Annotated in this window: 119 protein-coding genes and 1 tRNA gene (1 of these 120 cut by a window edge); 67 read left to right on the plus strand and 53 right to left on the minus strand. The window is 68.0% G+C overall.

All coding sequences use genetic code 11. The features are described from left to right. The first annotated feature begins 26 nt into the window (after nt 1-26). The 6 genes from DKG74_RS03685 to DKG74_RS03710 all read left to right on the plus strand — a co-directional run bounded on the left by DKG74_RS03685 (nt 27) and on the right by DKG74_RS03710 (nt 7,465). Nucleotides 27-635, plus strand: a complete 609-nt coding sequence (locus DKG74_RS03685; protein ID WP_109902778.1) for a class I SAM-dependent methyltransferase — start codon at nt 27-29, stop codon at nt 633-635. A 67-nt stretch (nt 636-702) separates the two neighbouring features. After that, nucleotides 703-1,332: an OmpH/Skp family outer membrane protein gene (locus DKG74_RS03690; RefSeq protein ID WP_109902780.1), complete on the plus strand. Its 630-nt coding sequence runs from the start codon at nt 703-705 to the stop codon at nt 1,330-1,332. A gap of 62 nt (nt 1,333-1,394) precedes the next feature. Beyond that, nucleotides 1,395-2,492, plus strand: coding sequence for an efflux RND transporter periplasmic adaptor subunit (locus DKG74_RS03695; protein WP_207779229.1), 1,098 nt, complete (start codon nt 1,395-1,397; stop codon nt 2,490-2,492). 4 nt (nt 2,493-2,496) lie between these two features. Continuing rightward, nucleotides 2,497-5,571 (plus strand): efflux RND transporter permease subunit, encoded by a 3,075-nt coding sequence (locus tag DKG74_RS03700; protein WP_109902782.1) that lies wholly within the window; start codon nt 2,497-2,499, stop codon nt 5,569-5,571. Continuing rightward, entirely contained in the window at nt 5,568-6,773 is a 1,206-nt protein-coding gene (locus DKG74_RS03705) for a class I SAM-dependent rRNA methyltransferase (protein WP_109902784.1), read from the plus strand. Before DKG74_RS03700 ends, DKG74_RS03705 begins: the two co-directional genes overlap by 4 nt. Then, nucleotides 6,749-7,465 (plus strand): DUF1194 domain-containing protein, encoded by a 717-nt coding sequence (locus DKG74_RS03710; RefSeq protein ID WP_165837509.1) that lies wholly within the window; start codon nt 6,749-6,751, stop codon nt 7,463-7,465. The genes DKG74_RS03705 and DKG74_RS03710 overlap by 25 nt, the downstream gene beginning before the upstream one ends. On the opposite strand, the gene DKG74_RS03715 is transcribed toward DKG74_RS03710, so the two are convergent. Together DKG74_RS03715 and DKG74_RS03720 are read right to left on the minus strand one after the other, a co-directional pair. Next, nucleotides 7,446-7,889, minus strand: coding sequence for an NfeD family protein (locus DKG74_RS03715; protein WP_109902788.1), 444 nt, complete (start codon nt 7,887-7,889; stop codon nt 7,446-7,448). The two genes, DKG74_RS03710 and DKG74_RS03715, sit on opposite strands and share 20 nt — an antisense overlap. Continuing rightward, on the minus strand, nt 7,882-8,811 hold the full coding sequence (locus DKG74_RS03720; RefSeq protein WP_109902790.1) for an SPFH domain-containing protein: 930 nt from the start codon (nt 8,809-8,811) through the stop codon (nt 7,882-7,884). Before DKG74_RS03720 ends, DKG74_RS03715 begins: the two co-directional genes overlap by 8 nt. 78 nt (nt 8,812-8,889) lie before the next feature. Between DKG74_RS03720 and DKG74_RS03725 the strand changes: the two genes are divergently transcribed. After that, entirely contained in the window at nt 8,890-9,618 is a 729-nt protein-coding gene (locus tag DKG74_RS03725; protein ID WP_165837510.1) for a type 1 glutamine amidotransferase, read from the plus strand. Nucleotides 9,619-9,732: 114 nt separating this feature from the next. Further along, complete coding sequence (locus tag DKG74_RS03730; RefSeq protein ID WP_133251483.1) at nt 9,733-10,842, plus strand: type 2 periplasmic-binding domain-containing protein; 1,110 nt, start codon at nt 9,733-9,735, stop codon at nt 10,840-10,842. A 53-nt stretch (nt 10,843-10,895) separates the two neighbouring features. Here the strand turns inward: DKG74_RS03730 and DKG74_RS03735 are convergent, their stop codons facing one another. The 7 genes from DKG74_RS03735 to DKG74_RS03765 all read right to left on the minus strand — a co-directional run bounded on the left by DKG74_RS03735 (nt 10,896) and on the right by DKG74_RS03765 (nt 17,132). Beyond that, nucleotides 10,896-13,238 (minus strand): efflux RND transporter permease subunit, encoded by a 2,343-nt coding sequence (locus tag DKG74_RS03735; protein WP_207779231.1) that lies wholly within the window; start codon nt 13,236-13,238, stop codon nt 10,896-10,898. A gap of 239 nt (nt 13,239-13,477) precedes the next feature. Further along, nucleotides 13,478-14,203, minus strand: a complete 726-nt coding sequence (locus tag DKG74_RS03740; RefSeq protein WP_133251484.1) for a TetR/AcrR family transcriptional regulator — start codon at nt 14,201-14,203, stop codon at nt 13,478-13,480. Between the two features lie 21 nt (nt 14,204-14,224). After that, complete coding sequence (locus tag DKG74_RS03745) at nt 14,225-14,734, minus strand: hypothetical protein (RefSeq protein WP_109902798.1); 510 nt, start codon at nt 14,732-14,734, stop codon at nt 14,225-14,227. 48 nt (nt 14,735-14,782) lie between these two features. After that, on the minus strand, nt 14,783-15,271 hold the full coding sequence (locus tag DKG74_RS21625) for a DoxX family protein (RefSeq protein ID WP_165837512.1): 489 nt from the start codon (nt 15,269-15,271) through the stop codon (nt 14,783-14,785). Beyond that, on the minus strand, nt 15,268-16,020 hold the full coding sequence (locus DKG74_RS03755; RefSeq protein WP_109902800.1) for an HvfC/BufC family peptide modification chaperone: 753 nt from the start codon (nt 16,018-16,020) through the stop codon (nt 15,268-15,270). The genes DKG74_RS21625 and DKG74_RS03755 overlap by 4 nt, the downstream gene beginning before the upstream one ends. After that, a complete protein-coding gene (gene bufB / locus DKG74_RS03760; protein ID WP_243404013.1) occupies nt 16,007-16,861 on the minus strand; it encodes an MNIO family bufferin maturase in 855 nt (284 codons plus the stop codon). Before bufB ends, DKG74_RS03755 begins: the two co-directional genes overlap by 14 nt. A 4-nt stretch (nt 16,862-16,865) precedes the next feature. After that, nucleotides 16,866-17,132: a BufA1 family periplasmic bufferin-type metallophore gene (locus tag DKG74_RS03765; RefSeq protein ID WP_243404014.1), complete on the minus strand. Its 267-nt coding sequence runs from the start codon at nt 17,130-17,132 to the stop codon at nt 16,866-16,868. A 166-nt stretch (nt 17,133-17,298) separates the two neighbouring features. Between DKG74_RS03765 and DKG74_RS03770 the strand changes: the two genes are divergently transcribed. The 4 genes from DKG74_RS03770 (at nt 17,299) to DKG74_RS03785 (ending at nt 19,842) form a co-directional block, all read left to right on the plus strand. Further along, on the plus strand, nt 17,299-17,880 hold the full coding sequence (locus DKG74_RS03770) for a sigma-70 family RNA polymerase sigma factor (protein WP_109902804.1): 582 nt from the start codon (nt 17,299-17,301) through the stop codon (nt 17,878-17,880). Between the two features lie 10 nt (nt 17,881-17,890). Next, nucleotides 17,891-18,544: an NrsF family protein gene (locus DKG74_RS03775; RefSeq protein ID WP_165837513.1), complete on the plus strand. Its 654-nt coding sequence runs from the start codon at nt 17,891-17,893 to the stop codon at nt 18,542-18,544. Nucleotides 18,545-18,627: 83 nt separating this feature from the next. Further along, nucleotides 18,628-19,152: a gamma carbonic anhydrase family protein gene (locus DKG74_RS03780; RefSeq protein WP_109902808.1), complete on the plus strand. Its 525-nt coding sequence runs from the start codon at nt 18,628-18,630 to the stop codon at nt 19,150-19,152. Nucleotides 19,153-19,209: 57 nt separating this feature from the next. Beyond that, on the plus strand, nt 19,210-19,842 hold the full coding sequence (locus DKG74_RS03785; protein ID WP_109902810.1) for a glutathione S-transferase family protein: 633 nt from the start codon (nt 19,210-19,212) through the stop codon (nt 19,840-19,842). Here the strand turns inward: DKG74_RS03785 and mscL are convergent, their stop codons facing one another. Together mscL and DKG74_RS03795 are read right to left on the minus strand one after the other, a co-directional pair. Further along, entirely contained in the window at nt 19,843-20,247 is a 405-nt protein-coding gene (mscL, locus tag DKG74_RS03790; RefSeq protein WP_109902812.1) for a large conductance mechanosensitive channel protein MscL, read from the minus strand. It lies immediately after the preceding gene. A gap of 71 nt (nt 20,248-20,318) precedes the next feature. After that, nucleotides 20,319-20,690 (minus strand): ArsC family reductase, encoded by a 372-nt coding sequence (locus DKG74_RS03795; RefSeq protein ID WP_109902814.1) that lies wholly within the window; start codon nt 20,688-20,690, stop codon nt 20,319-20,321. A gap of 163 nt (nt 20,691-20,853) precedes the next feature. Here DKG74_RS03795 and DKG74_RS03800 point away from each other — a divergent pair, with 163 nt between their 5' ends. From DKG74_RS03800 to DKG74_RS03815, 4 genes are all read left to right on the plus strand, one after another. Further along, the gene (locus DKG74_RS03800) at nt 20,854-21,345 is read left to right on the plus strand and encodes a formate dehydrogenase subunit gamma (protein ID WP_109902816.1); all 492 of its coding nucleotides are present in this window, start codon (nt 20,854-20,856) and stop codon (nt 21,343-21,345) included. After that, nucleotides 21,342-22,889, plus strand: a complete 1,548-nt coding sequence (locus DKG74_RS03805) for a formate dehydrogenase beta subunit (protein WP_109902818.1) — start codon at nt 21,342-21,344, stop codon at nt 22,887-22,889. Before DKG74_RS03800 ends, DKG74_RS03805 begins: the two co-directional genes overlap by 4 nt. Before the next feature lie 10 nt (nt 22,890-22,899). Then, entirely contained in the window at nt 22,900-25,734 is a 2,835-nt protein-coding gene (gene fdhF, locus DKG74_RS03810) for a formate dehydrogenase subunit alpha (RefSeq protein ID WP_109902820.1), read from the plus strand. Nucleotides 25,735-25,863: 129 nt separating this feature from the next. Beyond that, a complete protein-coding gene (locus tag DKG74_RS03815; RefSeq protein WP_109903751.1) occupies nt 25,864-26,079 on the plus strand; it encodes a formate dehydrogenase subunit delta in 216 nt (71 codons plus the stop codon). Nucleotides 26,080-26,084: 5 nt separating this feature from the next. On the opposite strand, the gene DKG74_RS03820 is transcribed toward DKG74_RS03815, so the two are convergent. Continuing rightward, nucleotides 26,085-26,516 (minus strand): PaaI family thioesterase, encoded by a 432-nt coding sequence (locus DKG74_RS03820; RefSeq protein WP_109902822.1) that lies wholly within the window; start codon nt 26,514-26,516, stop codon nt 26,085-26,087. Between the two features lie 143 nt (nt 26,517-26,659). On the opposite strand from DKG74_RS03820, the gene DKG74_RS03825 reads away from it, so the two are divergent. Together DKG74_RS03825 and DKG74_RS03830 are read left to right on the plus strand one after the other, a co-directional pair. After that, a complete protein-coding gene (locus DKG74_RS03825) occupies nt 26,660-27,160 on the plus strand; it encodes a cupin domain-containing protein (protein WP_109903753.1) in 501 nt (166 codons plus the stop codon). Further along, nucleotides 27,157-27,759 (plus strand): 2-hydroxychromene-2-carboxylate isomerase, encoded by a 603-nt coding sequence (locus DKG74_RS03830; RefSeq protein WP_109902824.1) that lies wholly within the window; start codon nt 27,157-27,159, stop codon nt 27,757-27,759. The genes DKG74_RS03825 and DKG74_RS03830 overlap by 4 nt, the downstream gene beginning before the upstream one ends. Here the strand turns inward: DKG74_RS03830 and DKG74_RS03835 are convergent. Continuing rightward, on the minus strand, nt 27,740-28,639 hold the full coding sequence (locus tag DKG74_RS03835) for a LysR family transcriptional regulator (protein ID WP_109902826.1): 900 nt from the start codon (nt 28,637-28,639) through the stop codon (nt 27,740-27,742). The two genes, DKG74_RS03830 and DKG74_RS03835, sit on opposite strands and share 20 nt — an antisense overlap. 69 nt (nt 28,640-28,708) lie before the next feature. Between DKG74_RS03835 and DKG74_RS03840 the strand changes: the two genes are divergently transcribed. Genes DKG74_RS03840 through DKG74_RS03860 form a run of 5 tightly spaced genes read left to right on the plus strand, consistent with a single transcriptional unit; the run spans nt 28,709 to nt 33,571 of the window. Further along, nucleotides 28,709-29,305 carry a TetR/AcrR family transcriptional regulator gene (locus DKG74_RS03840; RefSeq protein WP_109902828.1) on the plus strand — a complete coding sequence of 199 codons (597 nt, stop codon included), beginning with the start codon at nt 28,709-28,711 and terminating at the stop codon, nt 29,303-29,305. A 2-nt stretch (nt 29,306-29,307) separates the two neighbouring features. Further along, nucleotides 29,308-30,774: an MFS transporter gene (locus DKG74_RS03845; RefSeq protein WP_109902830.1), complete on the plus strand. Its 1,467-nt coding sequence runs from the start codon at nt 29,308-29,310 to the stop codon at nt 30,772-30,774. A gap of 44 nt (nt 30,775-30,818) precedes the next feature. After that, complete coding sequence (locus DKG74_RS03850; RefSeq protein WP_109902832.1) at nt 30,819-31,985, plus strand: GNAT family N-acetyltransferase; 1,167 nt, start codon at nt 30,819-30,821, stop codon at nt 31,983-31,985. 60 nt (nt 31,986-32,045) lie between these two features. Beyond that, entirely contained in the window at nt 32,046-32,495 is a 450-nt protein-coding gene (locus tag DKG74_RS03855; RefSeq protein WP_109902834.1) for an HIT family protein, read from the plus strand. Nucleotides 32,496-32,503: 8 nt separating this feature from the next. Further along, nucleotides 32,504-33,571 carry an AAA family ATPase gene (locus DKG74_RS03860; RefSeq protein WP_165837514.1) on the plus strand — a complete coding sequence of 356 codons (1,068 nt, stop codon included), beginning with the start codon at nt 32,504-32,506 and terminating at the stop codon, nt 33,569-33,571. Here DKG74_RS03860 and DKG74_RS03865 read toward each other — a convergent pair whose 3' ends face one another. The 5 genes from DKG74_RS03865 to DKG74_RS21635 form a co-directional block, all read right to left on the minus strand. Continuing rightward, on the minus strand, nt 33,572-34,030 hold the full coding sequence (locus tag DKG74_RS03865; RefSeq protein ID WP_109902838.1) for a host attachment protein: 459 nt from the start codon (nt 34,028-34,030) through the stop codon (nt 33,572-33,574). Nucleotides 34,031-34,156: 126 nt separating this feature from the next. Beyond that, complete coding sequence (gene clpA / locus DKG74_RS03870; protein ID WP_109902840.1) at nt 34,157-36,511, minus strand: ATP-dependent Clp protease ATP-binding subunit ClpA; 2,355 nt, start codon at nt 36,509-36,511, stop codon at nt 34,157-34,159. Nucleotides 36,512-36,617: 106 nt separating this feature from the next. After that, nucleotides 36,618-36,947 carry an ATP-dependent Clp protease adapter ClpS gene (gene clpS, locus DKG74_RS03875; protein WP_109903755.1) on the minus strand — a complete coding sequence of 110 codons (330 nt, stop codon included), beginning with the start codon at nt 36,945-36,947 and terminating at the stop codon, nt 36,618-36,620. 322 nt (nt 36,948-37,269) lie between these two features. After that, a complete protein-coding gene (locus DKG74_RS21630; RefSeq protein ID WP_165837515.1) occupies nt 37,270-37,731 on the minus strand; it encodes a phasin family protein in 462 nt (153 codons plus the stop codon). Between the two features lie 254 nt (nt 37,732-37,985). Next, nucleotides 37,986-38,669 carry a hypothetical protein gene (locus tag DKG74_RS21635; RefSeq protein WP_165837516.1) on the minus strand — a complete coding sequence of 228 codons (684 nt, stop codon included), beginning with the start codon at nt 38,667-38,669 and terminating at the stop codon, nt 37,986-37,988. A 212-nt stretch (nt 38,670-38,881) separates the two neighbouring features. On the opposite strand from DKG74_RS21635, the gene DKG74_RS03885 reads away from it, so the two are divergent. The 6 genes from DKG74_RS03885 to DKG74_RS03910 all read left to right on the plus strand — a co-directional run bounded on the left by DKG74_RS03885 (nt 38,882) and on the right by DKG74_RS03910 (nt 45,466). Continuing rightward, complete coding sequence (locus DKG74_RS03885) at nt 38,882-40,426, plus strand: D-alanyl-D-alanine carboxypeptidase family protein (protein ID WP_109902844.1); 1,545 nt, start codon at nt 38,882-38,884, stop codon at nt 40,424-40,426. Between the two features lie 76 nt (nt 40,427-40,502). Next, on the plus strand, nt 40,503-41,216 hold the full coding sequence (locus DKG74_RS03890; RefSeq protein WP_109902846.1) for an NUDIX hydrolase: 714 nt from the start codon (nt 40,503-40,505) through the stop codon (nt 41,214-41,216). Beyond that, a complete protein-coding gene (locus DKG74_RS03895; RefSeq protein ID WP_109902848.1) occupies nt 41,206-41,742 on the plus strand; it encodes an NUDIX hydrolase in 537 nt (178 codons plus the stop codon). The genes DKG74_RS03890 and DKG74_RS03895 overlap by 11 nt, the downstream gene beginning before the upstream one ends. A gap of 162 nt (nt 41,743-41,904) precedes the next feature. Further along, nucleotides 41,905-42,516: a 30S ribosomal protein S4 gene (gene rpsD, locus DKG74_RS03900; RefSeq protein ID WP_109902850.1), complete on the plus strand. Its 612-nt coding sequence runs from the start codon at nt 41,905-41,907 to the stop codon at nt 42,514-42,516. A gap of 173 nt (nt 42,517-42,689) precedes the next feature. Next, the gene (gabT, locus tag DKG74_RS03905; protein WP_109902852.1) at nt 42,690-43,982 is read left to right on the plus strand and encodes a 4-aminobutyrate--2-oxoglutarate transaminase; all 1,293 of its coding nucleotides are present in this window, start codon (nt 42,690-42,692) and stop codon (nt 43,980-43,982) included. Nucleotides 43,983-43,987: 5 nt separating this feature from the next. Next, nucleotides 43,988-45,466, plus strand: a complete 1,479-nt coding sequence (locus DKG74_RS03910) for an NAD-dependent succinate-semialdehyde dehydrogenase (protein ID WP_109903757.1) — start codon at nt 43,988-43,990, stop codon at nt 45,464-45,466. A 52-nt stretch (nt 45,467-45,518) separates the two neighbouring features. On the opposite strand, the gene DKG74_RS03915 is transcribed toward DKG74_RS03910, so the two are convergent. From DKG74_RS03915 to DKG74_RS03955, 9 genes are all read right to left on the minus strand, one after another. Continuing rightward, a complete protein-coding gene (locus tag DKG74_RS03915; protein WP_109902854.1) occupies nt 45,519-47,279 on the minus strand; it encodes a SulP family inorganic anion transporter in 1,761 nt (586 codons plus the stop codon). A gap of 3 nt (nt 47,280-47,282) precedes the next feature. Then, nucleotides 47,283-47,894, minus strand: coding sequence for a class I SAM-dependent methyltransferase (locus DKG74_RS03920; RefSeq protein ID WP_109902856.1), 612 nt, complete (start codon nt 47,892-47,894; stop codon nt 47,283-47,285). Continuing rightward, nucleotides 47,894-49,657: a bifunctional protein tyrosine phosphatase family protein/NAD(P)/FAD-dependent oxidoreductase gene (locus DKG74_RS03925; protein WP_109902858.1), complete on the minus strand. Its 1,764-nt coding sequence runs from the start codon at nt 49,655-49,657 to the stop codon at nt 47,894-47,896. The genes DKG74_RS03920 and DKG74_RS03925 overlap by 1 nt, the downstream gene beginning before the upstream one ends. A gap of 39 nt (nt 49,658-49,696) precedes the next feature. Then, the gene (locus DKG74_RS03930; RefSeq protein WP_109902860.1) at nt 49,697-50,113 is read right to left on the minus strand and encodes a TIGR01244 family sulfur transferase; all 417 of its coding nucleotides are present in this window, start codon (nt 50,111-50,113) and stop codon (nt 49,697-49,699) included. Nucleotide 50,114: 1 nt separating this feature from the next. Then, nucleotides 50,115-50,315 (minus strand): YgaP family membrane protein, encoded by a 201-nt coding sequence (locus DKG74_RS03935; RefSeq protein ID WP_109902862.1) that lies wholly within the window; start codon nt 50,313-50,315, stop codon nt 50,115-50,117. A gap of 15 nt (nt 50,316-50,330) precedes the next feature. Continuing rightward, complete coding sequence (locus DKG74_RS03940; RefSeq protein WP_109902864.1) at nt 50,331-51,194, minus strand: MBL fold metallo-hydrolase; 864 nt, start codon at nt 51,192-51,194, stop codon at nt 50,331-50,333. 308 nt (nt 51,195-51,502) lie between these two features. After that, the gene (locus DKG74_RS03945; protein ID WP_109902867.1) at nt 51,503-51,931 is read right to left on the minus strand and encodes an ArsR/SmtB family transcription factor; all 429 of its coding nucleotides are present in this window, start codon (nt 51,929-51,931) and stop codon (nt 51,503-51,505) included. After that, nucleotides 51,928-52,632, minus strand: a complete 705-nt coding sequence (locus DKG74_RS03950; RefSeq protein ID WP_109902869.1) for a peroxiredoxin — start codon at nt 52,630-52,632, stop codon at nt 51,928-51,930. The genes DKG74_RS03945 and DKG74_RS03950 overlap by 4 nt, the downstream gene beginning before the upstream one ends. Before the next feature lie 135 nt (nt 52,633-52,767). After that, a complete protein-coding gene (locus tag DKG74_RS03955) occupies nt 52,768-53,457 on the minus strand; it encodes a helix-turn-helix domain-containing protein (protein WP_109902871.1) in 690 nt (229 codons plus the stop codon). A 137-nt stretch (nt 53,458-53,594) separates the two neighbouring features. Between DKG74_RS03955 and DKG74_RS03960 the strand changes: the two genes are divergently transcribed. Further along, nucleotides 53,595-54,005: a response regulator gene (locus DKG74_RS03960; RefSeq protein WP_165837518.1), complete on the plus strand. Its 411-nt coding sequence runs from the start codon at nt 53,595-53,597 to the stop codon at nt 54,003-54,005. Nucleotides 54,006-54,027: 22 nt separating this feature from the next. Here the strand turns inward: DKG74_RS03960 and DKG74_RS03965 are convergent, their stop codons facing one another. From DKG74_RS03965 to DKG74_RS04000, 8 genes are all read right to left on the minus strand, one after another. Then, nucleotides 54,028-54,747 carry an NYN domain-containing protein gene (locus DKG74_RS03965; RefSeq protein WP_109902875.1) on the minus strand — a complete coding sequence of 240 codons (720 nt, stop codon included), beginning with the start codon at nt 54,745-54,747 and terminating at the stop codon, nt 54,028-54,030. A gap of 36 nt (nt 54,748-54,783) precedes the next feature. Next, nucleotides 54,784-55,476 (minus strand): adenosylcobinamide amidohydrolase, encoded by a 693-nt coding sequence (locus DKG74_RS03970; protein ID WP_341475847.1) that lies wholly within the window; start codon nt 55,474-55,476, stop codon nt 54,784-54,786. Continuing rightward, nucleotides 55,473-56,348: a 3-hydroxybutyryl-CoA dehydrogenase gene (locus DKG74_RS03975; RefSeq protein WP_109902879.1), complete on the minus strand. Its 876-nt coding sequence runs from the start codon at nt 56,346-56,348 to the stop codon at nt 55,473-55,475. The genes DKG74_RS03970 and DKG74_RS03975 overlap by 4 nt, the downstream gene beginning before the upstream one ends. Before the next feature lie 54 nt (nt 56,349-56,402). Next, entirely contained in the window at nt 56,403-57,335 is a 933-nt protein-coding gene (locus tag DKG74_RS03980; protein WP_109902881.1) for an electron transfer flavoprotein subunit alpha/FixB family protein, read from the minus strand. A 1-nt stretch (nt 57,336) separates the two neighbouring features. Further along, nucleotides 57,337-58,086: an electron transfer flavoprotein subunit beta/FixA family protein gene (locus DKG74_RS03985; RefSeq protein ID WP_109902883.1), complete on the minus strand. Its 750-nt coding sequence runs from the start codon at nt 58,084-58,086 to the stop codon at nt 57,337-57,339. Nucleotides 58,087-58,344: 258 nt separating this feature from the next. Next, nucleotides 58,345-58,905, minus strand: coding sequence for a cob(I)yrinic acid a,c-diamide adenosyltransferase (locus DKG74_RS03990; RefSeq protein ID WP_109902885.1), 561 nt, complete (start codon nt 58,903-58,905; stop codon nt 58,345-58,347). Next, nucleotides 58,905-59,102, minus strand: coding sequence for a twin transmembrane helix small protein (locus tag DKG74_RS03995; protein ID WP_109902887.1), 198 nt, complete (start codon nt 59,100-59,102; stop codon nt 58,905-58,907). The genes DKG74_RS03990 and DKG74_RS03995 overlap by 1 nt, the downstream gene beginning before the upstream one ends. A 48-nt stretch (nt 59,103-59,150) precedes the next feature. Next, nucleotides 59,151-59,789 (minus strand): alpha/beta hydrolase, encoded by a 639-nt coding sequence (locus tag DKG74_RS04000; protein WP_243404015.1) that lies wholly within the window; start codon nt 59,787-59,789, stop codon nt 59,151-59,153. 133 nt (nt 59,790-59,922) lie between these two features. On the opposite strand from DKG74_RS04000, the gene DKG74_RS04005 reads away from it, so the two are divergent. The 6 genes from DKG74_RS04005 to DKG74_RS04030 all read left to right on the plus strand — a co-directional run bounded on the left by DKG74_RS04005 (nt 59,923) and on the right by DKG74_RS04030 (nt 69,947). Further along, the gene (locus tag DKG74_RS04005; protein WP_243404016.1) at nt 59,923-61,113 is read left to right on the plus strand and encodes a glycosyltransferase family 4 protein; all 1,191 of its coding nucleotides are present in this window, start codon (nt 59,923-59,925) and stop codon (nt 61,111-61,113) included. 52 nt (nt 61,114-61,165) lie between these two features. Next, nucleotides 61,166-61,603, plus strand: a complete 438-nt coding sequence (locus DKG74_RS04010) for a hypothetical protein (RefSeq protein WP_207779232.1) — start codon at nt 61,166-61,168, stop codon at nt 61,601-61,603. Between the two features lie 139 nt (nt 61,604-61,742). Beyond that, nucleotides 61,743-63,665: a pilus assembly protein TadG-related protein gene (locus DKG74_RS04015; RefSeq protein ID WP_109902893.1), complete on the plus strand. Its 1,923-nt coding sequence runs from the start codon at nt 61,743-61,745 to the stop codon at nt 63,663-63,665. Between the two features lie 73 nt (nt 63,666-63,738). Next, complete coding sequence (locus tag DKG74_RS04020; RefSeq protein ID WP_109902895.1) at nt 63,739-65,220, plus strand: protein adenylyltransferase SelO; 1,482 nt, start codon at nt 63,739-63,741, stop codon at nt 65,218-65,220. A 4-nt stretch (nt 65,221-65,224) separates the two neighbouring features. Then, on the plus strand, nt 65,225-66,472 hold the full coding sequence (locus DKG74_RS04025; RefSeq protein ID WP_165837519.1) for a metallophosphoesterase family protein: 1,248 nt from the start codon (nt 65,225-65,227) through the stop codon (nt 66,470-66,472). 4 nt (nt 66,473-66,476) lie between these two features. Then, on the plus strand, nt 66,477-69,947 hold the full coding sequence (locus tag DKG74_RS04030) for an AAA family ATPase (protein ID WP_109902899.1): 3,471 nt from the start codon (nt 66,477-66,479) through the stop codon (nt 69,945-69,947). A gap of 12 nt (nt 69,948-69,959) precedes the next feature. Here DKG74_RS04030 and DKG74_RS04035 read toward each other — a convergent pair whose 3' ends face one another. Together DKG74_RS04035 and DKG74_RS04040 are read right to left on the minus strand one after the other, a co-directional pair. Next, on the minus strand, nt 69,960-70,397 hold the full coding sequence (locus DKG74_RS04035) for a VOC family protein (protein ID WP_109902901.1): 438 nt from the start codon (nt 70,395-70,397) through the stop codon (nt 69,960-69,962). 26 nt (nt 70,398-70,423) lie between these two features. Continuing rightward, a complete protein-coding gene (locus DKG74_RS04040) occupies nt 70,424-71,182 on the minus strand; it encodes an enoyl-CoA hydratase/isomerase family protein (RefSeq protein ID WP_109902903.1) in 759 nt (252 codons plus the stop codon). Nucleotides 71,183-71,295: 113 nt separating this feature from the next. Here DKG74_RS04040 and DKG74_RS04045 point away from each other — a divergent pair. Beyond that, nucleotides 71,296-71,370: transfer RNA gene (locus tag DKG74_RS04045), tRNA-Thr, on the plus strand. Nucleotides 71,371-71,546: 176 nt separating this feature from the next. Here DKG74_RS04045 and DKG74_RS04050 read toward each other — a convergent pair. From DKG74_RS04050 to DKG74_RS04105, 13 genes are all read right to left on the minus strand, one after another. Further along, nucleotides 71,547-72,083, minus strand: coding sequence for a Rha family transcriptional regulator (locus DKG74_RS04050; RefSeq protein WP_109902905.1), 537 nt, complete (start codon nt 72,081-72,083; stop codon nt 71,547-71,549). A 276-nt stretch (nt 72,084-72,359) separates the two neighbouring features. Further along, nucleotides 72,360-73,595, minus strand: a complete 1,236-nt coding sequence (locus DKG74_RS04055) for a site-specific integrase (RefSeq protein ID WP_133251485.1) — start codon at nt 73,593-73,595, stop codon at nt 72,360-72,362. Between the two features lie 49 nt (nt 73,596-73,644). Then, nucleotides 73,645-73,842, minus strand: coding sequence for a hypothetical protein (locus DKG74_RS04060; RefSeq protein ID WP_109902909.1), 198 nt, complete (start codon nt 73,840-73,842; stop codon nt 73,645-73,647). A gap of 87 nt (nt 73,843-73,929) precedes the next feature. Further along, nucleotides 73,930-75,453, minus strand: a complete 1,524-nt coding sequence (locus DKG74_RS04065; RefSeq protein WP_165837520.1) for a ParB/RepB/Spo0J family partition protein — start codon at nt 75,451-75,453, stop codon at nt 73,930-73,932. 1 nt (nt 75,454) lies between these two features. Next, the gene (locus tag DKG74_RS21420) at nt 75,455-75,766 is read right to left on the minus strand and encodes a helix-turn-helix transcriptional regulator (RefSeq protein WP_133251487.1); all 312 of its coding nucleotides are present in this window, start codon (nt 75,764-75,766) and stop codon (nt 75,455-75,457) included. Further along, nucleotides 75,748-76,053, minus strand: coding sequence for a hypothetical protein (locus DKG74_RS04070; RefSeq protein WP_109902913.1), 306 nt, complete (start codon nt 76,051-76,053; stop codon nt 75,748-75,750). Before DKG74_RS04070 ends, DKG74_RS21420 begins: the two co-directional genes overlap by 19 nt. Then, the gene (locus tag DKG74_RS04075) at nt 76,035-76,301 is read right to left on the minus strand and encodes a hypothetical protein (RefSeq protein ID WP_109902915.1); all 267 of its coding nucleotides are present in this window, start codon (nt 76,299-76,301) and stop codon (nt 76,035-76,037) included. Before DKG74_RS04075 ends, DKG74_RS04070 begins: the two co-directional genes overlap by 19 nt. Next, on the minus strand, nt 76,298-76,552 hold the full coding sequence (locus DKG74_RS04080) for a hypothetical protein (protein WP_109902917.1): 255 nt from the start codon (nt 76,550-76,552) through the stop codon (nt 76,298-76,300). Before DKG74_RS04080 ends, DKG74_RS04075 begins: the two co-directional genes overlap by 4 nt. Then, the gene (locus DKG74_RS04085; RefSeq protein ID WP_109902919.1) at nt 76,549-76,797 is read right to left on the minus strand and encodes a KOW motif-containing protein; all 249 of its coding nucleotides are present in this window, start codon (nt 76,795-76,797) and stop codon (nt 76,549-76,551) included. The genes DKG74_RS04080 and DKG74_RS04085 overlap by 4 nt, the downstream gene beginning before the upstream one ends. Continuing rightward, nucleotides 76,787-76,993 carry a hypothetical protein gene (locus DKG74_RS04090; protein WP_109902921.1) on the minus strand — a complete coding sequence of 69 codons (207 nt, stop codon included), beginning with the start codon at nt 76,991-76,993 and terminating at the stop codon, nt 76,787-76,789. The genes DKG74_RS04085 and DKG74_RS04090 overlap by 11 nt, the downstream gene beginning before the upstream one ends. Before the next feature lie 5 nt (nt 76,994-76,998). Then, on the minus strand, nt 76,999-77,415 hold the full coding sequence (locus tag DKG74_RS04095) for a helix-turn-helix domain-containing protein (protein ID WP_109902923.1): 417 nt from the start codon (nt 77,413-77,415) through the stop codon (nt 76,999-77,001). Between the two features lie 10 nt (nt 77,416-77,425). Then, complete coding sequence (locus DKG74_RS04100; RefSeq protein ID WP_109902925.1) at nt 77,426-77,623, minus strand: hypothetical protein; 198 nt, start codon at nt 77,621-77,623, stop codon at nt 77,426-77,428. Continuing rightward, a complete protein-coding gene (locus tag DKG74_RS04105) occupies nt 77,623-77,883 on the minus strand; it encodes a hypothetical protein (RefSeq protein WP_109902927.1) in 261 nt (86 codons plus the stop codon). The genes DKG74_RS04100 and DKG74_RS04105 overlap by 1 nt, the downstream gene beginning before the upstream one ends. A 145-nt stretch (nt 77,884-78,028) precedes the next feature. On the opposite strand from DKG74_RS04105, the gene DKG74_RS21425 reads away from it, so the two are divergent. After that, nucleotides 78,029-78,502 carry a hypothetical protein gene (locus DKG74_RS21425; protein ID WP_133251488.1) on the plus strand — a complete coding sequence of 158 codons (474 nt, stop codon included), beginning with the start codon at nt 78,029-78,031 and terminating at the stop codon, nt 78,500-78,502. Here DKG74_RS21425 and DKG74_RS22480 read toward each other — a convergent pair. Then, entirely contained in the window at nt 78,479-78,919 is a 441-nt protein-coding gene (locus tag DKG74_RS22480) for a helix-turn-helix domain-containing protein (protein ID WP_109902929.1), read from the minus strand. The genes DKG74_RS21425 and DKG74_RS22480 overlap by 24 nt on opposite strands. Nucleotides 78,920-78,981: 62 nt before the next feature. On the opposite strand from DKG74_RS22480, the gene DKG74_RS21430 reads away from it, so the two are divergent. Further along, nucleotides 78,982-79,542 carry a hypothetical protein gene (locus DKG74_RS21430; RefSeq protein ID WP_133251490.1) on the plus strand — a complete coding sequence of 187 codons (561 nt, stop codon included), beginning with the start codon at nt 78,982-78,984 and terminating at the stop codon, nt 79,540-79,542. Nucleotides 79,543-79,633: 91 nt separating this feature from the next. Here the strand turns inward: DKG74_RS21430 and DKG74_RS04120 are convergent, their stop codons facing one another. After that, nucleotides 79,634-79,942, minus strand: coding sequence for a hypothetical protein (locus DKG74_RS04120; protein ID WP_109902933.1), 309 nt, complete (start codon nt 79,940-79,942; stop codon nt 79,634-79,636). Nucleotides 79,943-80,013: 71 nt separating this feature from the next. Here DKG74_RS04120 and DKG74_RS04125 point away from each other — a divergent pair, with 71 nt between their 5' ends. Further along, nucleotides 80,014-80,277, plus strand: a complete 264-nt coding sequence (locus DKG74_RS04125; protein WP_109902935.1) for an XRE family transcriptional regulator — start codon at nt 80,014-80,016, stop codon at nt 80,275-80,277. 132 nt (nt 80,278-80,409) lie between these two features. Here DKG74_RS04125 and DKG74_RS04130 read toward each other — a convergent pair whose 3' ends face one another. After that, nucleotides 80,410-80,739: a hypothetical protein gene (locus tag DKG74_RS04130; RefSeq protein WP_133251491.1), complete on the minus strand. Its 330-nt coding sequence runs from the start codon at nt 80,737-80,739 to the stop codon at nt 80,410-80,412. On the opposite strand from DKG74_RS04130, the gene DKG74_RS04135 reads away from it, so the two are divergent. The 27 genes from DKG74_RS04135 to DKG74_RS04260 all read left to right on the plus strand — a co-directional run. After that, nucleotides 80,738-80,941 carry a hypothetical protein gene (locus tag DKG74_RS04135; protein WP_133251492.1) on the plus strand — a complete coding sequence of 68 codons (204 nt, stop codon included), beginning with the start codon at nt 80,738-80,740 and terminating at the stop codon, nt 80,939-80,941. The two genes, DKG74_RS04130 and DKG74_RS04135, sit on opposite strands and share 2 nt — an antisense overlap. Further along, nucleotides 80,941-81,351: an Acb2/Tad1 domain-containing protein gene (locus DKG74_RS04140; RefSeq protein ID WP_207779234.1), complete on the plus strand. Its 411-nt coding sequence runs from the start codon at nt 80,941-80,943 to the stop codon at nt 81,349-81,351. Before DKG74_RS04135 ends, DKG74_RS04140 begins: the two co-directional genes overlap by 1 nt. A 4-nt stretch (nt 81,352-81,355) precedes the next feature. Further along, nucleotides 81,356-81,592, plus strand: coding sequence for a hypothetical protein (locus DKG74_RS04145; protein WP_109902941.1), 237 nt, complete (start codon nt 81,356-81,358; stop codon nt 81,590-81,592). Nucleotides 81,593-81,594: 2 nt separating this feature from the next. Continuing rightward, nucleotides 81,595-81,885, plus strand: a complete 291-nt coding sequence (locus DKG74_RS21435) for a hypothetical protein (protein ID WP_133251493.1) — start codon at nt 81,595-81,597, stop codon at nt 81,883-81,885. Next, entirely contained in the window at nt 81,872-82,261 is a 390-nt protein-coding gene (locus DKG74_RS04150) for a TSCPD domain-containing protein (RefSeq protein WP_109902943.1), read from the plus strand. The genes DKG74_RS21435 and DKG74_RS04150 overlap by 14 nt, the downstream gene beginning before the upstream one ends. Next, nucleotides 82,258-82,626: a hypothetical protein gene (locus tag DKG74_RS04155; protein WP_133251494.1), complete on the plus strand. Its 369-nt coding sequence runs from the start codon at nt 82,258-82,260 to the stop codon at nt 82,624-82,626. Before DKG74_RS04150 ends, DKG74_RS04155 begins: the two co-directional genes overlap by 4 nt. Further along, complete coding sequence (locus DKG74_RS04160) at nt 82,623-83,753, plus strand: DUF7146 domain-containing protein (protein WP_109902947.1); 1,131 nt, start codon at nt 82,623-82,625, stop codon at nt 83,751-83,753. Before DKG74_RS04155 ends, DKG74_RS04160 begins: the two co-directional genes overlap by 4 nt. 119 nt (nt 83,754-83,872) lie before the next feature. After that, the gene (locus tag DKG74_RS04165) at nt 83,873-85,657 is read left to right on the plus strand and encodes a hypothetical protein (RefSeq protein WP_109902949.1); all 1,785 of its coding nucleotides are present in this window, start codon (nt 83,873-83,875) and stop codon (nt 85,655-85,657) included. 407 nt (nt 85,658-86,064) lie between these two features. Beyond that, entirely contained in the window at nt 86,065-86,643 is a 579-nt protein-coding gene (locus DKG74_RS04170) for a hypothetical protein (protein ID WP_109902951.1), read from the plus strand. Nucleotides 86,644-86,864: 221 nt separating this feature from the next. Then, entirely contained in the window at nt 86,865-88,322 is a 1,458-nt protein-coding gene (locus DKG74_RS04175) for a hypothetical protein (RefSeq protein ID WP_109902953.1), read from the plus strand. A 10-nt stretch (nt 88,323-88,332) separates the two neighbouring features. After that, on the plus strand, nt 88,333-88,560 hold the full coding sequence (locus tag DKG74_RS04180) for a hypothetical protein (protein ID WP_109902955.1): 228 nt from the start codon (nt 88,333-88,335) through the stop codon (nt 88,558-88,560). Nucleotide 88,561: 1 nt separating this feature from the next. Next, a complete protein-coding gene (locus tag DKG74_RS04185; RefSeq protein ID WP_109902957.1) occupies nt 88,562-90,196 on the plus strand; it encodes a portal protein in 1,635 nt (544 codons plus the stop codon). Further along, nucleotides 90,196-90,501, plus strand: a complete 306-nt coding sequence (locus DKG74_RS04190) for a Bbp19 family protein (protein ID WP_109902959.1) — start codon at nt 90,196-90,198, stop codon at nt 90,499-90,501. The genes DKG74_RS04185 and DKG74_RS04190 overlap by 1 nt, the downstream gene beginning before the upstream one ends. Further along, nucleotides 90,494-91,390, plus strand: a complete 897-nt coding sequence (locus DKG74_RS04195; protein WP_109902961.1) for a hypothetical protein — start codon at nt 90,494-90,496, stop codon at nt 91,388-91,390. Before DKG74_RS04190 ends, DKG74_RS04195 begins: the two co-directional genes overlap by 8 nt. 2 nt (nt 91,391-91,392) lie before the next feature. Continuing rightward, the gene (locus tag DKG74_RS04200; RefSeq protein WP_109902963.1) at nt 91,393-91,893 is read left to right on the plus strand and encodes a hypothetical protein; all 501 of its coding nucleotides are present in this window, start codon (nt 91,393-91,395) and stop codon (nt 91,891-91,893) included. A 228-nt stretch (nt 91,894-92,121) separates the two neighbouring features. Beyond that, a complete protein-coding gene (locus DKG74_RS04205; protein WP_109902965.1) occupies nt 92,122-93,024 on the plus strand; it encodes a phage capsid protein in 903 nt (300 codons plus the stop codon). An 11-nt stretch (nt 93,025-93,035) separates the two neighbouring features. After that, nucleotides 93,036-93,458: a hypothetical protein gene (locus DKG74_RS04210; RefSeq protein WP_109902967.1), complete on the plus strand. Its 423-nt coding sequence runs from the start codon at nt 93,036-93,038 to the stop codon at nt 93,456-93,458. Next, entirely contained in the window at nt 93,458-93,655 is a 198-nt protein-coding gene (locus DKG74_RS04215; protein ID WP_109902969.1) for a hypothetical protein, read from the plus strand. Before DKG74_RS04210 ends, DKG74_RS04215 begins: the two co-directional genes overlap by 1 nt. Before the next feature lie 21 nt (nt 93,656-93,676). Next, a complete protein-coding gene (locus tag DKG74_RS04220) occupies nt 93,677-94,291 on the plus strand; it encodes a phage connector family protein (RefSeq protein ID WP_109902971.1) in 615 nt (204 codons plus the stop codon). Next, entirely contained in the window at nt 94,288-96,528 is a 2,241-nt protein-coding gene (locus tag DKG74_RS04225) for a phage nozzle protein (protein WP_109902973.1), read from the plus strand. Before DKG74_RS04220 ends, DKG74_RS04225 begins: the two co-directional genes overlap by 4 nt. 4 nt (nt 96,529-96,532) lie before the next feature. After that, a complete protein-coding gene (locus tag DKG74_RS04230) occupies nt 96,533-96,970 on the plus strand; it encodes a hypothetical protein (protein WP_109902975.1) in 438 nt (145 codons plus the stop codon). Next, complete coding sequence (locus DKG74_RS04235) at nt 96,970-97,506, plus strand: virion core protein, T7 gp14 family (protein ID WP_109902977.1); 537 nt, start codon at nt 96,970-96,972, stop codon at nt 97,504-97,506. The genes DKG74_RS04230 and DKG74_RS04235 overlap by 1 nt, the downstream gene beginning before the upstream one ends. Next, nucleotides 97,506-100,145, plus strand: coding sequence for a phage tail tip lysozyme (locus DKG74_RS04240; RefSeq protein WP_109902979.1), 2,640 nt, complete (start codon nt 97,506-97,508; stop codon nt 100,143-100,145). Before DKG74_RS04235 ends, DKG74_RS04240 begins: the two co-directional genes overlap by 1 nt. Further along, nucleotides 100,142-103,291 carry an LPD3 domain-containing protein gene (locus DKG74_RS04245; RefSeq protein WP_109902981.1) on the plus strand — a complete coding sequence of 1,050 codons (3,150 nt, stop codon included), beginning with the start codon at nt 100,142-100,144 and terminating at the stop codon, nt 103,289-103,291. Before DKG74_RS04240 ends, DKG74_RS04245 begins: the two co-directional genes overlap by 4 nt. A gap of 2 nt (nt 103,292-103,293) precedes the next feature. Next, nucleotides 103,294-105,897, plus strand: a complete 2,604-nt coding sequence (locus tag DKG74_RS04250) for a hypothetical protein (protein ID WP_109902983.1) — start codon at nt 103,294-103,296, stop codon at nt 105,895-105,897. Further along, nucleotides 105,894-108,752: a phage tail fiber domain-containing protein gene (locus DKG74_RS04255; protein WP_109902985.1), complete on the plus strand. Its 2,859-nt coding sequence runs from the start codon at nt 105,894-105,896 to the stop codon at nt 108,750-108,752. Before DKG74_RS04250 ends, DKG74_RS04255 begins: the two co-directional genes overlap by 4 nt. After that, on the plus strand, nt 108,752-110,024 hold the 5' portion of the coding sequence (locus DKG74_RS04260) for an FAD-dependent oxidoreductase (protein ID WP_109902987.1). The gene runs 290 nt beyond the window's last position; the window shows 1,273 of its 1,563 coding nt (coding positions 1-1,273); it begins with the start codon at nt 108,752-108,754; its stop codon lies beyond the right edge, outside the window. The genes DKG74_RS04255 and DKG74_RS04260 overlap by 1 nt, the downstream gene beginning before the upstream one ends.

Here is a 110,024-nt window from a genome sequence, read left to right on the forward strand (position 1 = left end):
GGGCCACCGCGGAGCGGACGAAAATCTTGGGCGAAACGCAGGATACTTTCGGTACGGCGCATCTCTTCCGTACCCCCTCCATGCTGCTGAAGTGGCTGCGCTCGCCCTTCAAGATCGGCGCCGTCGCGCCGTCCAGCCGCTTTCTCGCCCGCGAAATGGCCGCGCAGGCCGATCTGGCGCGCCCGGGCCCCGTGGTGGAACTGGGGGGCGGCACCGGGGCGATCACGACTGCCCTGCTCGCCCGGATGGATTACGACCGGCTCTTCACCGTCGAATTCGACCGCGATCTGGCGCAGACCCTGCGCCACCGCTTCCCCCGCCTGCAGGTCGTCGAAGGCGATGCCTGCGAACTGGTCTCCCTGATGGCCGCGCAAGGGGTCGACAAGGCGGCCTGCGTCGTCTCGGGCCTGCCGCTGCTGGGCATGCCGCCCTCGGTTCAGCGCCGCATCGTCGGCGCGGCCTTCGAACTGATGGGGGATGGTGGCCGTTTCGTGCAGTTTACCTATGGCCCCGCCTCCCCCCTGCGGCCCAATCTCTTGGCGGAGCTGGGGCTGACGGCGCGGCGCTGCGGTCATGTCCTGATGAATATCCCGCCCGCGCGGGTCTGGTGCTACGAAAGGGTCGGCACTCGTTGACGCCGGCCCTGCTATTGAGGTATTGCGCCCCCTTCAACCAGGGGGCGTCAGAGGTCTGGAGAAGAATATGCGCAGTTTCGTGAAAGGCCTGGCCCTTGGCGCCGGGCTCGCCCTGACCGCGGGCATCGCCGTCGTGCCGCAGGTCCCGGCCTATGCCGAGGAGGCCGAGCCCGCGACCATCGCCTTCGTCGACGTGCCCCGCATCATGCGCGACAGCGCCGCGGCGAAGAGCGTCCGCACCCAGCTCGAGCGTCAGGAAAAGGCTTATGAAGCCGAGATCAAGGCGCAGACCGACAAGCTGCGCGCCGACGAGGACGCGCTGAAGAAGCAGCGCGCCAGCATGGCCGCCGATGCCTTCGCGGCGAAGCAGAAGGAATTCCAGGCCAAGGTCGACGGTCTGCGCCAGCAGGTCGAGCGTCGCCGCCAGCAGATGTCCTTCGCGCAGGACGACGCGATGAAGAAGCTGGAGCCGGTGTTCAACCAGATCGTCGCCGAAGTCGCCAAGGAAGTCGGCGCGACCGTCGTGCTCGACACCGCGCGCGTGCTGGTCTCGTCCAACAATCTCGACATCACCGAAACCGTGATGTCCCGCCTCGACGCCAAGCTGCCGACGATCACGGTCAACTTCAATGCGCCGGCGACACCGGCCGCCTCGGGCGGTGGCGCCCTGCCGCCGCCGCCGCGGCCCAATAAGTAAAGCCTATCCCCCGGGGCCGGTCGAACAGACCGGCCCCGTTTCCTTTGGGGCCCGAACAGGTCATGCTGCCCGCTGTCGTGTGCCGCGTTCTGGAGCAGATGATGCGACCGAACTTCACCCCGGGTCCGTTTCAGGCCGCCCTCGCGCTGATCGTGGCGTTATGGTCCGCACCCGGCCTCGCCCAGACTCGCGCCCTGCCGGTCGAAGTCGCCCCCGTCACCGTGACCGCTCTCGCCGACAGCATCGAAGCCGTGGGCAGCCTGCGTTCGGGCGAGACCGTGATCCTGCGCCCGGAGATCGCCGGCCGCGTCAGCCGCATCCTGTTCGAGGAAGGGCGCCCGGTCGCCGCCGGCACGCCTCTCGTCGAACTCGATGCCTCGACCTATGCCGCCCAGGTCGCGGTCGCCCGCGCCGACCTCGCCCTCGCCGAGGCGGAAGCCGAGCGGGCGCGTACATTGTTCGCGCAGCGCGCCGGCACCGCCCGCGCGCGCGATGAAGCCGTCGCCCGCCTCGCCACCACCAAGGCCGCGCTGCAGCTGGCCGAGGCGCAATTCGCCAAGACCCGCATCCTCGCTCCCTTTGGCGGCATCCTGGGCCTGCGCGCGGTCAGCATCGGCGACGTGGTGCAGCCGGGACAGACCCTGGTCAATCTCGAGTCGATCGACCCGCTGAAGCTCGATTTCGCCGTGCCGGAGACGATGCTGGCCCGGCTCGCCGTCGGCCAGGCCGTGGATGTCGCGGTCGATGCCCTGCCGGGCGAGCGTTTCGCCGGCACCGTCTATGCCATCGACCCCGCCATCGACGAAGCGGGCCGGGCGATCCGACTGCGTGCCCTGGTGCCCAATGCGGACGGCCGCCTGCGTCCCGGCCTGTTCGCCCGGGTGCGGCTCGACACCGCCCGGGCGGGTGAGAGCGTCACCGTGCCCGAACAGGCGCTGATCGCCCGCCACGGCAAGACCTATGTCTACAAGGTGATCGACGGCGCCGCGGTCGAAACCGAGGTAAGCCTGGGCCGCCGCCTGACCGGCAGCGTCGAGGTCGTGGCCGGTCTTTCGCCGGGCGATACGGTCGTCGTCGCCGGCCAGCAGCGCCTGCGCGACGGCGTGAAGATCGAGGTCGTCGCGCCGGACGGAACCCCCGCCCAGCGCACCGGCGGCTGAGACCATGAATCTGACCGAACTCTGCATCCGCCGGCCGGTCTTCGCGACCGTGCTGTCCCTCGTCATCTGTCTGATCGGCATTGTCGCCTGGCAGCGGCTGGCCGTGCGCGAATATCCCAACATCGACGTGCCCGTGGTCAATGTCCGCACGGATTACACCGGGGCGAGCGCCGCCGTGATCGAGAGCCAGATCACCCAGGTGCTGGAAGATTCGATTTCCGGCCTCGACGGCATCGACACCATCACCTCGACCAGCCGCGACGGCCGGAGCGCGATCACCGTCCGCTTCAACCTCGGCGTCTCGCCCGATGTCGCGGCAAGCGACGTGCGCGACCGCGTCTCGCGCGTGCGCGGGCGCCTGCCCGAGGAAGTGGACGAGCCGATCATCGCCAAGGTCGAGGACGATGCCCAGCCGATCATCTACATCTCGATTAACGCCGAAGGGGTAAGCCGGCTCGAAGTCTCCGATGTCGCCGACACGCTGGTGGTCGACCGGCTGCAGACCATCCCCGGCGTTTCCTCGGTCGAATTGCGGGGCGAGCGGCTCTATTCCATGCGCATCTGGCTGGACCGCTCGCGCATGGCCGCCCTCGGCGTCACGGTACAGGATATCGAGGATGCCCTGCGGGCCCAGAACCTGACGGTGCCCGCCGGCCGCATCGAATCGCACCAGCGGGAATTCACCGTCGAATCGCGCACCGACCTCGCGACGCCCGAGGAATTCGCCGCCGTCATCCTGCGCCGCGACGGCCTCTATCTGGTCCGTCTCGGCGATGTCGCCCGGGTCGAGCTGGGCCCCGAGAACGAGCGCATCCTTGCCCGTTACAACAGCCGGGAATCGGTGACCGTCGCCGTCATCAAGCAGGCGACGGCCAATCCGCTGGACATTTCGGCCGAGCTGCAGCGCCGCCTGCCGGAAATCCGCGCCGTGCTGCCGCCCGGCTACGAACTGACCATTTCATACGACAGCTCGATCTTCATCGACCGCTCGATCGAGGCGGTCTACAGCACGATCGCCGAGGCGGTCGGCCTCGTCGTCGTGGTGATCTTCCTGTTCCTGCGCAGCGCGCGGGCAACGCTGATCCCCATCATAACCATCCCGGTCTCGCTGATCGGCGCCTGCGCCGTCATGTATGCCTTCGGCTTCACCCTGAACACGGTGACGCTGCTCGCCTTCGTGCTCGCCATCGGCCTCGTCGTCGACGACGCCATCGTCATGCTGGAAAATATCTTCCGCCATATCGAGGCAGGGATGCGCCCGCTCGAGGCGGCGATCCGGGGCGCGCGGGAAATCGCCTTCGCCGTCATCGCCATGACCCTGACCCTCGCCGCCGTCTATGCCCCGGTCGCCTTCGCCGAAGGCCGCATCGGCCGGCTGTTCGCCGAATTCGCCCTGACCCTTGCTGGCGCCGTTCTGGTCTCGGGCTTCATCGCCCTGACCCTGACACCGATGATGTGCGGCCTCCTGCTGCGCCATCAGACGTCCCACGGCCGGGCCTACCGGCTGATCGAGCGGGGCTTTGCCGCCCTCGATGGCGGCTATGGCCGGACACTTTCGGGCGCGCTGCGCCTGTGGCCGCTCGTCCTCGTGCTCGCGGCCGGCATCGGCGCCGCCAATGTCTTCCTGTTCCGCGCCCTGCCCTCGGAACTTGCGCCGGTCGAGGACCGCGGCACGATCAACATCCGCGGCACCGCGCCCGAGGGCTCCACCCTCGACTATACCGCCCGTTACGGCGCCATCGTCGAGACGCTGGCGCGCGAAATCCCCGAGGTCGCGGGGGTTCTCTTCATCGTCGGCTCGCCCGATGTGACCACCGTCATCTCCACCCTGACGCTGAAGACGTGGGAAGAACGGGCACACAGCCAGCAGCAGATCGTGCGCGCCATCGCCGCCCGCCTGTCCCGCGTGCCGGGCATCAACATCTACGCCAGCAATCCGCCGTCGCTGGGCCAGAACGCGCGCGAGAAGGCGGTGCAATTCGTCATCCAGTCGAGTGGCAGCTTCGCCGAACTCGACGAGATCGCCCAGAAGATGATCCGCGCCGTCGCCGACAATCCCGGCCTGACGGATGTCGATTCCGACCTGACGCTGAACAAGCCACAGCTCGACGTGTCCATCGACCGGGAAAAAGCCGCCAGCCTCGGGATCGACGCCGCCGTGATCGCCCGCACGCTGGAAACCTTCTTCGGTGGCCGGCAGGTCACCCGCTTCGACCGCAACGACAAGCAATATGACGTCATCGTCGCGGTCGAGGACGCGGACAAGCGCCAGCCCTCGGACCTGACCTCGCTCTATGTCCGGGCCGCCTCGGGCGCGATGGTGCAGGTTTCCAATCTGGCCACCGTGCGGGAAATGGTCGGCCCCAAGGAGCTGCTGCGCTTCAACAAGTCGCGCTCGGCGACGATCACGGCCAATCTCGCGCCCGGTTACAGCCTCGGCCAGGCCCTCGCCTATATGGAGGACCAGGCGCGCGAGGTGCTGCCGCCCGGCTATCGCTTCGATTACGCGGGGCAGAGCCGCGAGTTCCGCGAAGCCTCCGGCTCGCTCTATGTCACCTTCCTGCTGGCGCTGGCCTTCATCTTCCTCGTCCTCGCCGCCCAGTTCGAGAGTTTCGTCGCGCCGGTGGTGATTCTGCTCTCGGTGCCGCTGTCGATCGCGGGCGCCCTCGCCGCCCTGCTGCTCTCGGGCGGGACGCTGAATGTCTACAGCCAGATCGGCCTCATCACCCTCGTCGGCCTCATCTCGAAACACGGCATCCTGATCGTCGAATTCGCCAATCATCTGGTGGCCGAAGGGCGCGCCCGGCGGGATGCCGTGATCGAGGCGGCGCGGCTGCGGCTGCGTCCCATCCTGATGACCACCGGCGCCATGGTGCTGGGCGCCCTGCCCCTCGCCCTCGCCAGCGGCCCCGGCGCCGAAAGCCGGCAAAGCATCGGCTGGGTCATCGTCGGCGGCCTGTCCTTCGGCACGGTGCTGACCCTGTTCGTCGTGCCCGCGGTCTATCTTCTGGTCGGGCGCAAACAGGCACGGGTCGCGGTGGAGGATGCGGCGGTTTCTGCTAGTCTGCCGCGATCATGACCGAACCATCCTCCCTGCCCACCATCACCTTGCTGGCGGGCCACGACCGCCGCGTCTCCGGCGGCCACCCCTGGGCCTATTCCAACGAATTGCGCCTCGACGCCGAGGCGAAGGCGATTCCGCCGGGCACGCTGGTCCGCCTGTCGCGCGCCGACAGCAAGCCGATCGGCATCGCCACCTTCAATCGCAACACGCTGATTTCCGCCCGCCTGATCCTGCGCAGCGACACGGCAAGGCCCGGCGCCGTCAATCGCGCCTTTCTGGAAACGCGCCTGCGCGCCGCCCTGGCCTTGCGCGAGCGATTCTTCGACGCGCCCTATTACCGCCTCGTCCATGCCGAAGGCGACGGCCTGCCCGGTTTCATCGTCGACCGTTACGGCGATACCTGCGTCGTCCAGGCCAATACGGCCGGGGCGGAGGCGCTGACCGAGCTTCTGCTCGACGCGCTCGAGGCCGTGATCGCGCCCGCCGCCATCATCCTGCGCAATGACAGCCCCTATCGCGAGCTGGAGGGTCTGAAGAAGGACATCCGCCTCGCGCGGGGGGCCATCGCCACGCCGCCGCAAGCGGTCGAATTCGGTGTCCGCCACGGCATCGACCCGCTGGACGGGCAGAAGACCGGCTGGTTCTTCGATTTGCACGAAGCGCGCGGCATCGTCGCCCGGCTGGCGAAGGGCGGCACCCTGCTGGACCTGTGCTGCCATACCGGTGCCTTCGGCCTGTCGGCCCTCAAGGCCGGCGCGACCTCGGCCCTGCTGGTCGACCGCGCCCAGCCGGCCCTGGCCCAGGCCGAAGCGACGGCCCGGGCGAATGGCCTCGGGGCAAACGCCGAATTCCGCCGCGCCGATCTCTTCGATGCCGCCAATGCTCTTGGCACGGAAGGGCGGCGCTTCGATGTCGTGGTCGCCGACCCGCCCAGCTTCGCCAAATCGCGCAAGGACGTGCCGCAGGCGCTGAAGGCTTATCGCAAGCTGGCGCAGGGCGTCGCCACGCTGGTCGCGCCCGGCGGTTTCCTGTTCATCGCGTCGTGCAGCCACAATATCGAGACCGAGGCCTTCACCACCGAAGTCGCGCGCGGCATCGCCAATGCGGGGCGCGAAGGGCGAATCATCGTGGCCGGCGGCGCCGGCGCGGACCATCCGGTGCATCCCCTGCTGCCCGAGACCGGATATCTGAAGTGGCTCGTGCTCGCGCTCGACTGATCGCCTTCGCGCTGGCCGCCGCCGCATCTTGGGCGGCGGTACCGGCGCGGGCCGAGACGGTCGATGTCGCCCTGGTGCTGGCGCTGGATTCGTCGTCCTCGGTCGACCGGGACGAGTACTTCCTGCAAAGCCAGGGCATCGCCGCCGCCTTCGCCGACGCGGAGGTGCAGGCGGCGATCGCCGCCGGCCCCAACAAGGTGATCGCGGTCGCCGTCCTCGAATGGTCGCAGCCCGGGCGGGCGCGGGTCGACCTCGGCTGGCAGAAGGTGACGGCGGAAACGGCGCCCGCCTTCGCCGAGGCGATCTTCAACAATCCCCGCTACATCGAGGGCGGCGGCACCGGCGTCGGCACGGCCCTGTTCCGGGCCGGTGCCCTGATGGATCAGGTGCCGTTCCAACCTTTACGCCGGGTGATCGACCTGTCGGGCGACGGCAAGAACAGCGCCGGCCCGCCAGCCGCGCCTGTGCGCGACGCCCTGGTCGCCCGGGGCATCACGGTGAATGGCCTCGCCGTCGTCAACGCCGAGGCCGATGTCGACGACTACTACCGGGCGGAAGTGATCGGCGGCCCCGGCGCTTTCGTCGAGGTCGCCCGCGATTACGAGGATTTCGTCAACGCGATCAAGCGCAAGCTCCTGCGCGAACTGAAGACCGAGGCGCTGGTCGCGACGCTCACACCCGCTCGACCTTGAGCGAGGTGCCGTTGGCCGCGACCACGCGCACCTTTGTCCCCGCCGGCAGGTCCGCCCCCGTCACCCGCCAGCTCGACCCGCCGAGATGGGCGCGGCCCTGGCCATTCTCGATCGCCTCGGCCAGCACCGCTTCGGTCCCGACCAGGGCATCGGCGCGCTGGTTGAGGCCGGGCAGGGCCTCGGGTGGGCGGCGACGCAGCCACTTTTGGCCCGCCAGCAGCGAGAGCGCGCTCGCGATGGCGAAGACCAGCACCTGATAGACGAGGTCCACCCCCGGCAGCAGCAGGAGCAGCGTGCCGGCCACGAAACCGCCGATGGCGAGCCACAGGAAGAGCACGCCGGGGGCGAGGATCTCGAGGATCAGCAGCACCCCGGCGAGGGCGTACCAGTACCAGAACACCACCTCGGGCATGGCGTCAGGCATCCTTGGCGGACCCGCCCGAGCCGTGGCGGGTCAGGTCGGCGATGCCGGAAATGGCGCCCATGATCCCCGTCGCCTCGAGCGGCAGGAAGGTGATCTTGTTGTTGGGGGCCATGCCGATGCCGGCCAGCGCCTCGATGTATTTCTGGCCGAGGAAGTAATTCACCGCGTCGGTGCCGCCGCTGGCGATGGCTTCGGAGACCATCTGGGTGGCGCGGGCCTCCGCCTCGGCCGAGCGCTCGCGGGCCTCGGCGTCGCGGAAGGCGGCCTCGCGCCGGCCTTCGGACTCGAGGATCGCCGCCTGCTTCTCGCCCTCGGCGCGCTTGATGCTGGCTTCGCGCACGCCCTCGGCCTCGAGGATGACGGCGCGCTTCTCGCGCTCCGCCTTCATCTGGCGGGCCATGGCGTGGACCATGTCCTCGGGCGGGGCGATGTCCTTCAGCTCGATGCGGGTGATCTTCACGCCCCAGGGCTGGGTCGCCTCGTCGATGATGGCCAGCAGCTTGTCGTTGATCTCGCTGCGCTTCGACAGCACGTCGTCGAGATTCATCGCGCCCATGACCGAGCGGATGTTGGTCAGCGTCAGATTGATCAGGGCCGCCATCAGGTTCTGCACCTCATAGGCGGCCTGGGCCGGGTTGATCACCTGATAGAAGGTGACCGCATCGCAGGTGACGATCGCATTGTCGAGCGTGATGATCTTCTGCGACGGAATGTCGAGCACGACTTCCTGCGTGCTGAGCTTCGAGCCGATCTGGTCGATCAGCGGAAAGATGAAATTCAGGCCGGGCTGCAACGTCCGCGTATAGCGGCCGAATCGCTCCAGCGTATAGGCATGGCCCTGCGGCACCGTCTTCACCCCCATGAAGACCGTGATCACGACCAGAATCAGCAGAACCAGCACAAAAGCGCCGAAACCTTCCATTTCCCCCTCCCCTCGCATCCGTCGGGTTGGGCATACTATAGCAGCCCCGACGGCGCGCTCCCAATGAACGGCGTCACAATGCGTATTCTTTGCGTCCAGAACGATCTTCGCACCCCGCCCGGCCTCGTCGGCCTTGGCATGATGCGGGCCGGTGCCCGGCTCGATGTGATCGCGCCGCATCACGCCTGGTCCAGCCTCGCCCCCCGGGGCGGCATCCCGGTGCCCGCCGATCCCGGCGACTACGATGCCCTCCTCGTGCTCGGCGGGCCGATGCACGCCAACAACGACAAGGATTTTCCGCCGCTGGAGCGAACCGCGGGCCTGATCGCGCAATTCGCCGCGCAGGACCGGCCGGTGCTGGGCATCTGCCTTGGCTCGCAACTGATCGCGCGGGCTTTCGGCGCCCGGGTCTATCCCCACAGCCTGACCGAGGTCGGCTTCCGCCCGCTCGACCTGACCGCCGAGGCCGCCGCCGATCCGCTGCTGGCGGGGCTGCCGGCGCAGGTCCATATCATGCAGTGGCACGAAGATACGTTCGAGCTGCCCCAGGGCGCGACCCTGCTGATGACCGGCCCGGAATGCCACCATCAGGCCTTCCGCATCGGCCGCGCGACCTATGCCTTCCAGTGCCATTTCGAGGTCACGGGCGACATCGCCCGGACCTGGGTGCAGACTCAAGGCGAATGGCTGGCGCGCAACAAGCCCGATATCCTCGCCCGCTTCGAGGACGACCTGCATCGCCACCTGCCCGCGGCCGCCCGTTTCGCCGCGACGGTGACCGAGCGTTTCCTGACCCTCGTCCGCTAGCCTTTCCGCCCGCTTTGTGCAGGATGGCGTCGTGATCCCCCTCCCCCGGCCCCCCACATCGACGACATGACGACAACCCGCCGCCGCCTCCTCGCCTTAGGCGCCGGTCTGGCCTTGGGCGCTCCCGCTATCGGTCGCAGCCTCGCCGCGCCTGCGCCTTTGCACCTGCTCGCCCCCGCGGCTTACGACGACCCGGGCGTCCTCTCCGCGCTCAAGACGGCGACCAAATCGGCCTTCGACCTGCAGCCCCTCGCCAATGACGACAGCGCCGTGGCTCCGCTGGTGCCGCTGCTGCCCGGGGCGACGGCGGCACAGCGCGCGGCGCGGCCAACACTGACAGTCGCCGCGCATCCCTGGCTGCGCGGCATCCTCTGGCCCGAGGGCGCGGTCGATCCGCTGGGCAAGGACGGCAGCGCGCCGGCCTCGAGTTTCGAGCTGGCGCCCGGATTGAGCCCACCGCTCGCCGAACTCGAATCCGGCCTGGAGGGCAGCTATCTGCTGGGCCGGACCCTGCGGTTCGATATCGCCGGGGTCGGCGTCGACAGCCGCCGGGTCTCGGTCGCGGCGCTCGACGACATCGGCCTGTCCCTGATCGACGATCCGGCGCTGTCCGGGCGCTATGGCCTGGTCCACGACGCCCGCTGCCTGCTGCCCTTGGTGATGCTCTATTGCGGGCTCGATCCGTTCCGCCTCCAGCTCGACAGCGAATTGCGCCGCTTCGAGGCCGGAATGCGTCGCCTTGTCGAGCGCGCGGCGCTGATCGCCGCGACCCCGGCCGAGGCCGCCGCCGCCCTGGCCGACGGCAGGATCGACCTCGCGCTGCCGCTCGGCCTCGGCGCCATGGCGCCGGCGCGGCTGGCTGGCGGCCGCCACCTGACCGTGGCCGCGCCCGGGCGGGGGCCCATGGCCGGACAGGCCGCCTTCTACTGGGTCGAAATGCTGGCCTTGCCCACGCAATGCCCGAAGCCGGATGCCGCGCGGGCCGTGCTGGACGCGGTGGCGGGTCGACCGCTGGTCTCAGCTTTGGCCCGGATGGGCGGGCTCTGCCCGGCGGCGGGCCTCCTCGCCGCCGGAAACGTCGACATTCTCACGGCCGAGGAACGACTCGCCCTCGATTTCGAGGCCTGGCCCGCGCTGCTTGCCCGCTGCACGGCGATGGACCTGGTGCCTGAACGCAAGCGCCTGCAACCCCTGCTCGACGCCGCCCTCGCCGCCCGGAAATGAAAAAGGGGCGCCCAACCGGGCGCCCCTTTCCGCATGGCCGCCGTTGACGGCGATCAGTGCATACTGCGCATCAGCGCGGCGCGTTCCTCTTCCGTCAGCGGCGGATACTTCTTCGGGAAGACCTGCTGGATGATGGCGATCAGCGCCGGCAGCAAGGTCACCGCGCCGATCATGTTCACCATGAACATGAAGGTCAGCAACATGCCCATGTCGGCCTGGAACTTCAGCTCGGAGAAGCTCCAGGTCGAGACGCCAACGGCGAGGGTGAAGCCGGTGAACATGGTCGCCGAGCCCACGTCCTTCAGTGCCTGTTCGTAAGCGTGGAAGGGCGACTTGCCGAGGCGCATGTAACGCTGGATGCGGTTGTATTCGTAGATGCCGTAGTCGACGCCGATACCGACCGCGATCGCCAGCACCGGCAGGGTCGAGATCTTCAGGCCGATCTGGGCGAGGGTCAGGAACATGTTGCCGATGATCGTCGACAGGATCAGCGGCAGCACGCAGCAGAGCGAACCGCGCCATTCCCGATAGGTCAGGAACACGAGGCTGATCACCACCGCGTAGACCCACAGCAGCATCGGGATTTCCTGCTCCTCCACCACTTCGTTGGTGGCGGCGGTCACGCCGATCGAGCCGGCGGCGAGACGGATCTGCATCCCCTCGAGCTGGTTCTCCGGCTTGGCGCGGAAGTCCTTCACCGCGGCGACCACCTTCTTGATCGTGACGGCCTTGCTGTCCTTGGTGAAGATCAGCAGCGGCAGCACGGTGCAGGTGGTGTTCAGGGTCATGGTCGAGGTCGGGATGGGACCGACCGCCTGGGCGAGCACCGAGGTGTTACGCGGCAGGAAATACCACTTCAGGTTACCCTCGCGCCACATGGAGCCGACCATCTTGGCGAGGAGGGGCAGGCCGATCGTCGATTGCACGCCCGGCACATTGGCCATTTCCCACTGGAAGCGGTCGAGCACGGCCATGTACTTGTGGTCGACACAGGCGCCTTCCGGCGTCTCGACGATCACGGTCAGGATGTTCACGCCGATGTCGAAATTGTCGACGACATAGCGGGTGTCCTGATTGTAGCGGCTTTCCGGCCGCAGCTCGGCCGCGCCGGCATGGACGTCGCCGATCTGCAGACCCTTGGAGATATAGACGCCGACCGCGCCGAGGATCAGGCAGCCGATGACCATCATCCAGGCGTTGCGCGGCTTGGCGATGCGCGCGACATAGGGCCAGACCTTCTCGCGCTTCTCCATCTGCTTCTTCACGCGGCGGGCATAATCGCCCGTCGGCGCGATATAGCTGGCCAGCAGCGGCAGCATGATCAGGTTCGAGACGATCTTCAGCCCGATACCGATCGAGGCGGTGATCGCCAGCTCGCGGATCATGCCGATGGGGATGAGATAGAGCGTCGCGAAACCGGCGAGGCAGGTCGAAAGCGCGATGGAGCCCGGCACCAGCAGGAAGGTGAAGGTATCGCGCGCGGCCTGTTCCTTGGTCTTGCCGTTGGCGATCTCGGACGAGACCATGTTGATCTGCTGCACGCCGTGAGAGACGCCGATGGCGAAGACCAGGAACGGCACCAGCACGGCCAGCGGATCGAGGTTGTATCCCATCAGGTGCAGGATGCCGAATTGCCAGGTCAGCGAGCACAGCGACGCGGACAGGGTGACGAAGGTCAGCAGCCAGGACCGGCAATAGAGCCAGAGCATCATCACGGTCAGGGCGAAGGCGACGGCCATGAAGATGACCACGCTTTCGGCGCCGTTCTTGATGTCGCCCATGATCTTGGCGAAGCCGACGATCTTCACCGAGATGCCGTCCTTCTCGTACTTCTGACGGAAGGCTTCGAGATCGTCGGCGACGCGGAAGTAATCCAGCCGCTCGCGGGTATCGGGGTCGATATCCTGCAGCTCGGCCGAGATCATCGAGGATTCGAGATTGTTGGCGACCATGCGCCCGACGATGCCGGCCTTCAGGACATTGGCACGAACGACCGCCATCGAGGCGTCGTCGGCGCGGAAGTCGGCCGGAATCACGTCGCCGGCATTGATGCCTTCTTCGGTGATTTCGAGGTAACGGGTATTCGGCGTCCACAGCGAGGCCAGCGTGGGACGCGAAACGCCGCGAATATAGAACACGTCGTCGGTCGCGGCCTTCAGAACCTTCAGGTATTCGGACGTGAAGATCGTCTTGTCCTTGGTGTTTTCAAGGACGACGATGATGCGATTGGCGCCGGCGAAATCGTCACGATACTTCTGGAAGGTCTCGATATATTCGTGACCGATCGGCAGCATCTTCTCGAAGCCGGTATCCATGCGGAGGTTGGAAGCGAGGAACCCCATCGCCACCGTCAGGACCGCCAGAAGCCCCAGGATATAGGCCCTGAATCTGAACAAAAAATTCTCTATATGCCGCAGCATCGAGTCTCCCCTTCCCCGCCGGTATTTCTCAACCGATCGTGTTGTCGCCGCGCCCTGCCGGGTCCGGTCGGTGTCTTAGGCACGCGGGGGCGCAACTCCCCCGAATTCTTCGCTATTAGGCCGCCGCAAACTCCCCGTCAACTAACTTCATGGCCCATGAGGTCCGGAATCCCTCGGGATCGAGCGCATCTGAAAAAGCCGCGCGGCAAATGGCGTCATTCTGGCAGCAAGACCGCCAGCATTTCCGCCATGGCCGCCCGGGCCGCCGCCGGATCGACCCCCTCGACCCTCCGTAGGGCATACCAGTGGTGGAATCCGGTCGCCGCCGCGATGCGCGCGATCAGGGCGAGACGCTTCGGCTTGCGCAGGGTCGCCAGCTCCGGCTTGAAGGTGACGCCGATCTGTACCCGCAGGGCATATTCGACATGGGCGAAGGTCGCCTTCAGCGTCGCCGAGATCGGCGCGGCGATCTGCCCCGCCCAATAGACATTGCCCGCCCGCTCGAACAGGGCGAAGCGCTGCTCGACCAGGGCGTCGATACGCGCCTTGCGCGGCAGGTCTGTCGGAATGGGCTGCACCGACGGGGCGAACCGGTTGACCCCCAGTTCAACGGCGGCGATGAGCAGGGTTTCCAGGTCCGGGAAATGCTGGAACACCGAACGGGTGGAAACGCCCGACCGTTCGGCGATGACCTTGGCCGGAGGCTTGAACTGCCCTTCGTCGAGCAGGGCGATCAGGGCGTCGAGCACAGCCGCCCGGGTACGCTGCGAGCGGGCGACACGGCCATCGACCTTGCCCGGCAGCGCGCCGCCGTCGGGCTTGCCTTTCGGCTTGCCGCCCTGGACTTTGCCTTTCGGCTTGCCGCCCCTGGTTTCAGCCTCGGCGACGCCCTTCCAGACGGCGTTCACATCTTCGCCCCACGGCAATGCCGATTTGACCACGCCCATCCCCCAGACCGGAACTCAGAATGCGGCGCAGGGCCGGCCCATGGCATCCACGGCTACGCCATCGAGATGATATTCGCCGGAACACGGCGACAGATCGAGCTTCACCGTGCGGCCCCGCCCCGGCTTGGTGGCGGCGGGCTTCGCGCTGGCGGGCTTGGCCGGCGCGGCTGAAGGGCGCGGCACGAGCGCGACACCCGGCGGCGGCGGCAATGCCAACCGCGGCGCGGCGGCAGCGCCCGCGGCCGGCTTTCCGGGCACGGCCGGCTTTCCGGGCACGGGCGGCGGCAGGGCGGCGACGATCCGGCCCGGTGCCTGCGGATGATTCGGATCGGCCCAGCGGCTGCGCAGGGTCTCGCCCGGCAGCAGCATGTCCTGTGGCGATTTCGGCGCCGGCCGCGTGTCGACGCTGCGCGTCTCCAGCGCCGGCAGGGGGGTGGAGGAGGCCGGCGCATCGGCGAACGCGAGGCCGGGCAGCGCCATGGTCAGCGCCGCCGCGATAGCCCCAAAGCCGCGTCCGATCCGCATCGTTCCCGTGTCCACCCGCCAAATCACCACCGGCAGGATAGCAGCAGATCAGACCCGATGCAGGAATTTTCCCGCGATCCCGTCGACCGACAGGGGACCGCCGCCACGGGCCAGCAGGGTGACCAGCGCACCGCCCCACAGGAACAGCTCGACCGGGTTGAAGTTGACCCCGTCGCCGGTGAAGGGCACGACGAACTGGATCATGGCCGTGACGCCCAGCAGGGCGAGTGCGCCCAACCGGGTGAACAGGCCGAGGAACAGCAGCCAGGCCCCGCCCGCCTCGGCCGCGGTGCCGAGATAGGCCGCCACTTCCGGCGGCAGCACGGGCACGCGGTAGATTTCCTGAAACAGGAAAATCGCCTGATCGGACAGGCCAAAGCCGTCGAAGCGCGTGCTGGCGCTCTTCCAGAACACGAGGCCGATGCCGAGGCGAAGGCCGACCAGGCCGAAAGGCTCGGCCAGCGCGGCGAGGCGGCGCAGTCGGCCGGCAAACCCGGCGTCCGGGTCGGCGGTCATGGGCATGGTCGAGATGGTCATGGGAAATCCCCCCCTGGGTCGGTGTCGGAAAGGCAAAGCAGACCCCGCCCGAGTGAGCGGGCGAGAATGGCCGCAAGATCGCCGCCTTCGGCGTGCGCGGCGGCCAGGGCCTCGTCCAGGCTGGCCCCGCCGACGATCGCCGACAGAAAGATGAAATCGCCGGCCTCGAGCGGCGCGGCGCGGACGAGATCGTCGCCATCGCGCCAGACAACCAGGCGGCAGGGCACATTGATGGGCCTTGTCGGCGTGCCGTCGGCGCCCGGCTGGTTGATCGACCAGACATGATCGACCGCGTGGGCAGCGGCGATCAGCCCCGCCCCCGGCATCAGCCGCAGGCGGGCCGCGCCGTCGAGGGCCGCCGGCTCGACCGGCAATGCCCGGGGCGCGATGGAGGCAAGGTGGCGCGTCCATTCGAAAGCCGCGACCTCGGCGATAACCGGATGGGCGGCCAGCGCCGGCTCCCCGGCGAGAAAGCCCGGGAAGGCGCCGCCGAACAGGGCAAGCCGGGCATCGGCGGGCGGCGACACGGCGAGAAAGCGCCGGGCGAGGCCGGCGAAAGCCTCCTCCCCCAGAAGGCGCAGGGTGACCGGGAAATGCAGGGCAAGGGCTGCCCGCAGGCTGCTGCCGACATGATGGACATGGATCGACAGACGGTCGGCGAAAATCCCGGCCTCGGCCCGCAGGGCCTCCGGCATGGCGCCATGGCGGAGGCCCGAGGCGAAATGGCTCTGGAATTCAGCCAAACGCATGGCGTTCCCCCTCCGGCATCGGTTGGGCGGCAAGGAAACCGTCGATCCGCGCCGCCTCGGCCAGAAGGCCCGATAGCGGCGGCAGGCGGCTGTCCCATTCGAGCAACAGGGGTGCGTCCGGGCACAGTGGGCGAACCCGGGCGAGCAGCGCCAGCACATCGTCGCACACGGGGCTGCCGTGATCGTCGATCAGCACGGGGCCTTCCGGCCGCTCCACCCGGGCATGGCCGGCGAGGTGAATTTCACCCACCGCGCGCAGGGGCATGGCGGCGAGATCGGCGAGCGGATCGGTGCCGAGGTTGCTGGCCGACACGAAGATATTGTTGAGGTCGAGCAGCAGGCCGCAGCCCGTCCGCGCGACCAGGGCGGAGAGGAAATCGCCCTCGCCCATGTCGGAGGCGGCGAAGGCGACATAGCTCGATGGATTCTCGATCAGCAGCGGACGTTTCAGGCGGTCCTGCACCCGGCCGATATTGGCCGCGACGATATCCAGCGCCTCGAAACTGCGCGGCAGCGGCAGAAGATCATTCCAGTAGTGCCCGCCCGCGACCGACCACGCCAGATGTTCGGAGACGAGATCGGGCTCGATCCGCGCCACCAGCCGGGCGAACCGCGCGAGGTGGGCGTCGTCGATCCCGCCGGCCGAGCCGAGCGAGACGCCGACGCCATGCACGGAAACCGGCAGGTCGCGCCGCACCCTTTGCAGCAGGGCGAAATCCGGGCCTTCGATCATGTGATTCTCGGCATGGATTTCGACGAAGCCGCGGGCGGCACCGCCCGCGGCCAATTCGGCCAGATGCGGGGCACGCAGCCCGATGCCGGCATGGTGCCCCGCGATCACCGGATCAGCCCTTGGTCGGGGTGAGCGAGCCGCCATTCAGCTTGGCGCAGGTGCCGGCGGGCACCAGGATCCAGGCATCCTTCTGACCATCGACGCTCGAGGTGCCGGCGCAGGAGGCGGTCGCGGTCTGGCAGTCATTCTGCCCGGCCTTGGCGACGCCATAGCATTTCTCGTTGTCGGCGGCGAAGGCGCCGGTCGAGATGAGGCCCGAAGCGGCGGCGATTGTGGCGGCGAAAAGCGAGGCCGTGGCCGTCTTCCCGATCATGGACATGAAAATCTCCTGTGGTTCTCGAATGCTGGGAGCGGCGGTCATCCATCCGTCTCGACTGTTGGTTCGGCCGCCACGGCGAAAAGTTACGCCACTCTCGAAATGCCACGGTTTGGCTGTATTGTTCAGGCTCGACTCGCGGGCATGGGCGTCGCGGAACGGGACAGGCATGGCGGACGGCGGTGAAGAGGGCGAAGAACTCGCTCGGCTGATGGCGGCGGCGCAGGACGGCGACAAGCGCGCCTATGCCACCCTGCTGCAGGCGGTCACGCCCTATCTGCGGGCGCAGGCCCGGCGCTATCTGCGCTCGCCGCAGGATGTCGAGGATGTCGTGCAGGAAATCCTGTTGACCATCCACCGGGTGCGCCACACATATGACCCGGCACGGCCCTTCCTGCCCTGGCTGGTGGCGATCGCGCGGCGCCGCGTGGTCGACCGTCTGCGCGGCAAGGGTCGCCGGGACAGCCATGAAGTCGTCGTCTCCCCGGACGATGAAACTTTTGCCAATGCACCGGCGAACATCCCTGAGGAAGAGGCCGATCACAGCCGGCTCCACGCCGCGATAGCCGCGCTGCCCCCGGGCCAGCGGCTGGCGGTGGAGTTGCTGAAATTCAAGGATATGTCGCTGAAGGAGGCTTCCGACTTCAGCGGCATGTCGGTCGGCTCTCTGAAAGTGGCGGCCCATCGGGCCTACAAGGCGCTGCGCATGGCGCTGACGGGCTCGCCGGGCGAAGATGAGACGAGAGGTTGAGAGAGTAACGGTGACGACGCAGACCGATCAATTGATCGAAGCCCTGGTGACGGGCGCAAAGCCGGTACGCCGGCTGCGCCCGCCCATGCTGCGCGCCGCCTTCTGGCTGGCCCTCGCCGGCGCGCTGATTGCGGGGATCACCGTCTATCACGCCAACGAAGAGGGCGAAGGCCTGAAGCACCTCTTCGGCGACCTCGCCCACACCAAGTTCACCCTGCAGTGGCTGGCCAGCCTCGCGACCGGCATCACCGCCGTGATCGCCGCTTTCGAACTCAGCCTGCCCGACCGCTCGCGCGCCTGGCGCCTGCTGCCGGTGCCGGCCGCCGCGCTGTGGCTGCTCACCCTCGGCTATGGCTGCTTCACCGACTGGGTCGAATACGGGCCGGACGGCTTCGTCGCCGGTCACAGCGTGCAATGCCTGACCACGATCATCGGCACCAGCGTGCCGCTCGGCCTCGGCCTCGCCTTCATGCTGAGCCACGCCGGGGCCAGCCGCCCGGTCGATACGATCGTCATCGGCGCCCTTGGCCTTGCCGCCCTGTCGGCGACCGGCCTCAGCCTCTATCACGATCTCGACGCGACGTTGATGATCATCGTCTGGCATGTCGTCGTGGCCAGCCTCGTCGTCGCGATCAGCCGGCTGCGCGCCCGTCGCCGGGCCTGAAACCGTCCCCTTAAGTCCCATTGCGTCCGGCCCCGCTCCCGGGGCATTCTGCCGGCCGGACCGTGACTTGGGGGGCTTTGCGCATGATCTATCGTCTGGGCGACCGGCGCGTCGTTTGCGAAGAGGGTGTGTGGATCGCCCCGGGGGCGGCCGTGATCGGCTCGGTCGTGCTGAAACGCAACGCCAGCATCTGGTTCAACTGCGTCATCCGCGGCGACAACGATCCCATCGTCATCGGCGAGAACACCAATATCCAGGACGGCTCGGTCCTGCACACGGACGACGGCGTGCCGCTCGACATCGGCTCGCATGTCACCGTTGGGCACAAGGTGATGCTGCATGGCTGCGTCATCGGCGACAACACGCTGATCGGCATCAACTCCGTCGTCCTGAACCGGGCGAAGATCGGCCGCAACTGCATTATCGGCGCCAACAGCCTGATCCCCGAGGGCAAGGAAATCCCCGATGGCTCCCTCGTCATGGGCAGCCCGGGCCGGGTTATACGCCAGCTGACCGAGACCCAGGCGCAGATCCTGACCATGCAGGCGCTGCATTACGTCGAGAACGCCCGGCGCTATGCCCGCGATCTCGCCCCCGATTCGGTGTAATCCCTTTCAGGTCGGCCCCCGATCCCCAGATAACCCGGGACAGCAGCGGAGTCAGCCATGTCCGACCGGCCCCAGATCTTCGGCATTCCGACCAGCACCTTCTGCTGGACCACCCGCCTCGTCTGCGCCGAGAAGGGCCAGCCGCACGATTTCTTCGAGATGATCCCGGGCGGCGTGCTGGATGGCGTGCGCCATCCCTTCGCGCGGGTGCCGGTGCTGCGCTACCACGGCGTCACCGTCTACGAATCCATGGCGATCGCCCGCTTCCTCGACCGCGAGCTGCCGGGGGCGGCCTTGCAGCCGGCGGACAGTTTCGCCCTCGCCCGCATGGATCAATGGATCAGCGCGACCTCGGACTATCTCTATGACACGCTGATCGTCGGCATCGTCGGCGAGCGGCTGGTCGCCCCGCTCGACGGGCGGGAGCCGGACGAAACCATCGTCGCCGAACAGACCGAGGTCATGCGCGAGCAACTGGGCGTGATCGACGAAATCCTGTGCGGCAGCCGCTATCTCGCGGGTGACACGCTCACCCTCGCCGACCTGTTCCTCGCCCCGCTCATCCACTGGACCGACAAGACGCCGGAAGGCGGCGAGGCGCTCGACCTCTATCCGACGTTGCGCCGCTGGTTCCACGGCATGGCCGAGCGGGACAGTTTCAAGGCCACCATCCCGCTCGTCCACATCTGATCACTTGGACTGCAGGGTATCCCGGATCTCGGTCAGCAGCTTCTCGGTCGGGGTCGGGGCGGTCGCCACCGGCGTGCGCTTCACCACGCGGTTCACCGCCTTGATCAGCAGGAACACGGCGAAGGACACGATCAGGAACTGGATCATCACATTGATGAAGGAGCCATAGGCGATCACCGCCGCCTTGGCCTCGCGCGCCGCCGCCAGCGACGAATATTCCACGCCCGACAGGTTGATGTAGAGGCCCGAGAAGTCGATGCCGCCGACGATCACGCCGATCGGCGGCATGATGATGTCGTCAACCAGCGAAGTTACGATCTTGCCGAAAGCCGCGCCAATGATGACGCCGACCGCGAGGTCGAGCACATTGCCGCGCATGATGAAGGCTTTGAATTCATTAAGCATGATGACCCCTCTTGCGATCTCCAGAGGATTCATGACACGGCGCCCGGGTCGATTGCAAATAAGAGGCGCGGTCAACTGGCGGCAGGATGGTTAACGCCCCCGCCCAGCACTTCGGCATAATGCGCGGGCTTGAAGCCGACGACCAGCCGACCGCCGAGATCGAGCACCGGCCGCTTGATCATCGACGGCTGCGCCAGCATCAGCGCGATGGCCTTGTCCCGCGTCAGTCCCTCCCGCTCCGCCTCCGGCAACTTGCGGAAGGTGGTGCCGGCCCGGTTCAGCAGCACCTCCCAGCCCAGGGCATCGCACCAGGATTCCAGCCGCGCCCGGTCGATCCCCGAGACCTTGTAATCGTGAAACTCATGACCGACGCCAGCAGCGGCGAGCCAGTCGCGCGCCTTCTTCATCGTGTCGCAATTCTTGATGCCGTAGATGGTGATCATGGCGTGTCCCTCGTCCGCTCGGGTCTTGATGCCACGGTCGATGCTGGAGGAAAAGCCGGACAGTCGATAGAAGACATCTATTGAACTACGCTGTTTGACCGCTTGATCGCGATTGCCTATTGGCGGATGGTGACCTGACCCTTGGGCATCGGGAACTCGCGGCATGGCGGCTAAACAATCGGTGAACAGCGCGAACACGAACCCCGTGCCGCGCCTCGCGGAGATCATTGCCGCGCATGGCCATGTCGCCGGCCCCACCCTGCCGACGCTGCACGCGATCCAGGCCGAATTCGGCCATATCCCGGCCGAGGCGATCCAGATGATCGCCGATGCCGAGAACCGTTCGCGGGCCGAGATTCACGGCGTCGTCAGTTTCTATCACGACTATCGCGAGACACCCGCCGGGCGCCATGTGGTGAAGGTCTGCCGGGCCGAGGCGTGCCAGGCCATGGGCGGGGAAGCGGTCGCCGCGCATGTCGCCGAACGCCTCGGTCTTGGTTTTGGCGAGACGGCGGCGGATGGCGGCGTGACCCTTGAGAACGTCTATTGCCTCGGCCTTTGCGCCACCGCGCCCGCGGCCCAGATCGACGAGCGGCCCTGCGGTCGCCTGACGCCGGAGCGGGCCGACAGACTGCTGGCGGGGCTGATCCGATGAGCGTTACCTTCTATGTTCCGCAGGATGCCGCCGCCCTCGCCGTCGGCGCCGACGAGGTCGTGGAGGCGATCCGCCTCGAAGCGGGCAAGCGCGGCCTCGCCGCCCGCATCATCCGCAACGGCTCGCGCGGGATGTTCTGGCTGGAGCCGCTGGTCGAGGTGGTGACGCCTGCCGGCCGCGTCGCCTATGGCCCGGTCGCGCCCGAGGATGTCCCTGCCCTGTTCGACGCCGGCATGGCGGAGGGTCTCGGCGGCCTCGGCCCGACCGAGGAGCTGCCCTTCCTCAAAAGACAGACCCGTTTCACCTTCGCCCGCTGCGGCGTGATCGCGCCGCTGTCGCTGGCGGACTACGCGGCGATGGACGGCTGGAAGGGCCTCGCCAAGGCCGTCGCCATGGAACCCGCCGCAATTGTCGCCGAGGTGACAACATCGGGCCTGCGCGGGCGGGGCGGCGCCGGCTTTCCGACCGGCATCAAGTGGAAGACCGTGCTCGACGCCCCGGGCAGCCGGAAATACATCGTCGCCAACGCCGACGAAGGCGACAGCGGCACCTTCGCCGACCGCATGTTGATGGAAGGCGATCCGTTCCATCTGATCGAGGGCATGGCCATCGCCGGCCTCGCGGTCGGGGCCGAGCATGGTTACATCTACACCCGCTCGGAATATCCGCACGCGATCGCCATCATGGAAGCGGCGATCGGCCTTGCCCGCGATGCCGGCTATCTCGGCCCGTCGGTCATGGGTTCGGGCCGGGCCTTCGACATGGAAATCCGCACCGGCGCGGGGGCCTATGTCTGCGGCGAGGAAACCGCCCTCCTCGAGAGCATCGAGGGCAAGCGCGGCCAGGTCCGCGCCAAGCCGCCCCTGCCCGCGCACGAAGGCCTGTTCAGCTGCCCGACCGTGATCAACAACATCCTGTCGCTGACCGCTGTGCCCTTCATCCTCGACAAGGGGGCGGAGACTTACGCCAATGTCGGCTTCGGCCGCTCGCGCGGGACGATGCCCATTCAGCTCGCCGGCAATATCGCGAGGGGCGGGCTTTACGAGATCGGCTTCGGCATCACTCTCGGCGAGCTGGTGAACGAGGTCGGCGGCGGCACGGCGACGGGTCGGCCGGTGAAGGCGGTGCAGGTCGGCGGCCCGCTCGGCGCCTATTTCCCGCCCGCCCTGTTCGACACGCCCTTCGACTATGAAGCCTTCACCAAGGCGGGCGGTCTCATCGGTCACGGCGGCATCGTCGTCTTCGACGAGAGTGCCGACATGGCAAAGCAGGCGCGCTTCGCCATGGAGTTCTGCGCCATCGAATCCTGCGGCAAATGCACGCCCTGCCGCATCGGCTCGACGAGGGGCGTCGAGACCATCGACAAGATCATCGCCGGGCGCGAGGTCGCGGCCAATATCGCCCTCATCGAAGACCTGTGCGAGACGATGAAGTTCGGCTCGCTCTGCGCCCTCGGCGGTTTCACGCCCTATCCGGTCCTGAGCGCCCTGCACCATTTCCCCGACGACTTCGCCAGGCCGCGCCCCGCGCAGGCGGCGGAATAGGAAACGAGCCATGTCCCTCGTCGAAGAACATGATTTCGGCACCCCGGCGGTGAAATCCGCCGTGACGGTCAGCCTGACCATCGACGGCAGCGCGGTTTCCGTGCCGGCCGGCACCTCGATCATGCGCGCGGCGGCGGAAATGGGCACCAGCGTGCCCAAACTCTGCGCCACCGACAGCGTGAAGGCCTTCGGCTCGTGCCGGCTCTGCCTCGTCGAGATCGAGGGCCGCGCCGGCACGCCCGCCTCCTGCACGACCCCGGTCGCCGAGGGCATGGTGGTGCGCACCCAGACCGAGCGGCTGAAGCGCCTGCGCAAGGGCGTGATGGAGCTTTACATCTCGGACCATCCGCTCGACTGCCTGACCTGCGGCGCCAATGGCGATTGCGAATTGCAGGACATGGCCGGTGCCGTTGGCCTCCGCGAGGTCCGTTACGGTTACGAGGGCGAAAGCCACACCAAACTCGAGAAGGACCAGTCGAACCCCTATTTCGACTATGACCCGTCGAAATGCATCGTCTGCTCGCGCTGTGTCCGGGCCTGCGAGGAAACGCAAGGAACCTTCGCCCTGACCATCGAGGGCCGGGGCTTCGACAGCCGGGTCTCGCCCGGCGCCCATGAGGATTTCCTCTCGTCCGAATGCGTCTCCTGCGGCGCCTGCGTGCAGGCCTGCCCGACCGCGACCCTGATCGAGAAATCGGTCGTGGAGATCGGCCAGCCCGAACACTCGGTGGTGACGACCTGCGCCTATTGCGGCGTCGGCTGTTCCTTCAAGGCCGAGATGCGGGGCGACGAGTTGGTGCGCATGGTGCCGTGGAAGGACGGCAAGGCGAACCGCGGCCATTCCTGCGTGAAAGGCCGTTTCGCCTGGGGTTACGCCACCCACAAGGACCGCATCCTGAAGCCGATGATCCGCGCCAGGATCACCGATCCCTGGACAGAAGTGACCTGGGACGAGGCCTTCGCCCATGTCGCCGCCGAATTCCGCCGTATCCAGGGCCAGTATGGCAAGGATGCGATCGGCGGCATCACCTCGTCGCGCTGCACCAACGAGGAAACCTATCTCGTCCAGAAGCTGATCCGGGCGGGCTTCGGCAACAACAATGTCGATACCTGCGCGCGGGTCTGCCATTCCCCGACCGGCTATGGCCTGAAGACCGCTTTCGGCACCTCGGCCGGCACGCAGGATTTCGATTCGGTCGAGGAGACCGATGTCGTCATCGTCATCGGCGCCAATCCGACCGACGGCCATCCCGTATTCGCCTCGCGCCTGAAGAAGCGCCTGCGCCAGGGCGCGCGGCTGATCGTGATCGACCCGCGCCGCACCGACATGGTGAAGAGCCCGCATATTCAGGCCGACTATCACCTGCCGCTGCGCCCGGGCACCAATGTCGCCGTGGTCACCGCCCTTGCCCATGTCATCGTGACCGAGGGCCTCGTTAACGAGAAATTCGTCCGCGAATTCTGCGACTGGTCGGAATTCGAGGATTGGGCCGCCTTCGTCGCCGATCCGCGCCACGCGCCGGAAGCGGTCGAAAAGATCAGCGGCGTGCCCGCCGCCGCGATCCGGGGCGCCGCCCGCCTGTTCGCGACCGGCGGCAATGGCGCCATCTACTATGGCCTTGGCGTGACCGAGCACAGCCAGGGCACGACGACGGTGATGGCCATCGCCAATCTCGCCCTCGCCACCGGCAACCTCGGCCGGCCGGGCGTCGGCGTCAATCCCTTGCGCGGGCAGAACAATGTCCAGGGCTCCTGCGACATGGGCTCCTTCCCGCATGAATTCCCCGGTTATCGCCATGTCTCGGACGACGCCACGCGCGAGACTTTCGAGAAGCTGTGGGGCGTTCCTTTAAGCAACGAGCCGGGCCTGCGCATCCCCAACATGTTCGATGCCGCGCTCGACGGCTCGTTCAGGGGCCTCTATGTCCAGGGTGAGGATATCGTCCAGTCCGACCCCGATACCCATCACGTCACGTCGGGCCTGTCGGCCATGGAATGCGTCGTGGTGCACGACCTGTTCCTGAACGAGACGGCGAATTACGCCCATGTCTTCCTGCCCGGCTCGACCTTCCTCGAGAAGGACGGCACCTTCACCAACGCCGAGCGCCGCATCAACCGCGTGCGCAGGGTGATGGCGCCGAAGAACGGCCTCGCCGACTGGGAAGTGACGCAGAGACTGGCCCAAAGCCTCGGCCTCGCCATGAACTACACGCACCCGCGCGAGATCATGGCGGAGATCGCGGCGACCACGCCAAGCTTCGCGGGCGTCACTTACGAGCGGCTGGACGAGCTCGGCTCGGTGCAATGGCCGTGCAACGAGGCGGCGCCGACAGGCACGCCGATCATGCATATCGGTGGCTTCGCCCGGGGCAAGGGTAAATTCGTCATCACCGAATATGTCCCGACCGACGAGAAGACCGGGCCGCGCTTCCCCCTGCTGCTGACCACCGGCCGCATCTTGAGCCAATACAACGTCGGGGCGCAGACGCGGCGCACCGCCAATACCGCCTGGCACCCGGAAGATCTCCTCGAGATCCATCCCCACGACGCCGAGAACCGGGGCCTGAAGGATGGCGACTGGGTGCGGGTGCAGAGCCGCGCGGGCGAAACCACCCTGCGCGCCCATGTGACCGACCGGGTGGCGCCGGGTGTGGTCTACACCACCTTCCACCACCCGGAAACCCAGGCCAATGTCATCACCACCGATTATTCCGACTGGGCGACCAATTGCCCGGAATACAAGGTGACCGCCGTCCAGATCGCCCCGTCCAACGGGCCGAGCGAATGGCAGGAACACTACCGCGACCACGCGGCGCTGAGCCGCCGCATCAAGGCGGCGGAATGATGGCGAACCGCGCTCCCTCCCGTCGTCCCGGCGAAGGCCGGGGCCAAGCGACACGAAGGCGCCGAGGCCAAACGTCACGAGATTCCGGCCTTCGCCGGAATGACGATTGTGTGTATGGGGGACCGCGCCATGCAGGCTGAGAAACTGGTGCGCATGGCCAATCAGATCGCCACCTTCTTCAAGGTGCAGGGCAACGACGCGCCGACGGATATCGCCGATCATCTGGCGAAATTCTGGGACCCGCGCATGCGCCGCGCCATCCTTGCCCATGCCGCAGCAGGGGGCGAAGGGCTGGATCCGGTGGCGCTCGAGGCCGTGCGCCGGCTGACGCCGCCGGCCGCCTGAGGCCTTCAGCGGTCGGGCTTGCCCGCCATGCAGATCAGCGTCTGCTGGCCGAGGGCGACAAGGCTGCGCGAAGTCCCTTCGACGGCGAAGACTTCGAGCTGGCAGATGGTCAGGGTACGGCCGCTGCGGATCACGCGCCCCTCGGCCTCCAGTTGCTCCCCTCGCGCCGGGGCGACCAGATTGACCTTGAATTCGACTGTCAGGACCGAGGCATCCTCGGGGAACATGGTAAGGCCGGCATAGCCGCCGGCGGAGTCGGCGATGGCGGAGGTACCACCTGCGTGGAAGAAGCCGTGCTGCTGGGTCAGATGCTCGCCATAGGGCATGACGATGCGGACGAAGCCGGGCTCGACCCTGTCGACGCGGGCCCCTAGATGCTGCATCAGGCCCTGACGGGCGAAACTCTCCCGCACGCGGGCTTCGATATCGCTCGGCATACGCCTCTCTCCTTTTCGTTACCCGATCTTCCCTCACGAGCGCCCGTCTTGCGAGTGAGCTTTATGGCCGCGGCCCTGAGCAAAACTCAATTGCCCAGCGCACTCCGCCATCGTTCCATGGTGGTCCCGCCATGGAACGCATCATGCCCAAATCCCCCGTCCTTTCCCTCGCCGATCTGCCGCTCGACACGCTGCACGACAATGCCCGCTTCACCGCCCGCGCCGCGCCCTTCGCCGCGCCGCTGGGGGCGACCCGGCTGGGCGGCCGGCTGGTCGAGGTGCCGGCGGGCAAACGCGCCTGGCCGCTGCATTGCCATCACGCCAACGACGAAATCTTCGTCATCCTCGCCGGGCGGGGCACTTTGCGGCTCGGGGACGGGCGCTTCCGCGTCGCGGCCGGCGATGTCGCGGTCTGCCCGGCCGGCGGGGCGGAGAGCGCGCATCAGCTGATCAACGATGGCGACGAACCCTTGCGCTATCTCGCCATCAGCACGATGAACGCGCCCGATGTGATGGAATATCCGGACTCGGGCAAATTCACCGTCTTCGCCGGTGCTGCCCCCGGTGGCGACAAGGCGAAGCGCAGCTTCCACCACATCGGCCACGCGGCGGACGCCTGCGATTACTGGGAGGGCGAGGCATGAGCGGTGCCATCGAATTCTGGTTCGATTTTTCCTCGTCCTACGCCTATTTCGCGGCGAAGCGGATCGACGCGCTGGGCGCGCGGGTCGGCCGGCCCGTGCTGTGGCGGCCCTTCATGCTGGGCACCGCCTTTCGCGAGACCGGGGCGCGCGGCCTGTCCACCACCCCGCTGAAGAAGGATTATGCCCGCCACGACTGGGCCCGCCTTGCCCGGGCCGGCGGCTTCGATTTCCGCCTGCCCGAGGGCCATCCCCTGATCGCCCTCGCCGCCACCCGCGCCTTCTACGCGATCGACGAGGACAGCCCGGCCGAGGCCGCCCGCTTCGCCCGCGCGGTGTTCGAGCGTTATTACATTGAAGGGCTGGACACCACGTCAGCCCGGGCGATGGGCGATTTCGCCGCCGGCCTCGGCCTCGACGGCGACAGAATCGCCGCCGCCTGCGAAAGCGCGGCGATCAAGGACAAGGCCCGGGTCATGTCGGAATCGGCGGTGGCGCGCGGCGTCTTCGGTTCGCCCTGGTTCTTCGTCGACGACGAGCCCTTCTGGGGCCACGACCGCATGGCAATGATGGAAGACTGGATCAGGACGGGCGGCTGGTGACGCCGGCCTCGCCCAAGAGCCAGCGCCGGATGTTGGCAAGGCGGCGGTCCCGCGACAGCGCCTCCGTGTAGACGAGGTAATAGCCCCCGGCCACGGCCAGCGGCCGGTCCAGAACAGGCTCCAGCCGACCGGCCGCCACCTCCGCCGCCGCCATCTCGGCCCCGGCGAAGGCCAGCCCTGCGCCGTCGATGGCGGCGCGAAGGGCAAGGCCGGTCGATTCGACGATTGTGCAGGCGTAATCCCCGACATCCCCGGCCGCCTGCCGCCAGCGCGCGAAGTCCGCCTGCCGGTGCTGGGACAGAAAAAGGTGCCGCCTTCGGGCGGACACAAGGCCCGGCGTGGCGAAAAGGTCCAGCGTTTCGCCAAACAGGAAATCTGCGCGAAGCCCCGGCCATTCGCCCCCGCCGTGGCGGATCGCCGCGTCCGCTTCGCCCGCGGCCAGATCGGCCATGGCCTGGGTCGAGGAGATCAGCAGCTCGAAGCCCTGTTTCTCGAAAGGATAGCGGACGAGCCGGGGCGAGAGCCAGTGAACGGCGAAGGTCGGCAGCATGGAGAGGCGAAGCGGCCCGCGGCGCCGGTCGTGCTGCAAGCGGCCGACCGCCGATGCGATGCGGCCGAAGCCTTCCGCCAGTTCGGGCGCCAGCGCCGCCCCGGCCGGGGTCAGCGCCAGCCGGTTGCCGGCCCTCTGCAGCAGCTCGACGCCCAGCGCCTCCTCCAGCCCGCGCAACTGATGGCTGACGGCGGAAGGTGTCACCGCCAGTTCCGCCGCCGCGTCCCGGATCGACAGCAGGCGCGAGACCGCCTCGAAGGCGTGCAGCGCGTTGAGGGAGAGGGGAATGCGGCGGGTCACGGCAGGGTCCGGCAGCTGTGGGGCCACCATTCTAGCGGCCTTGCCCCGCTGACGGGGATCGGATAAAATGAAGGCGATCATTCACTTTCATTTTTCGCCATGACCAGACGCGAGGAAAATCGGGAGAACAGGCGCCGGGCCATTCTGGCGGCGGCCAAGGCGTGCTTTGCCGCCCATGGTTTCCAGGGCACCGGCATGGCGGAAATCGCCCTTGCCTCCGGCGTCACCCCGGCCAATCTCTACCGCTATTTCGCGGCCAAGGCCGAGATCGTCTGCGCCATCGTCGACGAGCAGCGGGAGGATGTCGCCGCCGCCATCGTCCGCGCCGAGGCGGAGGGCGACGCGATGCGCGCCCTGCACAGCCTGTTCCGCCATTTCCTGACCGAGGCCCGCGATATCGCCGCCAGCCGCCTGTGGCTGGAGGTGCTGGCCGAGGTCGCGCGCAATCCGCAGGTGAAGGCCGCCTTCGACCGGGACGACGGGCTGGTGAAACAGGGCATTCTCGCCCTGATCGAACGAGGCAAGGCGGAAGGCGTCATGGCCCCCGACCTCGACCCGTCGGCCACCGCCATCTGGCTGATCGCCCTCGTCGACGGCGCGGTGGGACGCATGGTGATCGAACCCGATTACGACATCGACCGGGCGACCGACAGTTTCCTCGACCTGATCGGTCGGGCGCTGGGGCCGAGGGGGTAACCATGGCCGACCGCAGCCGCTGGCTGATCCTCGCCTCCGTCGCCGCCGCCTTCATGCCGGTGACGATCGACACCACCGTGCTCTATCTCGCCCTGCCCAGCCTGACCCGCGACCTCGGTGCCAGCGGCACCCAGGTGCTGTGGATCATGGATATCTATCCGCTGATGATGGCCGGTCTCGTGCTGGTCACCGGGCCGCTGGGCGACCGGGTGGGCCAGCGCAACCTGCTGCTGGCGGGGCTCGGCCTGTTCGGCCTCGCCTCCCTCGCCGCCGCCTATTCGTGGACGCCGGCCCTCTTGATCGGGGCGCGCGTGCTGCTCGCTTTTGGCGGCTCGATGATCATCCCCTCCACCCTCGCCATCGTGCGGCGCAGCTTCACCGACACCAAGGAACGGGGCATCGCCATCGGCATCTGGGGCGCCTGCGCCTCGGCCGGGGCGGCCATCGGACCCGTGGCGGGCGGCGTCATCCTCAGTCATTTCCACTGGGGGGCGGTGTTTCTGTTCAACCTGCCGATCCTCGCCCTCGCCGCCCTCGTCATCGCCGGCCGCCTGCGCAACAGCCCCAACCGCGACGCGGCGCCGCTGCACCCGCTCGCCGCCGTCATCGGCATCGCGGGCGTGCTGCTGCTCGTCCACGGCATCAAGGACCTCGCCCGCGAGGGCGGCGTCGGCCTGGTCAGCCTCGCCGCGCTGGCCGCCGGCCTCGCGCTGCTCGGCGCATTCGCCCGGGGACAACTGCGTTCGGCCCTGCCGATGCTGGACCTGCGTCTGTTCCGGCGCCCCGGCTTCGCCGTCGGCGTGCTCGCCGCCATGGGGCCGATCATGCTGCTGACCGGTTTCGAGTTGACCATCGTGCAGCAATTGCAATTCGTCGACGATCTGTCGCCCTGGGACACCGGCCTGGCGATGACGCCCCTCGCCATCGCCGCCGCCGTCGCCGGGGCCGCGACCGGCTCCATCCTGCATCGGACGGGAATGAGGCTGCTCGCCCTCATGGGGCTGGCGCTGGCCGCCGGCGGCTATCTCCTCCTGATGCCGGCGGGCCTTGGCGGGTTGATCGGGGCCATGATCATGATCGGCGCCGGCCATGGTTTCCTGATGTCGCTCGCGACCGCGACCATCATGGGCGCCGCCCCCGCCGACAAGGCCGGCGCCGCCGCCGCCATCGAATCCGTGTCCTACGAACTCGGCACCGGCCTTGGCATCGCGCTCTTCGGCTCGCTGCTCGGCCTTGCCTATGGCCTCGGTCTCGACCATGGCGGGCCCGGCGGGGGCTCGATCGGCGCGACCTTCGCCGAGGCAGCGGAATTGGGCGGGGTGGCGGGCGAAGCCTTGCGCGCCGCCGGGCGGGAGGCCTTCACCGACGCCTTCCGCCTGCTGCTCGGCGTCCTCGCCGGGTTCGCCCTGCTGTTCGGTCTCGCGATCTATCGCCTGGGGCGGGAGAAAAAGCGTCTCGTCCCGGCGTGATGCCCCTTGGCATGGCGCCGCGCCGGGGCCACCTTCGGGGTGTGATGGAGTCGCCCGAGCAGCAATTGCGGATCGAGATCGCCCGCGGCGTCGCCGGGATCGCGGCGGCCGACTGGGATTCCTGCGCCGGGCCGGACAATCCCTTCGTCTCCCACGCCTTCTTCACCTGCGTGGAGGCCTCGGGCTGCGCCAGCGACCAGACCGGCTGGGCCCCCCATCATCTGGTTTTGCGAGACGGAGCGACGGTGGCGGGCATCCTGCCGCTTTACCTCAAGAACCATTCGCGCGGCGAATATGTCTTCGATCAGGGCTGGGCCCAGGCCCTGGAGCGGGCGGGCGGGCGCTATTACCCCAAGCTGCAATCCGCCGTGCCCTTCACCCCGGTGACCGGCCCCCGCTTCCTCGTCGCCCCCGCATTCGACCGGGCGGTGGTGGAACGCCTGCTGGCCCGCGCCGCCGTCGACATCGCGGAAGGCAACAATATCGCCACCCTGCACATCACCTTCCCGACCGAGGGTGAATGGCAGCGGCTGGGCGCGGAAGGTTTCCTGCAACGCACCGACCGGCAGTTTCACTGGGATAATCAGGGTTACGGCAGCTTCGACGATTTCCTGGCAGCGCTGGCCTCGCGCAAGCGCAAGCAGATCAGGAAGGAGCGACGCGAGGCCGTCGAAGGCAACGGCATCGAAATCCACGCCCTGACCGGCGATGCCCTTCGGCCCGAACATTGGGCCGCCTTCGAGCACTGTTACCTCGCGACCGGCGCGGTGAAATGGGGTACGCCCTATCTGAACAGCGATTTCTTCCGCCGCCTGCATGAAACGATGCGCGACCGCGTGCTGCTGGTCATGGCGCGGCGCGCGGGGCGCTGGATCGCCGGGGCGCTGAACCTGATCGGCACCGATACGCTCTATGGCCGGAACTGGGGCTGTATCGAGGATCACCCCTGCCTGCATTTCGAGGTCTGCTATTACCAGGCCATCGACTTCGCCATCGCGCGCGGCCTTACCCGGGTCGAGGCGGGGGCGCAGGGCGAGCACAAGCTGGCGCGCGGCTATGTCCCGCGCGAGACCTATTCATTGCACTGGATCGGCGATCCCGGCTTTCGCCGCGCCGTCGACGATTACCTGCGGCGCGAGCGCGAGGCGGTCGCCGCCGAGGCGGACGAACTCGCCGATCATGCGCCCTATCGCCACGAGGAAGGTCGCTGAGATTGATCGCCGGTGCGCGCCCCGATAGGCTGGCGCCCCGACATCGAGGAGAAGCCGAGAATGGCCAGCGGCCCCCTGCCCGTCCGCAACCCGGACTGTATCTTCTGCAAGATCATCGACGGCGTCCTGCCCTGTCACAAGGTTTACGAGGACGACGAAACCCTGGCCTTCATGGACATTTTTCCGCTCAGCCCCGGCCATACGCTGGTGATCCCCAAGGAACATCACCCGGACCTCTACGCCATGCCCGACCATCTAACGGCGGCGGTGATGCGGACGACGCGGCGAGTCGCCCTCGCCATGGCACAGGCCATCGGCCCGGACGGCATGAATCTGTTCCAGGCCAACGGCCCGGCGGCCGGCCAGACCGTCTATCATTTCCACATGCATATCCTGCCCCGCCGCCTCGGTGACGGCGTCATTTCGACCGAGCACGGCCAGCGCCCGGGCGACCACGCCATCATCGCCGGCCAGGCCGAGAAGATTCGCGGCGCTCTCGCCGAGATGTGAGGCGCGGGGTGCTGCGCCGCTTCGCGATCCGCAACTATCGCTCGCTGCGCGAGGTCGCCCTCGAGCCCGGTGACCTGACCGTGATCACCGGGGCCAATGGCGCGGGCAAGTCCAACCTTTACCGCGCCCTTGGTCTTGTGCTCGCCGCGGCGCGCGGGCGCCTCGCCGCCACCATCGTCGCCGATGGCGGCATGCCTTCGGTGCTCTGGGCCGGGGACTGGCTGAAGGACGAGCGCCGCCGGATCGAGGTCGAGGTCGAGGCGCTGGACTGGCGCTTCGATCTCGTCTGCGGCCTGCCGCCCCCGCCCGAGGGGGCTTTCGCCCTCGACCCCTATGTGAAAGCGGAACGGCTGACCGCCCCGGACGGCACGAAGCTGCTGGAGCGCCAGGGGCCGAGCGCCTGGATGCAGGCCCGGGGCGCGCGCGGGCGCACCACCTATCCGGCCGCGCTGGAGCCGCAGGAAGCGGCGCTGTCACAGCTGCGCGAGCCGCATCTCTATCCTGATGTCGCGATGGCGCAGGCGCAACTGCGGCGCTGGCGCTTCTATCACCATTTCAGCACCGACGCCGATTCGCCGATCCGCAGCCCGCAGGTCGGCACCCGGACCCCGGTCCTCGCCGCCGACGGCCGGGATCTCGCGGCCGCCTTCCAGACCATCCTCGAGGTGGGCGATACGCGCGGATTGGCCGATGCCATCGACCGCGCCTTTCCCGGCGCGCAATTGCACATCGACAGGCGCGACGGCCAGTTCGCCACCTTCCTGCACCAGCGCGGCTTCAAGCGCGCCTTCGCGGCGCGGGAGCTGTCGGACGGCACGCTGCGCTATCTCTGCCTCGTCGCCGCGCTGCTCTCGCCGCGGCCGAGCCCGCTGCTCATCCTGAACGAACCGGACCAGAGCCTGCACCCCGACCTGTCCTATCCGCTGTCCGAGTCGATCCTGAACGCGGCCGAGCGCAGCCAGGTGATCGTGATCACCCACAGCCCCCTGCTCGCCCGCCTGCTGACCTCGGCCGGCGCGACCGCCTATGACCTGCGCCTCGAAGCGGGCGCGACAGTGGCCGAGGCGGTCGCCTGATCAGAAACCGATGGCGGCCATCAGCGCCTTGGGCAGGTCGGCGGCGGGGAGTTTCACGAAGTCCTTGTCGATGGCGGCGTTCAGTTTGGCGCGGGCGCTGGCGCCCAGCACCGTGCGGATGTCGCCAAGGAAGCGCGGCGGCGCGGCGATGATCAGGCGGTCGTATTTGCCGCCGCGGGCGGCGTGGTCCAGGCGCTGCGCGAGATCTTCAGCGAAGGCGCGCTCCTCGGCGCGGATGGGGTCTTCGCCCGGCTCGATGGCCGAGCGGGTGCCGTCGGCGCTGCTGTAGCTGCGGCCGGGGCGGTCGGTATCGACGTCATGGGCGAAACGGTGAGCGAGTGCGGGTTCGATCACGCCGCCCTCGACGCCATGCAGGTCCGAGAACGGTCGCGTGCCCTCGAGAAGTCGCGCGTTATGTCCGTCGGCGAGCAGGACCCAATAGGACGGAAGATGCGGCATTCGGGGGCACTCCAGGGGAATCTGTCAGAGTGCAGTATGTCGCAGCCCGGCCGCCGCACATTTGATCCAGATCAAGGCGCCCCGGAATGCCGCCAAACGACACCCCGGGGCCGGTGAATTACCCGCTCAGTGCACCAATTCGGGCGTGCGCTCGCCGCCCTCGCTGTCCTCGTCCTCGGCGGTGGGGGGCCGTTTCGACGCCTCGATCTCGAAGGTCAGAGCGCCGGCCTTGAAGTCGACATGGACCGTGCCGCCGCGGGCGAGCTTGCCGAACAGAAGATCGTCCGCCAGCGGCTTCTTGATCTTCTCGGCGATGACCCGCGCCAGCGGCCGGGCGCCGAAGGCGGCATCGAAGCCGGTTTCGGCCAGATGGCTGCGCGCCGCCTGCGACACCGTGATGTCCACCCCGCGGTCGGAGAGCTGGAATTCCAGCTCGGCGATGAACTTGTCGACCACCTTGGCAATGATGTCCGGCGTCAGGCCGCCGAAGGGCACCACCGCGTCCAGCCGGTTGCGGAATTCCGGCGTGAACAGGCGTTTGATCGCGTCCTCGTCGGCACCGACATTGGTCTCGCGGCCGAAACCGATGGCGGGCTTCGCCGCCTCGGCGGCACCGGCGTTGGTCGTCATGATCAGGACGACGTTGCGGAAGTCGATCTTCTTGCCGTTATGGTCGGTCAGCTTGCCGTGGTCCATCACCTGCAACAGGATGTTGAACAGGTCCGGATGGGCCTTCTCGATCTCGTCGAGCAGCAGCACGCAATGCGGATGCTGGTCGATGGCATCGGTCAGCAGGCCGCCCTGGTCGAAGCCGACATAGCCCGGGGGCGCGCCAATAAGGCGCGAGACCGTGTGCCGCTCCATATATTCAGACATGTCGAAGCGGATGATCTCGACCCCGAGGATCTTGGCCAGCTGGCGCGCGACTTCGGTCTTGCCGACGCCGGTCGGACCCGAGAAGAGATAGGAGCCGATCGGCTTCTCCCCCTCGCGAAGACCGGCGCGGGCCAGCTTGATGGCCGAAGACAGGGCGCCAATGGCGGCGTCCTGGCCATAGACGACCCGGCGCAGTTCGGTTTCGAGATTGGCCAGCAGGGCCTTGTCGTCCTTCGAGACCGACTTCGGCGGGATGCGGGCGATCTTGGCGACGACCGCCTCGATCTCCTTCACGCCGATGGTCTTGCGGCGCCTGGCCGGCGGCAGCAGCATCTGCGCCGCGCCCGATTCGTCGATCACGTCGATCGCCTTGTCGGGCAGCTTGCGGTCGTTGATGTATTTCGCCGCCAGTTCCACCGCCGCCTTGATCGCGTCGTTGGTGTAACGGATCTGGTGGTGTTCCTCGAAATAGGGCTTCAGCCCTTTCAGGATCTTGATCGCGTCGGGCACCGAAGGTTCGTTCACGTCGATCTTCTGGAAGCGGCGGAGCAGCGCCCGATCCTTCTCGAAATAGGAGCGGAACTCCTTGTAGGTGGTCGAGCCGATGCAGCGCAGCGAGCCTTGCGCCAGCGCCGGCTTCAACAGGTTGGAGGCATCCATCGAGCCGCCGGAGGTGGCGCCGGCGCCGATCACCGTGTGAATTTCGTCGATGAAGAGGATGGCGCCCGGCGACTGTTCGATCTCGGCGATCACCGCCTTCAGCCGCTCTTCGAAATCGCCGCGGTAACGGGTGCCGGCCAGCAGCGTGCCCATGTCGAGCGAATAGATGACGGCGTTCAGCAGAACCTCCGGCACCTCGCCCTGCACGATCTTCAGCGCGAGCCCCTCGGCGATCGCCGTCTTGCCGACACCGGGATCGCCGACCAGCAGCGGATTGTTCTTCTGCCGCCGGCACAGGATCTGCACCGTGCGCTCGATCTCGGCCTCGCGGCCGATGACGGGGTCGATCTTGCCGTCCATCGCCTTGCGGTTCAGGTTGACCGCATAGGTGGCGAGAGCCTCGCCCTTGCGCGGGGCATTGGCCTCGCCCGGGCGCTTGGCGCCGGGCTCCCCGCCCTGGCCTTCCTCGTCGGCGCCGCGCACCGCCCGCGGCTCGGAGGCGCCGGGGCGCTTGGCGACGCCGTGGCTGATGTAACTGACCGCGTCCAGCCGGGTCATGTCCTGTTCCTGCAGGAAATAGGCGGCATGGGACTCGCGCTCGCCGAAGATGGCGACGAGGACATTGGCCCCCGTGACCTGGTCCCGGCCCGAGGACTGGACATGGATCACCGCGCGCTGAATGACGCGCTGGAAGCCGGTGGTCGGCTTCGCGTCCTCGTCGTGCTCGACGACGAGACCTTCGAGTTCGGTGTCGATATAGGTTACGAGCTGCCGGCGAAGCACGTCGAGATCGACGTTGCACGCCCGCATGACCGCGGCGGCGTCGCCATCGTCGATCAGGGCAAGGAGGAGATGTTCGAGGGTCGCGAATTCATGGCTTCGCTCGTTGGCGAGCGCCAGGGCCCTGTGAAGGGACTTCTCGAGGCTGCGCGAAAAGGACGGCAAGGCACACCTCCGACTTTGCGCCAACCGCCGGACGGGCGGTCACACTCGCCTTGGCTTCGACGGAAGCCGCGGCAGACACGCAAGGCTGGCGAAAGGCCCTGTGTGCCTATTCCTTTTCCATGGTGCATTGAAGCGGATGCTGGTGTCGACGGGCGAAATCAACCACCTGGGTCACTTTTGTCTCGGCGACCTCATAGGTGAAGACTCCGCACACGCCGATCCCCTTCTGATGCACGTGGAGCATGATCTGCGTCGCCTCCTCCCGGTTCTTGTGGAAGAACCGCTCGAGGATGAGGACGACGAATTCCATCGGGGTGTAGTCGTCATTGAGCAGCAGCACGCGATACATCGACGGACGCGCCGTCTTCGGCCGCGTCGCGGTCAGGAGGCCGGTCTGATTCTGGTCGTCGCCGGCGGGGCCTGCGGTTGTGATCATCGGCGTCTTCGGAAGCGTCTTCTGGTCGGACATGCTGCTTGCAAACTGGAATATGATAAGGACATGGGGGCCGCACCGCAATTGTCCAGTCCCCGCGAAATGGGAACGAGAACGGCACGCCCATCATGGATTCTGCCCGGATCGGGACTGAAAACAAGACGGCGAGCGCCGGCGTTATCGCCTGGGCTGCCTCCCGCTGGGCACATGAGCGCAAAACGCACGAACCGGCGGGGTTGCCCCCGCCGGTTCGATGGATGCCCTGTCGGCATCGGGACTATAGCGCCGGCCATGGTAAGCAGGCCGGCGCCTTGCCAGGCTCAGGTCAGGCGACCGGCTGGGCAAACTTCTTGAAGACGGTGCCGAGCTGGCGGGACACCGGCTCGACCGCTTCCTGCGTGAACTGCACGGTCATCTCGCCGATCTTGTTGGTGAAGGCGAGGAAATTGTCGAAAGCGGCCTTGGTGTAGTCGTTCTGGATGTCGACGACTTCACGCAGGCTCTTCGCGCCGACGACCGACTTGGAGACGGCCACCAGATCCTCGACCGCCTTCTTGGTGTAGGCGGCGGTTTCGGCGGACACGCCCTCGAAGCCCTTCACGGTGATGTTGAAGGACGAGACGAACGCCTCGTAGGTTTCCTTCGACGAAGCGCCGGCGTCTTCGAACGCCTTCAGGGCCTGGTCGATCTTGCCCTTCACCTGCTCGGTGGTGGCCTTGATGGTTTCGGTAGCGGTATCGGTCACTTCAGTGGTCTCCGGTTTGGCGGTCTTCGGTTTCGCGGCCATGGTGATCCCTCGTTCGCAAAAGCTTCGTGGGTCAGGTCGGCTGTTCGCGCCGGCCCGCCGTCGCGGCAAGGTCAGTCGCCGCGGATCGTCATCAGCGATGCAGGGGCTGTTGACCGAAGCGCGATCGGGCTGTGATCGCCAGGGGCCGGGTCCGTGCTGCAACGCGGTAAGGGCAGGTTCCTCCCATCTCCCCTTCGAGTCAAGGGTTTTGTTGCAATGCAGCAAAAACCCTCGACCAAAGACGTAACCGGGGGTCAGTCCCAGCGCGCGACGTCGAGACCGTTTTCGTCGACCTGCACGGTAAAGGGACGCGGTTCGTCGTCGAAACGGCCGGTCAGCGGCGGCAGGTCCAGCGGCCTCGGCATGTTGACGGCGACCCCGGTCCGGTCGGCCGCGAACAGCTCCTGCGGGAAGCTCAGGGCCTCGAAGCGGCCGTCGCCCGCCTGGAAGGCATTGAAATGGAAACGCCCGGCGGTGCAGCTGGCGACCACCCAATAGAAAGTGTCGGAGCGCAGGAAGCGGCCCCTGGGCGCCGCCCCGGCGACATCCGACTGCGCGAGGGCCGCGGCCAGCCGGGCGAGACGCGGCCGGTCGATGCCGACCTGGGCCTTTTTCGCCTGCATGTCCGGGCCGGCCGGAGTCGCCGCCAGCAGGGTACCGGGCCCCCAGACCCATTGGTCGATGCTGGCGCCATAGGGGGCCGGGCGCAATTCATAGGCGCGGACCTGTTCGGTCCAGCGCGCGTTATAGACGAAGCGGGTGACATCCGGTCCTCCCGCCTCGCAGGCCGCCTTGATGTCGTCGCCCGAGAGATAGCGGAACCAGCCCGGCACCCGGCCCAGGCTGAAATCGGCCGCGCCATGCGGCATACAGCCCGCGAGCACAGCGGCGATGCCCGCCACCGCCAGCAGCCGCCAATTCCGATACGACGCACCCATGGGACCTGACCTCCAACCGTTGCTGGCGAGAATGCCCGGCCGCCTGCGCAACGCCAAGTGACGAGAAGACGCGCCAATCGCGGCGATTTGGCGGCAGAAGCTGACTTCCGGACTCAAAGGCTGCCCGCAAGCATCAGATTCCATGGACAAACTCGGTCGCCGCCCCTATCGTTGAAACTTGGGCTGTGTTCACAAGGGCAGGGGCGAGCCACATGCTGGGTACGCTTTCGATGGGCCGGGCGTCTTGCGCCGTCGGCATCGCGACCGGATCTTCGTTCCGGGCGGCAGACAGACGCCGACAGACGCTGCCTGTCCTGTCCGCGGCGATCCTGGTGCTGGCCATGGTCTTCGCCGCCCTGATCGCACCGCGACTCGCCTTCGCCGGCCCCGCCTATTCCGTGGTCATCCTCGATGCGGACACGGGTCGCGTCATCCTGTCCGACAGTCCTTCGGCCCAGCGTCACCCGGCGTCGCTGACCAAGATGATGACGCTCTACATGACCTTCGACGCGCTGAAGGCGGGCACGCTCACCCTCGACCAGCGTCTGACCGTCTCGGCCAACGCGGCCTCGCGCCCGGCGACCAAGCTCGGCCTCCGCCCCGGCCAGACGATCGCGGTCAAGGACGCGATCATGTCGCTGATCACCCTTTCGGCCAACGACATGTCCGTGGTGCTCGCCGAAGCCATCGGCGGCACCGAGGATGTCTTCGCCAGTCGCATGACCGCGCGCGCCCATGAATTGGGCATGAGCAGCACCTTCTTCCACAACGCCAACGGCCTGCCGGACGATGCCCAGGTCACCTCGGCCTATGACATGGCGAAGCTGGGTCTCGCGCTGATGCGCGATCATCCGACCTATTACCCGATGTTCTCGGTCCAGAAGTGGCGTTACGGCGGCAAGGTGATCACCAATCACAATCGTATGCTCGGCCGCTACGAAGGCACCAACGGCATCAAGACCGGCTATATCCGGGCCTCCGGCTTCAATCTCGTCGTTTCGGTGAAGCGGGGCGGCGTGCATCTGGTCGGCGCCATCTTCGGCGGCTCCTCGGCCAAGGCGCGTGACGATCACATGATCGAGTTGCTCGACGCCGCCTTTGTTCGCCTGCAGACGAAGCCCGAACTGGTGGCCGCGGCGGAAGTCGTGCGGCCCAACGCCGTTTCCGCCCCGACCCGCGCCTTTGCCGCCGCGCCGGCACCGGCGCCGGCCGATGTCGCCCTCGCCGCCGCCGCGCTCGACGCCAAGATCGCCGACGCCAACCCCGCCGACGACGGCGAGGAAGCCGCCGCCGAAGCCGCCTATGCGACGCCGCCGGTGGTCGCCAAGCCGGCGCCGGCCCGTCCGGCCGCCGTTGCCGCCGCCCCGCCCGCCATCGTTCCCGCGCGGCCGGCGGCCCCCACGACCGTCGCCGCCCTCGCGCCGGCGGGCACCCTCGGTGCCCAGGCCGACCGGGCGCGGGAACGCGCCACCTCGGGCGAGACCTGGGGGGTGCAGATCGGCGCCTTCCGCCGTCAGGATGCCGCGGTCGATCATCTGAACGATGCCATGCGCGTCGCCGCCTCGTCGTTGCGCGGCGCCCAGATGGCGGTGCATCAGGGCACCGACGACAAGGGCACGATCTATCGCGCCCGCTTCGTCGGCCTGTCCGAGAACGGTGCCCGCGATGCCTGCATGGCCCTGCGCAAGAAATCGCTGTCCTGCATCGCGCTGAAGGTTCCGTCGACCGTCACCGCCTCGGCTGGCGCCGCGAACTGAGCGGTCCGCGGTCTCGGCTGGCCGCCATGCGCGGCCGCCGCTGGCGTGGCGCGGCGACAGCGGCCATCATCGGGCCATGACGACGACAACCCCTCCCTTCAATGACCCGACGACGGGCGAGCGTGGCGGCATCCGCCGCGCCCCCCGCCCGCGTGACGCCGCGACCCTGATCCTGCACCGTGCCGGCAACGACGGCCGGCCCGAAGTGCTGATGGGCCGCCGTCACGAGGGGCATCGTTTCATGCCCGGCCAATGGGTGTTTCCCGGCGGCCGGCTCGACCGTGGCGACCTGCGGATGCCGGCCCTGCCCCTCCGCCCCGACGTCGTCGCCGCCTTGTGCCGGTCGGCGCCGCCCGGTCGCGCCCATGGCCTTGCCGTCGCCGCCATCCGCGAAACATTCGAGGAAACCGGCCTGATGATCGGCGTGCCCGATCCCCGCGCCTCCAGACTCGATGCCGGGCCGCTGGCCGCCTTCGCCGCCGCCGGTCTCGTGCCCGCGCTCGATGCCCTCGATTATGTCGCGCGGGCGATCACGCCGCCCTATCGCCCGATGCGTTTCCACGCCCGCTTCTTCCTTGCCCCGGCCGAGGTGGCGCGGGGCGAGGCCCGTCCCTCGCCCGAATTGACCGAGGTGGCCTGGGTGCCGCTGGCGGAAGCGCGCGCCCTCGACCTGCCGCGCATCACCGGCGTCGTGCTCGAGGTCATCGAAAAGCGGCTCGCGGGCGAGGACCGCCGCATCCCGGCCTTTTCCCACCGCCACGGCCGCGCCCTCGTCGATTATGACGAGTGAACGCCAGCGCCCGGTCCGCCCCAAGCCGGCGGCCAGCCTTGTCCTGATCGACGGGGCCGAGCGGGTCTTGATGGGCCGGCGCCCGCCGCGCAGCCGCTTCGCGCCCGATGCCTGGGTCTTCCCCGGTGGCCGGGTCGACCGCGCGGACCCCGGTCAGGGCGAGGCCCGCTTCCGCGCCGCGGCGGTAAGGGAGACGCAGGAAGAAACCGGCCTTGCCGTCGACCACGCCCTGCTGCGCCCGCTCGGCCGCGCGATCACGCCCAGCGAAAGCCCGATCCGCTTCGATGCCCGATTCTATCTGGCGCGCGCGCCCGAGTCCCTGAGCGCGGCGCCCCTGGTCACCAACGGCGAATTCACCGACCTCGCCTGGCTGGCGCTGGACGAGGCGCTGCGTCTGCCGCTGATGGACGTGACCGAGGTCATGCTGACGGAAGCCGCGGCCCGCCTGTGGTCCGGCGGTGGCGGCTGCCTTGTGCTGACCTATCGGCAAGGCGCCGTGCGCCTGCGGCGCACCCCGGCACCGTGATTTCCCGCGGGCCCGCCCGGCGAAACGGGTTTGACATTTGGCCCGCGACCGCTATATTCCGCGACCTACGCCGGGGCTCCAGTCCCGGTTCGTTGTTTTTATTGGTTCCTACCCGCTCGGTGCGGGACGCGAAATGCGGATAATGCTGGCGGCATCGGAAACATGAGCAAGCGCGTTCAAGCGAAGTACAAGATCAACCGTCGTCTCGGCGAAAACCTCTGGGGTCGCCCGAAGAGCCCGGTGAACAAGCGCGAGTACGGCCCGGGCCAGCATGGCCAGCGCCGCAAGGGCAAGGTGTCGGACTTCGGCACCCAGATGGTCGCCAAGCAGAAGCTGAAGGGCTACTACGGCAACCTGACCGAGCGCCAGTTCCGCAACCTCTATGCCGAGGCGGTCCGTCGTCGTGGCGACACCGGCGAGAATCTGATCGGTCTCCTCGAACAGCGCCTCGACGCCATCGTCTATCGCCTGAAGTTCGTGCCGACCGTGTTCTCCGCCCGCCAGCTGGTGAACCACGGCCACGTCAAGGTGAACGGCCGCCGGGTCAACATCCCCTCCTATCAGGTCAAGGTCGGCGACGTGATCGAACTGACCCAGCGCGCCAAGGAAATGGCCCTGGTGATGGAAGCCGGTGCCTCGTCCGAGCGCGAGATCCCCGACTACATCTCGTTCGACGGTCACAAGGCCACCTACATCCGCGTGCCCACGCTGTCGGACGTGCCCTATCCGGTGCAGATGGAACCGAACCTGGTCGTCGAGTTCTACTCGCGCTGACCTTCGGCTCCTTCGGGAACGAGACGAACCCCGCCCCTCCGGGCGGGGTTTTTCTTTGGGCGCTTTCCTGCAATTGGTGCCTTTGATGCACCGGACGTCAGCATAAAGCTGATTTTCGTCACGGCGCCCCTGGCCCACACTCCGGCATCCGACACGCCACAGGGGATGCCGCCATGGCCACCAATGCCGAACTCGTTGCCCGCCGCGAAGCCGCCACGCCGCGCGGCGTCTCCATCGCCTATCCGGTCTATGCCGAGAAGGCGCAGAACGCGGAGCTGTGGGACGTCGAGGGCAAGCGTTTCATCGACTTCGCCGGTGGCATCGGCGTTCTCAACGTCGGCCATCGTCACCCCAAGGTGATCGCGGCGGTGAAGGATCAGCTCGATCACTTCACCCATACCTGCGTGCAGGTCGCGCCCTATGAAGGCTATGTCGAGCTGGCCGAGCGGCTGAATGCCCTCGCCCCGTTCAAGGGGCCGGCCAAGACCGCCTTCTTCACCACGGGCGCCGAGGCGACCGAGAACGCGGTGAAGATTTCCCGCGCCTATACCGGCCGCTCCGCCGTCATCGCCTTCACCGGCGCCTTCCACGGCCGCACCATGATGACCATGGCGATGACCGGCAAGACCCTGCCCTACAAGAAGAAGTTCGGCCCGATGCCGAGCGAGGTGTTCCACGTCCCGTTCCCGAACGAGCTGCATGGGGTTACGGTCGCCGACTCGCTGCGCGCCCTCGAATTCCTGTTCCGCGCCGATGTCGAGCCGAGCCGCGTCGCCTGCATCATCATCGAGCCGGTGCAGGGCGAAGGCGGCTTCTACAGCGCGCCGGTCGCGCTGCTGACCGCGCTGCGCGCCCTGTGTGACGAGCATGGTATCGTCCTCGTCGCCGACGAGGTGCAGTCCGGCTTCGCCCGCACGGGCAAGATTTTCGGCATCGAGCATTCGGGTGTGGAGCCCGACCTCGTCACCGTCGCCAAGTCGCTGGGTGGTGGCTTCCCGATCTCGGGCGTCATCGGCAAGGCGCCGATCATGGACGCGGCCGATCCGGGCGGCATCGGCGGCACCTATGCCGGCTCGCCCATCGCCTGCGCCGCCGCCCTCGCCGTCCTCGACATCATCGCCGAGGAAAAGCTGCTTGATCGCGCCAATGCCATCGGCGACCGCATCAAGGCCCGCGTCGCGGCGATCGCCACCCGCAACGACGTGGTGCCGGTGACCGCCATCCGCGGTCCGGGCGCCATGATCGGCTTCGACATCGTCAAGAGCCGCGGCAGCTACGAGCCCGACGCCGAAGCGACCAAGCGCGTCACCCAGGCCGCCATCGAGAACGGCCTGATCCTGCTGTCCTGCGGCGTCTACGGCAATGTGATCCGCGTCCTCGTGCCGCTGACCGTGTCCGACGCCGTGCTCGACGAAGCCCTCGGCAAGCTGGAAACCGCGCTGGCCGCCGCCTATCAGGGAGCCTGATGGTCATGACCGTTCAGTTCAAGAGTACCGCCCCCCTCGAGCTGCAGGACCCCAGCCTGCTCGAAAGCCGCTGCCTGATCGACGGCGAATGGCTGGGCAGCGGCGAGGATGCCGTGCATAACCCGGCGACCGGCGCCCTGCTCGGCAATGTGCCGCGCTTCGGCGCCGCCGAGGCGACGAAGGCGGTCGAGGCCGCGTCCCGGGCCTTCAAGCCCTGGGCGAAGCGCCTCGCCAAGGAACGCGGCGCGATCCTGCGCCGCTGGTTCGAGCTGATCATCGCGAACCGCGAGGATCTCGCCCTCATCCTCACCTCGGAACAGGGCAAGCCCCTGCCCGAGGCCCGGGGCGAAATCGACTATGCCGCGTCCTACGTCGAATATTACGCCGAGGAAGCCAAGCGCATCTATGGCGAGACGATCCCCTCGCACCGGCCGGACGCGCGGATCATGGTCACGCGCCAGCCGACGGGCGTCGTCACCGCGATCACGCCGTGGAATTTCCCCGCCGGCATGATCACCCGCAAGATCGCCCCCGCCCTCGCCGCCGGCTGCACCGCTGTCGTCAAGCCCGCGCCGGAAACGCCGCTGACCGCCCTCGCCCTTGCCGTGCTCGCCCAGCGCGCCGGCATTCCCGATGGCGTCTTCAACGTGCTGACCGGCGATGCCCCGGCCATCGGCGAGGTGTTCTGCAGCCATCCCGCCGTCCGCGTCGTCGGCTTCACCGGCTCGACCGAGGTCGGCAAGCTGCTGATGCGGCAGGCCGCGGTCGGCGTGAAGAAGGTCGCGCTGGAGCTGGGCGGCAATGCCCCCTTCATCGTCTTCGACGATGCCGATCTCGAAGCCGCGGTCGAAGGGGCCATGGTCTCCAAATTCCGCAACATGGGTCAGACCTGCGTCTGCGCCAACCGGCTCTATGTCCAGGCCGGCATTTACGATGCCTTCGTCACCCGCCTTGCGGAGCGCGTCGCCGCCCTCGTGGTCGGCGACGGCACGGCGCCGGGCGTCACGCAAGGCCCGCTGATCACCGGCGAGGCCCTGGCCAAGGTCGAGACCCTGGTGGCCGACGCCACCGGCAAGGGCGCCCGCGCGGTCACCGGTGGCAGGCATCACGGCCTCGGCCGGACCTTCTACGAGCCGACGGTGCTTGCCGATGTGACCGCCGAGATGGCGGTCGCCCGGCACGAAATCTTCGGCCCCGTCGCCCCGGTCTTCAAATTCACGACCGAAGACGAGGTGGTCGCCGCCGCCAACGACACGCAATACGGCCTTGCCGCCTATTTCTATGCCCGCGACATCGGCCGCATCTTCCGCGTCGCCGAGGAACTGGAATACGGCATGGTCGGCATCAATTCCGGCCTGCTATCCTCGGAACTCGCGCCCTTTGGCGGCGTGAAGGAAAGCGGCAACAGCCGCGAGGGTGGCCCCCACGGCATCGACGAATTCGTCGAGCTGAAATACATGCTGATCGGTGGCCTCGCCCGCTGATCCTGAACACAGCCTGATGTGACGGGGCGCCCGACGGCGCCCCGTTTTGCTTTCAGGCCCCGACCGCGACCGGCGCCTTGCCGCCCTGCCCGGCCATGCAGGCGGGGTCGAGCGCGGCCATCGCCTCGGCCTGGGACAGGAAGACCCGGCCCGAGAGATGGGCGAGGAAATGGGTGGCCTTCAGCCGGTCCATGACCGGGCCCTTCACTTCCGAGAGATGGAAGGTGACCCCGGCGGACTTCAGCCGTTCGTCCATCGCCTCGAGGCTTTCGAGCGCCGAAGCGTCGATCATGTTCACCGCCGAGCACAGCAACACGACATGTTTCACCGCCGGCCGGCTGGCGATCAGGTCGTAGATGCGATCCTCAAGGAAGCGGGCATTGGCGAAATAGAGGCTCTCGTCGACCCGGACCGACAGCACGGTCTCGCCGGTGATCACCTTGTGACGCTCGACGTTGCGGAAATGCTCGGTCCCCGGCACCCGGCCGACAATGGCCATGTGGGGCCGGCTGGTGCGGTAGAGGAACAGGGCGAGCGAGACGACGACGCCCGAGACAATGCCGATTTCCACCCCTTCAAGGAGGACGACGGCGATGGTGACCGCCATCGCGGCGAAATCCGCCTTGGAATAGCGCCAGGTCCGGCCCAGCGCGCCGAGATCGACTAGCGAGAAGACGGCGACGATGATGGTCGCCGCCAGCACCGCCTGCGGCAGCTTCTCGAAGAAGGGCGTGAAGAACAGGATGGTCGCCAGGATACCGGCGGCAGTGAAGACGCCAGCCAGGGGCGTTTCCGCCCCGGCATCGAAATTCACCACCGAACGGGTGAAACCGCCGGTCACCGGATAGCCGCCGGTCAGCCCCGCCGCGATATTGGCGGCGCCGAGGCCGAAAAGTTCGGTGTTGGCGTCGATCCGCTGGCGCCGCTTGGCCGCCAGGGTCTGGGCGACCGAGACCGATTCGACGAAACCGACGATGGAGATCAGCAGGGCCGGCAGCGCGAGCCGAAGCCAGAGATCGGCCTGAAACACCGGCAGGGTCAGCGGCGGCAGGCCGCTGGGAATGGCGCCCACCACCTTCACCCCCGCCTGGTCGAGGGCAAGCGCGGCAACCAGCGCGGTCGAGGCGGCGACAGCGAAGACCGGCCCCGCCTTGGCCAGGATGTCGGCGGCACCCGCCGGCAGGCCGAGACGGCGCAGCAGGGGCTTCAGGCGCTTCCGCACCCAGAACAGGAAGGCGATGGCGGCGGCGCCGATGCCCAGCGTGATGAAATTGGTGCCGCCGATGGTGGCCGCGATGCCGGTGACCAGTTCGGGCATGGTATCGCCCGACGCCTTGATGCCGAGGATATGCTTCATCTGGCTGGTGGCGATCAGCACACCCGACGCGGTGATGAAGCCCGAGATCACCGAATGGCTGAGGAAATTGGCGAGAAAGCCAAGGTTCAGCAGCCCCATGAGGGTCAGGATCAGCCCGGATTCGACGGCGAGGATGAGGGCCGCGGCGACGAATTCCGGGCTGCCCGGCGTCGCCACCGACCCCGCCGCAGCGGCGGTCATCAGTGAGACCACGGCGACCGGCCCGACCGCCAGTGTCCGGCTGGTGCCGAACAGGGCATAGGCGACGAGCGGCAGGATCGAGGCATAGAGCCCGATATGCGGCGGCAGGCCGGCCAGCATGGCGTAGGCGAGGCTTTGCGGCACCAGCATGATGGTGACGACCACGGCGGCGACCGCGTCATTGGTCAGATGGCGCCGGTCATAGGTGCGGGCCCAGTCCAGAAACGGCAGCAGGCGCCGGATGTCGAAGGACATGACTTACCCCTGTTTGCGGGCGCGGAAGCGGATCAGCGCACCCAGGCCCTGATGGCCCCGCCCCTCGTCGAGCGGAACCTCGGGCGTGGCCAGATAGTCGATATGGAAACCGGCGAAATCGGCGCGCAGCTCGGCCTCGGAATAGAGCCAGTCGGCATTGCGCGGCCCGCCGGACGAACGCCCCAGCTGCTCGGCCCGGAAGCCCTCGATCACGACCATGCCGCCGGGGGCGAGGGCACGGCCGATCTGGCCATGCAGATCGCGGCGCAGCAGGCGCGGCATATGGGCATAGACGGCGATGACCGCGTCGAAGGCGGCCTCGGGTGCCGACCACAGGCCGAGGTCTTGCTGCCGCACGGTGAGGGGCAGATTGAGGGCCCGCGCCCGCGCCGCCAATTGCCGGCAGGCGGTCGCGGAAAGGTCGAGGGCGGTCACCCGAAAGCCCCGGGCGGCGAGGGCAAGGGCATTGCGTCCCTGCCCTTCCGCAAGGCACAGCACCCGCGCGCCATGAGCAAGGGCAAGCGAGCAATCGACCACGAAAGCCGACGGGGCAAGGCCGTAGAGCGCCTCGTCCCCGCGGAACCTTTCGTCCCAGTCCGGCGCGACGCTGGCCATCACCGGCCCTGCAGGCGCTTCGACTTGGCGCAATCATCGAGCGAGGGGTCTTCCTCGCGCGGCTGCGGCTCGTGCGGCAGCATGGTCGGCCTGGCCAGCCATTCCCGCCCCTTCAGCATCACATCCCAATAGAGCGTGGGCAGGAGATCGGCCTTGAGGAACCAGGCACTGCGGCGCGGTACCGCGGGATCGAGCGGGAAAGTCGGCAGCAGCTTGCCGCCATAACCGAATTCCGCCAGCACCACCTTGCCCTTCTCGACCGTGAGCGGGCAGGAGCCGTAACCGTCGTAGATCGCGCGCGGGCTCTTGCCGTCGAGGACGGCGATGATGTTCTCGGCAACGACCGGCGCCTGCTTGCGCACCGCCGCCGCCGTCTTGGCGTTGGGTGCCGAGGAGGCGTCGCCCAGCGAGAAGACATTGCCGTAACGCCGGTGGCGCAGGGTTTCCTGATCGACATCGACCCAGCCCGCGGCATCGGCGAAGGGCGACTGGCGAATGAAGTCGGGCGCGGTCTGCGGCGGCACGACATGGATCATGTCGAAACCCTTGGTCACGCGGGAGACCGTGCCGTCCGCCGCCTTCACCTCGAAATAGGCTTCCCGCTTCTCGCCGTCGATCGCCTTCAGGGTCGAATTGAAGGCGAGATGGGCGCCGTATTTCTCGACATATTTCATCAGGGGCGGCACGAAGGTGCCGACACCGAACAGCACCTGACCGGCGTTGTTCAGCTCGACCTCGATAGTCTTCAGGACGCCGGTGCGATGCCAGTGGTCGCACGAGAGATACATCGCCTTCTGCGGCGCGCCGGCGCATTTGATCGGCATCGGCGGCTGGGTGAACAGCGCCCGGCCCTTCTTCAGGCCCTGCACCAGTTGCCAGGTATAGGGCGCGAGATCGAACAGATAGTTCGAGGTGACGCCGTTCCTGCCCAGGGTCTCGCGCAGCCCCTCGATCGCTTCCCAGCGCAGGGTAATGCCCGGCGCGACGATCAGGGTGCGATAGGCGAGACGGCCGCCATCCTCGAGCACGACCAGGTTGCGGTCCGGCTCGAAACCGGCGGCGGCGGCGCGGATCCAGCGCACGCCCTTGGGGATCGCGCTTGCCATCGGCCGCTCGGTCTTGGCGCGGTCGAAGGCGCCGCCGCCGACCAGGGTCCAGGCCGGCTGGTAGTAATGTTTGTCCGAAGGCTCGACGATGGCGATCGAGAGGTCCGGCCGGCGCTTGCGCAGGCTGGCCGCGGCCGAGCAGCCGGCGGCACCGCCGCCGATGATCAGCACATCGAAGGAGGTCGCCCGGGTGAAGGGCAGCACCTCGCCGCCACCCGCCGCGCCGCTCGCCATGGCCGCGCGCTGCTCGAGCCGGCCGCGCAGATTCTCGAGATCGTAGCCAGCGGCGGCAGCGGTGGCGATCAGGGCATCCGGCGTCAGGTGATGGGCTTCCGACAGCGCCCACAGGGTCGTGGAACGGGTGCCGGTCCGGCAGAAGGAGGCGACCGGCCCCTTCAGCTCGGCGAGGGCGGCTGAGTATTCCGCCACCGCCTCGTCCGAGACCTTGCCCGAAATCGCCGGAATATGGCGATAGGCGAGGCCGAGGCGCTGGGCCGCGGCTTCAATCTCGGCCGAGGGGGGCTGGTCCGGCGCCTCGCCATCGGGCCGGCTGTTGATGATCGAGCGGTAGCCCAGCGCGGAAAGCGTGCCGACATCGCCCGCGTTGATCTGCGGCATGACGGACAGGAAGGGCGTCAGTTTCTTCAGGCTTTCCATGGGGCTCCCCCGAGCAGTTTTTTTGTTGGGTGAACGAAGTCAGGCGAGGCGCGGCCGCAGTCCCGACAGATCGCAGCCGGCGGCGGCGGCGGTGCCGATGATGTCATCGGCGGATTTCGTGCCGGCGAGACCGAGCGCCCAGAGAACGGCGCAGCGATTGCCCGTGCGGCAATAGGCCAGCACCGGCCCCTTGGCCTCCGACAGCGCCTTGGCGAAGGCGCCGACGACGGCAGCATCGGCGGCGGCGGGCGAGGCAATCGGGATATGCCGCGCTTCGAGGCCGGCCGCGGCGGCAGCGGCGGCGATGGCGGCGAAGTCGGGCTGGCCCGGGTCTTCGCCGTCGGGCCGGTCGCAGACGATCATGGCAAAGCCCCGCCCGGCGAGGTCCGCGACCTCGGCCGGCAGGATCTGGCCGGTGACGGCCAGATCCGGGGTCAGCTGCTTCAAGGCCTGCATGTCAGCGCCTGTTCGCCGGGCAGGTGCGGATGCCGAACAGCGTGTAGAGCGGACACCAGGACATCGCCGCGGTGGCCAGCGGCACGATGCCGATCAGGCCGAACCACTTCGCCTCGCCGTCCAGCAGGAACAGCAGGGAGAGCAGCACGAGACCAGCGACGACGCGAAAGACGCGGTCGGCAGTGCCGACGTTCTTGTTCATGGCGGATCACTCCTCTCAAAGAGCGTTCAGGGGAATCTTCAGGTAACGGGTGCCGTTGCCTTCGGCCGGCGGCAGTTCGCCCGCGCGCATGTTCACCTGGACCGACGGCAGGATCAGGCGCGGCATCGACAGGGTGGCGTCGCGGGCCTTGCGCATGGAAACGAAGTCGGCCTCGGAAATTCCCTCGTGGACATGGATGTTCGCCCGCTTCTCGGCGCCGACCGTGGTTTCCCAGGCATAGGAATCGCGCCCCGGGGCCTTGTAGTCGTGGCACATGAACAGGCGCGTCTCGTCCGGCAGGGCGAAGATCTTGCGGATGGAGCGGAACAGGGTCGAGGCATCGCCGCCTGGGAAGTCGCAACGTGCCGTGCCGTAATCGGGCATGAACAGCGTGTCGCCGACGAAGCCGGCATCGCCGATGACATAGGTCAGGCAAGCCGGCGTGTGACCGGGGGTGTGCATCACATGGCCTTCGATTTCGCCGACCTTGAAGGTATCGCCGTCGACGAAGAGCCGGTCGAACTGGCGACCATCGGTGGCGAATTCGGGTTCGGCGTTGAAGACCTTGCCGAAGATGCCCTGCACCACCTTGATGTTGGCACCGATGGCGATCTTGCCGCCCAGCGCCGTCTTCAGGTAGGGCGCCGCCGACAGGTGGTCGGCATGGACATGGGTCTCGAGCAGCCATTCGACCGTCAGGCCCTTGTCCTTGACGAGGGCGATGATCCGGTCGGCGGATTCGGTGGAGGTCCGGCCCGAGGCGGGATCGTAGTCGAGCACGGAATCGACGATGGCGGCGATGCCGGTCGCCGGGTCCTCGACCACATAGCTGACCGTGAAAGTCGCTTCGTCGAAGAAGGAATGGACAACGGGCTTCATGGCTTCGGCTCCTGGGCGGCATATGCCGTTCTATGTCTCAATTATTTATGATTTCATAAAATTAAAATCAATATGAAATCACATTGCATCGACTGTCGAATACCCACCCTGCGCCCGACGCGCCGGGCAGCGCGCCTCTTATCGGGCCGAGGGGATGCGTCGATCCGTCGTCACAGGGACAAGATAGGGCCTCTTGGCGCGTTTTCAATATATATTTACGTATATTATATATTGAATGCGCGCGCAAAATCCCCTGCCCCCGCAACAGGGGCGGGCACGAAGCTCAGAGACGGGAGGGTATCGCCGGCTCAGCCGACGGTATTGCGCTGTGGCCGGCGAACCGTCGGGAAGACCGCCGCTTCGCCCGCCGAAAGGCCGCGCGGGGCCGACGTCATCGCGGGATGCGAAGGGGCCGTCCCTTCGGGCACGGCGCCGCCACAGAACAGCTGGTTCATCACCGCGATCAGCGGCCGGGCCCGCTCGTCGGACAGCTGATAGATCACGGATTTGGCGTCGCGCCGGCCAAGGACGATGCCGGCTTCGCGCAGGATGCCGAGCTGCTGCGACAGGGTGGGCTGGCGGATGCCGAGCTGGGCTTCGAGTTCGGCGACCGATGCTTCGCCATCAAGCAGATGGCAGACGATCATCAGGCGGTTGGCATTGGCCAGAACCTTGAGGAATTCCGCCGCCCTGTCGGCCATGGGCAGAAGTTCGTCGCCCTTCGCGCCGCCGCTCATTGCCCGCGCCCCTTTCGCCCGCGCGGCACGACTCCTGCCGGGGGCATGTCGCCATAATACCAGTCGCGATTCCCGGGCTGCCCCTGTCGGACGCGCGCCTCGTCGAGCGCGACGGGCGGTGGGGCCAGCACGGGATCGCCCTCGCGCCAGTCGGCCGGCACGGAACATTCGTTGCCCGACGCGGCCTGCAGGGCGGCGACGAGACGCAGCAATTCGTCGACCGAGCGCCCGACCGCCATCGGATAATACTGGATCGCCTGGATGATGCCGGCGGGGTCGATGACGAAGGCCGCCCTGATCGTCGCCGTGGTCGCCGCCCCCGGATGCACCATGCCGAAGGCGCGCGAAATGACGAGCGAGACATCCTCGACGATGGGGAAGTCGATGGTTACGTCGAATTTTTCCTCGATCGCCAGCACCCAGGCGATATGAGCATAGAGACTGTCGACCGAGAGACCGACAATGTCGCAGCCGAGCTTCTGGAATCGCGCCGTCGCCCGCGCCAGGGCGACGAATTCAGAGGTACAGACCGGGGTGAAGTCGGCGGGATGCGACAGCAGCAGCAGCCAGCGCCCGCGATAGTCCGACAGGGTCAGCATCCCCTTGGTCGACCGGGCCTGGAAATCGGGCGCGGCCTCGCCGATCAGCGGCAGGCGGTCGCAAAAATCGGTGGCGGCGGTCGGGTCGGATGGACCAGTCACGAGGGTCGGAACTCCGGCAAACGGTATACCGAGTTATAGGCCCCGCGCCCCTTCAATTTCAACATTCGTTAAGTGATTAATCGACGGCGCCGCCCGGAGAGGGGGAGGGGCAGAAGGCGGCGCCGTCGCCCCGCCTTACTCGCACATGTCTTCGAGGGCTTCGCGATCCTCGAGGACGATGGTGCGGGACTGGGGAATGGAGATGAGGCCGTCGGCCTGAAGCTGGCTCAGGGTGCGCGACACGGTCTCGATGGTCAGGCTCAGGTAATCGGCCATGTCCTGACGGCTCATCGGCAGGTCGAGGCGCTTGCCCGCGTCGGCACGCTCGGCCATGTCGAGCAGGAAGCCGGCGACGCGCTCGCAGGCCGTCTTGTGGCTGAGCATGGCGACATGCTCCTGGCTGCGCTGCAGGCCCTGCACGGCAAGACGGAACAGGGTGGCGGCGACATCGCCCTGACGGGCGGCGATTTCATTGAGGTGCGACCGGCGCACGACGAGGATGGTGGCGCTGCCGAGGGCTTCGGCCGAAGCCCGATGCGCCGCCCCGGCTTCCATGCCGAAATATTCGCCCGCGAGGTGGAAGCCTTCGATCTGCCGACGGCCGTCGCGCAGAATGCGGTAGGTGCGCACCCAGCCCGAGACCACCTTGTAGAGGCAATCGGCCCGTTCGCCCTGGCCGAAGATCTCGGCGCCTTTGGCGAAATGCAGCACCTGCCCGCCTTCGAGCGGCAGATCGTCGTCGCTGACGACCGAAGCCTGCGGGAAAACGGCAAGGCCGGCGGGAACGGTGTTCGTGGCGGTGAGGATCTGGCTGTTGGCGAACATCGGGGCTTCCCTTCGGCTGGTGAAGGAAAACTACCCGCGGGCGCGCCTCGCGGAAATTCAGGGCGCACGCATAAGGGAAACTACGTATGCCGAGTCATTGTTCTGGATCAATGGCAGGCCAGCCCCGATCTGTTGTCATGACCGCCATGGATATCGCCGTTCACACCAGCCAGGGCACCCCTATGCCCCAAAATTCCGGGCCCAGGATTGTCGTCATAGAGGATGATGCCGCGCTCCTCGACGCCTTGGCGTTCGCCCTGGATACCGAGGGCTACGATACCCGCTGCTACATGTCGGACAAGAAACTGCTGGCCGATGGCGAATTCGATCGGGTGCGCTGCTTCGTGATCGACTTCATGCTGGCGCCCATCGACGGGCTCGAGCTGCTGGCGGAACTCCGTCGCCGCGGCGCAACGGCACCCGCCATCCTGATCACCACGGAGCCCGATGCCCGCTGCCGCCGCCGGGCCCGCCTGATGGGCGCCGCCATCGTCGAAAAACCGCTGATGACCGACGCCCTCAGTCAGAAGATCCGCTCGCTGATTTAGCGCGGGGCCGACGCGCGCTGGCCTACTTCGGCGCCGGTTTGGGACGCGCCCGCACCTGCGGGTGGCCCGCCTCGGTCTGGCCGATCTCGAAGGCATCGAGGCTGCGCACCAGGTCGATCAACTTCTTGAAACCATAGGTTCGCGAATCGAAGTCCGGCGCGAGGTTGGCCAGTTGCTTGCCAATCGCGCTGAGGGTGACCCAGCCTTCGTCGCCCTCCTCCTGCGAAAAGGCCTTGCGGATCAATTCCTCCGCCGGCTTCGATGGCCGGGCCACCTTGGCTTCGGCCGGACCGGCGCCGCCGAGCAGGTTTTCCGTATAGATGAAGCGCCGGCAAGCCTGACGGAAGCTCTCGGGCGTCTTCTGCTCGCCGAAGCCGAAGACATCTATCCCCTGCTCGCGGATGCGCGAGGCCAGGCGCGTAAAATCACTGTCGGAGGATACGAGGCAGAAGCCGTCGAAACGGCCGCTGTGCAGCAGGTCCATGGCGTCGATGACCAGGGTGATGTCCGAGGCGTTCTTGCCCGTCGTATAGGCGAACTGCTGCTGCGGCACGATGGCATGACGGGTCAGAATGTCGGCCCAGCCCTTGGAGCGGGATACCGAAAAGTCGCCGTAGATGCGCCGGACGCTGGCCTCCCCGATACGGGCGATTTCCTCGAACAATCCATCCGCGATCTTGGGCGAGGCATTGTCCGCGTCGATCAGCACGGCGAGACGGGGCGAACGGCCTTCCTGGGTCATGGTCGGTTCTCTCGATGCCGGGGTGGCGATACGCTATCAGAGGGGGGCGGCACCGGCCTTGTCCAGTGCCCTCTCGGCCAGCCAGTCGGCGACGCCGGCGCGGACCGCCGACAATACCGCCGCGCCGACCGCCTCACCCACCGCGGTATGCAGACCCGCATAGGGCGCGGGCGTACCGGCAACAGGACAGGCCATCACGATGCAATCGGTTCCCGTCCCGGTGATCGGAGGCAAGTCGGGGTCTGGCCGGTAATCGCCTTCGAGAATCGCCAGTGTGCGGGCCTGAACCGCGACCGACTGGGCTTCCAGCAACGCGATATCGTCGAGCGGCTGCGAAACATGGACGAGCATGTTCACCGTGCCGAAGCCGGGCGGGCGGGCGTGGCGCCGCCGCCCCACCCGCTCGCCATTGCCAAGGCCAACCGTCGCCAGGCAGGCAGCGGATACGCCATCCACCGCGGCGCGCGACGTGAAGTGGCGGCGAATATCGCGGGAGGTCATCATGGCCACGGCATCGAGCGCACCGAGATCGGCCAGACCGTCCCGCAACAGGGCCAGGGCATCGACGTCGGGGGTCAGATCGGCATTGCGCACTTCCCGCCAGACCACGCGGCGCGCGATCTGGAAACCGGGCCGATGCGGCGCCCAGCTCAGGAGCCGGCAGTCCGTGCCCAGATCGACCGCCAGCCACGGCTGGCTGCAGTCGGTGACGAAGGGAAGCGGGATCAGCGGGTCGGGACCGGGTGCTCGCCCCGGTAGTCATAGAAGCCGCGACGGGTCTTGCGCCCGAGCCAGCCGGCCTCGACATATTTCACCAGCAGCGGACAGGGCCGGTATTTGGAATCCGCGAGGCCTTCGTGCAGCACCTGCATGATGGCGAGGCAGGTATCGAGGCCGATGAAGTCGGCCAGCTGCAGCGGACCCATGGGGTGATTGGCGCCGAGGCGCATGGCGGTGTCGATCGCCTCGACCGAACCGACGCCCTCGTAAAGCGTGTAGACCGCCTCGTTGATCATCGGCAGCAGGATACGGTTGACGATGAAGGCGGGGAAGTCTTCGGCCGCGGTCGGCGTCTTGCCGATGGTCACGGCGAATTCGCGGATGGCCTGATAGGTGCTTTCATCCGTGGCGATGCCCCGGATCAGTTCGACCAGCTTCATGACCGGCACCGGGTTCATGAAGTGAACACCCATGAAGCGTTCCGGCCGGTCGGTGATCGCCGCGAGACGGGTGATCGAGATCGACGACGTGTTGCTCGCGATCAGCGCCGTGTCCTTCAGCTTCGGACAGAGATTGGTGAAGATCTGCTTCTTCACCGTCTCGTTTTCCGAGGCCGCCTCGATCACGAGGTCGGAAACCCCGAGCTGGTCGAGACTGTCGGTCGGCATGATGCGCTTCAGGGCGACATCGCGGGCAGCTTCCGTGATGGTGCCCTTGGCCAGCTGACGGGCCATGTTGCCCTGGATGACCTCGAGCGCGGCCTTGGCGCGCTCGAGGCTGACATCCATCAGGAACACATCGTAACCGGACAGCGCGCAGACATGGGCGATGCCATTGCCCATCTGGCCGGCACCGATGACACCGATCGTCTTGAGCGCCATTCCATCTACCCCGTCTGCTGTCCGCGTTACGATAAGCCTAACAAATAAGTCGCGTTACTTCGACAGTTCCGCTTCCAGCTCGGGCAGGGCCTTGAACAGGTCCGCGACGAGGCCGTAGTCGGCGACCTGGAAGATCGGCGCCTCTTCGTCCTTGTTGATGGCGACGATCACCTTCGAGTCCTTCATGCCGGCGAGGTGCTGGATGGCACCCGAAATACCGACGGCGACGTAGAGCTCGGGGGCGACGATCTTGCCAGTCTGGCCGACCTGATAGTCGTTCGGCACGAAGCCGGCGTCGACCGCGGCGCGCGAGGCGCCGACGGCGGCGCCCAGCTTGTCCGCGATCTTGTCGAGCAGGTGGAAATTGTCACCCGACTGCATGCCGCGACCGCCGGAGATGACGATGCGGGCGGCGGTCAGTTCCGGACGCTCCGACTTCGACAGCTCGGCGCCGACGAAGCTCGACAGGCCCGGATTGCCGGCGGAAGCGACCGCCTCGACCGGGGCCGAGCCGCTGGTGCCGACCGCCGGGAAGGCGGTGGTGCGGACGGTGATGACCTTCTTCGCATCCGACGACTGCACGGTCGCCAGGGCGTTGCCGGCATAGATCGGGCGGACGAAGGTATCGCCCGAGACGACCTTCACGATCTCGGAAATCTGCGCGACGTCGAGCAGCGCGGCGATGCGCGGCGTGACGTTCTTGCCCGAGGTCGTGGCGGGGGCGACGATATAGTCGTAGGCACCGGCGATGGACACCACGAGGGCGGCCAGCGGTTCGGCCAGACGGTTGGCATAGACCGCGTCGTCGGCGGTCAGCACCTTGGCGACACCGTCGATCTTGGCGGCTTCCGCGGCGGTGGCGGCGACGCCTTCGCCGGCAACCAGCACATGGATGTCGCCACCGATGGCCTTGGCGGCCGCGACGGCGTTCAGGGTCGCCGGCTTCAGGCCAGCGGCGTCATTTTCTGCAAGGACGAGAATCGCCATCTCAGATCACTCCCGCTTCGGTCTTCAGCTTGGCGACGAGGGTCGCGACGTCGGGCACCTTGATGCCGGCGCTGCGCTTCGGCGGCTCTTCGACCTTCAGGGTCTTCAGGCGGGGGGCGACATCGACGCCGTAATCGGCCGGGGTCTTCTCGGCCAGCGGCTTCTTCTTCGCCTTCATGATGTTCGGCAGCGAAGCATAGCGCGGCTCGTTCAGACGCAGGTCCGACGTGACGATGGCCGGCAGCTTCAGGGTCAGGGTCTCGAGACCGCCGTCCACTTCGCGGGTGACGTCGGCCGAGCCGTCGCCGATCACGATCTTGGACGCGAAGGTCGCCTGGCCCCAGCCGAGCAACGCGGACAACATCTGGCCGGTCTGGTTCGAATCGTCGTCGATCGCCTGCTTGCCGACGATGACGATACCGGGCGCCTCTTCGGCGACGACGGCCTTCAGCAGCTTGGCCACGGCCAGCGGCTGCACGTCCTCATCGGTCTTGATCAGGATGCCGCGGTCGGCACCCATGGCCAGCGCCGTGCGGATGGTTTCGGCCGCCTGCGCGGGGCCGATGGAGACCACGACCACCTCGGTCGCCTTGCCGGCTTCCTTGAGGCGGATCGCCTCTTCGACGGAAATTTCGTCGAAGGGGTTCATGGACATTTTGACATTGGCGAGGTCGACGCCGGAATTGTCCGCCTTGACACGGATCTTCACGTTGTAGTCGACCACCCGCTTCACGGGTACCAGGACCTTCATGGGAAATTCGCTCCGCCCTGTTTTCGAAAAACAGCTTCATGACCAGGACCAGCCGGTCCCGGGGAGGCAGCAGGGCCCCCCTGCCGGCAACTGGCAGGGCGGCTCCGATACTGCGGCGCACCATAAGAAGGGATGACGGCCCTGTCAACGAACCGCAATTCTCGCTGGTGCTTCCCGGGGGCCTGCGGCCACCGCGGGGTGCATAGTGGCAGGGAATCCGCCGTTGGCAAGCGCGGGCCGCAGGCGCGGCCCTGAATCTCAACGATTGGCGCCGGGCACCCAGAGCACATCGGAAGCGCCCTTGTCGTTCAGATGACGGGCCAGCACGAAGAGGTGATCCGACAGGCGGTTCACGTAGCGCAGGGCCGCCATGTTGATCGCCTCCGCCTCGGCGAGGGCACTGATCGCCCGCTCGGCCCTGCGGGCCACGGTGCGGGCCAGATGGGCGAAGGCCGCCGCCCGCGTGCCGCCCGGCAGAATGAAGGAGCGCAGCGGCGGAATATCGGCGTTCATCGCGTCGATTTCCTGCTCCAGCCGGGTCACCTGGGCATCGACGACACGAAGCGCCCCCTCGATCCCGTCGGGCGTCGCGAGGTCGGCGCCAAGGTCGAACAGATCGTTCTGGATCCGGCCGAGCATGGCATCGACCTCGGCGAGGCCGGCGGTTTCCAGCCGGATGAGACCGATCGTCGCATTCAGCTCGTCCACCTCGCCATAGGCGGCGACACGGCCGGCGTGTTTCGCCACCCGGCTGCCGTCGACGAGGGAGGTCAGGCCCTTGTCGCCGCCCCGGGTATAGATCCGGTCGAGCTTGACCATCAGGTCCTCCCGGCGAAATAGAGCGTCAGCAGCAGGAGGATAAGGGCGACGCCCTGCACGACGACGCGCAGCTGCATCAGCTTGTTGGAAAAGCGCCGGTCGGGGCCGCCGCGCAGCAGGGTGGTGATCCCGAGGGCGAGAATCACCACGAGCGCGACGAAGACGAGGGGCACGAGGAAGGCGAGGAATCCGGACATGGCCGCAAGATATAGCGCGTCGTCGGGGGAAGGAAAAGCGCCGCCGCCCTAACCGGCGAGTTCGGCCACCGCCGCTTCCATCCGGGCGATGTCCGCTGGCGAAGACAGGCGGTGATCGGCGCCCTTGACCAGGGTCAGCGTTGCGTCCGCGCTCTGCACCCGCGCCAGCAATTCCGCCGACAGGGACCAGGGCACATCCGTGTCCTCGGTGCCATGGATCATGCGCAAGGGGCAGCGGATGGCGACGGGACCGTTCAGGATCAGGTGATCGCGTCCCTCGTCGACCAGGGTCTTGCGGATTTCGTAGCCCGCCGGATCGTAGTCGGACGGATCGACGATGAAACCGTCCCGCGCCATCGCCTCGCGCTGGGCCTCGCTCATCCGCGCCTCGATCAGGCGGTGGGTGAAATCGGGGGCGGCGGCCAGGGTGACGAGGCCCGCGACCCGCTCCGGCCGGCTGATGGCGACGAGGCTGGCGATCCAGCCGCCCATGGACGAGCCGACGAGGACGACCGGCCCCTGCACCACCTGGTCGAGCACGGCGAGCGCGTCGCCCAGCCAGCCGCCGATGGTGCCGTCGGCAAACTGACCCGAACTGGCGCCGTGCCCGCGATAGTCGAAACGGGTGAAGGCACGGCCGGTCGCGCGGCAGAATCGGTCGAGCGCCGTTGCCTTGGTCCCGGTCATGTCGGATTTGAACCCACCGAGGAACAGGACGGCGGGTGATTTCCCGTTGGTAGTGTGATAGGCGATCGACTCTCCACCACTTCTCGGCAGTCGGGCGGGCGTGGTGGGTTCGGCAGGGGCATCGGCAGTTTTCATGAGCGATACATATACCGGCATCGAGGGGGATGCCATGTCGGCGGTGCCCCCGGGCCGGTTGCCCCGCGTGCTTCAGGTCCTGCCCGCCCTTGGCGCCGGCGGGGTGGAGCGGACGGCGGTCGATGTCGCCGCCGGCCTCGTCGCCGCGGGGGTGGAAACCTTCGTCGCCTCGGAAGGCGGCCGGCTGGTCCATGACGTCGAGCGGGCGGGCGCCCGCCACATCACCCTGCCCCTCGCGACCAAGAATCCGTTCCGTATGCGCAGCAACGTCCGGCGCCTGCGCGAAGTGATCCGGGCCGAGGGCATCGAGCTGCTCCACGCCCGCTCCCGCGCGCCGGCCTGGAGCGCGCGCGCCGCCGCCCGGGCCGAGGGCCTGCCCTTCGTCACCACCTATGCCGGGACCTACAACGAGAATTTCGCCGGCAAACGCTATTACAACGGCATCATGGCGGCGGGCGACGCGGTCATCGCCAATTCCCATTTCATCGCCGCCCATGTGCTGGAGCGTTATCCGGAAGCCCGAGGCCGGCTGGTGACCATTCCGCGCGGCATCGACATTCACAGCTTCGATCCCGCCCGCGTCAGCCAGGAACGGGTAATCGCCATCGCCAGGGCGTGGCGGATGCCGGACGGTCTGCCCGTCGTGCTGATGCCCGGCCGCCTGACCCGCTGGAAGGGCCACAGTTTCCTGGTCGACGCCCTCGCCGCCCTCGGCCGGCAGGACATCGTCTGCTTCATCGTCGGCGACGATCAGGGCCGCAACAAATACCGCGCGGAACTTGAAGAAAAAATCCGCCACCTCGGTCTTGGCGGCGTTGTCCGCATCGTCGGCCACTGCCGCGACATGGCCGCCGCCTATATGCTGGCCGATGTCGTCGTCGCCCCCTCGCTCGAGCCGGAAGCCTTCGGCCGCATCCCGGTCGAGGCCCAGGCCATGGGCAAGCCGGTGGTGGCGACCGACCACGGCGGTTTCCGCGAAACCGTGCTGCCGGGCGAAACCGCCCTCCTGGTCCCGCCCGGGGATGTCGCGGCGCTGGCGACGGCGATCGGCGATGCCCTCGCCCTCGACCTGACCACGCGCCAGGCGATCGCGGTTCGCGGCCGCGAGCATGTCGAGGCGACCTGGACCGTCGAACACATGGTCGCTTCCACCCTCGACGTCTATCGCGGCCTGATGGCGGGGCGCTGAGCAGCAGACCTTTAATCTTTTTCGGGCTTCATGCCGCCCGGAAACGATGAATGTGTCCGTGCTGAACGAGGTTGCCCCCTTGCGTATTGCTGTGCTGCTCACCGCCCTGATGACCGCGCCCGCGGCACTGGCGGCCACGCCCGCGCCCGCCGGGCGCTATGCCGTCGACGTCGACGCCACCTATCAGGCCCTGGTCGAAGCCAAGGCCGCGACCGAGACCAGCCGCGACCAGCTGGAGCGGCAGAAAGACCTGATCTTCCTCGAATTCGGCGCCGAAACCCTGTCTTTCGTCGCGGGGCCCCAACTTGGCGGCGGCGTAAAGGGCAGCTGCCGCTGGCGGCTGGAACAGGACCGCATCCGGGTCGACAGCTGCCGCCAGCCCGATGGGCGCCCCTTTTCGGTCAAAGGCCAGATCGGCTTCGAGGCCGATTCCGGCACGGTGACCCTGACCGGCAATACCCCGGTACCGGTTCGCTACCACGCCCAGTGACCGGCACGACCGGCGCCATTGATAAATTGTCAATTTGGTTGTTATAGACACCAATTCAGGGTGATTTGGTTCCATTTTGGTTTTATGGGCGGCAGGTTCGCGCCCTACCTTCGCCCTGTGTCCAGACAGGAGTTCGGTCATGGCGTATCGGGGCAAGGGCAGACACGAGCGTGGCGCGGCAGCCTTGCTGTTCGCAGTGGCGCTGCCCATTCTGCTCGCGGTCGTCGCCATGGTGATCGACCTCGGCTATGGCTATTACAGCCGGCAGCGCCTGCAGGCCGCCCTCGATCTCGCCGCCATCGCCGCCGCCCGCGAACTGGATGGCGGCGCCGGCCAGCGCAAGGCCGCCATGGATGCGGCCAATGCGACGCTGCTCGACAATGGTTTCTCCGCGCAGGTCGTCCGCGCCTATGACTTCGGCGATTACAGCCGGACCCGCCCCCATGGCAGCCGCTTTTCCGTGATCGCTTCGGGCAACAGCGGCATCAATGCCGTCCAGTTGCGGGCTACCGACACCTCCCCCCGCTTCTTCGCCGCGATCATCGGCGCCGATCCGATCGACGTTGGCGTCCGCTCCACCGCGATGACCACCGGGCGCTATGCCACGGTGAAGATCGCCAGCGGCCTCGCGAAACTGAACGATGGGTTGCTGAACCTGATCCTCGGCGCCCTGCTCGGCGGGAACGTCAACCTGTCGGTGCTCGACTACAAGGGCCTCGTCGGCGCCAATATCGACCTGCTCGGCTTCCTCGACGAATATGCCATCAAGGTCGGGGCGCAGGTCGGCAATTACGACGAATTGCTGGGCGCCGACGTCTCGGTGCTGGGCGTGCTCGGCGTCGTCGCCGATGTCGCCAAGAATGCCGCCAATGGCGCTTCCAAGGCGTTGCGCCTCGGTGTCGGTCTCGGCGATGCCTTTCCCGGCATCTCCAAACTGCCGCTGGCCGTGCTGTCCGACGTCAATGTGAAGCTGGGCGACCTGCTGGGCGTCGGTCTCGGCAATAATGATTCCGGGCTTTCCGTGCCGGTCAATGTGTTCGATCTGGTCACCGCCTCGATCCTCGCGGCTTCACAGCAAGAGAACGGAACCGGCCAGCACGCGGTCATGGCCAATGTCGGCACCTTCCTCGGCGCCTCGGTCGATGTCTCCATCGTCGAGCCGCCGCAGCCCCCGACGGGATATCGGGTTGTGACCGAAGACGACATAAAGACCGGCAACAACCTGCTGCGCACGGCGCAGATCCGTCTCCTCGTCCGGGTCGACTGGAAGGGGCCGTTGTCCGGGGTGATCACCGTCGTCAACGGCCTCCTCGATATCCTCCAGCTGCTCGGTCTCGACGTCGACCTGCTGCCGACCTATGGTCCCCATGCCAACAACAATCTCTCGGTCGGGATCAATGTCGCGCCGGCACAGGCGCGCATCACCAGGCTCGGCTGCGAACCCGCGCATACCGAAGACCGCTATGTCGACATGGATGTGGATACGGGCCTCGTCTCGGCCCATGTCGGCCAGATCGACCGCAGCGCCTTTCTGTCCAACAGCGCCGCCGCCCATGCCGATACGTTCAACGTGCTCGGCCTCTATTACAATCTGTGGGGTCTGATCGAACCGCCGCTCGACATTCTCAGCGTCGGGCTTGGCGTCAATCTGACCGTGGGCGGGCCGACCGCGCATCCCTCGGTCAAGGCCTCGGATCTCCTCGACCAGCCCGCCTTCGCCGATATCGCCGCCCTGTTCGACGAACCGGGCCATGCATCGGACAACGACGCCTTCCCGAGCGGCGTCACCGTCGGCACCAGCAAGATCATCACGACCCTCGGCAAGACGCTGCGCGATTCTCTTGGCCTGCAGCTGAACGGCGTCCTCGGTACCTTCGTCCTGAAGCCTCTGGTCGACCTCGTCACCTATATCGTCGGCGATTTCCTGATCGGCATGGTGCTGGGCCCCATTCTCGATGCCATCGTCGACTTTCTCCTGAACATCCTCGGCATTTCCGTCGGCACGGCCGAGGTCGCGGTGATCGACCTCGAATGCGGTACGCCGAAACTGGTGGTGCCCTGACCCTGCCTCTGGACTGGCTTTTCCGCCGCCGCGCGGCAATGATCGTGCCCCCGGAAGCGGAGCGCGCAGACAGATGACCGATACCGCCGAAGCCGACCCCGGCTTTCGCTTCGACAACAGCTATGCCCGCCTGCCCGAGCGATTCCACGCCTTTCTGGCGCCGACGCCAGTCGCCGCGCCGGGACTGATCCGGGTCAATCGCGACCTTTGCGCCGACCTCGGCCTCGACGCCGATGCGCTGGCGGCATCGCCCGATATTCTGGCCGGCAATCGCGTGCCCGCCGGGGCGCAGCCGCTGGCAGAGGCTTATGCCGGGCACCAGTTCGGCAATTTCGTGCCCCAGCTGGGCGATGGCCGCGCCATCCTGCTCGGCGAGGTGATCGACCGCGAGGGCCGCCGCCGCGACATCCAGCTGAAAGGCTCCGGCCCGACGCCCTTCTCGCGCAGTGGCGATGGCCGCGCCGCCCTCGGCCCGGTGTTGCGCGAATATATCGTCTCCGAGGCGATGCACGCCCTCGGCATTCCGACGACCCGGGCCCTCGGTGCCGTCACGACCGGCGATTACGTCCGGCGCGACCGCGTGCTGCCCGGCGCGGTGCTCACCCGCGTCGCCGCCTCGCACATCCGGGTCGGCACCTTCCAGTATTTCGCCGTGCGCGGCGATACCGAGGCACTGCGCCTGCTGGCCGATCATGTCATTGCCCGCCATTACCCCGACCTCGCCGGGGCCGAGAACACCGCCCTCGCCCTGCTGGTCCGCGTCGCGGAACGTCAGGCTTCGCTGGTCGCGCGCTGGATGCATGTCGGCTTCGTCCATGGCGTGATGAATACCGACAATGTCACCGTCTCGGGCGAGACCATCGACTTCGGCCCCTGCGCCTTCATGGAAGCCTTCGACGTCAACACGGTGTTCAGCTCTATCGACGAGCGCGGCCGCTATGCTTTCGGAAATCAGGGCGGCATCGCCAACTGGAACATCGCCCGTTTCGCCGAAACCCTGCTGCCCCTGATCGACGAAGACGAGGCGCGGGCCATCGCCGCCGCGACCGAGGTGGTGCAAGGCTTCGCCATCCGCTTCCGCGACCACTGGCTGTCGGGGATGCGCGCCAAACTGGGCCTTGCCACGGCGGAGGACGGCGATCTCGCCCTCATTCAGGCCCTGCTGGGGGCGATGCAGCAGAACGGCGCCGATTACACCCTGACCTTCCGCCACCTCGCCGGGCTCCTGGACGGCAGGGCGGTGCCGCGCGATCTCTTCATCGACCCGACCGCCTTCGACGCCTGGGCGGAAGGCTGGCACGCCCGTCTTGCCCGGGAAGACACGCCAGCGGACGCGACCGCGGCCGCCATGCGCGCCACAAATCCCGTTTTCATTCCGCGTAATCACCGGGTGGAACAGGCCATCGCGGCGGCGGAACAACGGGGCGACTTCGCCCCCTTCCATCGGCTGGTGGCCATCCTCGCCCGGCCGTTCGACGAACAGCCGGATGCCGCCGAATACGCCGAGCCCGCGCCCCCGGGCGAGGAAGTGCGCCGAACCTTCTGCGGGACCTGAGACCTTGAGCCACTTCTGCTTCGTCCACGCCGCCGACATCCATCTGGACAGCCCCTTGCGCGGGCTGGAAGCGGATCCGGACGCCCCGGCCGACGCCATCCGCCAGGCGACGCGGGCGGCCTTCCGCAACCTGATCGACCTCGCCATCGACGAGCGCGCCGCCTTCGTGCTGATCGCCGGCGATCTCTACGACGGCGACTGGCAGGATTACCGCACCGGACTTTTCCTCGTCGAGGAAGCGGCGCGCCTCGGCCGGGCGGGCATTCGCCTGTATATCCTGCATGGCAATCATGATGCCGCCAGCATCATCACCCGCAACCTGCGCCTGCCGGACAACACAAGGGTGTTTTCCGCGGCGAAGGCCGAGAGTTTCATCCTGGGCGATCATGCCGTCGCCCTGCACGGTCGCAGCTTCCCGACCCGGGCGGTGACCGAGGATCTGACCCGGTCCTATCCGCCGCCGGTACCCGGCCATCTGAACATCGGCCTTCTCCACACGGCCCTCGGCAGCCGGGACCATGACGATTACGCCCCGACGACGGTCGAGGCGCTGATCGCGCAGGGTTACGACTATTGGGCGCTGGGCCATGTCCATGCCCGGAGCCATGTCGCGAACACGCCCTGCCACATCGTCTTTCCCGGCAATCTGCAGGGCCGCCATGTGCGGGAAACCGGGGCCAAGGGTGCCAGCCTCGTCACGGTCGAGGATGGCCGGATCGCCGCCGTCGAGCACCGCGCGCTCGACGTGTTGCGCTGGGCGCGGCCCACGGTCGACCTTTCGCCCGCCGCCGACGTCGACGGGGCGCTGAGCCTGATCGGCCGGACCATCGCCACCGAACTGGACGCCGCGGAAGGCCGCCCCATCGCCCTGCGCCTGACCCTGACCGGGCGCAGCGCGGTGCAGCCGGCGCTGGCGCGCGATTTTGAGGATTTCCGCCAGAAGGCAATCGCCGAGGGGCGCCAGCACGGCGCCGGGCGCGTCTGGCTCGAATCCCTGCGTGACGAGACCCGTCCCCTCGCCGATCCCGCCCTTCTGGCGGAGCGGCCGGATGTCACCGGCCGCCTTGCCCGCATCATCGCCGAGATCGCGGCCGACCCGCCCGCCGACTTCCTCGGCGATTACGCCGAGCGTTTGAGGGACAAGCTGCGCGGCATCGACATCCCCGCCGACCACCTGCTGGCGACCGGGCCGGACGAGGCAACCATGGCACGGCTGCGGGCCATGGTGCTCGCCGCCCTGGCGGAGGCCTGAGCCCATGCGCCTCTCCCGGTTCCGCATCGAGAATTACGGCCCCTTCGAGACGAAGGAACTTGGCTTCGAGACGAAACCCGGCACGGTCAATCTGGTGATCGCGCCCAATGGCGCCGGCAAGTCGGTGCTGCGCCAGGCCCTGCGCGATCTCGTCTTCGGCATCCCTGGGCAGAGCGCCATGAGTTTCCGCTTCGGTTACAAGGGGATGCGCCTGCTGGCCGATGTCATCGACACGGATGGCGCCACGATCGCCATCGGTCGGCGCAAGGGCCGGGGTCACACGCTGGTCGACGAGGCCGGAGCCGAGGTGCCGGAAGCGGTGCTGACCCGCCTGACCGGCGGCGCCGACGACAAGCTGTTCCAGCGGCTGTTCTGCCTCGATACCCATCTGCTGCGCATCGGGGGCGAAGAGCTGATATCGACCGGCGGCGAAATCGGCGAGGCGGTCTTCGCCGCCGGCGGCGGCACCTCGCAGGTCCGGGCGATCCGCGATACCTTCGAGCGCGCGCGCGACGATATCGCCCCGGCCCGCCAGACCGCCAGCAAACCGCTCTACCTCGCCCTCGCGGACCACGCGGGTGCCGTCGCGGACCTGAAGCACGATCTGGTCCGACCCGACGATTGGCGCCGTCATGAGGAAGCGAAGACGGCCACGGCCGCCGAACTCGCCCGTATCCGCGAGGCACAGGGCCAGATCGCGACCGAGCTGGAGAAGCTGAACCGCGTCCAGCGGGTGCGGCCCTGGCTGGCGCAGCACCGCGCCGCCGTCGCCGAACTTGCCCCGCTGGCCGATCATCCGGCCCTGCCCCCCGACCTCGACAAGCAGTGGCAACGGGCGGGCGACGCCCTCGCCGCCGCCGACGCCCTGCTGGCCGTCCGTCAGGAAGAGGCCGCCCGGCTGCAAACCGAAGCGGCGGCCCTGCGGCCGGACGCGGCCCTGCTGGCCGAGGCCGAGGCGGTCGACGCGCTCTACCTCGAACTGGGCAAGGTCGGCGCCGATCACCGCGACCTGCCCCGCGTCTTCGCCGAGGAACAGGCCGCGGCCGGGCAGGTCGCCCTGCTGGAGCGCGATCTTGGCCTCGTGGCCGGGGCCGCCCTGCCGGCCACCCCCGCCATCGCCGCCGCGCGCGACCTGATCCGGCGCAGCGAGGCCATCGCCCGCGCCGCCGCGTCCGCCGCCGACGATCTCGCCACCGCGAGCGCCGATCTCGCCAGCTGCGGCGCGGCGCTGGATGCCCTGCCAGCGTTGCCCGAGACCGCCGCTCTCGCCGCCATCCGCGACCGCGCGCTGGCCGACGGCCATCCTGCCCGGCGCATGGAGGAGGCGGCGGCCGGCCTCGACAAGGCGGCGGCCAAGCAGGCGGCCCTGCTGGCCGCGACGCCGGGCTGGCGCGGCGATGCCGCCGGTCTCCTTGCCCTGACGCCGCCCGCCGCCGATACCGTGGCGAGGCTGGACGATGCCCTGCGCAAGGCTGCGCGGGCGCTGGACGATGCCCGCGCCGAAGCCGGCCGGATCGCCGCCGAGGACGGCAAGGCCGCGCTGGCCATCGCCGCCCTGCTCGAGGCCGGCACCCTGCCCGAGCCGAGCGTGATCGCCGCCGCGCGAAGCACGCGGGACGAGGCCTGGGCCCTCATCCGCCGGGCGAAATTCGGCCCCGGCGCCGACGCCGCCCTGCTCGATGCCGCCGGGGGCGAAATCGCCGCCGCGGAAGCGCTGGAGCGCGGCCAGGCCGAGGCCGACCATCTGGCCGACCGGCGCGATGGCGAAAGCCAGCGCCTTGCCCGGCTCGCGCAATTGCGCGCGGCCCGCGCCGGCTTCGCCGAGGATGGCGACCGCGCCGCGACCGCGCGGGCGGAGGCGGAAACCGCACTGGATGCCGCCCGGCGCGATTGGACGGCCTTGATCGCCGGCCTTGGCCTGCCCGAGGCGACCGGAGCGGCCGCTGTCACCGAATTCCTCGCCGCCCGGCTGCGCGTCGCCGATGCCGCCGCCGAGGGAGCCGCCGCCCGCGCCGCCCTCGACCGGGAAAGCGGCCGGCAGCAGGCGCTCGCGCGGGACCTCGCCGTCCTGCTGGCCACCGAGGCGGCGGCCCTGCCCGACCTTCTGGCCGAGGCCACACGCCGGCTGACGGCGGCGGCCGAACGGGCGGCGGAGCGAAAGACGCGGCAGGCCGCGCTGGATACCGCGCGCCGCCGTCACGCCGAAGCCCTGCGCAAACACGAGACAGCCACGCGGGATGCCGCGACCTGGCAGGCGGATTGGTCACGCGCCCTCGCCAGCCTCGACCGTCCGGCCGGCGAGCTGGCCACGGCGACCGAAAGCGCCCTCGGCCTGATCGAGGAGTTGCGCGGCGCCCGGCACCAGCGGGCGGACCAGCATCATCGTGTCGAAGGCATGAAGCGCAACATCGACAGCTTCGAGACCGGCGCCCGCGCCCTCACGGCCCGCCTCGCCCCGGATCTTGCCGGCCTGTCGCCGGAGGAGATGGCGCAGACCCTTCGCCTGCGCCTGACCGAGGCGCGCCGGCTGGAAACCGCCGCGGCCACCCTCGCGCCGCAGGTGGCGGTAGCCCAGGCGGCGCGGAACAAGGCCGCCGCCGACCGCGCCGAAGCCCTTGCCGCGCGCGAGACTTTGCGTCGGCGCATTGGTGGCGGTGACGATACCGCGATCCAGCATCGGCTGGACAGCGCGCGAACGCGGGTCGCGGCGGAAGAGAAACTCGCCCTTGCCGCCAGGGGCCTGGCGTCGGAGGGCGATCACTGGCCGCTGGACACGCTGGCAGCCGAGGTCGACGCCCTCGATGCGGTGGCGGCGTCGATCCGGGTCGATGTCTTGAAGGGCGAGGGCAAGCGCCTCGATGACGAACGCGACGACGTGGTGAAGCGCAGGACCGAACTCGATCATCGAGAGCAGGAAATGCAAAAGGCCGACCGCGCCCTCGACGCGGAAGAGCGGCGCCAGCAGGCCGCCGCGCGCCTGCTGCGTCTCGCCGGGGATGCGCTGCTCGCCCATGGCGCCGCCGCCCTGCTGGCGGAGGCCCTGGATCGCCTGCGCAAGGAAGAGGATGAAGACAGCCTTCTCGCCCGGATCGGCGCCCGCTTCGCACGGCTGACCGGCGGCGCCTATCGGGGCGTGACCGCGGACGAGGACGACGCCGGCCGCCCCCACCTCCTGATGATCGAAGCGGACGGGGTGACGGCGAAACGGGTCGAGGAATTGTCGGAAGGCGGGCGCGACCAGCTCTTCCTCGCGCTCCGTCTCGTCAAGATCGAGGATTACGCCGGCAAGGGCCCCACCCTGCCCTTCGTCGCCGACGATCTGTTGCAGACCTCGGACGAGACGCGCAGCCGCCTCATCCTCGAGGCGCTGGCCGACCTGTCGCATCACGCCCAGGTGATCGTGCTCAGCCACCACGAACAGGTGGCGCGCATCGCCGAAGGCCTCGGCGATGCGGTCAGGATCATCCGCCTCTGACGAGGGACAGGGTTACCAGACGCCGGTGCTCGGCATCGACTTCCACGGCTCGGCCGGGGGCAGCGGCGCGCCCTTCTGCAGGAGTTCGACCGAGATCAGGTCGGGCGAGCGGACGAAGGCCATCCAGCCGTCGCGCGGCGGGCGGTTGATGGTGATGCCGGCTGCCTGCAGCTTCTCGCAGGTCGCGTAGATGTCGTCGACCTCGAAGGCGAGATGGCCGAAGTTACGCGCCGTGCCGTAATCTTCCGTATCCCAGTTGTAGGTCAGCTCGACCAGCGGCGCGTCGCTGGCGCCGCCGTCGAGATCGACCGGCGCGGCGAGATAGACCAGGGTGAAACGCCCGCCCTCGCTCTCCATCCGGCGCACCTCGCGCAGGCCGAGATGGGTGCAGAAGAAGGTCAGCGCGGCGTCGAGGTCGCGCACGCGGATCATCGTGTGCAGAAAGCGCATGTCACTCTCCTGTCGGACATCGGGCCTCAGCGGCCCTGGAATACGGCCTTGCGCTTTTCGGCGAAGGCTTTCAGGCCTTCCTGATGATCGGCGGAGGCCCAGCAGCCGGCGATGCGCGCGGCGGCCGCCGCCTCGTCGAGATTGCCGCGGGCGATGCCGTTCAGGGTCTGCTTCATGCCCTGCACCGCGAGGGGGGCGAGGGCAAGGATGCGCTCGGCCAGGGCATCGACCTCGGCGGCGAGGGCGTCCTTGGCGACGATCTTGTCGAGGAAACCGATCTCGACGAGTTGCGGACCGGCGAATTCCTCGACCGAGAGCACAAGGCGCTTGGCGATGTTGAGGCCCAGCCGCTCGATCAGGCGCGACAGACCCAGCACCGGATAATGGATGCCGAGACGGGCCGGCGGCACGAACATCTTCATGCCCTCGACCCCGATGCGGAAATCGGCGACCAGCGCGATTTCGACCGCGCCGCCGAAGATGCCGCCGTTCAGCGCCGCGATCACCGGAATCTTCAGGCTTTCCAGCTGATTGACCAGGGTCTCGAGCGCGCCCTCGCGCTGCTCGCCGGACGAGAGATCGTTGATCGAGACGCCGGAACAGAAGCTCTTCGAGGTGCCGCCCGACAGGATCAGCAGGCGGATCGAAGGATCGGCCGCGATCGTCGCCAGATGGGCGCCGAAAGCTTCGAGATCGGCCCGCTCCAGCGCGTTGTGACGCTCCGGCCGGTTCAGGGTGATGGTGGCGCGGGCGCCTTCGACGTGGAGGAGGACGGTATCGGTCATGGCCCGCACCCTACAAGACACGGTGCGGCGCAGCAACCGGCGCGCGCGCAAAGCAGGGCTTGCGAAGCCCCGGCATCTTGGCTATTAGAAGCGCCTTCGATGGCCCCCGGCCTGCCGGCGTAGCTCAGGGGTAGAGCAACTGATTCGTAATCAGTAGGTCCGCGGTTCAATTCCGCGCGCCGGCACCAGCGCCAAGCCATTGATTTCAAATGTAAATTTAGGCTTTGCGCGGAAGCTGAAAACGGAACGCACCGGGAACTGTCAAACTCTACCGGAAGGCGACTGTCAAACTTCCGTTGCCTGACCGTTCCTCGGAAAGGCCATGTGCGGGCGGCAATCCCGCACATGCGCGCCCGCGTTGCGCCTACTTCCTCAATCTCGCCAGCACCTCGGTAGCGGCGATCAGCGCCGCCGACAATTCGTCGAGGTCGGGTCCTTGTTGACGCAATCGTGCCTCGACCTCCAATGCTAGGCCGGCCCAATCGGCAAAAGCGCGGGCGGCGGCGGTGCGGGCGGCTGATAGTGCGCTTTCATGGATCGGCGCCGGCGCACGCGGTGCAACATCGGCTTCAATCTGGCGGCGTCGGAAGGCCATGAAAACCTCGATCAGCGCCCGCCTCACTTGCGCCGCAACGGGTGTCCGTGACAGTGCGCAGATCAGAAGCGCCTGGCCTTCGGTCAGCCAATATTCGACGCCGGGGCGGCCGCCTTGGGCGGAGGTTTGCCGTGCCATACGGCAAACCTCCCCATAGCTTTGCAGCTCGGTCAGGTTCCGTTCGATCAGTTCCTTGATCGCGCGCAGCCGGCTCATGCCCAGTCGCTGCGCAAGCACCGTGTCGAGGATACGGGGCTCGTGATTGATGGACGCATTGATATCGTCGAATGAAATCAGGTCGGTCATGGCGAAGCCTTCTCTAGTCGGCGTTGGCGCTCGCCGCCGGAGAGGCTTTCCACGGCCCGCCCTGGTGGCGGGAGGTTGGAACCTGTCTAGAGCCAGGCGCGGTTATTGAGCCTTGCGGCCTTATTACCCGCCCTCCCGCCATGGGAGGCACCCGGACGGAATCCGGGCGCAAAAATAGCCGCGATGATGACGGTGCGGCGGCCGCTCTAGAAGTGGAGGTTCCAAGCTCCGGCCCCCAAGCTGCCGCCGGCGGCGTCCGCCGTCAACCCTCCTTTGTCATTCGCCGCCCTCGCCGGCCTTGAACGCCTCGCTCTGCCGAGGTTCGGCCGCCAACCGCTTGTCGGTCGCAAGGCGGGCCATCTTGCGCGTCCGGCCGCCGTACCGGTCGATGATTTCGGCGCAGTGCTTGAGCGTGTGACCCGTGATCGAGGCGATCAGGGGCAGCTCGCATTCCGCTTCGAACAGCCGGGTGACTGCGGTGTGCCGCAGGTGCATGAACTGCAGGCCCGCCATGCCGGGGTTCGCCGCTGCAGCGGCCGCCCTCACCTTGGCGAAGTCCTTGACGAAACGGTCGGTCGTGTAGGCCGCGCCGGACACCTCGGAAATCAGGATATGCGCCGGCGGAATATCCAGATCGTCGAAGCGGGCGAGTTCGGCGGCCACACGCGCCGCGACCCGGGGACTGTGCGGCAACTCGAGTTCCGCGCCCCGCTTGCTCTGACGGATGTGAAAGGCACCGTCGCGATATTGCCGGCGGGTCAGCCGGATGATGTCTCCCTCCCGCTGCCCCAACCACTCGTTGATGACGATGGCGGTGCCGATCGAGTGCAGGCCGGCCCTGTCAGCCGCCGCCACCATGGCGTCGACCTCGGCCGCGGTCCAGATGCGGCCCTTGGCGGCCCGGACCTTGATGCCGGGTTTCTCGGCCGGGTTGTCGCCCGTGCACAGGCCGGCCCGCCGCCCCCAGGTCCAGAGCAGCGAGAGGGCGCGCACCACGGCCGCCGCGGCCGAAGGCGCCGGCGCCGGCGCCGGGCGATCCTCGCCCCCCGCTGGCTGCCACAGCAGATGCCGCGTGCCCTTGGCGCGGATGCCCTTGTAAAGGTTCTGCACCCGCGCCGCCGTAATCGCCCGCACCGGGACATCACCCGCCCATCGTTCGATGACGCCGAGATTGAGACGGTAAGAGTGGCGCGTCTTCTCGGCCAGCGCGGCGTATTCCTCGCTCGCCTTATAGGCGGCGATCAGCGCGGCGACCGTGCCTTCCTTCGGCAGGGGCGCCGGCACGGGCAGCGGCGCGCCGCTTTCCTCGACTGAGGCCGCGAGCCCCTTGCGCCAGTCATCGAGCGCGCGGTTGAGCCGGCGCGCTTCGGCCAGCGCCTGTTCGCGATCATCCGACAACCTCGCCAGCTTCCAGCCCAGCGACCGGAGGTGCTCCGAGGGCTGCCAGAAATGGCGCCTCTTGCCGGCCCGGCCCGGCCGTTCGACGAAATATCTGATCTTTTCCCAGGCCATGGCTGCACCCATGAAAGGGAGGGACGCCGCCGGGCGCCCCTCGTTGATGTCACTCGATCCTGTTGCGGATCAGCGCGGCGTCGAACCGGGCGAAGGCGTCCCTTATGTCCTCGGCAAGATCGGTCACCGCCTCGACCTTCTGTTCGGTTTCGAGGGCGATGCCCGCCCAGTCGGCGAAGGCCCGCGCGGCCTTCGTCCTTGCCGCCATCAATTTCCGCTTCGATCCGCCACGCTTCTTCATCGTCATCTTGGTCCCCTCGTTGTTGGGACCACCGATTATTCACATTCCTGCCCGGGGCGTTGCCCAGCAAATCTCCCGCTCGGGTGGTTTGCTCTATTTTTCTTCGGTCGGCAGAAGAATTTCCGGGATGGTTACGCCCAACTCGCGGGCGATCTCGATATCGTCCTGGTCCGCTTTGGGGTGCCAGTGACGGCAGCAGGCGATGAGCTTCGAGCCGACGTTCGCGACCTGCCGCGACATGGCTTCCGGCCCGATCCGCCGCCCGGCGGCGATCACATCCGCGATGCTTGGCGCCAGCTCGTTATTCTGGTCGAGGCCCAGTTCGTCCAGGAATTCCGCCAGCACATCGTCATCAAGCGCGCTTTCGAGTGCGATCATTCCGTTACCCTCGCCGACGAGAATAAGCGCGAGCATGGCAGCGAGGCCCAGGGTGGGGTCGTCACGCAGGGCCGCCTGCAAATCGGTCGTAAACGCCGCCATGGCAGCCATTCTCGCCGAGTGGCTGGCCTGAGCCCGGGCATTCGCCGCCTGATGTGCAGCCATTTGCTCCTTGTTCTCTTCAGCCTCCACCTCCCGGCGATTGAAGAGGCCGAGGTGTTCCGACACGGTGCCGTCGCCGGCCATGACGATGACCGCCGCCCCCTCCTGCGGCAGCCGGCCGATTTTCTCGGCCGTCACCCAATCGAAGGCATAGAACCAGGTCACCATCACGATGCTGGCGTATTGCCCCTTGAGGGCTTCCGCCCGCGCCTCCACCGCCGCCTTCTGGGCGGCGAGGAACGCTGCGCGGGGCAGCATCCGCTGGCCGTCCAGATCCTCGACCACCTCGATGCCGGTGGCCTCGACGTCGAAGATCGCCCGTTCCACCGGCACCAGTTCGCGGCGCACTTCCGACCGGATCGCCGACACCGCCGTGACATAGGTCGGCGCATCGGGCGCGGCCAGCTTCTTGGCCAGCGCCCGCTGAACCTCCGGCGTCGCCGGCAGCAGCTCCCTCGCCTGGTTGAGGTTGATGCTGCCGGCATCGAGGGCGGCCTGCGCCTCCGGCACCAGCCGGGTGACGAGCGCGATGCGCGTCTCGACCAGCCGCCGGCTCATGCCGATGGCCTGGGCGATGTCGGGCACCGCCATGCCGCCCTCTTTCAGCGCCAGCATGGCCCGCCCTTCCTCGAGCGGGGCGATGTCCTTGCGCTGGAGATTTTCGATGATGGCCAACGTGCGGGCCTCGTGATCGTCGAAGGCGTCGACGACGCGGGCCGCTATCGGTGTGTCCTCCGACCAGCTGCCGGCCGCGATCAGGCGCCCGATGGCGCGCCAGCGCCGTTCGCCCGCGATCAGCTCGAAGCGGCCGCCCTCGATGGGGCGCACCACCAGGTTCTGCAGCAGCCCGCTGGTCTGGATCGACGCCGCCAGTTCCGCCAGCGCCTCCTCGTCGAAGTGCTTGCGCGGGTTCAGGCTCGAGGGCCATATCTGGTCGTGACGCAGCTCGATCATCTGGCCGTCCGTCGGCGCCATGCGCACGTCGTGCGCAGGCGCCGCCTCCGCCGCGACGGCGGCGCCATGGCTGAAATGATCGAACGTCGCGACCGCCGGAATGAAGGGCTTCTTGCGGGTCATGTCACCTCTCCTTGTGCGTGCCGGCCGCGCGTCCGTCCAGGATCGCGGCCCATTGGGCGAGTTCGGGGTCGGCATCGCCATGCGCTGCCGGCGGCGCCTGCCGGGCGGGCAGTTGCCCGTCCAGCCAGGCTTCGATGGCGGCGCGATCCCAGCGGTTTCGCAGGCCCCGCACCTCGGGCGGGAAGCCCGCCGCCTCGAGCCGCCGACGCTCCCGGTAGAACCAGCCGAGGGCATGGCCGAGCAGCGCGGCGACCTCGGCCGCGGTCATCAGCCGGCCGGCCTGGGCCGCCGCCGTCAGGGCCGCGGGCTGCATGGCGCGCCTCCCCCGTGATCGAGGCCGTCCCAATGCGGACGCATGGCGTTGAGGCCGGCGGAGGCCGCCAGCGCCAGCCGGTTGCGCGCCCGCCGCAGCCGCGTCGCCGCGATATCGGGCGATGCGGACAGGCCGATGCGGACGCCAGCAAGATCGGCGAGGAACATCGCCCCCGCCTCCTGCCCGAGGCCGGCCCGGTCGAGCGCGGCCGCGACCTCGGCCTCAAGGCGGCGCACCGCCTCGGCCGACAGGGCCAGCGCGGGGGAGGTCAGTGCGGGCGGTCGCATGGTGCGTCCTCCTCCGGAGCGATGACCGCGATATCGACCTGCGCGCCATGCCCTTCCGCCATGGCCCGGATGCAGTCCGCGACCAATGCCCCCGTGTTGTTCCCTTGGCCGTCCAGCGCCTTTAGGCATCGACCGATCATCCCCGCCAGATGCCGCATGCCCTGATCGACCGACGGATGAATGGTCTCCAGCGCGCGCAGGATTTCAGCCTCCACCGCCTGCAGCTGTTCGTTGGTCGGCCCCCTCATCGCCCACCTCCCGCCGCGCGGGGCGCCTGGCCGGGGCCGGTCGCCATCGTCATCGCCTCCATGGCGTCGGCGAGCACATCCGCCGGGTGGCGCCCGCTCGCCGTCGCCGCCAGCAGCACGGCCGCGCCGGTCACGCGGGCCAGTTCCTGCATCGTCTCCGCCGGGGTCAGCGGATAGCCGTGCACCCGGTCGATGGCGCCGCGCGCCACGCGCAGCAGGCCCGCGCGCTCAGCTTCGGACAGCCGCCTCATGCCACACCTCCCGGCGCCGCCTCGGCCAGGACTTCGAGGTGCCAGATCGAGGTGGACAGGATCACGCCGCCGACCGCGACCTGGGCGAAGGCGCCCGCCTCGTTGATGCCCATCACCCGGGCTTCCCGCCCGGCGTAGGCGCCGGCGGTCACGCGCACCCGCTGGCCGGGGTGCAGGCGCCGGTCGGTCTCGACCCGCTGCCGCGTCGGGAAGGGAACGACATTGGTCACGATGTCACCGCGCATGGCTCGCCTCCCCGCTGTCCGCGTGCATCGCGCGCCAATGCGCGGCGGCTTCCCGCGAGACCTCGCCGCTGCCCCAGCAGGTGGGGCAGTTCAGGGTTTCGCCGACCGCCGGCAGGAAATCCGTCGGAAGGCGGGTATAGACCCAGATCGTGCGTTCGCCCCCGCAGCGCGGGCAGGTCACATAGAGCGCGTCCATCCCGGTTACTCCGCCGCCTGCCGCGCGGCCGACACCAGCCGTTCGTCGACCGCCGCCGGCTGCGCCGCCGAGATGGCCCGGGTGATCTGCACCACCTGCGCCCGGATGGCCTGATCGTGGATGGTCTCGAAGGCCGCCACCAGGCGCACGGCGTCCGCCGTCAGGGCCGGCACCTCGGCGGTTTCCGCCGCCTCGCCGCCCAACCCGTCGAAGAAAAAGGCCACCGGCACGTCCAGCGTCTGCGACAGCTGATACAGCTTCGAGGCCGAGACGCGGTTGGTGCCCTTCTCGTATTTCTGCACCTGCTGGAAGGTCAGCCCGAGGCTGTCGGCCAGATCGGTCTGCGACAGGCCGAGCAGCTGGCGGCGCAGCTTCACGCGGGCGCCGACCTGAATGTCGATGGGGTTCGGTGTATCGGTCATGTGATGATCCTCAGGTCTTGGGAATGGTCCAGCACGGCGGCAGGGCGCGCGCCGCGTCGAAGGGCGGCAGGCGGATGACGCAGGAGCCGATGCGGCTGGCCTCGATCCGGTCCATGATCTTGGCCGCCGCCTGCGGATTGGCCTCGGCGAAGGCGGCGAAGCGGCGAATGGGGCCGTCGGCCGCCGCCGGTTTGCCGCGCGGCGCCATCAGGCGGCCGCCGCGTCGGCGAGGCGGTCCGCCCGATGGGAGAGCATCGACCGCGCTAGCTGATGCCGTTCGCCTTCGTTGCAGCGCCATGCCTGCCGGGCGATCGCCGCCAGATCCGCATCGCTGCGGGTCGCGTAGAAATGCGCGCTTGCGGCCGCGAAGCTGGCATCGAGGCGCGAAAGCTCCTCGAAGTGCGCGTCGACTTGCGCGGGCGACAGGATGTCGACCCAGGGCCGATTGATAGGGGTGGTGGTGTGCATGGGGGTGCCTCCTACGGTTTGCCCATAACGGATAAACTATAGTTAGTTTGCCCAAATTGGAAGACGCTTAAAGGTGGATTTTTCGATATGGCCCACATTCAGGGGTGCACTGAATGCGAGGCGAGTTATGGGGTGGTGGAGAAAGTTGTTCGGCTCGACGACAACGGCAACGTCAATCCGGGCGCGCGAAACAGCCAGCCGCATAGTTGCCGCGAATGAATGGATCATGGCCGGCATACGAGCCGGTAGCATTGAGGCGCTGCACGAGGCCGCTCAAAGAAATAATACCAACCCCAGCCCGATACAAAAGGGGATCATGGGCGAGCGAACGTTTACCTTTAGGATAGAAGGGGTTCCGATCGCGCTATCCGCGAGAAGTGGAACAATTTTCCCAAATGATCCCGCCATAAATTTAGATGTCATGGGAGAGGGCTACGGGGACCTTTGGTGGACCTTCATAATGTTTTCAGAAAAAATGAAAGCCGATATATCAATTATGAAGAAATCTTCATCAATCGGCGCCCTAACCCTGCCGGTAAAGGAAATACTTATGAAGGAGAAGGGTTTTTTCTGCACGGACGATTTTATAAATAGCTTACTGAACAAGAGCCATAAGTAACCTTAGGGCTCTTTCCCTCTCGTCAGGCTTCAATTTATTATAAATATTCAGGGCATCCCATTCATCGGGGCGCATTATTTGATTTGGCACAATCTCCCAAGGCTGGCATTTCAGAGCCTTTGATAGGCGGCCTAGCTTTTCAAGGCTAATCCCCAGCGCGCCTCGCTCGTATTTGCTAACGGCGGTCGCTGCTATGTTGGCACGTTTCGCCAAGTCAACCTGACTCAAGCCTTGCCGCTCCCGCAACTCCGTCAGCCTGTTAGGCGGCGGACCAGGCGGCGCGTCCTTACGCGGGCGCCCACCAACATTCTTCTTCGGCTGGTTTTCATTCATGCAGACGGGTTTCGCCAAAATGGGCAAAGCCGTCGATGGAGATTTTGGGCAAACAGGTAACAACACACTTGCAGCATAGCCCATTTTGGGCAAAGGTGAAGCCACAGCATCTAGTGGCCCCCTTATCCGAAACGGCTAAATCCGCGATGACCGATCAAAGCCACCCTGATAGACCCCGCATCGTCAGCCCCGCGCTGCGCCTGGGCGATCTGGCGGCCCTGTCGGTGATGCTGTCCTGGCGCGGCGCGCGGTGGTCGGCCGTCGAGGTCGAGCCCGATGGCGCCATCGTCGAGCTGACGATCACGGATGGCGACGGCACGGTTTCGCATTACGGACGGCCGTCCCTCGTCGGCCTCGCGCAGCAGCTGGGGCCCGGCGCCGCGTCAGTCGAATGCCTTTGCCGCCGCGCGCAGGCGCGCGTAACGCGAGACGGCACCGTGGTGTATAAGCCAGTGCCGCACCACCTCGGTCAGCTCGTCGGCGGGAACGGCAATGAAGCCGTGTTCCCCCTGGACGCTCCAGAAGCGGATGCGCACGCCGCCGGCACTGCCGGTGACCCCCTCGATACTCTCGATCTGAAGCTCGGGCTCGGCCTCGCCCCCATGGGGACGGACGGCAATAAAGCTGTCGGTCATGGACGTTTCCTTTCGTCGGACCCGCGAGGATCGACGATCCCCAATCTCTCTGGCAAGGCGCTTCCGCGATGACCGATCAAAGCCGCCCCGAAACCCTCGATCCGGCGCCGTCGTATTACCTGGACGAAGGCGGGCGACTGGCGTCGATCAAGATGCCTCGGCTTCAGCCTTTGCGTCTGATGGCCATGGCGGTCTCTCCCATGTTGACCAAGTGCGATTGCGCCACCTGCACCATCTCTGGCGGATATTCTGGCGGGATGCGCTGGGGCAAGGCGCGGGCCACCGCCATCAAGTCCACATCGAGCCTGGCGGCAAGGGCCGCGACCGCGGCATTCAGTGCGACCAGATGCGCCGCATGGCTGGCAAGGCCCGGCATCATCTGTTGGACCGTCTGCTCCGTCATCGCGACGTTTCTCGCCAAGGTGATCAGGTCACACGCAAGTAGATCGAGGGTGACTTCGGGCGGCGACATTCCGGTCTCCAATGCTGTGGAACCGGAAGCGTCTGACGCGGCGCCCGAGTCGGCAAGCGGGGAGTGATCTGATGCAGCTCGCCGACTGGATCGCGGCCAACGGACAGAACAGGTCGAGCTTCGGGCGCTCCATCGGCGAGCGGCCGATGACGATTTCGCGCTATTGCCTGCCCGCCGGCCATCCGCATCGCCGCATCCCGAAGGAAGAGACGATGCGCAAGATTTTCGTGGCGACCGGCGGCCTCGTCACCGCCAACGATTTCTACGGCATCGCGGAAGCCGCCCCCGACCCGGCGGCCCCCGCGCCCACCCCGGGCATGGAGGCGGCGGAATGAGCGACCTGAGCTTCGGCCTGACCGAGAGGCAACAACTGCGCCTTCACCTCGTCGAGCTGACATCTCCGGATCACGGGATCGAGCAGCGCCTGGAGGCCGCTTACTACCTCGAAGGTTACATAATGGGCCGGGTCAAGCCGACGGTCCCGGCGGAATGGGATCGAAATGACCGACCTGAAGGTTGAGCGTGGCCGGCACGGGCTTGCCCCCCAGCGCCACCTGCACGCAGTCCTGGGCAAGACGAAGCAGTTCTTCGCGGGAAATGTCCGTGTAGCCGCCCACGATGCCGCTTGCGTGCTTTTTCTCGCCGATCAACACGGCCTGCATCAGCAGAACAGCGAAATCATGTGGCGACAGGGGATTGGCTGCCATGTCCTCGACCTCACGAAGTTCGCGCACCAAACGGGAGTGCGCGAGCACATTAAACCCCGGGTTGCCGAGTCGGCAGAAGGGCGAATTCATGCCTGACCCCTTCAAACCCATCACCCTGCTGACCCGCGAGGGCGATTACGTCACCACCGCGCTGGTGCCGCCGTTCCTCACCCCGCCGCAGGTCCTGCGCTGGGGCGACAGGACCTTCCTCCGCGACGACATCGGCCGCTATCGCGAGACCGTCGCCGTCGACGTCGTGCTGACCCAGGACCCCGCCCCGGAGGTGCATTGATGCGCAATTTGACTGATCACATCGTCAACCCGGCCAACGACCAGTTGACCATTACCGTCACGGATGAGCCCGGCGCAGGTGGCGCCTGCCACCGCTATGAGGTTACCGGCATGTCATTCGCCACGAATGAATCGCTGCTGGATGTAAACGGCCACCATACTCAGCTTTCCGACACCCGTGCCGTGATCTTGTTTCAGAACGGCCCCATCGCCGAAGTCGGCGTCAATGGCGTCACCCATGAAGCCCTGCTGGCCATCGTCGCCGACAGGTTGCGGTCGTTTCAGGCCGGCCCCTATGCCTGCCGCGAAAATGCGCTGGCCCTGACGAAGATCGAAGAGGCGCAGCACTGGCTGCAGTCCCGCACGCTCGCCCGGATGCGGCGCGGCGTCGAAGGCACGCATAAGGTTTGACGCCATGGCCGCCGATGCCCCCTCGACCCTTCCCGCCGCCCTGCAGCAACTCGAAGCAGCGCGCGAGGATTATCGCAAGGCCGACAAGGCGTATTCCGAAGCCAACCGGGACAGAAATACCTGCCTCGGCCGGCTTAATGCCGCCCAGAAGGCCTTCGACCAGGTGGTGGCTGAGCTGCGCAAGGACTGCCCGCGCGACAGCAACTGGTATCAGGCCGAGCTGGCGTCGGGCAGGGCCTGACCATGGCGCATCTGTCAGACATCCGGCTGCGGCAGATGGCGCGGGCCGCGCGCCTGGGGCGCGGGCACCTGCGCACGGCGTGCGCGCGGCTGCTGGCCGATCTGGCGGGCGCCGCCTCCCCCTCTCCCGACGGGCTGCCTGCACGCGGCCTGTCCGACTGCGTGCCGCCGGCGGAGGCCCCTCGGCCGCCGGCGGCACGGCCTTGTCCTTGCGGCGCCTCGTTCCGCTCGGCCTCGGCCGAACGCACCCATTGCTATGCCTGCGTGCCGAGGGGGTCCCATGCCGTCGCCTGACCGCCAGCGCCTGCCGAACCGCCGCCTGTGTCTGACCGATGTCGTCAGCTGGCATGGCGCCGACTGGCTGCTGTCGATCGGCTTCGATCACGGCGGCCGGGTGCGCGAAGTGTTCCTGTCCGGGCCGAAATGCGGCAGCGAGATCGAGGCGACGCTGGCGGATGCCTGCATCCTGGTCTCGCTCCTGCTGCAGCACGATCACGAGCCGGCGGCCTTGCTCGACCGGCTGTCGCGCGATCCGGTCAGCCCGGAAGATCCCGCCGCCTCGCCCATCGGCCTCGTCCTCGAACGGCTGGCGGCGATGCAGGCAAGCGGAGCCGAGGCCGCGCGCGAGGCCTATGCCGCGGCCGCGGCCCTGGGGCGCCTCGCGTCATGATGCGGCCCGATGACATCGCCGGCCGCTGCGCCGCCACCCTCGCCCGGATCGAGCGGGAGGCCCGCGACCAGGCGGCGCGCTGCCGGCTGGTGCCCGCAGGGGTAACGATACTGATTTCGCGCGCGCAGGAGCTGATGGCCGAGCCGTCCTACCGCTGCGTGCTGCGCGTCCGGCAGGCGATCACCAGTCTGGGGAGGCCGCCGTCGCCGGCGGTGCAGGCCCTGATCGACGAGGCCGAAAGCCTGTGTCAGGCGGTCGAGGACTGGACCCGCCGTCGCGAGACCCTGCGCGACGCGATCCAGCGCGCCCGGCTGGCCCCCCAGCCGGATGCCAGCCCCTGGCAGGAGAGGGCGGACTTGCGATGACGGCGCAACAACGCCCGCTGATCGACATCGCCGAGGTCGTCGCCATGCTGTCCGACCGCATCGACGCGCTGGTGGCCGACCTGCTGCCCAATGCGGAGCGGGTCGGCCACGAATGGGTGGTCGGCTCGCTCGACGGTGACCCCGGGCGTTCCCTGTCGATCTGCAGGACGGGCGGCAAGGCCGGCGTATGGGCTGACTTTTCCGGCCAGGACAAGGGCGACGCACTCGACCTAGTCGCGGGCGCGCTGTTCGGTAACGACAAGAAGCGTGCCTTCAAATGGGCGCTCGGCTGGCTCGGCCTCGAGCGCATGGACGACAAGCTGTTGCAGAAGCAGCGCGCCCGGGCGGCGGCGCTTCGCGAACAGAACATCCGCAAGGCGAATGAAAACCGGGATGCCCAGCGTGGCAGGGCGCAGCGGCTGTTCTACGGCGCGGAGGCGGATATCCTGGGCACGCCGGTCGACCTCTATCTGCAGGGGCGCGGCATCGACGTCGGCACCATGCCCCGCGTGCCGCGCGGCCTGCGCTACAAGCCAGCGATGACCTACAAATGGTGCCCGCCCGGCGAGGCGCCGAGGATGGATCCCGACGCGGGCAAGAGTTTCGCCGGGATGGTCGCCTGCGTCATCAACGCCGAGGGCGAGACGATCGCCGCCCATCGCACCTTCCTCGCGCAGCGTCCGGACGGCAGTTGGGGCAAGGCGCCGGTAGGCACGCCGCCAGGGCGCGACGCGAAGATGTCCTTGGGCGAGCTGGCGGGCGGTTTCATTCCGCTGTGGCGCGGCGCGAACGGGCGGACGTGGAAAGACCCCGCGGCCGACGAGACGCTGGCGATCGCCGAAGGCATCGAAAATGCGCTGTCCATCGTCGCCAAGCGGCCGGCCTGGCGCGTGATTTCGGCCGTATCGCTGAAAAATATGGGCGCGCTGGTGTTGCCGCCGATCTGGAAGGATATCGTGATTTGCGGCGATAACGACCCCAATCAGGCCGAGCAGAATGCCCTGAGGGCGGCGATCTGGCGCCTTCAGGATCAAGGGCGCCAGGTGCGGCTAGCCCTGCCGCCGCCGGAGTACAAGGACTTCAACGATTTGCTGCGCGGTATCCGCCGGCCGGTGCAGGGGGCATGATGGACGATCAGGACCCCGTCCTCTCCGCTCTCGACGCGGCGGCACCCGTCCCGCGCCCTGCGCCGAGGCCCGTGCCACCCCCGGCGGATGAACCGCCCCCGGCGGGACCGGACGAGGACGTGCTGGACGATCGCGGCAAGATCGGCCCGGTCACACCCCTCGGTGTCCTTGGCGACACGGCCTATTACCTCGACGCCTGCGGCCAGTTGCGCGACGTGAAGTCCAGCGAGCACGGGCGGTTGAAGATCCTGTCCCTGTTCGGCGTTCACACGCAATTCCTCTACGAGGCCTGGCCCCGCAAGAACAAGGATGGCGATATCGTCGGCTGGCGGCCCGAACTGGCGGCGGAAACGCTGATGCCGGCGGCGGCGGCGCGCGGCGTATGGGATCCGTTGTCCTGCCTGCGCGGGCGCGGCGCCTGGCTGGGGCCGGACGGCGAACTGCTGCTGCATTGCGGGGATGCGATCCTCGTCAACGGGCTGTGGCATCGGCCCAGCATGATCGGGCCTTACGTCTATTCGACCGCGGCGCCCGTGCCGCGCCCGGCCGAAGGCGTGCCCCCGCCGTCGGGCTTCGACGGGCCGGCCGAAGCCGTGATGCGGGCGCTGAAGACCTGGGAGTGGAAGCGTCCCGACGTCGATCCCTGGCTGCTGCTGGGCTGGATCGGCTGCGGCATGATCGGCGGCGTGTTGCCCTGGCGCCCCGTCGCCTGGATCACCGGCGACGCCTCCACCGGCAAGTCCACGCTGCAGCGATTGATCGCATGGTTGCTGGGCGGCAGTGCCGGCCTCGTCTCGGTCGCCGACGCCAGCGCGGCCGGCATCTGGCAGGAGCTGGGGCACGCGACCTTGCCGGTCGCAATAGACGAGATCGAGGCCGAGGCCGACAATCGCAAGGTCGACGCCGTCGTGAAGCTGGCGCGCTTGGCGGCCAGCGGCGGCATGATCCTGCGTGGTGGCGCGGAACATACCTCGTCCAAATTCATCGCCCGCAGCTGCTTCCTGTTTTCCTCGATCCTGCTGCCGCCCTTGCTGCCGCAGGATCGCAGCCGCATGGCAATTCTCGAGCTGGACCCGCTGACCGGCAGCACGCCGCCGCCGATCACCGAGCGGGTGATGGGCGAAATCGGCCGGGGCTTGCGCCGCCGCCTCGTCGATCAATGGCCGCGCTTTGCCCAGACCCTCGAGTTGTTCCGGCAGGCGATGGCGGCCAATGGGCACGGGGGGCGCGGCGCCGACGTCTTCGGCACGCTGCTGGCCGTCGCCGACCTGCTGCTGCATGACGATCTGCCGGACAGCGATTACCTGGCCGAATGGGGCTATCGCCTGCGCACAGCGACCCTCGCGGAGCGCGATGGTGCGGATCGCGATCACGAAAACTGCCTCGGCCGGATCACGTCATATGTCGCCGACGTGTACCGCGTCGGCATCAAGCAATCGGTCGGCACCTGGATCGCCAATGCCGCATGGCCGAGCCGCCTGGGCAAGGAGGCGGAACTGATGGGCTCCGGCAAGGAGGCCGAGCGGGTTTTGGCCGCCTATGGCCTCCGCATCATCGCGCAGGAGGTCGAGCAGCCGGAGGGTGGACGAAAGCAAAGTCAGCTCTATCTGGCCGTGGCCAACAAGGGCGACACGATCGACCAGATCTTCGCCGGCACTCATTGGGCCGCGCGCAGCGGCACCCAGGGCGTCTGGGTGCAGGCCCTGCGTCGCACCCCCGGCGCCATCGTCCCCGAGGGGCCACAGCGCATCGGCGGCGTGCCGGTACGGGTGACCCTCATTCCCCTTACAGCCATCTGGCCGTGTGGAAGACCGCCGGACACCGAGCTGCGCTCGCTCGATGGTGACGGCATGGGCGATGGCGCTTCCCCGCGCAGATCGGAGGACGTCCATGTTCCCCTCTGAACCCGCTCATACCCCTCAACCCGGCGCCGCCCTCTTGCGCCTGCGCCCGCCTGCAACCATTTTCAGTCGAGCAGTCGCGATGGGGGCGGGCGGGCGTAACGCTCGTAACGGTGGGTGCGGGGGGCGTTACGGGCGCCGTTACGCATTCAAGCCATTGAAATATATGGCGAATTCCCGTTCCGTAACGCTTGTAACGCAATATGGCGCTTCGCACATGCGCATGTGCAGGCGCGCACATACGCGACAGGTGTGTGTTACATGCGTTACGCGCGTTACATACCCATATCCATGTCTAAATAGATATATATTCCAATGGGTTAAGAAACCGACAGGTGTAACGGTCGCCGTAACGCTCGGCCGTGGCACCGTTACGCTCGGCGCGGCCGGTTAAATAGGGGGCAAATACCATGTCGAAACCCAGCGGGATCGAAGCGGTGGTGGCCGACATGCTCGGTGAGGGCGACGAGCCGTTCCAGCCGGCGGCGCAGCTGCCGCTGCTGGCGGCCGAGGTCGCGCCGGACGCGCCGCCGGCGCCGGCTGGCGGCGGGCGCGGCGGGCGGCCGAAAGGCGCCAAGAACAAGCGCACCGAGGACTGGGTGAACTTCATCCTGGGCCGCTATCGCTCGCCGCTGGTCGGCCTTGCCGAGGTGTTCAGCCGCCCGGTCGGCGAGCTGGCGAAAGAGCTGGGCTGCAAGCCGCTGGAAGCGTTCCAGCTGCAGCTGCGGGCCATGGACATTCTGGCGCCCTACCTGCATCAGCGGCTCCCGCAGGCGATCCAGATCGACAACAAGGGCTTGCCGCTGCTGGCCATCGGCGCCTTCGCCGGGGCATCGGCCGGGCCGGCCGGAGGCCTGTTCGGCATGATCGCCGAAGCCCAACAAAATCAAGCACTTAGCGTTTCGCGCGAGGTCGAGTTGAACGGATCGAGTTTGACGGACGACGAAAATGCCAGCGATGCCAAGGGGTTGGACGATGCGACCGACTGATTGCGGATCAGTCGGGCCGGCCCTGCCGATGGCCCCGTCGATCCCCGCCGCGACCGCCGCCGCCCGGCCGACACCCCCCGGGGGGACCCCCAAGCGCCGCCTGCCCGTTTCCCCCCGGGCCTCGCGCGAGGCTTCCAGGGTTTCCAAAAGGTCGCCGCGAAATTCCAGGTCTGCGTCAAGGGCGGGGGTTGAAGGTCGGGCGCGGGCGGTTGGAGGTTGCGATGCTTGACTTCCGCGCCTTCCAGCCGCCCGGGCCGATCGCCCAGGCCTTCATGCTCGACCGGTCGCGCCTCTCGGGCATCATGGGGCCTGTCGGCTCGGCGAAGACGTCGACGAGCCTGATGAAAATCTTCATGGCGGCAGCGACGCAGGCGCCCAGTCCGATCGACGGGGTGCGCTACACGAAGTGGGCAGTCGTCCGCGACACCTACCGCAACCTTCAGGGCACCACCCTGCCGTCCTGGCTGACCTGGGTGCCGAAGGACCTGGGCGAGTTCTTCGCCGGCCCGCCGGCGGTGCACCGGCTCAAGTTCCAGATGCCGGACCGCACGACGGTCGACTGCGTGGTGGAATTCATCGCGCTGGGCGACGACCGCATCGAGGACGTGATGCGCGGCTGGGAAGGAACCGGCGCCTATGTGAACGAGGCTGACCGCCTGCTCGAGGATGTCGTGACCTTCCTCGGCTCCCGCGCGGGCCGCTACCCGTCGAAGATCCACGGCGGCCCCAGCTGGCGCGGTGTGTGGTGCGACTTCAACGCGCCGGACGTCGACAACTGGACCTATCGCCGTTTCGTCGAGAAGCGCACGGTCGACGGCAAGCCGACCGAGAACGAAGCCTTCTTCCGCCAGCCCTCCGGCTGGTCGCCCCGGGCCGAGAACATCGCGAACCTGCCGGAAGGCTATTACACCGAACAGGCCAAGGGCCAGCCCGAATGGTTCGTGCGGCGCTTCATCGAAAACGAATTCGGCTATAGCCGCGACGGCAAGCCCGTCTTCGCCGAGTTCCGCGACACGGTGCATGTCACCGCGACCGAGATCGAGCCGAACCCCGACTGGCCCCTGGTGATCGGCGCCGACGCAGGGCTTACCCCCGGCGCCGTGCTGGCGCAGCAAACGCCGCTCGGTCAGTGGCTGATCCTCGACGAGCTGGTGGCGGCCGACATGGGCGCCATCCGCTTCGGCGAAGCCCTGAACCGCCTGCTGGCCGAACGCTATCGCGGCCTGGCGAAGATCGCCCCCTGGTGCGACCCCGCCGCCGCCGCCCGCGCGTCGACCGACGAGAAGAGCTGGGTCGAGGTGATGCGCGCGGTCACCCAACTGAAGTTCCGCCCGGCGCCTTCGAACGACCTGGTGCTGCGCCTCGATGCCGTGAACCGTCCCCTGTCGCGCCTGATCGACGGCAAGCCCGGCCTGCTTCTCTCCCCCCGCTGCCGCGTGCTGCGCAAGGGCTTCAATACGGGCTATCGCTTCCGCCGCGTCCAGCTGACCGGGCAGGACCGCTTCGAGGACAAGCCGGAAAAGAACGAGTTTTCCCACGTCATGGACGGGTTGCAATACGCCCTCCTCGGCGGCGGGGAATATGCCGAGGTCACCGGGCGGAAGGCCCGGCGCGACAGCGCACGACGTGCGCAGGCCGGGGGCATCGCCGCCGGCACGTCATCCGCTTACGACTGGTAGGAGAGCCGCCATGGGTGCCCTGTTTTCGACGCCTAAGACCCCGAAGGTAACGGCCCCGCCGCCGGCGCCGACGATCGACGATGCCGCCGCCGCGGCGGATCAGGCCGACCGCGTGCGGCGGCGGCGCGGTGCCGGCGCCACCACGCTGGCCGGCGCGCAGGGCGTGACCACGCCGGCCGCCAGCATCGGCAAGGCGATCCTGCTCGGTCAGGCCGGCGCCGCCAGCGGGAGGGCGTGACATGGCGACGGTCGACAGCCGCGCGGCGGAGATCCTGCGCCGCCAGCAGCACTACGAGAGCGAGCGCGGCACCTGGGAGCGGCACTGGGGCGAGGTCGCTCGCTATGTCCTGCCGCGGGAGAGCCTGTTTCAGGGCCAGGCGCGGAACCCGGGCGAGCAACGGACCGAGTACCAGTTCGACGCCACGGCGCCCCTGTCCCTCGACCGCTTCGCCGCCGCGATGGAGAGCCTGCTGATCCCCCGGCAAAGCCTGTGGCACACGCTGCGCCCGGCCGACGAGGCACTGGCGGAAAACGCCGGGGTCATGGCCTGGTGCGAGCATGTCAACCGCCGCCTGTATGCCGCGCGCTACGCGCCGCGTGCCAATTTCTCGTCGCAGGCCCACGAGACTTTCCTGTCGCTGGGCGCCTTCGGCACGGGCTGCCTGTTCATCGACGATGATATCGGACACGGCACCCGCTACATGGCCATCCCCCTGTCCAGCCTGTGGATCGACGAGGACGCAGCCGGCCGGCCAGACACGACGCACTACAGGTTCCGGTATACGACCCGCCAGGCTGCGCAGGCCTATGGCGACGCCCTGCCCGAGGCGATCGCGAAATATGTCGACAAGGAACCCGACCGGAAGTGGGACTTCATCCAGCGCGTTGCGCCGCGTGAAGACTTCGACCCGCGCCGGGCTGATTTCCGGGGCATGGCCTTCGGCTCCTACACCGTCGCGGTCGAAGGCAAGTCGATCGTGCGCGAACGCGGCTTTCGCACAAGACCCTTCTGCCCTTCGCGCTACATGACTGCGTCGCGCGAGAAATACGGCCGCGGCCCGGCGATGACCGTCCTGCCCGACATCAAGATGGTCAACGAGATGTCCAAGGCCGTGATCCGGGGGGCGAACATCGCCACCGATCCGCCCTTGCTTTTGCCGGAAGACGGCATCCTCTCCGCCTTCTCGATGCGCCCGGGCGCCCTCAACTATGGCGGCGTCGACGACATGGGGCGCCCCCTCGTCCACGCGCTGAACACCGGCGCACGGATCGACATCGGGCTGGACATGATCGAACAGCGCCGCCGGGTGATCGCCGACGCCTTCCTGGTCACCCTGTTCCAGATCCTGATCGAGACGCCCCGCATGACGGCGACGGAGGCCCTGATCCGCGCGCAGGAGAAGGGCGCCCTGCTCGCCCCCAACATCGGGCGGCAGCAGTCCGAACTGCTCGGCCCTATGATCGCCCGGGAGCTGGATATCCTCGATGCCGCCGGCCTGTTGCCGCCCATGCCCGACGAGCTGGCGCACGCCGGCGGCGCCCTCTCGGTCATTTACGACAGCCCCCTGTCCCGCCTGGCGCGGGCGGAGGAAGGCGTCGCCATCATGCGCACGCTCGAAGCCGTCACGCCCTGGGCGCAGATGGACCCCACGGTGATGGACGCCTTCGATCCCGAACAGGCGGTGCGGGCACTGGCTTCGGTCAACGGCGCACCCCAGCGCATCCTGCGCACCCCCGAGGCCATCGCCGCGCTCAAGGAAGGCCGGGCGCAACAGGCCCAGGCCGAAGCCCTGCTGCGCGCCGCCCCCGTCGCCTCCGGCGTCGCCCGCGACGTCGCTCAAATGCAGGCCCAGGCCGGACAGGCGCCCTTCTGATGGTCGATATCCCCCTGATCACCCGCAACCGCCGCCGCGCCCGTGCCTACAAGGATGCCTTCCTTGGCGGCAGGGGCGGCGGCCCCAATCTCGCCGGGGCGGAGGTATTGGCCGACCTCCGCCGCTTCTGCCACGATACCCGTACCACCGCCCGCGTCTCGCCCGTCACCGGTACCCTCGATCCCGTCGCCATGGCCCTCGCCGAAGGCCGGCGGGAAGTCTGGCTGCGCATCCAGCAGTTCCTGCAACTCGACGAAACCGCCCTCGCCCAACTGACCGAACAGGAAGGAACCTACAATGGCTGACCCCGTCCAGACCCCCGCCACCCCGCCCGCCCCCGGCGCCGGCGCCACCCTCCTCGCCGGCCAGCCCCCCGCCACCCCGTCGGCCACCCCGCCCGCCGGCGCCACGCCCGCGACGCCGCCCGCCGGCACCACCCCTGCCACCCCCTGGTACAGCGAGACCCACAAGGACCTTGTGGCCCTCAAGAAATGGTCCGGCCCCGACGACGTGCTGCATTCTTACGCCAGCCTCGAAGCCCTGGTCGGCGCCGATAAGATCGCGATCCCGAAGCCGACGGACGAGCCGGCCGCCTGGGACGCGGTGTGGAACCGCCTTGGTCGCCCCGTGACCCCGGCCGACTACAAGCTGCCGGTGCCGGAAGGCGACAACGGCGAATTCGCGGCGACCATGGCGCCCATCCTGCACAAGGCCGGCCTCACCCAGGGGCAGGCGAACACCCTCGCCACCGCCTGGAACGAGATGCAGGCAGCCCAGGCCCGCGCCGCCGACGAGGCGCGCAAGACGCAGGGGCTGAAGGAAGTGGCCGATCTGCAAAAGGAATGGGGCGCGCACTATGACACGAATGTCGAGCTCGGCAGCCGTGCCTTTCGGCTGTTCGCGTCGGATCAGGATGCCGAACTGATCCACAAGGTAGAGACCGCGCTGGGCGCCGGCGGCCTGATCAAAATGTTCAACCGGATCGGCGCCGCCATGGGCGTCGGCACCCTCGAAGGCGGCGCGCCCCAGCCCGGCGGCTTCGGCGGCGGCGCCGCGGCCGCGAAAGCCGAGATCGAGACCCTGAAGGGCGACAAGGCGTTCATGGACGCCTATCTGTTCGGCACCGGCCCCGCCCACAAGGAAGCGGTCGCGAAGATGGAAACGCTGCAGAAACTGGCGGCGGGAGGGGCGTGACCATGAGCGATCCCGCCGCCGTCCGCTGGGCCAGGGAACAGATCCTGCGCGACCGGCACAAGCGCGAGGAGGCAGCCGCCGATGTGCGCGCCGCCTGCTGGAGTTCGTACTCAAGTGGTTACGCCGCAGCAGCAAAGCAAAGCATCGACAAATGGCTTGCGGAATATGGCATGCCCAACAAGAACGTGGCGATCCAACAGGCAGCCAGGCGCGCGCTGGAATACATCATGCACGAACGGATGGCGTCCGTGATGGACCAGATCGCCGCTATGCAGGATGTGTATGAGCGGCAGGCCCGATACGAGCGAACTCAAAGCGGCCAGGAAGCATTCATGCGGGCGTTTCTCGATATCTTTACGCGGCAATTCGCCAGCTCCTTCGAATTCGGAATTGATCGTCGCCCCCTTGATTGCCTTCACATCATAGAATTGTCGCTACCGGCAGCGACGTATAAGGTCGCCATCTATGATGAGGAAATAAAAAAAGCAAGGGTCAAACAATAGTTTTGCCCTGACCTTTGACGATTTGACAGCAGCGCCGGCCAGACTCATCGTGGCCGGCGTTGCAGCGGGAAACCTCACGCGGGTCCGCTACAGGTGGGTAAGACCCCCGTCGACGGTCGACGTTAAACCCTAGAACGGGTCTGTGGCACATCCGCCTTCATGGCGGGTGTAACCCGGCAGGCAACCCCTTCGAGACAATCCAATCGTTGTTTCGCAAGGGGATTGCCCATGAGCGATATCATTCCCGCCCACCTCGCGCCCACCTTCAACACCGCGCTCGAATTGCTGTTGCAGCAGCGCGGCTCCCTGCTGCGGGCCTATGTCCAGCCCGGCAACCAGATGGGCGAAGGGGCGCAGTACATCAACCAGATCGGCAAGGCCGATCCCGCCGAGAAGAACGCGCCGCGTCTCTCCGCCACCCCGAACATGAATGTGCCGGGCACGGCGCGCTGGGTGTATCCCAATACCTTCGACTGGGGCACGCTGATCGACAAGCGCGACAAGCTGTTCCAGATCACCGACCCGCAGTCCGGCTATCTCGAAGCGGCCTCCCTCGAAATGGGCCGGCAGATCGACGGCGAGATCATCCGCGCCGTGTTCGACGTCGCCCGCACCGGCAAGAACGGTGCCACCACCGTGCCTTTCCCGGCCGGCAATGTGGTCGGCAAGGATGTCGGCGGCACGGCCTCCGGCCTCAATGTCGCGAAGCTGCGCGCGGCGAAAAAACTCTTGCTGAAGAACTTCGTGAACATCAACGAGAAACCCATTCTCGTCGTCACGGCCGAACAGCACGACAACCTGCTGGCCGATCCCCAGATCAACTCCAAGGATTACAACGAACGGCCGGTGCTGGTGGATGGCCAGATCAGCCAGTTCATGGGCTTCCAGTTCGTCCATTGCGAACTCTCGGCCCTGCCGGACGGCGATACCTGGACCCTGTCCGGCAATGACCGCAAGTGCCCGTTCTGGGTGCCCAGCGGCGTGCATCTGAACGCCTGGCAGGAAGTCCAGACCAAGATCGACCAGCGCCCGGACCTGAAATACGCCACCCAGCTCTACACCGACATGGTCCTGGGCGGCTCGCGCTGCGAGGAAGGTAAGGTCGGCGCCATCACCTGCGTCGAGCCGTAAGGAGACCCGCCATGGCCAAGACCTACGCCAACAACCTGTCCGAATGGGGCGCGATCCCGCCCGGCCTGCCGTCCGGCACCCTCGCCGGCGGCAAGGTGCGCGCCCATACCGCCATCGTTACCCTGGCCGGTCAGGCTTCCGGCGATACCATCGTGCTCGGCCGGCTGCCGCCGGGCGACGCCTTCTTGGGCGGCATCATCACGTCCAGCGTCTCGCTCGGCACGTCGACGCTGGCCATCGGCGACGCGGCGACCGCGGCCAAGTTCCGCGCCGCCGCTGTCTTCACCGCCGTCGACACACCCACCCTGTTCGGCAAGGCCGCCGCGGTCGGCGTGCGCCAGACGGTCGATGGCGAGCTGCTGGCCACCGTCGGCGCCGCCGCGCTGCCGGGCGCCGGCACGCTGGCGATTACCTTCCTGGTGGGCAACGCCTGATGGCGGCGATCTACCTCGGCCTCGACGTCGGCAAGGAATTCCGCACCGTGGCGGTCTCGGATGTCGCGGCGCCGTCGACCGCCATCGTGCTGACCCTGGACGACACCAAGGTGACGGACAAGCAGCAGGTCATCGTCGCCCTGCAGGACCTGCGCAACTATCTGGTCGGGGCCGACTGGCCCCCGCCGGAAACCTGACCGCAGGCGCGCGAGGGCGGCATGGCGCTGACCGATATCGACATTGCCAATGCCGCCCTGGTCAAGCTGGGCAACCCCCACCTCACGGCCTGGGAAGAGGCCTCGAAGGCCGGGCGCCTGATCCGGGGCGCCTACGCCCGCTGCCGCAACGCGGAACTTCAGCGGGCGCGCTGGTGCTTCTCCCTCGGCCGGGCCATGTTGCCGGCCCTGGCGGAGGCGCCGGCCTTCGGCTTCGCCCGCGCCTTCCGCCTGCCGATCGACTACCTCTCCCTCGTCCAGATCGGCCTCGACGATGTGGGCTATCTCGCCGTCGGGCCGGAGTATCGGCAGGGCGATCCCGCCACCTGGTCGATCGAGGGCCGCGACCTCCTGACCGATCTGCCGGCACCCCTGCCCCTGCGCTATATCCGCCGGATCGAAGACCCGACCCTGTTTCACCCGCTGTTCGACGAGGTGCTGGCGATCGCCATCGCCCTCGAAATCTGCGAGGCCCTGACCTCGTCGACCGACAAGCGCGAAAGCCTCCACCAGGATTACAAGCTGGCCCGCCGCGACGCCGCCCGCATCGACGCGATCCAGAAGCACCCGGCCTATCCGCCCGATGGTCCCTGGTTGATGTCCCGGGTGATGGCATGAGAACCCGGCCGATCCTGACCGCCTTCAATGGCGGCGAAGCCTCGCCCCTCATGGGGGCGCGCACCGATTTCGCCAAATATCCGACCCTGTGCCGGCGCTTGGAGAATTTCATTCCCCTCGTTCAGGGCGCGGTCACCCGCCGCCCCGGCACGGGTTTCGTCCGCAAGGCGAAGGGTAAATGCTGGCTGGTGCCCTTCGAGTATTCGGTCGATCAGGCCTATATGCTCGAGGCCGGCGACAGCTACCTGCGCATCCATCTGAACCATGGAACCCTGCTCGACGGCGCGGCGCCGCTGGAACTCGTGACGCCCTGGACCTTGCCGCTGTCGACGGATGGCGACGGCGCCTGCCGCCTGCGTCATGTGCAGTCGCGCGATGTCATGTACTGGGCTTGTGCCGGCGTGCCCCAACAGAAACTGTCGCGCCTCGGCGCGACGAACTGGACGCTGGAACGCCTGAAGACCCGGAACGGCCCCTTCAAGGATTTGAACGACGACAAGGCCGTAACGGTCTATGCCTCCGCCGCTTCGGGCAGCATCACCCTCACCGCCAGCGCCGACATCTTCCTGCCCGGCCATGTCGGCGCGCTGTTCTTCATCGAGATGAAGGACGGCGGCGGCCTGCTGCCGTGGGAACCGGGACAGGTGATCGCCGTCGACGATCTGCGCCGCAGCGATGGCAAGATCTATCGCTGCACGGCGGTCGAGGATGTCTCGGGGGCAGCCGAGGTCACCGGCACGGTCAAGCCGGTGCATACCTACGGGCGCGTCTGGGACGGTCACAACATCACGGGCGACGATCAGGACAACGGCGCCGAATGGGAATTCATCGGCTGCCCCTATGGCTTCGTCGAGATCACCGCCGTTGCCTCCGGCACCTCCGCCACGGCGACCGTGACCGGCGACTGGGATCTGCCGCCGGGCGTGGTCGGCGCCGGCAACGCCACCTGGCGCTGGGCGCACGCCGCCTATTCCGATGTCGAGGGCTGGCCCGAGCAGATCGCCTTCTTTCGTAACCGCCTCGTCTTCGCCCGGGGCAGCCGCGTCGACTGCTCGGTCGCGGCGGACTATCAGAATTTCGCGTCCAAGGATTACGGCGTGCTGACCGCCGAAATGGCTGTCGCCCTGCAAATCCAGTCGCAGCGCAACAACCGCTGCCAGTGGCTGGCCCCGACCGGCGCCGGTCTGTTGATCGGCACCGCGGGCGGCGAATTCCTGTTGTCGGAACAGACTTCCTCCGAACCCTTCGGGCCGGAGAACGCCAAGGCGGCCCCCGTCACCGCCTACGGCAGCCGGGGCATTGTGCCGCCGCTGGTCGGCGCCACCTCCCTCTTCATCGCGCGCGCCGGGCGCAAGCTGCGCGCCGCCGCCTATTCGGTCGAGGCGGACGGCTTCACTGCCCCGGATCAGACCTGGGTGGCAGAGCACATCACGGCCTCCGGCGTGATCGGCCTTGCCTGGGCCGACCAGCCCCATGCCCTGCTGTGGGGCGTGCGGGTTGATGGCCAGCTGATCGCCTTCACCTTCGATGCCGACCAGCAGGTCTATGCCTGGTCGCGCCACCCCATGCGGGGAAAGGTCGAGGCCATCGGTGTCATCCCCGCGCCGCAAGGCGACGCCGACGAACTGTGGCTGTCCGTCGCGCGCGAGATCGACGGCGAGACCGTGCGCCATATCGAATATCTGACGCCGACGCGGGATGCGACGGCGGCGCGGGACGAATGGTGGCACGTCGACGCCGGCCTGATGCTGCGCTCCGACGTCGATGTAACCTCGGTCACCGGGCTCGATCACCTTGAGGGCGAGACGGTGCAGGTCGCGGTCGATGGCGCGAGCCATCCCGACGCCGTGGTGACCGCCGGTGCCATCGCGCTGGTCACCCCCGGGCGCACCATCCTCGCCGGCCTGCCCGCCCCCGCCGTGATCGAACCCATGACCCTCGACGTCGGCGGCGGCGCCGGCACCGCCCAGACCCTGACCCAACGCATCGCCAAGGTTTCACTCCGCCTCGTCAACACAGGCGGCCTCAAGGTCGGCCCCGACACCGCCCACCTCGATCAGGCGTGGTTCCGCGAGCCGGCCGACATCATGGGTGCCGCCGCGGGCCTGTTCACCGGCGATTACGAGCTGGATTTCGACGGCCCATGGGGGGCGGGCGCCCGCTTCACCCTGGTCGCCGATGGCGTTCAGCCCTGCACCCTCGTCGGTGCCGTCATCGACATCACGACCAACGGGTGATCGCGTGATCGAGATCGTGCCCTTCATCCCCTCCCACCTCGCCCTGGTCGATCTGCAACCGGCCCAGGCCGAGGCGCGCGCCCTGATCGCGGGCGATTACGCCGCCGCGCTGGCCGAGGCCGGCCCGGCGGTTTCGCTCGCCGCCGACCGGCAACTGCGCGGCTGCATGGGGCTGGCCTGGCAATGGCCGGGCCGCGCCGTCGTCTGGGCCATGCTCTCGGACCGGATCGGCCCTTCCGGCATGGTCGCCCTGTCGCTGCGCGCCGCCCGCTGGCTGGACAGTCACGACTGGCGCCGGATCGAGGCCCATGTCGCGCCCGATCACGCCGCCGGCCATCGCTGGGTGAGCCTGTTCGGCTTCATCCACGAAGCGCGGCTCCGCCGCTACACCCCGACCGGCGGCGATGTCGACCTCTACGCCCTCACGCGGGGGGGTGTCTGATGGACCCGTTCACCGCCTCGGCCCTGCTGGCCGGTTCCGCCGGCCTGCAGGCGGTCTCGTCCATCCAGCAGGGCAATGCCGCCGCCTCGGCCGCCAACTGGAACGCCGGCCAGATGGACGCGGCCGCCACCCGCACCCTCGCCGCCACCAATGCCGAGGAAGACCGCCTGCGCCGCCAGCAGGCGCAGGAACTCGGCCGCCAGCGCGCCGCCTTCGCCGAAAGCGGGCTGGCCCCGTCCGGCTCCGTCCTCGACGTCATGACGGAGAGCGCGACCAATGCCGAGCTGGACGCCCTGACCCTGCGCTATCGCGGTCAGGTCGAGGCCAACGACCTGCGCAATCAGGGCTCCATCACCCGCTGGCAAGGCCGCCAGGCCCGCCGCGCCGGCTACATCGGCGCCGGCGCCGCCCTGCTGTCCGGCGCCTCATCCTTCGCCGGAATGCCCGGTCTTGGCAGCGCGGGTGGCATCGCCAAGGGCGCCAAGGACTTCGGCACCGTAGCCGGCGCCTATTCCAGCCTGCCCAAGGTGATGTGATGGCCACGATCAACACCTATCAGCCCCGCGTCGCCCTGACCGGCGCCGGCCGCGTGCCGCAGATCGACCCGGGCGCCGCCGCCGCCCCGGCCCGTGCCCTCGCCGGCGTCGGTCAGGCCCTCGGCCAGCTGGGCGATGCGGTCGATAAGGCGACCGAACAGGACGAGGTCCTGTGGGCGACCAGCGAGGTCGCCGCCGCGCGCGAGCGCTGGACGCGCGAAGCCCTCGACCGGCAGGGCAAGGTCGCCCCCGGCGCCCCCGGTTACACCGGCGGGCTGATCGCCGATTTCGACGCCGATCTGGCGGACCGCGTGAAGGCCGCGCCCAGCGGCCGAGCCGCCCGCTATCTGGAAGCGCGGATGGCCGATCTGCGCGGCGGCCTCTACGGCTCCGCCCTCACCTTCGAGGTGGGCGAGCGCCAGCGCAATCGCGCGGCCGTCTTCGGCGACCAGATCGACGCCGCCAGCCGCACGGTGGGCGCGGACCCGGGCCAGTACGACGCCGTGCTGCGCGACCTGACCGGCGCCCTGACCGGCCTCGACCTGCCGCCCGACCAGCGCCAGCGCCTGGCCGATCGGGCGCGCGACGAAGTCTCCTTCGCCGCCGCCGTCACCGCCGGCCTGCGCGACCCCGCCGCCGCCCTGGGCGCCGCCGGCGCCTCGGGCGCGCCCCTGCCCCTGCCCCCCGCCTGGCAGGCGCCGGCGGCGACGGTCATGAAGATCTTCACCGATGCCGGCTATTCGCCCGCCGCCGCCGCCGCGGTCGCCGGCCGCTTCGGTCAGGAAAGCGGCTTCGATCCGAACGCCGTGCATGACGGCGGCACGGGCCTCGGTATCGGCGGCTGGCGCGACCCGCAACCCGGCGAGGGGCGCAAGTCGGCCCTGGCTGCCTATGCCGCCGAACGGGGCCTCGATCCTCGCAGCATCGAGACCCAGGCCCGTTTCGCGCTGTTCGAGATGCAGACCGGCGAGAAGGCGATCGGCGACCGGCTGAAGGCGGCGGCCACGGTCGAGGATGCCGCGCGCATCATGATGGATTACGAACGCCCGGCCGGCTGGACTGCCGCCGACCCGACCAAGGGCGCCGGCTGGGGCGAAGGTCTCGGCTATGCGCTCACCCTCGCCGGGGTCGATGCCGCGCACGCCGTGCGCAACCCCGCCGCCTTGCCCGGCTTCGACGCCCTGCCCTGGGACAAGCAGCAACAGGCCATCGCCACCTTCCGCGCCGAGGCCAGCCGCCGCGAAACCGCCATGCGCGAGGCTCGCAGCCTCTACGCCGCGCAGGCGACGGAATTCGAGCGGATGATGAAACAGGGCTGGCAGCCGTCCCGCGCCGACCTCGCCACCCTGCGGGATCAAGCGACGGCGGCGGGCGACGCCGCGACCCTGACCAAACTCGCCACGGCCGAAGACCTGCTGGCCTTCCAGACCGTGGCCCGCACCTGGTCGCCGGCCGAGCTGCAGGGCTTCGTCAATCAGGCGCGGTCCGGCATCGGCGCTTCGGGCGAAGTCTCCCCCGCGGCCGCGCAGAAACTCGACCTCGCCGAAGGCCTGCTGAACACCATGCGGTCGGAGCTGAAGGCCGATCCCCTGTCCTGGGCCGCCCGCGTCGGCCTCGTGCGGGTGCCCCCCCTCGATGCGGCCGACCCGGCCGCGCTGCGCACCCGCGTCGTCGCCGCCGAAACCGTGGCGCAGAAATACGGCGTCCCCACCCGCCTGCTGACCGCCGACGAGGCCCGCCAGATCGTCGCGCCGGTGGAGACCGCCCCGCCGGAGGGCAAGGCCCAGGCCCTCTATGGCGTGCTGGCCGGCGGCGCCCGTGATTTCGGCGAACACTGGCCCCGGGCCTTCCCCCAGCTCGAAGCGGCAGGCCTGCCCCCGGGCAGCGCCCGCGTCGCCGACGCCCTCGGCCGGGGCGACGATGCCGCCGCCCGCCGCCTCGTCCGCGCCATCACGGTGAAGCCGGGCGACCTGCCGGGCCGGCCCGCCAGCAGCGACAAGGATATCGCCGAGACCATTCAGGACGAGATCATGGCCGAAGGCCAGATCGGCGATGCCGTCTATGCCCTCGGCACCTCGGGCGATGGCGCTGCCCGCGCCGCCACCGACGGCGACGTGCTGCGCGCCGCCGTCCGCCTCCGCCTCGCGGACGGGGAGGACCTGACCAAGGCCGTGCGCGCCGCCGCCCGCGACCTCTATGGTCCCATCCACGCGGTCGACAATGGCGATGCCGGCGTCATCGCCCTGCCCGATCAGCTGGACGGCTACGGCCGGCCCGACAGCCGGGCGCAGCGCGCCTTCGACGGAAGGGTGACCGACGGTCTCGAACTGCTGCGCGCCGAAGCCCGCAAGCGCGCCGGGGCGGCGGTGACGCCGCCGGACGCGGCCAACCCGGGCGATGCCGACCATCTCCGCCGCTCGTCCGAACGCTGGCTGGATCAGCTGGTCGAGGATGGCCAGTGGCGCAACGTCGGCGCCGGCTTCGGTCTGGTCGATCCCGCCTCCGGCCTCGTCCTGTCCGGCCCCGGCGGCCCGATCATCTTCTCGGTCGACGAGGCCGTGAAGGCCTCCGATGCCGGGCTGGCGAACACGGACGCGGCGATCGGCGGCGCCCTGCCCGCGCTGGTGCCGGCGCCATGACCGGCTATACCCCCCTCGTCCCCCTCGGCTCGCGGATCGACGCCATGACGCCCGCCGACTTCTGGCAGGGTGCCCTGACGCAGCACTATTCGACCGGCGGTGCCATCGGCGCCAGTCTGGCCGACGGGTTTCGGTCGTCCTTCGGCCTCGGCACCATCGTCCGCGAAGGGGAATTGCCGGCCGGCGCGCCGCCGGCGGTGACCGATGTCGGCGACAGCGCCCCCCTCGATCCCGGCATGACGCGCGAGGCCGGCGGCTGGGGGCCTTACCGCCTGCAACCGGACGAACGCGCGGCCTACGAGGCCCGGCGCGCGGCCGCCCAGCCCCTGACCGAGGACGCCTGGAAAGCCTCGCCCTGGTATCGCGAGGCGATCCGCTGGGACAGCCGCATGAACCCGGCCCGGGCGGCGGCCCTGGCCGAACAGTGGGACCGCGACAATTTCCGCCGCACCCTCGCCGACCGGACGCCGACCTTCGCGGTGCAGACCATCGCCTCCATCGCCGGTCAGGCGCTGGACCCGGTGAACTATGTCCCCTTCTTCGGCCCCGCCGCCAAGGCCGCCGCCGCGGCGAAGGCGACCGCGATCCTGGGCAATGCCGTCGCCGGCCGGGTGATCGGCACCGGCCTCGTCGCCTCCCTCGATGCCGTCGCCAACACGGCCGCCTTCGGCTTCGCCAGCCGTCAGGCCCGGGGCGCCCTGGGCGACGATGTCTCCTTCAACGCCATGCTGGCCGAACTCGGCGGCGCCGCCGTCATCGGCGGCGTCTTCGGCGGTATCGAAGGCCTGGCCGGCTCCCGCGCCGCCGCCCTCGAACTCGCGGCGCGGCGGCCCGCCGCCGTCCACGCCCCGCTGAACGAGGCCGTGGGCGCGCTCGCGACAGGCCGCGACGTCGCCCTGTCGCCCCATGCCCAGGCCGCGATCGGCGAGGCCGGCCGCGCCGCTGGCGACCTGACCCTGAAGCCGGAGCCGCCCGCGCCCAGCCTGCCGCCCATCGCCGCCCGCGCGATCCGCGACGATGTCGCCATCACCCCGTCCGGCCGCGACGTGCCCGTCCGCTACGCCCTCGTCGAGGCGCGCGACCTGATCGCCTCCCATGGCGACGACCTGCAGGTGAACCCCCGCTATCCCGCGGCGATCCAGCCGCGCGACCGGGGCCGCGATGCCTCCCGCCTGCAGGTCGAGGGCATCGCCCGCGACCTGCGGCCGGAATTGCTGATGGAACAGCCCCAGGCCGATCAGGGCGCCCCCATCGTCGGCGCCGACGGCGTCGTCGAAAGCGGCAACGGCCGGGTGATCGCGCTCCGCCGCGTCCTGGCCGAGGGCGGCGAGCGGGCGCAGGCCTACCGCCAGGCGCTGGCCGGGCGGGGCTATCCGGTCGACGGCATGGAAGCGCCGGTCCTCGTCCGCCTGCGCACCTCCCCCCTCGACGAGGCCGGCCGCGCCGCCTTCGCCCGCGACGCCAACACGCGGGCGACCGCCGCCATGTCGGCGACGGAACAGGCGCTGGCCGATGCCCGCAACCTGCCGGACACGGCCCTGAACCTGCACGAGGGCGGCGCCCTCACCCTCGGCGCCAACCGGGCCTTCGTCCGCGCCGTGATGGACACGATCCCCGAGACGGAACGCGGCGCCCTGCTCGACGCCAAAGGCAATCTCTCGCGCGAGGGGTTGACGCGGATCGAAAATCTGCTGATCGCCCGCGCCTACGGCGCCCCGGACCTCCTCGCCCTTTTCACCGAGGCGACGGACCATAACCTTCGCGCCATAGCGGGCGCCCTGCTCGACGTCGCGCCCGAATGGGCGCGGATGCGCGCCCTTGCCGCCACCGGCCAGATCGACGCCGCGATGGATGTCACCCCCCGGCTGGTCGATGCCGTCCGCCTGGTGCGCCGCGCCCGCGCGGAAGGCCGCAACGTCGCCGAACTGGCGCAGCAGCGCGACATGTTCGGCGGCGACCTCGACCCGGTGACCCGGGCTTTCCTTCGCCTGATGTTCCGGGACGATAGCTTCATCCGCCCGGTCGGCCGGGACCGTCTGGCCGAGGCGTTGGCTTTCTATGTCGGCGAAGCGGAAAAGACCCAGCCCGGCCCCGGCCTGTTCGGCGAAGCGGCCCAGCCCCTGCGCGTGCTCGAAACCGCGCGTGAAAAGCTCTATGGTGGCCCCGCCCGCGCGGACGAAAGCGACACGGCCGAGGCCCCGCCGCCCCGCCCCGCCAAGGGCGAAGCCGGCTGGCGCATCACGCCGGAAGAAATCGCCGCCCATGCCCCGATCGAGCCGGTGCGCCTGGCGCCGGAATGGGGCGACCTGACATCGCAACAGCGTCGGCAGCAGGCAAAGGACTGGATCGACGCCAACTTGCGGCATCGAAACTTGAGCAATGCAGAAATGGGCTGGAGCGACATTACGGTCGGCTACAAGGCTGCGTCGAAACTCGTTTCGGACAGGCACAAGGAAGACGCCATCAGGCCCGCGGTCGAGCAGGAGGCTGTGCGCGCTTTGCCCGAACTGCTCGATCGCGCCATCTTGATCGAAACCCGGGCCGACCGTAAGAAAGATAGAAACATTCTGGCTGTGCATCGGCTCTACGCGCCGCTGCAACTCGACGGACGTCTGTACCGTGTTCTGCTGACGATCAAGGATACGACCGCCGGCAGGCGGTTCTACGATCACCGGCTGACGGAGATCGTAGAGGTCGGTGCCGTCACTACTGAGGGGGGGGCGCCATCCGCGGAAGGCGCTGCCCGTCTCGGCCCGTCACCGACCTCCTCTGTCAGTTTGGAAAATCTTCTGGCCGGTGTCAACTTCGACGACGCCGTGCCCGTCCTGCCCGACCGCCTGTCCGACCTCGCCCCTGCCCGCGACGTCTCCTACGCCGCGCCGCCGCCGCCGCCGCCCGATGCCGGCGCCGCCGCGGCCGCGGCCACCACGGGCAAGCCCGAAGCCCTGACCGACCTCGCCGCCGACCTCGGCGTCGATCCCGCCTCGGGCGCCTATCCCGAAGAAATCGAGATCGAGAACCTGCGCGCCGAGGGCCGGCTGACCGAAGAACAGCGCGCCCTGCTGGACGAGGCCGACCGGGCCTTCGATCAGGCCGGCGCCAGCGCCGACGCCCTCGAAGCCGCCATCGCCTGCGGAAAGGTCTGACCATGGCCCGCATGAAACCCGTCACCCGCGCCGCCTGCATCGCCGCCGCCCGCGCGGTGACCGGCGACAAGCTGAACGAGTGGGAACTGAACCGCGTGCTCGACCGCGTGGACGAAGTCCGCGCGAAGCTCGGCGCCGAGACGGGCGCCGCCGGACTGAACGACAAGCTGGAAAATGCGATCAGGGAAGAGGCGGAGGGCATCCGCATCGAGGCCGCCCGCCAGCGCCGCAACGCCGCCCTGACCATCCTCAAGCGCGACCGGCTGGACAACCAGATCGCCACCATGGTCGGAGGCGGCATGAACCGGCCGCAGGCGGTGCTGTCCCTCCTCGAGGGCAGCCAGCAGGGTATCGAGATGGGCCGCTTCAGCGCCGGCGCCGTGGTGAAGTCGTGGGACAACCGCCTGACCGGCGGCCTGATGGCCGAGGTGTTCGAGGCGCGGCCGCATCTGGCCGACATCATCGACGACGACACCCTGAACCTCGACATCCGCCGCGAGATGCACGAGCTGCGCGACGGCGGCACGCCCGGCATCACCGGCAATGACGACGCGGTTCACATCGCCCGGGGCTTCGCCGCCTGGGCCGAGCTGGCCCGCAAGAGCGCCAACCGCCTGGGCGCCGTCATCGGCAAGCTGGAGGGCTGGGCGCCGCAGATCCACGACGCGGTGAAGCTGATCAAGGCGGGGCAGGACAAATGGATCGACGCCATCCTGCCCCGCCTCGACCTCACCCGGTCCTTCGGCAAGGACGCGACGCCGGAAAGCGCGCGCACGGCCCTTGCCGATATCTATCGGACGATCACCACCGGCGTCGCCCGCGCGCCCAATGCCGCCGCGAAGGGCGAGCATCAGGGACCGTCCCGCATTGCCCGCCGGCTGGAACACGAACGGGAACTGCATTTCATCGACGCGGCGGCGCAGCACGAATATCAGGGGCAATTCGGCTACGGCAATATCTTCGCCGCGATGATCCTGCACCAGCGGCGCGCCGCCGCCGTCATCGGCCAGATGGATGTCTTCGGCCCGAACCCCGAAGTGATGATCCGCAGCCTCCTCGAAGCGCAGAAGCGCGCCTTGCGCGACGATCCCGCCCTCGACCCCGCCCGGCGGGAAAAACTGGTCAAGCGGCTGGATTTCGACGGCTCCGCCATCGGCGATGCCTACAAGGAGCTGACCGGCGTCACCCGCCAGGCGGTGAACATCACCGCTGCCCGCTGGTTCGCGGGCATGCGCAACTTCACCATGCTGTCGAAATATGGCAGCGCGATCATTTCTGCCGTGCCGACCGATCCGGTCATGGCCGCCGCAGCCGGCATGTTCCGGGGCAGCGGCTTCTTTCGCACCTTCACCCGTCAGATCGCGGGCTTTCTCGACGGGCGCCCCAAGGGCGAGCGCCAGCAGGTCGCCTTTCTGGCCGGCGAGGGCTATCAGGGCCTGATCGAACATATCCTGGGCACCCAGCACACACTGGACGGCCCGGTGGGCTATCTCTCCAAGATGACCACGGCCCTGTTCAAATGGCAGGGCGCCCAGTGGTGGGACGACGTGCTGCGCGCGACCGCCGCCCGCATCGTCTCGGCCGACCTCGCCCTGCACGCGCATCGTGCCTGGGGAGAACTGCCGCCGCGGTTCGCCCATGTCCTCGGCCTGAACGGCATCACCGCCGAGAAATGGGAGATCATCCGGACCAGCGTCCAGCGCCTCGACGAGGGCGGCACCGCCTATATCACCCCGGATCGCGCCGGCGCCCTGGCCGACGACGCCTATCTGCCGCTGATCGCCGATCGCCTGAAGGCGATCGCGGAGCGGATGCGCGGCCCGGACAAGGACGTGAAGATCGCCGCCGCCCGCGCCCGCCTGATCGCCGAGGCGCGCGACGAGGTCCTGATGGACGTGCAGCGTTTCATCGCGGACGAGGTGGACTACGCCCACATGCGGCCCGACGCCGCCTCCCGCCGCCTCGCCCTGCAGGGCACCCGCGCCGGCACGCGTGCGGGCGAGGTGATGCGCTTCATCACCTCCGGCCGCAGTTTCATGATCGCCTTCACCAACCGCGCCCTGGGCCGCGCCTTCTTTGGCGGCGCCGGCGCGACCAGGGGCCAGCGCGCCGCCGGCAACTGGCGCCACATCGGGACGCTCACCGCCGGCCTGCTGCTGGGCGGCTACGCCGCCCTGACCATGAAGGACGTGCTGAAGGGCCGCTGGCCGCCGCGCGACCCGGGCGATCCGGCCACCATCCTCGCCGCGCTGGTGCAGGGCGGCGGCGCCGGCATCTTCGGTGACTTTCTCTTCGCCGATGTCTCGCGCTTCGGTAACACCGTGCTGGACACAGCCGCCGGCCCCGCCATCGGCTCCGCCTCGCAGCTGCTTCAGGTGATCCTGAAAGTGTCCCATGGCGACGCCAAGGCGGCGGATGTCCTCAACGCGGTGATCAACAACGCTCCCTTCGCGAACATCTGGTGGGGGCGCCAGGCCTTCGACGTGCTCGTTCTGAACTCACTGCGCGAGTTTGTGACGCCCGGCACTCTGCGCCGGCAGGAACAGTCGATGAAACGCATCTACGACCAGCGCTTCTACCTGCCGCGGGAGACGATCTTCAAATGACCATCGCCGCCACCTCCCCCCGGATCGACTATACCGGCGACGGCGCCTCCACCGTCTTCGCCGTACCCTTCCCCTTCCTCGCCGCCGAATATCTGGTGGTCAGCCGCGTGCTCGCCAATGCTGAACATGTCCTGGTCCTCGGCCCTGACTATGCCGTGACCGGTGCCGGCGCGCCTCTGGGCGGAACGGTCGTCTTCGCTGTGCCGCCCGCGCACGCCGTGCGCATCGTCATTCGGCGGCGAACGGCGCCGATCCAGCTCACGGAATGGCAGGAAGGCCAGAAATTCCCCGCGGTTGCAACGGAAGATGCCCTCGATCGCCTGACGATGATCGCGCAGGATCACGCCTTGCTGATCGGCCGGGCAATGGCCCTCGACGCGGGCGACCGATGGGATGCCGCGGGGCATCGCATCATCAACCTTGGCCCCGGTGAAGCCGATACCGATGCAGCCACCCTGGGCCAGGTGCGCGACCTGATCGCCGAAGCGCAGTTGCCGGCCGGTGGTGGCGGCGAAGAGCCCTCGACCGGCCCCGTGCCGGACATCATCGCCACCGTGCTGGCAGCTGAACAGATCGACCTGAGCGCGCCGCCGACGCTGGTCGACGATTACGACCTTGAGGTCGGTGATATCGTTCTTCTGCCCAACCAAAGCCCGTCCAAGGATCGCGGTCCGTGGATGGTCGACGCCCTCGACGCCCCGTGGGTCCGCCCGCCTGAATTCCTGTCCGGCGGCACCTTCGCCGCCGGCTTTCTGGTCGCCATCCAGAACGGCGAAAGTTACGCGGGCGATTTCTGGGAGATCAAGTCCCCGGCCGACGGCATCATCGACGCCAACGGCCAGACCTGGGGCGTCTACACCGGGACCTATGGCCTCTTTCCGGCCGGGTCGTTTCTGGCCGGCTTGCAGAAGCCGTCGGGCAAACCCTCGATCCCCGTGCCGCGACGCCTTTCCACGACCGATCTGCCCAAGATCGACTCCCCCTGGGCCGACATCCTGCATCCCCGCACCATCGCGCAGCACCTCGCCGAAGCGGTGTACGTCGAAGATTACTGGGTCCCGACGGATCCGTGGAACGGCGGCCGGATGCTGGAGCGCGCGCTGGCTAATGCCAACGTCGTAATCATCACGGTGCCGCTTCCGATCATCGAAGACCTCGATCTTGGCACCTTGCGGGGCAAAACCATCATCTCCCGCGTCGGGCTGGGCCTGCCCACACTCTACGCGGCGGCGCCCGGGGTGACGATCCTGTCCTTTGCGGCCCAAAACTGCGTCATGGCGGGCGAATGGTTCCTGCGCGGGTGGCCCTGTGACGATGTGGCCGCCGATCCACCGATCGGCACCGGCCTTCTGGTCAAGGGCGGCACAGACACGCTGCTGATCACCTATCTCCGTGCCGAATACCTCGACATCGGCGTGCGGGGCACGCCGGCAAGCGGCCGCGTCTATGGCGTTCATATCGGGCTGGAACAGCTGGATTACATCACGACATATGGCAACCTGCTGCTGGGCGAAAACCAATCGAACGTGGTCACCTACTGGACCCGCGAACGCCTCTATGCCGTCTCCTCGCCGACCGATCTGAACCCCATCTGGGATGCGGTCGGGCCGAACGTGGGTTCTGGCGGCAGCCCGGGTCTCGTCTCGAAATGGGCCCGAACCTATCGCGGCGCCAAGTCGGTCTGGACCTTCTCGACCGGCCTGGATACGGGCTTTGCCGATATTCAGGCCCCCCGAAAATGTTACTGGCACGATCATAGCGCGCGCGCGCAAACGAGCCACGGCTTCCACCTGTCGGCTGGCGAGGACATCACGATCGATCATGGCACCGCTGATGGACCTCAGAACGATGTCGGCTACCTGATCGACGTCAATTTTTTCGGCAACTTCAGGCTGATCAACCCCATTGCGAAAGACTGCAAGAAATGGGGCATCGCCGTTCTGGCGCAGGCGCCACTGCCGTCGTACATCAAGCACCCCCAGGTCAACGGCAACAGCCTTGAGAGCCTCGGCAGCTACTCCGGCATCTATGTCGCCCCCGGCGTCCGATCCCTGATCATCGACGGCGGCTGGTCCGGATTTTCGGCGTCAGCACGCAACAATTCCGGCTGGTTCAGCTTCACAGCCAACCCGGCGGCGGGGGAAACGATCACCCTGAACGGGCGCGTCATCACCTTCGTGGCCTCCTTATCGATGGACATGCAGGTGCAAATCGGCGCGACACTCGACGACACCGTGACCGCGCTGGCCGCCTTCTGTAATGCCAGTGCTGACGCGGAAATCGCCAAGCTCATCTACATCCAGCGCCGCGCCCATGCCCGCCTGACGCTGATCTCAGACCCCGGCGGCACGGTCTATTCCGACATGTGGCTGGCCTGTTCCGGGACCGGCGTGTCCGTGTCCTCGCCCATCGCACTTTCGGTCGAATGCCACATCAAGTTCGAGGTCAATCCGAGTGCTGGCGATTGGATCAGCATTGGCGGCGTCCGCGTGACCTTTGTGTCCGGCACGCCGGGCGATCTGGAAGTGCAGATCGGCGCCACCGTCGACGATACGATGACGGCGGCGGCAGCGGCTCTGAACGCCAGCGCCAATGCCACCATTGCCAAGATGACATGGGGCACACGCGCATGGCAGGCCCGCCTTGCTCTTGCCGGTGACTATCCCGGTAACGCCCATGATGCCTTTACGCTCGCGGAGACAGGGGCTGCCATCACGCGGTCTAGCACCACGCTGTCCGGTGGCGGCGGTCAGGTCACCCAGAAATATGGCATCGAAGGCATCGTCCATGGGGTGAACGGCTGCGAAATTCGCAATGTCGTCACCGTCGGGAACCAGGCGGGAGGCATTGGCTGATGGCTGAGATTCACTACCCCAAGGCCGGACTTGTCGTCTACGGTGGCTCGGCTGCTTCCTTCAAGACCGTTGAGGCTTTCGCTGCCATCGATGGCGGGGAACGCACGGCAATTCTGGTAACGCCAGACGATCACATCGGCGCCATGTCGATCAATTCGCTTACGGCGACGGACTATGGCACCTACGGCGGCAAGACCATCGGCGATTTCGTCACCGGAAATTTTTTCAAAGACATCGCCGCGATGTGGGGATCGACGGCCGTCAACCTTCGGGGGCAGTCCGCCGCGACGGAATATCTGGTCGGCCGCCGCCTGCGACAGGTCCCGCGCATGATCCCGAAGACCGGCCTTCGCCTGCTGTCGGTCAATATGACCGGTACCGTCATCGATGCGATCACCTGCGCCGACAGCGACGGCAACCATCACATCTTCACCGCCGATATCTTCGTCGAGGCGACGGAGGAGGGTGACCTCATGCATGCCGCCGGGGTGTCGACGATCCTTGGCCGCGAAGCCGATACGGTCTATGGCGAGACACTGGCCGGCTGGGGCAAGCATCTGGCGACCTCGTCGATCATCCCCTACAACCAGGCCGGCGAAAAGCTGTTCGGCGTCGAGGATTACCCCATCGGCCTGACGGTCGGCGATGCCGACGACAGGGTCATGCCGCTTGGCCTGCGCACTACGATCACGCTTCGCGCCGGCAAGCGGGCAACCCGATTTTTCGAGCCGCCGGGGTATGACGAAAGCCTGATCGAGCTTCTGATCCGTCAGGCCCCGTCGGAGTGGAAGCCCGGATCCCCGACGCAGGAGGGTGAATTCGACCACAACAGCGACCTCTGGGCCTATTCCGGCCGCGAGTGGGTTGAAGCCTCTTGGGCCGAGCGAGACGCGATCTATGACAAGGCCTATGCCTACTGGATCGGCTGGCACTGGTGGCAGTCCAACTCGCCGTCCTCCCCTGCATCCCTGCGCGCCTCGATGCTGCCCTACGGTTACGCCATCGGTGAATTCCCCGACAATCACCGGATTGCGCGCCAGCTCTATGTGCGCGCGGGCCGCCGCCTCATCGGCGAATACGTCCTGAACCAGAACGATACGCAGCAGTTCATCACCAAGAGTGACGCCATCGCGGTCGGCACCTATTCGCTGGACACCCACATCATGGGCACCTTCGCGCAGGGGCCAGGGCTCCCGATGATCGTCGAGAACGCCCGCTTCGGCGTGCCCGGCACAAAGATCCCGTTCCCGATCACCGGTGCCCCGCCGCTCA

Source organism: Zavarzinia aquatilis (assembly GCF_003173035.1).
GTDB classification, from domain to species: Bacteria; Pseudomonadota; Alphaproteobacteria; order Zavarziniales; family Zavarziniaceae; genus Zavarzinia; species Zavarzinia aquatilis.

Bases quoted from the DNA above. Each gene is read 5' to 3' on its own strand.
- DKG74_RS03690 (WP_109902780.1), top strand. From the start codon at position 703: ATGCGCAGTTTCGTGAAAGGCCTGGCCCTTGGCGCCGGGCTCGCCCTG.
- DKG74_RS03695 (WP_207779229.1), top strand. From the start codon at position 1,395: ATGCTGCCCGCTGTCGTGTGCCGCGTTCTGGAGCAGATGATGCGACCG.
- DKG74_RS03700 (WP_109902782.1), top strand. From the start codon at position 2,497: ATGAATCTGACCGAACTCTGCATCCGCCGGCCGGTCTTCGCGACCGTG.
- DKG74_RS03705 (WP_109902784.1), top strand. From the start codon at position 5,568: ATGACCGAACCATCCTCCCTGCCCACCATCACCTTGCTGGCGGGCCAC.
- DKG74_RS03715 (WP_109902788.1), bottom strand. From the start codon at position 7,889: ATGCCTGACGCCATGCCCGAGGTGGTGTTCTGGTACTGGTACGCCCTC.
- DKG74_RS03720 (WP_109902790.1), bottom strand. From the start codon at position 8,811: ATGGAAGGTTTCGGCGCTTTTGTGCTGGTTCTGCTGATTCTGGTCGTG.
- DKG74_RS03725 (WP_165837510.1), top strand. From the start codon at position 8,890: ATGCGTATTCTTTGCGTCCAGAACGATCTTCGCACCCCGCCCGGCCTC.
- DKG74_RS03745 (WP_109902798.1), bottom strand. From the start codon at position 14,734: ATGCGGATCGGACGCGGCTTTGGGGCTATCGCGGCGGCGCTGACCATG.
- DKG74_RS21625 (WP_165837512.1), bottom strand. From the start codon at position 15,271: ATGACCATCTCGACCATGCCCATGACCGCCGACCCGGACGCCGGGTTT.
- DKG74_RS03755 (WP_109902800.1), bottom strand. From the start codon at position 16,020: ATGCGTTTGGCTGAATTCCAGAGCCATTTCGCCTCGGGCCTCCGCCAT.
- DKG74_RS03765 (WP_243404014.1), bottom strand. From the start codon at position 17,132: ATGTCCATGATCGGGAAGACGGCCACGGCCTCGCTTTTCGCCGCCACA.
- DKG74_RS03770 (WP_109902804.1), top strand. From the start codon at position 17,299: ATGGCGGACGGCGGTGAAGAGGGCGAAGAACTCGCTCGGCTGATGGCG.
- DKG74_RS03780 (WP_109902808.1), top strand. From the start codon at position 18,628: ATGATCTATCGTCTGGGCGACCGGCGCGTCGTTTGCGAAGAGGGTGTG.
- DKG74_RS03785 (WP_109902810.1), top strand. From the start codon at position 19,210: ATGTCCGACCGGCCCCAGATCTTCGGCATTCCGACCAGCACCTTCTGC.
- mscL (WP_109902812.1), bottom strand. From the start codon at position 20,247: ATGCTTAATGAATTCAAAGCCTTCATCATGCGCGGCAATGTGCTCGAC.
- DKG74_RS03795 (WP_109902814.1), bottom strand. From the start codon at position 20,690: ATGATCACCATCTACGGCATCAAGAATTGCGACACGATGAAGAAGGCG.
- DKG74_RS03800 (WP_109902816.1), top strand. From the start codon at position 20,854: ATGGCGGCTAAACAATCGGTGAACAGCGCGAACACGAACCCCGTGCCG.
- DKG74_RS03805 (WP_109902818.1), top strand. From the start codon at position 21,342: ATGAGCGTTACCTTCTATGTTCCGCAGGATGCCGCCGCCCTCGCCGTC.
- fdhF (WP_109902820.1), top strand. From the start codon at position 22,900: ATGTCCCTCGTCGAAGAACATGATTTCGGCACCCCGGCGGTGAAATCC.
- DKG74_RS03815 (WP_109903751.1), top strand. From the start codon at position 25,864: ATGCAGGCTGAGAAACTGGTGCGCATGGCCAATCAGATCGCCACCTTC.
- DKG74_RS03820 (WP_109902822.1), bottom strand. From the start codon at position 26,516: ATGCCGAGCGATATCGAAGCCCGCGTGCGGGAGAGTTTCGCCCGTCAG.
- DKG74_RS03825 (WP_109903753.1), top strand. From the start codon at position 26,660: ATGCCCAAATCCCCCGTCCTTTCCCTCGCCGATCTGCCGCTCGACACG.
- DKG74_RS03830 (WP_109902824.1), top strand. From the start codon at position 27,157: ATGAGCGGTGCCATCGAATTCTGGTTCGATTTTTCCTCGTCCTACGCC.
- DKG74_RS03835 (WP_109902826.1), bottom strand. From the start codon at position 28,639: ATGGTGGCCCCACAGCTGCCGGACCCTGCCGTGACCCGCCGCATTCCC.
- DKG74_RS03840 (WP_109902828.1), top strand. From the start codon at position 28,709: ATGACCAGACGCGAGGAAAATCGGGAGAACAGGCGCCGGGCCATTCTG.
- DKG74_RS03845 (WP_109902830.1), top strand. From the start codon at position 29,308: ATGGCCGACCGCAGCCGCTGGCTGATCCTCGCCTCCGTCGCCGCCGCC.
- DKG74_RS03850 (WP_109902832.1), top strand. From the start codon at position 30,819: ATGGAGTCGCCCGAGCAGCAATTGCGGATCGAGATCGCCCGCGGCGTC.
- DKG74_RS03855 (WP_109902834.1), top strand. From the start codon at position 32,046: ATGGCCAGCGGCCCCCTGCCCGTCCGCAACCCGGACTGTATCTTCTGC.
- DKG74_RS03865 (WP_109902838.1), bottom strand. From the start codon at position 34,030: ATGCCGCATCTTCCGTCCTATTGGGTCCTGCTCGCCGACGGACATAAC.
- clpS (WP_109903755.1), bottom strand. From the start codon at position 36,947: ATGATCACAACCGCAGGCCCCGCCGGCGACGACCAGAATCAGACCGGC.
- DKG74_RS21630 (WP_165837515.1), bottom strand. From the start codon at position 37,731: ATGGCCGCGAAACCGAAGACCGCCAAACCGGAGACCACTGAAGTGACC.
- DKG74_RS21635 (WP_165837516.1), bottom strand. From the start codon at position 38,669: ATGGGTGCGTCGTATCGGAATTGGCGGCTGCTGGCGGTGGCGGGCATC.
- DKG74_RS03885 (WP_109902844.1), top strand. From the start codon at position 38,882: ATGCTGGGTACGCTTTCGATGGGCCGGGCGTCTTGCGCCGTCGGCATC.
- DKG74_RS03890 (WP_109902846.1), top strand. From the start codon at position 40,503: ATGACGACGACAACCCCTCCCTTCAATGACCCGACGACGGGCGAGCGT.
- DKG74_RS03895 (WP_109902848.1), top strand. From the start codon at position 41,206: ATGACGAGTGAACGCCAGCGCCCGGTCCGCCCCAAGCCGGCGGCCAGC.
- rpsD (WP_109902850.1), top strand. From the start codon at position 41,905: ATGAGCAAGCGCGTTCAAGCGAAGTACAAGATCAACCGTCGTCTCGGC.
- gabT (WP_109902852.1), top strand. From the start codon at position 42,690: ATGGCCACCAATGCCGAACTCGTTGCCCGCCGCGAAGCCGCCACGCCG.
- DKG74_RS03910 (WP_109903757.1), top strand. From the start codon at position 43,988: ATGACCGTTCAGTTCAAGAGTACCGCCCCCCTCGAGCTGCAGGACCCC.
- DKG74_RS03915 (WP_109902854.1), bottom strand. From the start codon at position 47,279: ATGTCCTTCGACATCCGGCGCCTGCTGCCGTTTCTGGACTGGGCCCGC.
- DKG74_RS03920 (WP_109902856.1), bottom strand. From the start codon at position 47,894: ATGGCCAGCGTCGCGCCGGACTGGGACGAAAGGTTCCGCGGGGACGAG.
- DKG74_RS03925 (WP_109902858.1), bottom strand. From the start codon at position 49,657: ATGGAAAGCCTGAAGAAACTGACGCCCTTCCTGTCCGTCATGCCGCAG.
- DKG74_RS03930 (WP_109902860.1), bottom strand. From the start codon at position 50,113: ATGCAGGCCTTGAAGCAGCTGACCCCGGATCTGGCCGTCACCGGCCAG.
- DKG74_RS03935 (WP_109902862.1), bottom strand. From the start codon at position 50,315: ATGAACAAGAACGTCGGCACTGCCGACCGCGTCTTTCGCGTCGTCGCT.
- DKG74_RS03940 (WP_109902864.1), bottom strand. From the start codon at position 51,194: ATGAAGCCCGTTGTCCATTCCTTCTTCGACGAAGCGACTTTCACGGTC.
- DKG74_RS03945 (WP_109902867.1), bottom strand. From the start codon at position 51,931: ATGAGCGGCGGCGCGAAGGGCGACGAACTTCTGCCCATGGCCGACAGG.
- DKG74_RS03955 (WP_109902871.1), bottom strand. From the start codon at position 53,457: ATGTTCGCCAACAGCCAGATCCTCACCGCCACGAACACCGTTCCCGCC.
- DKG74_RS03960 (WP_165837518.1), top strand. From the start codon at position 53,595: ATGACCGCCATGGATATCGCCGTTCACACCAGCCAGGGCACCCCTATG.
- DKG74_RS03965 (WP_109902875.1), bottom strand. From the start codon at position 54,747: ATGACCCAGGAAGGCCGTTCGCCCCGTCTCGCCGTGCTGATCGACGCG.
- DKG74_RS03975 (WP_109902879.1), bottom strand. From the start codon at position 56,348: ATGGCGCTCAAGACGATCGGTGTCATCGGTGCCGGCCAGATGGGCAAT.
- DKG74_RS03980 (WP_109902881.1), bottom strand. From the start codon at position 57,335: ATGGCGATTCTCGTCCTTGCAGAAAATGACGCCGCTGGCCTGAAGCCG.
- DKG74_RS03985 (WP_109902883.1), bottom strand. From the start codon at position 58,086: ATGAAGGTCCTGGTACCCGTGAAGCGGGTGGTCGACTACAACGTGAAG.
- DKG74_RS03990 (WP_109902885.1), bottom strand. From the start codon at position 58,905: ATGGTCAAGCTCGACCGGATCTATACCCGGGGCGGCGACAAGGGCCTG.
- DKG74_RS03995 (WP_109902887.1), bottom strand. From the start codon at position 59,102: ATGTCCGGATTCCTCGCCTTCCTCGTGCCCCTCGTCTTCGTCGCGCTC.
- DKG74_RS04000 (WP_243404015.1), bottom strand. From the start codon at position 59,789: ATGACCGGGACCAAGGCAACGGCGCTCGACCGATTCTGCCGCGCGACC.
- DKG74_RS04005 (WP_243404016.1), top strand. From the start codon at position 59,923: ATGAGCGATACATATACCGGCATCGAGGGGGATGCCATGTCGGCGGTG.
- DKG74_RS04015 (WP_109902893.1), top strand. From the start codon at position 61,743: ATGGCGTATCGGGGCAAGGGCAGACACGAGCGTGGCGCGGCAGCCTTG.
- DKG74_RS04020 (WP_109902895.1), top strand. From the start codon at position 63,739: ATGACCGATACCGCCGAAGCCGACCCCGGCTTTCGCTTCGACAACAGC.
- DKG74_RS04030 (WP_109902899.1), top strand. From the start codon at position 66,477: ATGCGCCTCTCCCGGTTCCGCATCGAGAATTACGGCCCCTTCGAGACG.
- DKG74_RS04035 (WP_109902901.1), bottom strand. From the start codon at position 70,397: ATGCGCTTTCTGCACACGATGATCCGCGTGCGCGACCTCGACGCCGCG.
- DKG74_RS04040 (WP_109902903.1), bottom strand. From the start codon at position 71,182: ATGACCGATACCGTCCTCCTCCACGTCGAAGGCGCCCGCGCCACCATC.
- DKG74_RS04050 (WP_109902905.1), bottom strand. From the start codon at position 72,083: ATGACCGACCTGATTTCATTCGACGATATCAATGCGTCCATCAATCAC.
- DKG74_RS04055 (WP_133251485.1), bottom strand. From the start codon at position 73,595: ATGGCCTGGGAAAAGATCAGATATTTCGTCGAACGGCCGGGCCGGGCC.
- DKG74_RS04060 (WP_109902909.1), bottom strand. From the start codon at position 73,842: ATGACGATGAAGAAGCGTGGCGGATCGAAGCGGAAATTGATGGCGGCA.
- DKG74_RS04065 (WP_165837520.1), bottom strand. From the start codon at position 75,453: ATGACCCGCAAGAAGCCCTTCATTCCGGCGGTCGCGACGTTCGATCAT.
- DKG74_RS21420 (WP_133251487.1), bottom strand. From the start codon at position 75,766: ATGCAGCCCGCGGCCCTGACGGCGGCGGCCCAGGCCGGCCGGCTGATG.
- DKG74_RS04070 (WP_109902913.1), bottom strand. From the start codon at position 76,053: ATGCGACCGCCCGCACTGACCTCCCCCGCGCTGGCCCTGTCGGCCGAG.
- DKG74_RS04075 (WP_109902915.1), bottom strand. From the start codon at position 76,301: ATGAGGGGGCCGACCAACGAACAGCTGCAGGCGGTGGAGGCTGAAATC.
- DKG74_RS04080 (WP_109902917.1), bottom strand. From the start codon at position 76,552: ATGAGGCGGCTGTCCGAAGCTGAGCGCGCGGGCCTGCTGCGCGTGGCG.
- DKG74_RS04085 (WP_109902919.1), bottom strand. From the start codon at position 76,797: ATGCGCGGTGACATCGTGACCAATGTCGTTCCCTTCCCGACGCGGCAG.
- DKG74_RS04090 (WP_109902921.1), bottom strand. From the start codon at position 76,993: ATGGACGCGCTCTATGTGACCTGCCCGCGCTGCGGGGGCGAACGCACG.
- DKG74_RS04095 (WP_109902923.1), bottom strand. From the start codon at position 77,415: ATGACCGATACACCGAACCCCATCGACATTCAGGTCGGCGCCCGCGTG.
- DKG74_RS04100 (WP_109902925.1), bottom strand. From the start codon at position 77,623: ATGGCGCCGCGCGGCAAACCGGCGGCGGCCGACGGCCCCATTCGCCGC.
- DKG74_RS04105 (WP_109902927.1), bottom strand. From the start codon at position 77,883: ATGCACACCACCACCCCTATCAATCGGCCCTGGGTCGACATCCTGTCG.
- DKG74_RS22480 (WP_109902929.1), bottom strand. From the start codon at position 78,919: ATGGGCTATGCTGCAAGTGTGTTGTTACCTGTTTGCCCAAAATCTCCA.
- DKG74_RS21430 (WP_133251490.1), top strand. From the start codon at position 78,982: ATGACCGATCAAAGCCACCCTGATAGACCCCGCATCGTCAGCCCCGCG.
- DKG74_RS04120 (WP_109902933.1), bottom strand. From the start codon at position 79,942: ATGTCGCCGCCCGAAGTCACCCTCGATCTACTTGCGTGTGACCTGATC.
- DKG74_RS04125 (WP_109902935.1), top strand. From the start codon at position 80,014: ATGCAGCTCGCCGACTGGATCGCGGCCAACGGACAGAACAGGTCGAGC.
- DKG74_RS04135 (WP_133251492.1), top strand. From the start codon at position 80,738: ATGCCTGACCCCTTCAAACCCATCACCCTGCTGACCCGCGAGGGCGAT.
- DKG74_RS04130 (WP_133251491.1), bottom strand. From the start codon at position 80,739: ATGAATTCGCCCTTCTGCCGACTCGGCAACCCGGGGTTTAATGTGCTC.
- DKG74_RS04140 (WP_207779234.1), top strand. From the start codon at position 80,941: ATGCGCAATTTGACTGATCACATCGTCAACCCGGCCAACGACCAGTTG.
- DKG74_RS04145 (WP_109902941.1), top strand. From the start codon at position 81,356: ATGGCCGCCGATGCCCCCTCGACCCTTCCCGCCGCCCTGCAGCAACTC.
- DKG74_RS21435 (WP_133251493.1), top strand. From the start codon at position 81,595: ATGGCGCATCTGTCAGACATCCGGCTGCGGCAGATGGCGCGGGCCGCG.
- DKG74_RS04150 (WP_109902943.1), top strand. From the start codon at position 81,872: ATGCCGTCGCCTGACCGCCAGCGCCTGCCGAACCGCCGCCTGTGTCTG.
- DKG74_RS04155 (WP_133251494.1), top strand. From the start codon at position 82,258: ATGATGCGGCCCGATGACATCGCCGGCCGCTGCGCCGCCACCCTCGCC.
- DKG74_RS04160 (WP_109902947.1), top strand. From the start codon at position 82,623: ATGACGGCGCAACAACGCCCGCTGATCGACATCGCCGAGGTCGTCGCC.
- DKG74_RS04170 (WP_109902951.1), top strand. From the start codon at position 86,065: ATGTCGAAACCCAGCGGGATCGAAGCGGTGGTGGCCGACATGCTCGGT.
- DKG74_RS04175 (WP_109902953.1), top strand. From the start codon at position 86,865: ATGCTTGACTTCCGCGCCTTCCAGCCGCCCGGGCCGATCGCCCAGGCC.
- DKG74_RS04180 (WP_109902955.1), top strand. From the start codon at position 88,333: ATGGGTGCCCTGTTTTCGACGCCTAAGACCCCGAAGGTAACGGCCCCG.
- DKG74_RS04185 (WP_109902957.1), top strand. From the start codon at position 88,562: ATGGCGACGGTCGACAGCCGCGCGGCGGAGATCCTGCGCCGCCAGCAG.
- DKG74_RS04190 (WP_109902959.1), top strand. From the start codon at position 90,196: ATGGTCGATATCCCCCTGATCACCCGCAACCGCCGCCGCGCCCGTGCC.
- DKG74_RS04195 (WP_109902961.1), top strand. From the start codon at position 90,494: ATGGCTGACCCCGTCCAGACCCCCGCCACCCCGCCCGCCCCCGGCGCC.
- DKG74_RS04200 (WP_109902963.1), top strand. From the start codon at position 91,393: ATGAGCGATCCCGCCGCCGTCCGCTGGGCCAGGGAACAGATCCTGCGC.
- DKG74_RS04205 (WP_109902965.1), top strand. From the start codon at position 92,122: ATGAGCGATATCATTCCCGCCCACCTCGCGCCCACCTTCAACACCGCG.
- DKG74_RS04210 (WP_109902967.1), top strand. From the start codon at position 93,036: ATGGCCAAGACCTACGCCAACAACCTGTCCGAATGGGGCGCGATCCCG.
- DKG74_RS04215 (WP_109902969.1), top strand. From the start codon at position 93,458: ATGGCGGCGATCTACCTCGGCCTCGACGTCGGCAAGGAATTCCGCACC.
- DKG74_RS04220 (WP_109902971.1), top strand. From the start codon at position 93,677: ATGGCGCTGACCGATATCGACATTGCCAATGCCGCCCTGGTCAAGCTG.
- DKG74_RS04225 (WP_109902973.1), top strand. From the start codon at position 94,288: ATGAGAACCCGGCCGATCCTGACCGCCTTCAATGGCGGCGAAGCCTCG.
- DKG74_RS04235 (WP_109902977.1), top strand. From the start codon at position 96,970: ATGGACCCGTTCACCGCCTCGGCCCTGCTGGCCGGTTCCGCCGGCCTG.
- DKG74_RS04240 (WP_109902979.1), top strand. From the start codon at position 97,506: ATGGCCACGATCAACACCTATCAGCCCCGCGTCGCCCTGACCGGCGCC.
- DKG74_RS04245 (WP_109902981.1), top strand. From the start codon at position 100,142: ATGACCGGCTATACCCCCCTCGTCCCCCTCGGCTCGCGGATCGACGCC.
- DKG74_RS04250 (WP_109902983.1), top strand. From the start codon at position 103,294: ATGGCCCGCATGAAACCCGTCACCCGCGCCGCCTGCATCGCCGCCGCC.
- DKG74_RS04255 (WP_109902985.1), top strand. From the start codon at position 105,894: ATGACCATCGCCGCCACCTCCCCCCGGATCGACTATACCGGCGACGGC.